Below are 90,344 nucleotides of genomic sequence, written 5' to 3'. Positions count from 1 at the left end.
GGCAACGCCCACCGTCGCATCCAGCTCCCGGTAGTCCGGCAGCGCGGCGTCCAGCACCTTCCCGGCGCGGAGCACGATGCGGTCGGATTGCGGGCGGGACAGCAACTCCGTCATGAAGCGGGCGGTGAACAGCACGAGGTCGGCGGCAGTGCCGATGCGGATGGTGCCATGCCGGTCCCTGACGCCCATCGCCTCCGCCGGCGTCGTGCCCACCGCGGCGGGCCAGGCGCCGAAGGGATGGTCGAGGTGCAGGATGCGGGCGGACTCGCGAAAAACCTCGGCCATGTCGAGGTCGCCATAGGCGTAGAACGGGTCCCGCGTGTTGTCGGAGGCGAGCGAGACGCGGATGCCGGCCGCGCGCATCTCATGCACCAGCGTCACGCCGCGCCAGCGCGGCGTGCGCCCGGCAACGCGGTCCTGCAGGTACATGTTGCACATCGGCAGCACGACGATGTCGATACCGGCCTCGGCGACCGCGGCGATGGTCTCCCTGGCGAAATCCTCCGGCTGGATCGACAGCGAACAGCAATGGCCGCACTGGATCTTTCCCTTGAAGCCGCGCTTCAGCGCCGTCAGCGCGATCTCGCGCAGGGCGCGGGCGCCGGATTCACCGGATTCATCCACATGCAGGTCGAGGTCGAGGCCACGCGCTTCCGCCAGGCCGAAGAAATGGTCGAGCTCGGCCTGGAAGCTGGCGGGCAGCGCGTCGTGGATGCCGCCGGTGTGGCGGGTGACCATGCCGAGCACGCCGCCGGCCTCCGCCACCGCATCCGCCAGCGTTTCCCCATCCGGTCCCGCCAGGCGGTCCAGCGGGCAGATGGAGGACATCTGCAGCGTGATCCGTCCGGCCCATTCCTCCCGCAGCCGGCGGAACACCTGCCAGGTGGTCAGGCCATGCGGCAGGTAGGTGTCGAGGTGGGTTCGGATGGCGACGGTGCCGTGGGCATGGGCGCAGCGGAGCGCGAAATCGGCGCGGGCGGCGATATCGGCCTCCGACCAGGCGGCGCCGCGGTCGCCCATCACGGCGGTGATCGCGCCGGCGAAGTCGCCGGTCGGGTTGCGGGTGCGCGGCCAGATGTGGCCCTTGTCGAGATGCGTGTGGGCATCGAGGAAGCCGGGCCAGACCTGCCCGCCGCGCAGGTCGATGCCCTCCGCCGCCGTGCCGGCCGGCGCGACGGCGGCGATCTGCCCATGCGAGATTCGCAGGTCGAGCCGCACCAGCCCCTCGATATCCGGCGCCGCGTCCAGGCCCTGCACCAGGGCCGCCGGGCTGCGGGCGTTGCGCAGCCAATAGTCGGGACCGGCGGCGGCGAGGGCAGGCTTCATCGACGTTCCTTCATGGCGCTTTCATGCCAGTGGCGCAGCGCGAGGTGGGAGATCAGGCTCATCGCCAGGAAGATCGCGATGCCGGTCAGCGACACCAGCACCAGCGCCGCGAACATTTTTGGAATCTGCAACTGGTAGCCGGCTTCCAGGATGCGGTAGGCGAGGCCCGAGGCACGCCCGCCGGTGCCGGCGACGAATTCGGCGACGATGGCGCCGATCAGCGCCAGGCCGCCGGAAATCCGCAGGCCGGCGAGGAAATACGGCATGGCGGTCGGCAGCCGCAGGTAGCGCAGCACCTGCCAGCGGCTGGCGCGGTACAGCCGGAACAGGTCGACCAGGTTGCTGTCGGCGCTGTTCAGGCCGAGCGTGGTGTTCGACAGGATCGGAAAGAAGGCGACGATCCAGGCGCAGATCAGCAGCGCGATGCGGATATCATCCACCCAGATGATGATCAGCGGCGCGATGGCGACCACGGGCGTGACCTGCAGGATCACCGCATAGGGAAACAGCGACAGCTCGATGATGCGCGACTGCGCGAACAGCACCGACAGCAGCAGGCCGAGCCCGGCGGCGACGAACAGCGCGGCGAAGGTGATCTGCAGGGTGATGAGCAGGGAGACGGACAGGCTCGACCATTCGCGGATCAGCGTCTGGAACACGGTGACCGGGCCGGGCAGCAGGTAGGGCGGAATCTCGTTGATCCGCACCACGGCTTCCCAGGCGCCGAGTGCCAGGATGCCGATGATGGTGGGCGCCAGGATGCGCAGCCAGGATTCGGCGGTCAGCCCGGCATAGCGCGCCTCGCGGTTCTCCTCCGGCGCATCGGCGGCCTCATTGGCGGAAAGCGTGACGCTCATTCCATCGCCCTCGTCAGCGCGGCCGAGATGTCGCGGCAATGCGCCGCATAGTCGGCGGAGGTGCGGAACACCTCGCCGCGTGGGTAGGGCGCGTCGACCGGCAGATCCTCCACCACGCGACCAGGGCGCGCCGCCATGACGACGATGCGGCGGGACAGGTAGACGCTTTCGAACACCGAATGGGTGACGAAGATGGCGGTGAAGCGCTCCGCTTCCCACAGCGTCAGCAGGTCGTTGTTCAGCTTGTGGCGGGTGATCTCGTCCAACGCCGCGAAGGGCTCGTCCATCAGCAGCAGGCGCGGCTTCGTCACCAGGGCGCGGGCGATGGAAACCCGCATCTTCATGCCGCCGGACAACGCGCGCGGATAGGATTTCTCGAAGCCCGCAAGGCCGACGGAGGCCAGCGCGGCGGCGGCGCGCTGTTCGGCCTCGGCCTTCGCCACGCCGGCCAGGCGCAGCGGCAGCATCACGTTGCGCAGCGCGTTGGACCATGGCGCCAGCGTCGGCTCCTGGAAGACGAAGCCGACATCACCGGTCTTCGAGCCACCGGCCATCTCGATGCGCCCGGCACTTGGGGGGATCAGCCCGGCCATCATCCGCAGCACGGTGGATTTGCCGCAGCCGGACGGCCCGAGCAGGGAGACGAAATCCCCCTGCCCGACTGCGAGGTCCACGCCGCGCACCGCCAGCGTCCCGTTCGCGTAGCGCTTGGTGACGCCCGCGAGCGCGACGACGGCCTGGCCGACCATGCCCTCAGGCAAGACCGACGCGCTTGTTGACGAACTCCAGGCTGTAGGCGCGCTTGAAGTCGAGGCCGGCCGGGTACAGGCCGACGTCGCGCATGCTCTCGTAGAAGGACTGCCAGCGCGCATCGGTCATCGCCCCGATGCCGAGCTGCTGCGCATCGCCGGATTGCACGATGCCGGCCGCGTTCAGCACCCGCACCGCATAGGCGATCTTGGCGTCGTCCATCTCCGGATTGTCGCGCTTGATCGCGGCATTGGCGGCGCCGACATCCTCGCCCTTCATGTAGGCGGTCCAGCCTTCCATCGTCGCGTTGATGAAGCGCTGCACCACCTCCTTCTTCTCCGTCACCATGCGGCGGGAGACGTCGATGGTGGTCTGGTAGTTCTGGTAGCCGGCATCGGCGATCAGGAACACCTTCGGCTTCGCGCCGGCCTGCTCGGCGGCGAAGGGCTCGGAGCTGATGAAGCCCTGCTGGATCGCCATGCGGTCCGCCATGAAGGGGCCGACATTGAAGGTGTAGGGGCGGATCTGTTCATCCGTGAAGCCGAACTTCGCGCGCAGGAACGGCCAGTAGGTTACGCGGCCGGCGGCGCCGATCAGGATCGGGCGGCCCTTCATGTCCTCGAAGGAATTGATGCCGTTGCCCTCATGCGTCATCAGGACCTGCGGGTCCTTCTGCATGATGGCGCCGATGGTCAGGAAGGGCAGGTTCTCCCGCACGTAGTTCAGCGCCTGGAAGCCGTTGGACATGATGAAGTCCACGCGGCCGGCGAGCAGCAACTGGGCCGGGTTCTGCTGCGGGCCGCCCATGCGGACCTCGCATTCGATCCCGTGGCGGCGGTAGATGCCGGCGGCGACCGCCTGGTAGTAGCCGCCATGCTCCGCCTGGGCGCGCCAGTTGGTCTGGAAGGACACCTTGTCCAGCGTCTGCGCCAGCGGCACCCGCGCGCCCGCCACCGCGGACAAGACCAGGGCCGTGCCGCCCGTCAGCAGAATCCGCCGTTCCATCCGATACCGCGTGCGCATGCGCCTGATCCCCCCTCGTCCCTTGCCGGCGGCACCCTGGCCGCGATGCCACCCTATCAGGGCAGCGGCACGAATCCAGCAAGGGTCGTGCCAGCCCCGGTGCGGATTTCGAATCGCGACCAGCGCCCCTTCCGGCGCGCCTTTTAGGCACCCGCACAGGAAACAGGCAATTCCCCGGCCGCCTGTTGCCTGGCAGGCGCTGTCGGCGGCCTGCCCCGTCCTGGCGCGGTGGCACCGGCTTTGCCTAGACTGCACCCGTGCCCGACAGCTCCTCCCCCCACCTGCTCCTCGACCGGCTCAGCAAGCGCTATGGCGCGCAGACGGCCGTGGATGGCGTTTCGCTGGCGGTGGCGCGCGGCGAGTGCATCGCCCTGCTCGGCCCCTCCGGCTGCGGCAAGACCACAACGCTGCGCCTGGTCGCCGGCTTCATCCTGCCCGATGAGGGCCGCATCCTGCTGGATGGCGTGGCGATCGAGCGCGCCCCGCCGCACCGCCGGAAGATCGGCATGGTGTTCCAGAACTATGCGCTGTTCCCGCATCTGACCGCCGCCGGCAACGTCGCCTTCGGCCTCGAGATGCGTGGCGTGGGCCGCGCCGAGCGTGACCGCCGGGTGGCGGAGGCGCTGGCGATGGTGGGCCTCGGCCATCTGGCGGACCGCTACCCCGCGCGCATGTCCGGCGGCCAGCAGCAGCGCGTGGCGCTCGCCCGCGCGCTGGTGATCCGCCCCGACCTGCTGCTGCTGGACGAGCCGCTGTCCAACCTCGATGCCGGCCTGCGCGTCGAGATGCGGGAGGAGATCGCGCGCCTGCGCGACGCCGCCGGCATCACCACCCTGTTCGTGACGCATGACCAGGAGGAAGCCCTGGCGCTGGCCGACCGCGTGGCGGTGATGGACCGCGGCCGCATCGTCGAATGCGCGGCGCCGGGGGAGCTGACGGAACGGCCGCGCCACCTGTTCACCGCCGGATTCCTCGGCGCCCGCAGCGTCATCGCCGGGCGGGTCGAGGGCGGCATGTTCCAGGCGGAAGGCCTGGCGCTGCCACTGCCCGCCGATGCACCGGCGCGGCCGAGCCACCTGGTGCTGCGTGCCGCCCGCCTGGTGCTGCGCCCGGCCGGCGATGCAGGCGGGCCAGGCTTGGTTCTGCCGGCCGTGGTGGAGGCCGCGACCCGGCTCGACGACAGCATCCACTACGAGGTCTCGGTCGGCCCGCACCGCCTGCGCGTGCACCGGCCGAGCGCCGAGCCTGGCTTCGCCGCCGGCACGCCCGTGACGCTGGCGGCGCCGCCCGATGCCATCGCCTGGATCGAAGATTTCTCAGCCGCAACCGGAGCCCTGCCATGACCATCACCACCTCCCGCCGTGCCCTGCTGGCCGGCGGCGCGGCCCTGGCCGCACCAGCCATCTGGGGCCGCGATGCCGTGGCGCAGATCCGCCGCGGCGACGAGTTGACCGTGGGCATCTGGGGCGGGCTGCAGGAACGCATCACCCGGGAATTCTGCGCGACGCCGCTGGAGCGCCAGCACGGCGTGAAGATCAACTATGTTCTGGGCGGCACGCCGGAACGCCGTGCCCGCGCCTATGCCGAGCGCGGCCGGCCGTCCTTCGACCTGCTCTACCTGAACATCTTCGAAAGCCGGCAGGCGGTGAAGGACAGCGTGACGCAGGCGCCCAGCGCCAACGTGCCGAACTTCGCCAACTTGTATCCGCTGGCCCGCATCGGCGGCTACGGCGTGGCGTTCAACCCGGTCACCATCGTCTATGACCGGCGGATGGTCGCGGCGCCGATGACGTCCTGGAAGCACTTCTGGCGCGAGGATCTGAAGGGCAAGGTGATCTGGCCGACCTATCCGGGCGCGCAGGGCACCGCGGGGCTGCTGATGTCGGCCAAGGTCTGGGGCGGGTCCGAGAACAACATCGACCCGGCCTTCACCAAGATCGCCGAGTTGAAGCCCTTCGCCGCCATCCAGGGCAGCCAGGACCAGCTCTACGGCATGTTCGACCAGCAGGTCGGCGCGGCGTCGGTCGAATTCGGCAGCTTCACCCGCACCTACGCCGAGACACGCAACCCGAACATCGTCATCGCGGAGCCCGAGGAAGGCCAGGCGGTCGCCGCCAACTTCGCCTGCATCACCGCCGGCACCCGCAACCAGGCGCTGGCCGAGGCCTTCGTGAACCTGCATCTCAGCCCGGAATGCCAGCAGGCCTATGCCGAGCGCATCTACTACAGCCCGACCATCCGCAACATCACGCTGCCGCCGGAACTGGCCGCGAAGCTCATCATGGGTGAGGCCGCGGTGGAGAAGCTGATCGACTTCGACTGGGACGTGGTGATCCGCAACCAGCCGCGCTGGTCCAGTCGCTTCACGCGCGAGATCGCCGGGTGAAGGCCACGCCAGCGAAAGCCCTCTCCCCCGCTGGGGGGAGAGGGTTGGGTGAGGGGGGCAGCGCAACAAAATCAATGCGGCGCCGGCCAGCTCTTGAGCCACGTCACCCAGCGATATCGGTTGGTCCTGCCGCACGGCCCCCCTCACCCAACCCTCTCCCCCCGCCGGGGGGCGAGGGCTCGGCATGACGGGGCGACCTGGCGCGGGCTTCCTCGCCGCGCCCTACGTGCTGTGGCTGCTGGCGGCCTTCGCCGCGCCGTTGGGGGCCGTGCTGCTGCTGTCCGTGCAGGACAGCAGCGAGATGTTCGCGCCGCTGTCACTGGTGCCGGCCGGGACGCAGTACCAGGAAATCCTCGGCGACGCCTTCTTCCGGCGGCTGCTGCTGAACACCACGCTGCTCGGCCTCGGCGGCGCGGCCGCGGCGACGCTGCTGGGCTACCCGATGGCGCTGTGGCTGACCCGGCTTTCGCCGCGCGCCAAGCCTTTCGGCTTCGCCATCATCCTGGTGCCGCTGCTGACCAATGTGGTGGTGCGCTCGCTCGGCATCATCCTGCTGCTGGCGCCGCGCGGCGTGGTGTCCGGATTCGCCCAATCGCTCGGCTTCCCGCCGGTCAACCTGCTGTTCAGCTGGTTCGCGGTCGGGCTCGCGCTGGTGCAGGTGTTCCTGCCCTTCATGGTGCTGGCGCTGTACGATGTGCTGGAATCGCAGGAAAAGCGGCTGGAGGAAGCCGCGGCGGGGCTCGGCGCCGGGCCGGCGATGCGCTTCTGGCGGGTGACCTTTCCGCTTTCGCTGCCCGGGCTGCGCGGCGGGCTGACGCTGGTCTTCCTGCTGGCCTCTACCGCCTATGTCTCCGCCATGCTGGTCGGCGGGCGGCAGGTACTGGTCACCGGCATGCTGGTGCTGCGGGAGGGGTTGGAGAACCTGAACTATCCGCTCGCCTCCGCGCTGGCGGTGCTGATGCTGGTGATTTCCATCGCCGTCACCTTCGTCTTCGCCCGCATCATCGGCGCCTTTACGCCCTGGGTCCTGGCGCGGGCGCCGCGCCGGCTGCCAGGGCTGCCGCCGGCCCTGCGCCGCGCCGTGGTGTGGCTGGCGGAGGCCTCGGCGCCGGTGGTCTATCCGGTGCTTCTGGCGTGCGGCATCGGCATCCTGATGTTCCCGCTGCTGCTGGTCGCCGTCGCCTCCGTGAATGACAGCCCGCAGGCCACCGTCGCACAGTTCCTCGGCTTCACCTGGAAATGGTACGCCGCGGTCCTGCAGAACGAGCGCTACCTGTCCGATGCCTGGACCAGCCTGCAATTGGCGCTGTGCTGCGTCGTGATCTCCCTGTCCCTGGCCCTGCCGGCCGCCTTTGCCCTGGTGCGGGCGGGGTTCCGGGGGAAGGAGACGCTGGGCGCCTTCCTGATGCTGCCGCTGGCGCTGCCAGGCATCGCCATCGGCCTCGGCATGCTGCGGCTGCTGCAATGGTTCAACCAGGTGCCGCCGTTCCTGGGCGTGCTGGCGGTGCATGTAGTGCTGGTGGCGCCCTTCATGCTGGCGCTGCTGCGGGCTTCCGTCGCACAGCTCGACCTCGGGCTGGAGGAAGCGGCGCAGGGCCTCGGCGCAACCCCCACGCGCGTGTTCCGGCGCGTCATCCTGCCGCAGCTCGCTCCGGGCATCGCGGTGGCCTGCGTCATCGGCTTCCTGCTGTCCTTCGGCGAGGTCACCGTCACCGCCTTCCTGACCACGGCGCGGCTGCAGACCCTGCCGGTGCGGATCTATGCGGAGGCGACGTTCAGCCTGGAGAATACGGTGAATGCCATCAGCACCATCTTCATCCTGGTGACGGTGGCGCTGCTGGTGCTGGTCAACCGGCTGATGCCGCTGGACCGGGTCTGGAAGCGGTAGTTTCTTCGGAAGCCGGTCGAAACGGCCGGCCCTCGGGTGTCATCGTATTGGGCAGGTCATCTGCCCGCACGCGAAAGGACAGCCCGATGCAGTACATGCTCATCATGACCGAGACCGAGGCCGAGTTCGCATCCCGGGACAACCCCGAGAAGGCCGGCGCCTATTGGGGCGGCTGGACCACCTTCATCGGCGCCATGCGCCAGGCCGGCATCATCGTGAATGGCGATGGGCTGCAGCCGCCGCACACCGCCACCACGGTCCGCATCCGCGACGGCCGCCCGGTGGTGCAGGACGGGCCCTTCGCCGACAGCAAGGAACAGCTCGGCGGCTACTTCATCATCGAGGTGCCGGACCTGGATACGGCGCTGGCCTGGGCGGCTCGCTCGCCTTCCGCGCTCAGCGGCTCGGTCGAGGTACGGCCCGTGCTGCCGCCCATGCCAAGGTAATGGACGGCGCGCGGCAGGCGGCCATCCGCACGGCGGAACTGGCGGCACGAAGCTGCTACGGCCGCCTCGTCGCCCGGCTTGCCGCGCGGTCGCGCGACATCGCCGGCGCCGAGGATGCGCTGGCGGAGGCCTTCGCCGCCGCGCTCCGCACCTGGCCGGAGCGTGGTGTGCCGGCGGCGCCGGAGGCCTGGCTGCTGACCGCGGCGCGCAACGCGCAGATGAACGCCGGCCGCCACCGCCGCGTGCGCGACGCGGCGGCGGCCGAGATCGAGCGGCGGGCGGAGGAACGCGCGGCACGCGAGGCCGGCTTTCCGGACGAGCGGCTGAAGCTGCTGTTCGTCTGTGCCCACCCGGCCATCGATGCGGCAGTGCGAACCCCGCTGATGCTGCAAGCCGTCCTGGGGCTGGATGCCGCCCGGATCGCCGCCGCCTTCCTCATGGCGCCCGCCGCTATGGGCCAGCGCCTGGTCCGCGCCAAGGCGAAGATCCGCGATGCCGGGCTGCGCTTCGCGGTGCCGGAGCCGGAGGAGATGCCGGCCCGCCTGGCCGAGGTGCTGGCCGCAATCTACGCCGCCTACGGCACGGGGTGGGAGGCGCGGCAGGCCGGGCTGGCGGAGGAGGCGATCTACCTCGGCCGGCTGCTGGTGGAATTGCTGCCGGCGGAGCCCGAGGCGCGGGGCCTGCTCGCCCTGATGCTGTATTGCGAGGCCCGGCGGGAGGCGCGCCGCGATGCCGAGGGGCGCTTCGTGCCGCTCGGCCGGCAGGATGCGCGCCGCTGGTCCGGCGCCATGATCGGGGAGGCGGAGGCGCTGCTGGCAGAGGGTGCGCGGGCCGGCCGCTTCGGCCGCTACCTGTGCGAGGCGGCCATCCAGTCCGTGCACATCCAGCGCCCGGTCACCGGCCGCACGGACTATCGCGCGCTGCGCCTGCTGTACGACCTGCTGGGGGCGCATGAACCCAGCCTCGGCGTGCTGGTGGCGCGCGCGGCGCTGCTGCTGGAAGCGGGCGATGCGGCGGCGGCGCGGGTGGCGCTGGATGCGCTGGAGGGCCGGCAGGTGGCGGGCTACCAGCCCTACTGGGTCGCCCTGGCACGCCTGCTCCGTGCCGAAGGCCGTGCCGCGGAGGCCGAGGCGGCGCTCGGCACGGCGCTGAGCCTGACCGACGATGCGGCGCTGCGGGAGTTCCTGTCCCTGCCGCCGCCCTGAAGCGCCGGTTGCGTGGCCGGAGTGCATCCCCTATAGCCCGCCTTCCCGCGCCTGCCGGTCGCTGTCGGCGGGCCCATTTGCGCGAGCACCCTGCGATGAAGCCCGACATCCACCCGGAATACCACACCATCAACATCATCATGACGGATGGTACGACCTTCACCACCCGGTCCTGCTACGGCAAGGAAGGCGACACCATGCGCCTCGACATCGACCCGAAGTCGCACCCGGCCTGGACCGGCCAGCAGCGCGTGATGGACACCGGCGGCCAGATCGCCAAGTTCAACAAGAAGTTCGCCGGCCTCGGCGTGCGCAAGCCGGCCGCCTGATCCCTTCCGGATCGTGGGTGCGGGGCGCGTTTCCGGGTGGCCGGGAACGCGCTTTTTGCGTCTGACGACGCCTCTTGAAGCGCGCTTCGGCGCTGACTAACTCCTGCGCTGCCAACGGTGCCCGATCGGGGCCGGAGGCGCGGAGACCGAGACGACACCGCCCGTTCGCGGGGGCGCCGGACCGGTGATCCGCGGCACAACCGACCTTGCTATCGCAGGAGGTCTTCATGAACGCGCTTGATTTCTCGCCCCTGTTCCGCTCCGCCATCGGCTTCGACCGCATGGCCCGCCTGGTGGAAACCGCCCGCGCGGCGTCGGAGGGGCCCAGCTACCCGCCCTACAACATCGAGAAGACCGGTGAGGACAGCTACGTCCTGACCATGGCCGTCGCCGGCTTCGGCCCCGACGACATCGAGGTCACGGCACATGACAACACGCTAACGGTCGCCGGCAAGGCCAGCCCGGCCCCGGCCGAGAACGGCCGGGTGCTGTATCGCGGCATCGCCGGCCGGGCCTTCGAGCGCCGCTTCGTCCTCGCCGACCATATCGTCATCGAGGGCGCGCAGCTCGAGCATGGCCTGCTGCACGTCGCGCTGCGCCGGCAGGTGCCGGAGGCGCTGAAGCCGCGTCGGATCGCGATCCAGGCGGCCCAGGGCCAGAAGGTGCTGGAGAACGAGGCGCCGCAGGCCCAGGCGGCCTGACGCACGATCGACCGGGCCGGCGGAGCGATCCGCCGGCCCTTCCCTTACTCGGCTTTGCGGAAGAAGGCGTCCGCCGCGCTGCGATGCGCGTCCCGCTTGCCGATCTCGGCCTCGGCCCGGGCGATTTCGGCGCGAAGCTGGGCGATGTAGGCGCGCAGATCCGTCACGTCCCAGCGGTCCAGCACCGCCGGCTGGAAATGCCCCTTCGGGCGTGGCCCCTCCTCCTCCATGCAATCCTCCATCCTCTGCCGACCATCCCTGGGGCTTTGACCCGACCCGGTGCGCTCTCTATATCCGATCATGACGAGGCGCGGGCGCCCCGGTGAGCAGGCGTGCTTGCTCGGGCCGCGGCCCGAACCACCAAAGGGTCCATGATGAAGACGCCCCTGATGCCGAAGGCCACCGCCGTGTGGCTGATCGAAAAGACCTCGCTCAGCTTCGAGCAGGTCGCCGATTTCGTCGGGATGCACCCGCTCGAGGTCCAGGCCATCGCCGATGGCGAGGTGGCGCAGGGCATCGTCGGCTACGACCCGGTCGCCAACGACCAGCTGACGCGGGAGGAGATCGCCCGCTGCGAGGCCGACCCGGCCGCCCGCCTGGTACTGACCGAACGCTCCACGCCGCTGCCGAAGCAGCGCAGCAAGGGCGCGCGCTACATCCCGGTGGCGAAGCGGACGGAACGGCCGGATGCCATCGCCTGGCTGCTGCGCAACTACCCGCAGCTGTCCGACCCGCAGATCGTCAAGCTGCTTGCGACGACCAAGGAGACCATCGCCAAGGTGCGGGACAAGACGCATCCGAACACGGCGAACATCAAGCCGCGCGACCCCGTCACGCTGGGGCTGTGCACCCAGACGGCGTTGAACGAGGCGGTGGGGACGGCGAATGATCGCCAGGGCGGGCCGGCGGCCCAGGCCCAGCCGCGGGACGACGCCGCGGCTTAACGGTGGGGCGGCCGGAGGGTGGCGGGGGGTTTGATCCCCCACGCCGGACTTCGTCGCGGGCCGCTAGTTCGGGCGGCTGCGCAGCTTCTCCATCTCTTCTTTCAGTCGAAGCTTCTCGCGTTTCAGGCGGATGACTTCCAGATCGTCGGGGCGGGGGCGTCCGGCCTCCTCGGCCAGTCGAGTCTCGAGCGTCGCGTGCCGCGCCTCAAGGGAGCGGATACGGGCAGCCTCGGCCATGCGCAATCATCCTTGTCCGTTGCCTTGCGGGGCAGCGGCGGCACGATCCACGCCGGGGGCGGGCGCCGCAGGACATCGACAGGCGGCTGAACCGACCCCGGGCGCGCAACCGTCCCTTCTGCGCCCGCGCTAGGCATGTTATGCGGCTGGGAGGCGCTTTCCAGCGCCAAGTTTGAGACACCTCACCGTAACATCCGGGGGCGCATGCAGGCCGACCGCGACAGCCTTCTCCGCCGCCTGCACGAATTGCGCAGCGAGCATCGGGACCTCGACACGGTGATCGCCCGCCTCGACGAGGCCGGCACCGATGCGCTGCAGTTGCAGCGGCTCAAGAAACGCAAGCTGAAGCTGAAGGACGAGATCGCCTGGCTGGAGAGCCAGCTGGTCCCGGACATCATCGCCTGATGGCGGCAGCAGACGCGGCGCCGCGGGTCGGCGTCATCATGGGCAGCCAGTCGGACTGGGAGACCATGCGGCACGCCGCGGAGGTCCTGGACAAGCTGGGCGTGGCGCATGAATGCCGCATCGTCTCGGCGCATCGGACGCCGGGCCGGATGTACGACTACGCCCAGGCCGCCGCCGGGCGCGGATTGCAGGTGCTGATCGCGGGTGCCGGGGGTGCCGCGGCGCTGCCGGGGATGGTCGCCTCCCTCACCGCTCTGCCGGTGCTCGGGGTGCCGGTGGAAAGCCATGCGCTGAAGGGCATGGACAGCCTGATGTCCATCGTCCAGATGCCGGGCGGCATCCCGGTCGGCACGCTGGCGATCGGCCGCGCCGGCGCCATCAACGCGGGGCTGCTGGCCGCCGCGATCCTGGCGCTGGCCGATCCGGCGCTGGGCCAGCGCCTGGCCGCGCTGCGGCAGGCGCAGACCGATGCGGTGGCGGAGCAACCCGCTTGAGCGCGATGCTGCCGCCGGGCTCCACCATCGGCATCCTCGGCGGCGGGCAGTTGGGGCGCATGTCGGCGCTGGCCGCCGCAGCACTCGGCTACCGCTGCCATGTCTTCGGGCCGGAAGCGGATTCGCCCGGCATGCAGGTGGCGGCGGCGCGGACCGTGGCGGACTACACCGATGCCGCCGCCCTGGCCCGCTTCGCCGCTGCCGTGGATGTGGTGACCTTCGAGTTCGAGAACGTGCCCGCCGCAACGCTCGACGCGCTGGCCCCGCTGGTGCCGTGCCGGCCGGGCGTCGCGGCGCTGCGCATCGGCCAGGACCGCATCGCGGAGAAGACCTTCCTGGAAGGCGCCGGCATCCCGGTCGGGCCGTGGCGCGCGGTGCAGACCCGTGCGGAGCTGGATTCCGCCGTGGCGGCGCTCGGCCTGCCTGCCGTGCTGAAGACCACCCGCATGGGCTATGACGGCCGCGGCCAGGCCGTGCTGCGGACCCCCCGCGATGCGGAGGCCGCCTTCGCCCGCCTGTCGCCGCACCCGCTGATCCTGGAGGCCTTCATCCCCTTCGAGCGCGAGGTCTCCGCCATTGCGGCGCGCGGTCTGGACGGCACGGTGGTGACCTTCGACCTGGCCGAAAACCGGCACGCCCACCACATCCTGGACCTGACCATTGCGCCCGCGCAGGTGCCGGACGCCGTGGCCGTCCTGGGCCGGGCCCATGTGGCGGCGCTGGCGACGGCGCTCGATCTGGTCGGCATCCTGGCCCTGGAGATGTTCCTGATGCCCGATGGCCGGCTGCTGGCGAACGAGATGGCACCCCGGCCACACAATTCCGGCCACTGGACCATGGACGCCTGTCGCCATGGCCAATTCGAGCTGCATATGCGCGCTGTGGCCGGATTGCCACTGCCTGGGCCCGGGCGACACGCCGATTCGATCATGAAGAACCTGGTGGGGCCGGACAGCTTCGCAGCATGGCCGCAGCTTGCAGCCCGGGAAGATGTCGCCCTGCACCTCTATGGGAAATCGGACGCCCGTCCCGGGCGAAAGCTTGGGCATGCGACGCGTCTCCTTCCAGCCGGAAGTCTCGCACAACAGCGTGATCCTGCGTCGCTCTCGCCACTGTGACCATTTGGCCATAGGTGGCTGTGGCTTTTGAGCAACGACGCTGCGATTGTGCCACGCCCCCGCTGGTGAAGCACCGAAACGGGTGTAGATAGCTCGTCACGCATTCGGTGCGGTCAGGACGCGGCAGAGCTTCAGCGCCAGACGACCCTTCCGCCCCCGTGCCGCGACTGCCTTTGAGGAGATGTTTCGATGAGCTTGAGAACCGCCCTTCTTGCCGCCACCGTGCTGGCCCTGCCGCTCGCGGCCCAGGCGCAGCCGATCAGCGGCCTCTATGTCGGCGCCGGCGCGGGTGTGAACCTGCTGCAGGAGACCGATGTCGAGCTGTCCCGCCAGTTCGGCGGCACCGCCGCGTCCCGCACCCTCTCGGCCGAGTTCAACTACGGCTATGTGGGCGTGATCAGCCTGGGCTACGGCTTCGGCAACGGCGTCCGCGCCGAGATCGAGGGTTCCTACCGCGAGAACGAAGTCGACAGCATCACCGGCGCCAACGCGCTCGGCCGCCCGCTGCGCTCGGACGGCAAGGCCCGTTCCTACGGCGTCATGGCGAATGCCCTGTACGACTTCGACCTCGGCCCGGGCGCCTTCATGACCCCGTATGTCGGCGTCGGCGCCGGCTACCAGTGGCATGAGTATGACGGCACCCGCGTCAGCGGCCCGGCCGGCTCCGCCAGCATCGACGGCGACGATGGCCAGTTCGCCTACCAGGCGATCGTCGGCGCGGCGTTCCCGATCTCCGCGGCCCCGGGCCTGGCGATCACCGCCGAGTACCGCTTCATGGGCACGCTGTCGCCCGAGTTCGACTCCGTCGGCCGCGCGCCGAACGGCGCGACGACCGCCCGCGGCACCGCCGAGGTCGACAACTTCAACCACAGCCTGCTCATCGGTCTGCGCTACGCCTTCGGCGTGACGCCGCCGCCGCCGGTCGTGGCGCCGCAGGCCCCGGTGGCGCAGGCCCCCGAGATCGCGCGCACCTACCTGGTGTTCTTCGACTTCGACCGCGCCGACCTGACCGACCGCGCCCGCCAGATCATCGGCGAAGCGGCCACCAACTCGCAGCGCGCCGGCACGACGCGCATCGAGGTCTCCGGTCACGCCGACCGCGCCGGCACGCCGCAGTACAACCAGCGCCTGTCCGAGCGCCGCGCCGCCGCCGTGGCGTCCGAGCTCGAGCGCCGTGGCGTGCCGCGCGCCGCGATGGCGATCCAGGCGTTCGGCGAGAGCCGCCCGCTGGTCCCGACCGCCGACGGTGTGCGCGAGCCGCAGAACCGCCGCGTCGAGATCGTCCTGCGCTGATCTCCGGCTTCACGTCGAAGCCGACCGGAAGGGGGGTGCCGCAAGGCGCCCCCTTTTCATTTGTCCCGATCGCTGTGACGTTGCGCGCATGATCCTCATCGGCCGCAACCTGTCCCCCTTCGTCCGCCGCACCGCGGCGTCCCTCAACCTGCTGGACCTGCCCTACACGCAGCGCCCCCTCAGCACCGCCGACAACGCCGAGACCATCCGCGGCTTCAACCCGCTCGGCCGGGTGCCGGCCCTGGTGCTGGAGGATGGCGAGGTGCTGGTCGACAGCGTGGCCATCCTCGATGCGCTGGACGAGATGGCCGGCGCCGACCGCGCGCTGGTGCCGCGCAGGGGCGCCGAGCGCCGCGCGGTGCTGCGGGCGCTGGCCCTCGCTGTCGGGGCGACGGAGAAGCTGGTCGGCGCCTACTACGAATCGCGGCGGCCGGAAGCCTTGGTCTGGCCCGACAACGCCACCAAGCTGCGCGGCCAGGCGGAGGCGGGCTTCGCGGCGCTGGATCGGCTGGCCGAGCCTGGCGACTGGCTGTGCGGCGAACGCCTGAGCCAGGCGGATGTCACCGCCACCTGCGGCCTGGACTTCGCCGACCTGGTTCTGCCGGACCTCGTCGCCGGGCGCTTCCCGGCCCTTTCGGCGTTGCGCGACCGCGCCAACGCCATCGCCGCCATCGGCAGCACGCGCTGGGCCGGGTAGACCGACGCAGCTTTATGTTGCGATGCAGCATTTCCGCTGATATCGAGGAGAACGGGAGCCACGCGCAGACACGGCCATGACGGCTGTAGAGGAGCGCGTGTGCGATGCCGATCGAAATCCTGGGGCGCCGGACCAGCAGGCGGGTCATGCTCGGCGGGGTGCTCGCCGCCCCTGCCCTGCTCACCGGCCGCGCGGCGCGGGCGCAGGAGCCGGTGGATATCGAGTTGGTGCTGGCCGTCGACGTCAGCCGCTCCGTCGACGAGGTCGAGCAGGAGTTGCAGTTCAAGGGCTATGCGGCCGCCTTCCGCGACCCGAGGCTGATCGAGGGCATCGCCGGCGGCCCGCTTGGGCAGATCGCGGTGACGTTGTTCACCTGGTCGGACTGGCACATCCAGGAACTGCTGGTGCCCTGGACCCGCATCGATGGCCGCGCCGCGGCGCATGGGCTGGCCGATGCGCTGGACGCGGCGCCGCGGCGCACCTGGCTCTACACCTCGATCTCCGGCGCCATGGACTACGCCGCCGGCCTGTTCGGGCAGGGCTACGAGGGCACGCGGAAGGTCGTCGACATCTCCGGCGACGGCGTCAGCAATTCCGGCCGTCCGGTGGCGGAGGCGCGGGCCGATGCGCTCGCCAAGGGCATCGTGATGAACGGGCTGGCAGTGATCGACCGCTCGCCGCAGCCCTGGGCCGCCGGGATGCCGCCGCTAGATGACTACTACCGGGACGAAGTGATCGGCGGGCCGGGGTCCTTCCTGATGGTGGCGGAAGGCTTCGGCAGCTTCGAATCCGCGGTGAAGCGCAAGATCATCCGCGAGATCGCCATCGCCCCACCGCCCGGCCCGCTGGTCGAGCGTGCCTATGCCTGAGACTTGCCGCGCCCGGTCTTGGCCTGAAGCTCATCGATCCGCAGCGAGGCATCGGCCTTGGACAGAGATGGGTCGAATTCCTCCTTCGCCTCCTCGCTCAGCGTCTTGAGGTAGGAGGCCTGGGCGCCGGTCATCGGCTCCTCCCCGGTGGTCCAGTCGGATGGGTCCTTGATGGTGTTGGAGCCGGGATCGGCTTCGGTCTTCGGATTTTCGTGCGACCTGTCTTCCATGGAGGCTGCTCCGCTCTGTCTGTGTTGCCAAAACGTTCATGGCCACCGAGGGTTCCCTTCGGCGCCGGGTCCAGCGGCGGCACATGTCGGGAAAAATCGTTACGCTCCGGTCTTTGCAGGCAAGGAGATTGAGCGCAGCATTTCCGCGAGCCAGTCACGGGAAAGAAGACATGCGCCGCCTGTTCCTCGCCGCCATCGTGGCGGCCTGCCTGCCGCACGCCGCCTCGGCCCAGGGCCGGCAGGATTTCTCCATGCTGAACCGCACCGGCTACCAGATCGACCAGATCTACATCGGCCCGTCCTCCAGCCCCAACTGGGGCCCGGACCTGCTGGGGCGGAACGTGCTGGCCAATGGCCGCAGCTTCGATGTCCGCTTCCCGCAGCGCTCCAACGAATGCCTGTGGGACATCAAGGTGGTCTACAACGACGGCGACCAGTCCGAGCTTCGGCAGGTGAACCTGTGCCGGGTCAGCCGCGTGACGATGTTCTGGGACCGCCAGCGCAACGACACGCGCTTCGTCTCGGAGTAGCCGGACGGGCGGCTAGGGCCGTTTCACCTGCGCCATGCACAGGTGAAACGGCCCTAGCTGTTGATTTGGCGCATTTTCCGAGCCGTCAGGCGTATCCGCCTGACTTGAAAATGCTTTAACGCCCGTGCTGGCGCCGCCATTCGGCGAAGCGCGCCAGGTTGGCCTCATCCGTCGGCGGGTACAGGCCGAGGATGGACTGGCCGCCGGCAACCTTCTCCTGCACGAAATCCTCGAAGGCGGTCATCTCGGTCGCCTCCTGCGCCAGTTCGTCGGCGATATGGGCAGGCAGGACGATGACGCCGTCATTGTCGCCGACCAGGATATCGCCTGGGAACACCGGGGCATCGCCGCAGCCGATCGGGACATTGGCCTCGATGGGCTGGTGCAGGGTGAGGTTCGTCGGCGCGGAGGGGCGCGCATGGAAGGCCGGGATCGCCAGCTTCGCGATCTCGGCGGCGTCCCGGAAGCCGCCATCCGTCACCACGCCGGCCGCGCCGCGCACCATCAGCCGCGTCACCAGGATGCCGCCGGCGGAGGCCGCGCGCGGGTCCTTGCGGCTGTCGACGACGAAGACATGGCCGGGCGGGCAGTCCTCCACGCCCTTGCGCTGCGGGTGCGACCAGTCCCGGAACACCTCCAGCTTGTTGAGGTCCTCCCGCGCCGGGATGGTGCGGATGGTATAGGCGGGGCCGACCATGCTTTCGCCGAGGGTCCGCAGCGGCAGCACGCCCTGGATCATCTGGCTGCGGAAGCCGCGCTTGTAGAGCGCGGTGGCGAGGGTGGCGGTGCTGACGCGCCGGAGCAGCGCGCGGGTGGTCTCGTTCATGCTCAGCAGCGCCAATCCGTACGGTCGCCCTCGATCAGGCGCAGGCTGGCCTCCCAGGCCAGGGCCTGGTGCGGGCTGTCCGGGTTGTTGCCGAACTGCGCGGCGGTGCGCAGCCGCACGTCCTCCGGCGGCAGCACCAGCTTGGCGCCGCCGGCGAGCGCCGCGATCTGCGCCTGGCAGGCACGCTCCAGGTAGTAGATCAGGCTCCAGGCATGCGGGATGGTGCCGCCGGCCACCAGCAGGCCGTGGTTGCGCAGGATCATCGCCGGGTGCGCGCCGAGGTCGGCCACCAGGCGATCCCGCTCATCCAGGTCCAGCGCGATGCCCTCGTAGCCGTGATAGGCGAGGCGGCCGTAGAACTTCAGCGCGTGCTGGCTGATCGGCAGCAGGCCGTGTTCCTGGGCGGAGACGGCGATGCCGGCGGAGGTGTGGGTGTGGATGACGCACATCGCATCGTCGCGCGCCGCATGGATCGCGGAATGGATGACGAAGCCGGCCTTGTTGATGGGTGCCGAGCCGTCCAGCACGTTGCCGTCCAGGTCGATCTTCACCAGGTCGCTGGCGCGCATCTCGTGGAACATCACGCCGTAGCGGTTGATGAGGAAGTGGTGTTCCGGCCCCGGCACGCGGGCGCTGATGTGGGTGTAGATCAGGTCCGTCATCCGGTGATGCGCCACCAGGCGGTACAGCGCCGCAAGGTCGCATCGGATTGCCCATTCGGCCGGGTCGATGCCGGCCGGGATGCTGGTCTGGGACTGGATGTCCATGAAATGCGGTCCTTCCGAAGATCGGGTGACAGTATCGGCCAGGTTGCCGCGGCCTGGAACCTCGATTAGCCGCGGCGGCGGTCCCAGATCTCGGGCTGCACCAGGTGGGGCGGGCGGCGGCCGGCCAGGGCATCCAGCACCTGCGACGCGCATTGCAAGGCCGTCTCCCGCATCGCGGCCTCCGTCACGCCGGCGATGTGCGGGGCGAGAACGGTGTTGGGCGCGCCCAGCACCGGGTCCTCGGCCGGCGTCGGCTCGATGCGGAACACGTCCAGCGCGGCACCGGCGAGGGTGCCGGCGCGCAGCGCCGCGGCCAGCGCGGCGCCATCGACCAGGCCGCCACGGGCGGTGTTCACCAGCAGCGCATGCGGTTGCATTTTCGCGAGTGCCGCGGCGTCGATCATGTTCTCGGTGTCGGGCCGCAGCGGGCGGTGCAGCGAGACCACGTCGCTGCGCGCCAGCAGCACGTCGAGGCTCGGCGCGCGTTCGGCACCGTCCTCCACCAGGATCGCATCGCCGATGCCGGGGGAGAACACCAGCAGCTTCATGCCGAAGCCGTTGCGGGCGATGGCGCCGGTCATCCGGCCGATGGTGCCGAAGCCGACCAGGCCCAGGGTGCGGCCATGCAGTTCCATCATCTGCGCCTCGTAGCGCAGGGTCCAGTCGAGGCCGCGCACGGCGGCATCGGCCGGGATCACCTTCCGCGCCAGCGCCAGGATCAGCGCCATGGCGTGTTCCGCGACGCTGCGGGCATTGGCGGTCGGCGTGAACACCACCGGGATGCCGAGGTCCGCTGCCGTCACCAGGTCGATGTTGTTGGTGCCGACGCCGTGGTTGGCGATGACGCGCAGCGAATCGGCCGCCTGCATCGCCGCCGTCTTCAGGCCGGCATTGCGGGTTATGACGGCGGCGCAGCCGGGCAGTTCGCGCGCCACCGTCGCGGGGTCCGCCGCACTCGCGATGCGGGGCGTGACGCCGTGTTCGCGCAGCAGGTCCAGCCCGGCCGGATGGATGGGCTGGACGATCAGGCAGTCCGGCATCAGACGACGGCCGTCATGCCGCCATCGACATACAGCAGGTGCCCGTTGACGAAGTCCGAGGCGCGGGAGGACAGGAAGACGGTGGCGCCGACCAGTTCCTCCACATTGCCCCACCGGCCGGCGGGGACGCGCTGGCACAGCCAGTCGGTGAATTTCGGGTCGTCCACCAGCGGCTTCGTCAGGTCGGTGGCGAAATAGCCCGGCGCCACCGCATTCACCTGGATGCCGCCCTTGGCCCATTCGGCACACAGCGTGCGCGTCATCATCCGCACCGCGCCCTTGCTGGTCGCGTAGGGGGAGATGGTGGCGCGGCCGAGTTCGGACTGCACGCTGGCGATGTTGACGATCTTGCCATGGCCGCGCGCCAGCATGCGCCGCGCCACGGCCTGGGCCATGAAGAACACCGCCTCAACATTGGTCGACATCACCTCCCGGAACGTCTCCGGCGTCACGTCGATGGCGGGGAAGCGGCGGTTGATGCCGGCGTTGTTCACCAGGATCTCGATCGGGCCGAGACGGGTCTCGATCTCGGCGATGGCGGCGTCCAGAGCGTGCGGGTCGGTGACGTCGAAGCCGGCCTCGGTCACGTCCAGGCCCTCCGCGGCCAGGGTCCGGGTCGCCTCCGCCAGCACCTTCGGGTCGCGGCCGTTGAGGATCACGGAGGCGCCGGCCTGGCCGAGTCCGCGGGCCAGCGCGAAGCCGATGCCGCGGGAGGAGCCGGTGATCAGCGCCCGGCGGCCTTTGAGGTCGAACAGCCCTTGCGTCATTTCCGTCTCCTGCCCTTCATGCGGGCGCGAAACTGCGGGGAAACGCGGAGATGGACAAGCCGGGGCTGCTGGTGGTGGGCGAATTGCCCGATTGGGATTTTGCCGAGTTGTCCCAGCGCTTCACCCTGCACCACTATTGGCGGGCGGCGGACAAGCCGGCAATGCTGGCCGAACACGCCGGCAGCATCGTCGCGATCTCAACCAAGGGCGAGATCGGCGCCGACGCGGCCATGATGGATGCCCTGCCGCTCACGAAGATCATCGCCTGCTACGGCGTCGGCGTGGATGCCATCGACCTGGAGGCGGCGCGCGCCCGCGGCATCCGCGTGACCAACACGCCGGACGTGCTGACCGAGGAAGTGGCCGACATGGCCCTGCTGCTGCTGCTGGCCACGGCGCGGCAGGTGAAGCTGGGTGATGCCTGGGTGCGGGACGGCTCCTGGGTGGCGAAGGGGCCGATGCCGCTGACCACGCGGGTCTGGGGCAAGCGGATCGGCATCGTGGGGATGGGGCGAATCGGCCGGGCCATCGCCAGGCGGGCGGCGGCGTTCGGCATGCCGGTGTCCTACAGCGGCCGCACGCCGCAGCCCGCCCTGCCCTACACCCACTACCCGACCCCGGCGGCGCTGGCGCCGCATGTGGACATCCTGTGCGTCTCGGCGGCCGGCGGTGCCGCGACGCGCGGCCTGGTGGACCGCGCGGCGATCGAGGCGCTCAATCCGGGCGTGATCTTCGTCAACGTCTCCCGCGGCACCGTGGTGGACGAGGCGGCGCTGCTGGAGGGGTTGCGCAGTGGCCGCATCGCCGCCGCGGGCCTCGACGTGTTCCTGAACGAGCCGGAGATCGACCCGGAGTTCCTGCGCCTGCCCAACCTCGTGCTGCAGCCGCACGCAGCCAGCGGCACGGTGGAGACGCGCCGCGACATGGGCCGCCTGATGCGGGAGAATCTGGAGGCGCAGATCGATGGGCGCCCCTTGCTGACGCCCATCGTCTGAGGTTCAGGCCTCCAGCGTCGCGTCGAGCGTGATCTCGGCGTTCAGCACCTTGGAGACCGGGCAGTTCGCCTTCGCCGTCTCGGCCAGCTTGCGGAAGGTCGCCTCGTCGCAGCCGGGGACCTTGGCCTTCAGGGTCAGGGCCACGCGGGCGATCTTCCAGCCGCCCTCGATCTGGTCCATCCCGACCTTGGCCGAGGTGTCCATGCGCTCCGCCGTCAGCTTCGCGCCGGCGAGCTGGAAGGCCAGCGCCATGGTGAAGCAGCCGGCATGGGCGGCGGCGATCAGCTCCTCCGGATTGGTGCCTGGGCCGTCGCCGAAGCGGGCGTTGAAGCCGTAGGGGGCCTCCTTGAGCACGCCGGACTGCGTGGAGACGCTGCCGGTGCCGTCCTTGCCGCCGCCCTGCCAATGCGCCGAGCCGCTGCGGGAAATGCTGGCCATGCCTGGGACCCTTTCTCAGTTGCGGGCGGGAGATGGGGGGCGGGCGGCCCGGTTTCCATGCCCGTATTGCCGCGGCCTCCCGAGGCCTGTAGGCGAGGGGAAAGACCTTCCGGAGTAAGCGTCCATGCCCGTCGGCTTCCGCATCCTGCCCCGCACCCGCGCCGTCTCGCCCGAACTGGTCGAGCGTTTCCGCAAGCTGCCGGTGGCCAACGTCTCCGACAGCATGTCGCGCATCTTCGCCGCCGGCCCGACGCTGCGGCCGATGCATTCCGGCGCCGTCATGGCCGGGCCGGCCTTCACCGTGCGGACCCGGCCGGGCGACAATTTGATGGTGCACAAGGCGATCGACATCGCCGCCCCCGGCGACGTGGTGGTGGTGGATGCGGGCGGCGACCTGACCAACGCCATCATCGGGGAGTTGATGCTGGCGCAGATGGTGCGCCGGAAGCTCGGCGGCATCGTCATCAACGGCGCCATCCGCGACAGCGGCGCGCTGGCCAGGCAGCCCTTCCCGGTGTTTGCCGCCGGTGTGACCCATCGCGGGCCCTACAAGGACGGTCCGGGCGAGATCAACGTGGCGATCTCCATGGGCGGGCTGGTGATCGAGCCGGGCGACATGATCCTGGGCGACGAGGATGGCTTCGTCTCCATCGCCTATGCCGATGCCGAGACAGTGTGCAAGGCGACCGAGGCGAAGCACGCGGCCGAGACGAAGCAGATGGCCGAAATCGAGGCCGGCACCATCGACCGCGCCTGGGTCGATGCCACGCTGAAGAAGCTCGGCTGCGAAGGCGTCTGAGGTGATCACGGCGCCGGCGCTGCCCCCGGCGGCGCCGCGCGGGCTGTGCACGGATTGCGGCGTCTCCCGCATGGCGGATGCCAAGGCCTGCGGTCGGGCCTGCCAGTTCATCCAGCCGGACTACCCGCGGCTGGAGGCGCAGGTGCATGGCCGCGCCCGCGACCCGGCGCGGCCGGACGAGCTGCATTTCGGCCCGTTCCGGCAGATGCTGCGCGCCCGCCTCGCCGCGCCGCGCCCCGGCGCGCAATGGACCGGCATCACGACACGGCTGGCCGAGCGGCTGCTGGAAACCGGCGCGGTGGATGCCGTGCTGACCATGGCTCCCGACGCCACGGATTCCTGGCGCCCGGTCCCGGTGCTGGTGACGCGGGCCGAGGACATGGCGGGCTGCCGCGGCATGCGCATGGGCTACGCGCCGCTGCTGGCGCTGCTGGAGCCGGCGCGCGCCGCGGGCCACCGGCGCCTGGCGATCATCGGCATTCCCTGCCAGGTCTATGCGCTGCGGGCGCTGGAGGCGGAGCTGGGGTTCGAGCGGCTGTACGTCATCGGCACGCCCTGTTCCGACAACACCACCACCGAGAATTTTCACCAGTTCCTGGCGCTGCTGTCGGAGCAGCCGGAGACCATCACCTACCTGGAGTTCCGCGCCGACTATCATGTCGAGCTGCGCTTCGCGGATGGCCGGGTGCGGGAGATCCCATTCCTGCAACTGCCGATCAGCCAGTTGCCGGGCGATTTCTTCCCCCTCACCTGCCGCACCTGCGTCGACTACACCAACGTGCTCGCCGACATCACCGTGGGCTACATGGCCGGCGAGGGCGACCAGTGGCTGCTGGTGCGCAATGCCCGCGGCGAGGAACTGCTGCAGCTGCTGGGCGAGGAGGTGGTGACCAGCGCCCCCGGCAGCGCCGGCAAGCGCGCCGGGCCGGTGAAGGGCTTCCTGGCGAACACCGAGCGCGCCGCGGGCGGCCTGCCCTTGCGGCGGATGCCCAATTTCCTGCGCGGCATTGTCGGCTGGCTGATGCCGCGCATCGGGCCGCGCGGGCTGGAATTCGGCCGTGCGCGGGTGGAGATGAAGGCGGTGGAGACCGTGCTGCACCTGCGCCGCAGCCTGCCTTCCCGCGTCAAGAACATGGTCCCGGCGCATGTCTGGTCGCTGCTGGCGCCCTATGGCATCACGCCCCGGGACGGCGAGACACGATAGCGGGGGACGGCAGATGCGCAGGCACAGGATCGCGGCCATCGGCGGCGACGGCATTGGCCCGGAGGTGGTGGCCGCGGGCCTTCGCGTGCTGGAGGCGACAGCGGAAGTCGATGGTGGCTTCGGCTTCGACGTCCGAAACTTCGACTGGGGCAGCGACCATTATCGCCGCACCGGCAGGATGATGCCGGAGGACGGCCTGGCGCAGCTCGCCCCCTTCGATGCCATATTCTTCGGCGCCGTCGGCGACAAGGAGATCCCGGACCACATCACGCTGTGGGAGCTGCGGCTGGCGATCTGCCAGGGCTTCGACCAATACGCCAATGTCCGCCCGACGAAGCTGCTGCCAGGCATTGTCGGCCCGCTGAAGGACGAGTTGGGCCGCGCCATCGACTGGGTGATCGTGCGGGAGAATTCGGAAGGCGAATACGCCGGCGTCGGCGGCCGCGCGCATCGCGGGCTGCCGCTGGAAGTCGGCATGGATGTCGCGGTGTTCACGCGTGCCGGCGTCGAGCGCATCGCCCGCTTCGCCTGCGACCTGGCGATGACGCGGCCGCGCAAGAAGCTGACGGTGGTGACGAAGTCCAACGCGCAGCGGCACGGGCTGGTGCTGTGGGACGAGGTCTGCGCCGGCGTGACCGCGCAGTATCCGGAGCTCGAGGTCGACAAGATGCTGGTCGACGCGATGGCCGCGCGCATGGTGGTGAAGCCGGGTAGCGTGGACACGGTGCTGGCGACCAACCTGCACGCCGACATCCTGTCCGACCTCGCCTCCGCCTGCGCCGGGTCGCTGGGGATTGGCGCGACCGCCAACCTCGATCCGTCGCGCAAAAACCCGTCGATGTTCGAGCCGATCCACGGCTCGGCCTTCGACATCGTGGGCAAGGGTGTCGCCAACCCGCTCGGGTCGTTCTGGACCGGGGCGATGATGCTGGAGCACCTGGGCGAAGCGACGGCAGCCCAGCGGCTGATGGCCGCGGTCGCCAGCGTCACCGCGAAGGGGGAGGCGCTGACGCCGGACCTCGGCGGAGGCGCGACCACCGACCAGACGACGGAGGCCGTGATCGCGGCACTACGCGGGGCGAATCTCTAGATTATTTTTCCGCGTGATTCACGCCTCCGGCCGTTCCAGCCTTCGGCGATCACGCTTCAGGCGATCGGCTGCGGCATCTGCGGGCCGGGCGGGCTGATGCTCGGCACCTCCGGATATTGTCCGGGTTGCGGCAGGTCGGGCCCGGGGGTCGGCGCCGGCGGGGTTTCCGGCGGGTTCGGCATGGTGTCGGGGCTCGGCGGCGGCAGTTCCCGCTCCGGGCTCGGTGGGTTCACCGGCGGCAGGCCAGGCAACTCGGGCGGGGGCGGGTCTGACAGGTTCGGGTCCATGCCGGCCTCAACGCGCGCGGCCGACAACCGTTCAAGCGAGCCCTGTCCGATTGCGGCTGGTGTTCCCAACCCGCCCGGCCGTCGGGTCAGCGGGCGGACCGGACGATGCCCGTATCGGCGGCACGGCAATCCTGGCGCATCGCCATCAACCGCTGCGCTTCGGCTTGGTTGCCGATGCGGATCTGAATGCCGGCACCTTCCTCCAGTTCCAGGTTATAGCCCGTGCAGGTGTCGGCGGCGGCACGCCGGGCGGGCATTGCAACGGCGTGCGGGATCGTGGCGCCAGACGATGCGGACAGGGCGCGAAAGGCCGCTGCGGTTCCTGGCTCAGGCGGACGCAGGCTGACCAGAACAGCGCCCGCGACGATGACCAGCAGCACCAACACGCCCGCGCCGACCAGCAGGTTCTGCCTCGTCATCCCGATTTTCTCCAGGAGCATCAGATTTAGCTTTAAGTGCGAAGCGCACGGGTGGAGTCAACACGATCGGGTCCGATTTTCCATCAAAAAACACAACTTCTCCAGATTAAGAGTGCCGCCCGGCGGCCGGCGTGCAGGGCATACCCTGGGCGCGAATTGTCCGGATGACTTTCTACCCACGCAATCCGGCCCGTGGTTGCGCGCGAGACCGGGAAATAGAATTATGCCACGCCTGCAGCCGCGTGACTGAACCTCACCCCGGCCAGCCGAATCGACCACAGCCAGTGAGGGGGTTTTCTTTTGGAACTCAGTTGGACCGGTGGTGCCGCCGGTGAAGCCACCTGTCCGTCCTGCGACACGGCAGGCCCCCACCACATCGTCCTCTCCGTACGCGGCGGCAGCCATGACGGCATGCGCCTGCTGCGCTGTTCCGCCTGTACCGCAACCCATTATGACCCGATGCCGCATCCGGACTACGGCGACCAACCCGCGGGCGGGCCGGAGGCCCTGGCCTTCTACCTGCAGCAGGGCGCCGGCATCTGGAGCATTGCCTCCAACGTCCTGCTGCTGGACCTGCCCGGCCCGCGTCGCATGCTCGAGATCGGGTGTGGATTCGGGTTCGGCCTGGATGTCGCGCGCCGCGCGCGGGGGTGGGAGGTCCAGGGCTTCGACCCCTCCCCGATCGCGGCCGCCGGCGCGGCACAACTCGACCTGCCCATCGCGAACCGCTACTTCACGGCCCAGCAGGGCGAGATCGCGGCCTATGACGCGGTGGCGTGCTCCGAGGTGATCGAGCACCTGTTCCACCCGGTGGAGATCCTGCGCCTGCTGCGGTCCGCGTTGCGGCCAGGCGGCGTGCTTGTGCTGACCACGCCGAATGCCGGCGCCATCACGCCCGAGACGACGCCGGGCATCCTGGTGCCGCTGCTGTCGGTTGGCTTCCATACCATCATCCACACGGCTGCCAGCCTGACGCGCGCGCTGCAGGCCGCCGGCTTCAGCCATGTCGAGGTCGAGGATCGCGGGCCCTCCCTGCTGGCGCATGCCAGCGATGCCGGCAGGCCCTGGCGGCAGCCGGACGAGGCCGACCACATGACCTACCGCGGATATCTGGAATCCGCCGCGGCCGCCGCGCCCCAGGGCAGCGACCTTCGCCTCGGCCTGCTGGTGCGTGCCTACCGGGCCTGCGTCGCGACCGGCGACCTCGCCGCGGCGGATCGCCTGGGGCCGATGGTCGGCGCGGAGGTGACGGGGCGCTTCGGACAGCCACCGGAATCCCTGCCGGTCGGTGCCCCGGTGTCGCTGGACGTGCTCGCGCGCGAGCAGCCTCTGTCGCTCGGCCCGCTGCTGCATGCCCAGGCCATGCATCAACGCCTGCGGGGCGTCCCTGCCGCGCAGGTGCAGGACCTGCTTGGCCGGGCCGCAGCGGCATGCGAGCGGCTGCGCGCGGCGCTCGCCCGCATCGGCACGGATGACGGCGATGCGGAGGACATCGCCTGGGTCGCCAAGTCGGAACAGATCGTCGCCGCGGCCGAAGCGGGAACCGTGGCCCCGCCGGGCCGGCTCGACAGTCTCGCCCGGCCACCTGGCGGCGCGGCGGCGTCGCAGGAACGGATGGCCCTGCTGCGCCGGCGGTGCTTCGTCACGCTGGTCAATGCCGGCAGGCTGGATGAAGCGGCCGAATTCCAGGACGTGGTCACGGCGGCCGAGGACCGCGCGGGGGCTGGCGTCATCATGCTGGATGACGAGATCGACTGCCTCTTCACCGGTGCGGTCCGGGCGCTGAACCATCCGCCGGGCGATGCCGCCGCCGCGCTGCGGCTGGCCCGGCTGGCCCGGGAGAGCCTGCTGCGACGGGTACTGGCGCAGCCTGGGGCGCGGTCGGCCGGCCTCGCCTGGCCGGCGGCGACCCTGGAGCACCTGGCGCTGGAGCGACTCGGTTCGGATGCGGAGATGCAGGCCTTCCTCCGCGACGTGCTTCCGGCCCTGCGTGCCAACCCCGCCCTTCCGCCCGCGCCCGCCGGGTTTGCAGTCAATTCCGGTGCCAGGCCATGAGCCTTCAGGGCCGTCTGCTGCGCGAGGCCTTGGACGCATGCCGATCGGCCCTGCTCCTGGCAAGGCTGACCGTCGCCAGGACTGTCGCCCATGGAGAGAAATGGCGACCTGCCATTCGCAGTGTGACTGAGGGCACCACGCCGCTCGGCCCGCGGGTGGTGCTGTTCTGCCACTGGGACGGCCGCGGACGGGTTCAGGAGCACACGCGGCGCTACGCCGAAGCCTTGCGGGCGGAGGGCCTCTCGCTCGTCCTGACCTCCAATGCGGGAAAGCTAGCACCCGAGGACACCGACTGGGCGAATTCGGTCTTCGCCACCATCATCCTGCGGCGCAACGTCGGCTACGATTTCGGCGCCTGGCGGGACGCGCTGGTGGCCTGCAGCCTGCCCCGGCCGGAAACCACGCAGATCATCCTGGTGAATGACAGCGTCTACGGCCCCTTTCGGCCACTCGGGCAGGTCCTGCGTCGCATCGAAGCCGCGCCGGAGCCGGTCTGCGGGCTGACCGATAGCTGGCAGCGGCGCTACCACCTGCAATCCTATTTCCTGTCCTTCCGTCCGGAAGCCTTTCGCAGCCGGGCGTGGTCCACCTTCTGGACCCGGGTGCTGCCCTCCCGGTCCAAGGAGCACGTCGTCGTCTCCTACGAGATCGGGTTGACCCAGGCCATGCTGCGGGCCGGCATCGCCTGTGCGGCGCTTTGGCCCTATGTCGACCTGATTGACCAGGTCCGCCAGGACTGCGGCGCGCGTCGCCTGTTCGATGACGTCGACGAGGTTCGGGCCGCGGCAGATCAGTACATCCTGGACGCTGCCAAGAACCGCGAGGCCATGAACCCGACCGCGAACCTCTGGGAAAAGCTGCTCGACAACGGCTTTCCGTTCCTGAAACGCGAATTGCTGCGCAGCAATCCCTCGCGTGTCCGTGACGTCGCGCGATGGCGCAGCGCGGTGCGCGCGATCGCCCCCGAGGAGGAGGATGTGGTGCGCCGCGACCTGCGCCTCACCATGCAGAAGCGGAGCCCGTGACCACCTTGCGGGGGTGAAATGCTGGACACCCGCGGGCCATGGCTGGTAGAGGATTGGCTACACGAAGACGTGATCGGCGCCTGGTGCAGGAGCAAAAGTGGCAATGCCAGAGCTGCGCCCGTTTGCTCCGCATGGCGTGGCATTTCCGTGAGACCTGTCCCGGCTGTGTCCCTGCCGCAGGATCTGCCGCGTGTCGCCGTGCTGCTGTCCGTCTACCTCGGCGACCAGTTCCTGCCGGCCCAACTCGGCAGCATCGCGCAGCAGCGTGGCGTGGACTGGCGCATCCTGTGGCGGGATGACGCGCCAGCGCGGCCCTCCCACAGCATGGGCCGCTTCATCATGGACCATGGCGCCCGCATCGCCCCCGCCTCGCTTGGCCCGCCCGAACACCTGGGCGTCGGCGCCAGCTTCCTGCGGCTGCTGGCGTCCGTTCCCGATGACACCGAGTTCGCCGCCTTCGCCGACCAGGACGATGTCTGGCTGCCCGACAAGCTGCGTCGCGCCTGCGACCAGTTGGCCCAGCTCCCGCTGGACATACCGGCCATGGCCTGTGGGCGACAGACGCTGGTCGACAAGGCCCTGCTGCCCATCGGGCTGAGCCCGCTGCCGACCCGCCTGCTCGGCTTCCAGAACGCCGTGGTGCAGAATGTGGCCACCGGCTGCACCATCGTGCTCAACCGCGCCGCACGCCGGCTGCTGCTGGACATGCCACCGCCGGCTGGCGCGCTGCATGACTGGTGGTGCTACCTGGTGGTGTCCGGCGTCGGCGGGCGGGTGGTATTCGATACGGAACCGAACATCCTGTATCGCCAGCATGGCACCAATCTCGTCGGCGCACAGCGCAGCCTGTGGCGACGCGCCGCTGCGGCCGCGGCGCGCGGTCCGCGCCCTTTCCTGCAGGCGATGTCCAACCACCTCGATGCCCTGAAGCAGTACGGAGCGCGGCTGACGCCGGAAGCGCGGCGGACGCTGTGGGCCCTGGAGGAGGCTCACGGCGCGTCCCCGCTGCGGCGACTGCGCGCGCTGCGCGACAGCGGCGCCTACCGCCAGGGCCGTGCGGAGGACGCCACGCTGCGATTCTGGTTCGCCCTGCTGCCGCTGCCGGCAGCCCGAGGCGAATAGGCTTCAAGCCACCGCGCTGACGCGGCCGGAGTCCGCCCCGCGGACGCGGCCTGAGACCACGGCACGGGCGGGAATGACGGCCCCATCGCCGATGTCGGCGCCATCCAGGATGGCGGCACCCGCACCGATGCGGACGCCGCGCCCGATGCGCGTCACGCCCTTCGACATCAGGCCCTGTTCGCGAAATCCCATGTCGATCCGGTCGTAGCGGTAGTTCACCCCGATGATGGTGACGCGCGGGCCAATCTGGCAGTCGCGCCCGATCTCGATGCCATCAACATAGCCCGCGATCGTGCAATGCGCCCCGATCTCCGTTCCCTCGCCGACCGAGACCGGGCCGTAGGCGGCCTTGATCTTGGTGAAGGGCGCAACGCGCACGCCCGGCGCCAGCCGCAGCAGCGGCGAAAGATCCACCTCCGCGCGCGGGCTGACCTGCGCCTGGAAGCGGCGGCGGTAGTGGCGCGCAACCAGCCAGCCCGGCAGGAAGCGCCGGGCGAAGATGCCGATGCGCATGTCAGTTCCGCGCCGCCGGCAGCAGCCCGGTCTTCCGATACCATGCCACGGTGCGGCGGAAGCCCTCGTCCAGGTCCACCGCGGCCCGGAACCCCAGCATGTTCTGCGCCTTCTTCGTCGTGAAGGCACGGTTGTGCTTGAAGAAGGTCAGGCGCCGGCGATGCAGCGGCGGCTGCACCCCAAGCGGCAGGCACACCGCCTCGCAGACCCGCGCGGCACTGTGCATCAGGCCGTAGGGGATGCGACGGCTCGGCGGTGCCACATCGATGGTGCGTGCGGCGGTGGCGACGAAATCGCGCAACGGCAGGTAGTCATTGCCGATGATGAAGGTCTCGCCGGCGGCTTCCGGCACCTTCATCGCCAGGATGAAGCCCTGCACCAGATCCTCGATGTACGCCGGGTGGAAGTTCGGCTTGCCGTCGCCGACGAACAGGAAGGTGCCGCGGTTCAGCATGCGGAACATCTTCAGCAGCCGCGTGTCGCCCGGGCCGTAGATGCCGCAGGGGCGGACGATCACGATCTCCATGGCGGAGTCGCGCATCTTCTCCCGGCACACTTCCTCCGCCGCCAGCTTGCTGTCCTGGTAGAAGTCGCGCGGGTTGAAGGGTGCGTTCTCATCGGCCGGCATCTGCGACACGTGGCCATGCACGCCGATGCTGGAACAATAGATGAAGCGCCTGACGCCGGCGGCCTCCGCGGCCTCCAGCAGCATGCGCGTGCCGTCGCGGTTGACCGCCTGGAATTCTTCCTGCCCGCCCTCGGTGCGGAACATCGCGGCGATATGGAAAACCGTGTCGACGCCCTGGACCAGTTCGACCAGCGAGTCCCGGTTGCGCATATCGCCCTGCACCACCTCGTTGCCGGGCGGCAGCGCCGGAATCGGCGATCGCGTCAGGCCACGCACGCCGAAGCCTTCGGCGATCAACTGCTTTGCCAGCGCGCCGCCTGTGAAGCCGGATACGCCGGTGACGGCGATGGAGGGTCTGTCGTTCATGTTCTCACCCGATCCAGCCTGAGAAGTACAGGATTGCCGATGCGCCGCGTCACCCCGATGGCGCGCAGGCCCGCCTCGACCCAGCGCAGCAGCCCGACGCGCCCCAGCAGCCGATGCGCCGCCATGGGCAGAACGAACTGCCGGTAGCTGGCCACAGGCAGGAAGCCGTACTGCGCGAACGCCTCCTCGACCTCCCGGTCACGGAAGCTCCGATAGGTGCGCGTATTCGTCTCGATCGCCCGCTTCAGCGGAAACGCGAATAGCGAAAGCGCATTGAGACTCGCAAGAGTTGGATAGTCGATGACGATGCTGTGACGCGCCACGCGGCAAAGCTCGGCGACCAGCGCGCGCCAATCCTCCATATGCGACAACAGGCGGATGCAGACCACAACCTCGAATTGCTGGTCCGCCATCGGCATCGCAAGCAGGCTTCCCGCCAGGAACTGGACCTGGCCGGCCAATGCGCTCCTGCTCCAACGCCGGCCGCAGGCCGGATCGCTGCCGAACACCGTGACCTTGGCACCCCGCCGCGCCAGCGGCCCCGCCAGCTGCATATGCCCGCCGCCGACATCGAGCACCATGCGCCCCGGCAGCACCGCACCGTTGTCCAGCAGCTTGATGATGCCTGCCTCCTGCACCGAAAGCAGATAGGCCCCGCTGGCGCCGCGAAAGCGCAACGTATAGCGCTCGGAGGAGGTCTCGACATCCGGCATCTCCCGCCGATCCGCCGGCGGTGCGCGTCGTGGCGCCAATGCGAAAGTCGCCGTCTCATTGGGCGGTGCCGCGAGATCGGCTTCAGGCACGGCGTTCGCTACAAGGGCGGCCATACTTCGAATCCTGGGGTTTGTGACCGACCGCGCTACACCTTAGCGCCTGGTGAAGATGACCTTGCCCGGATTGCCCTGCACGATGGCGTTGGGACCAACGCTGCCGGACACCACGGAATTCGGCGAGATGATGACGCCATCGGCGATCTCGGCGCCCGGCAGCACCACGGCGCCGGAGCCGATCCAGACATTGTTGCCGATCCGCGTTGGCGCGCCGTCGCCGGGTGCCATCTCCAGCGCCGCATGCAGCGCGCCGCCGATGACGACGTTGGGGCTGATCAGGCAGTCATCGCCGATCCGGATGCCGCCGGGATGACCAAGGATGCAACAGCCGGTGCCGACATCGGTGCGCTCGCCGATCATGATCGGCCCCCGGGCCGTGCTGATCAGCGTGAAGGCGCTGATGTTGGTCTTGCGGCCGAGCTGAAGTGCCTCCCCGGCCTCGATCTCCGCACGCGGGCTGACCAGGGCGCCTGAGCGCAGCATGTGGTGCAGCGTGTGGCGCAGCGCGCCGGGCATGCGCGACTGCACCGTTCGCCCGAGTGATACGGCGGCAGTCATGCGGCGTGCCTCACGATGGAGCGTTCGATGTCGCCGAGCGAAGCGATTTCGCCGATCTCCTGCATGGTGAAGCGGACGCCGAACTCCTCCTCCACCGCACCGATGATGCGCAGATGTGCCAGCGAGTCCCATGCGGCGAGGCCCTCGCGTCCCGCGGCCGCATCCACCTCGGCAGGGTCAATCTCAAGCACGTCGCTGACCAGCAGCTTCAGGCGTTCGATCACACTCATGCTTCATCCCCGAGGATCTGGAGCCAGTCGCAAGGCACGGGCCGTGCATCGCCGCGCGGCAGCCGGTAGATGATGGTGGCGGAGGCTGCGACATCGTCCGCCACCAGGCCCTGTCCCGCGAAATATCCGGCAGCCGGGTGGTTCTTGGCCGTCGGTACGAAAGGCGCGACGAGTTGCAACGCATCGGGCCGCGCCAGCAGCCGCGCCTTGATGGCGTTCATCAGCGCCGTCTCGACACCACGGCCGAGCGCGCGACAGCTCATCAGCAGCGTGTCGACATGCAGCGCCGCATCGGCTTCCCGCAGCACGGCGATCCCCACCAGGCCGAGATCGCCGAAGCGATCGGCGACGGAGACGCAGATGACCTCGTGCGCCTCGGACACCAGCATCGTCTCGAGCTCGCCCAGCGCATGGCGCTTGCCGGAGACGTTGAACTGGTTGGTCTTCGCGCAAAGCTGCGCGATGCGCGGCAAATCCGCGGCGCATGCGCCGCGCAGGATCACCCGCGTTTCCAGCCCCGCGAGATAATCCTCGAAGCTGGCCGCCGTCGCGGATAGCCGGGTGCGGGCCGCTGCCTGAACATATTGTTCGGCCTTGCCGATATCGTCCGGCAGCACGACCGCCTTCTCGAAGCTGTGCAGCGCGTCCAGAGTGGCGACGAAGCGGGAGGGATCCTCCGGCAGCAGCACCGCCTCGACCTCCGGCAGCAGCTCCCGCACCAGCGTGACCTCGGCGGGATTGTCGTCGATGAACACCAGCGCATCCACGCCGATGTTGAGTTCCTGCGCGATCGCACGCAAGCCCTCATGCTTCGCGTTCCAGCCAATGGCGGCCGCGGAGAAATCCTCGCGCCGCAGCGGCATCTCCGGACGCAGCGCGAACACCTCCTCCACATCCGCCGGGTTGTTCTTGCTGCACAGCGCCAGCAGGATGCCGCGCTGCTTCAGCTCGCGGATGCGCTGCTGGAATGCCGCGAAGGCCTCGCTGGTGGCGTCGCCCGGACCGACCAGTACGCCTTGCGGCCCTTCCTCGCCGACCACGCCACCCCACAGCGTATTGTCGAGGTCCAGCACGAGGCATTTGCGCGCGGCGCCGCGGGCGGCGACGGCGTGGCGCGCGAGAGCTTCGCCGACGGCTGCCATCATTGCCGGCGACCAGTCCATCTTGGCCAGGTGGAACAGGCGCGGATCGAAGGCGCGCGCGTGGCCGACGCCTGCGGCGATGCGGTCGATGTCGAGCACCTGGACCCGCGCGTGGCCACGCAGGCGACGCAGCAGTTGCAGGTTGAGGTCCAGGTGGAACTCCGCCTCGCCATAGTCGGCCTTGCCGTCGGCGATGCCCAGGGCCGGCAGCGCGGGTGCGGGAAAGTTGGCCACGACGAGCGTCGCGCGGGTGCGTTGCGCCGCCAGCGTCGTCCATTGCTCGACATGGTCCAGCACCTCGTCGCGCAGCGCGCGGCGCTGGTCTTCGGACAGCGTAGTGAAGCCCGACATCGCATCCGGCCGCAGCAGCCGCAGCGACAGGATCAGGACCAGCATATCCGGCGCGAAATCCTGCAGCTGCGGCGAGGCGAGCGCCTGCATCTCCTGCCCGATGCCGCCGACATGGGTGCGCACCAGGAAGCCATCGCGCGCGCAGTGCGTGGTGACGAAGGGTGGCAACAGGTCCAGCGTCACGTTGCCGAGCAGGCCGATCCGCAGGTCTGGTGCGTGACGCAGCGCGCGAAGCCGGCGGTGGACGCCGCGACAGAAGGCGCCGTCAAACTGGGTCTGATCCTGGGCCCGCAGTTCAGCACGGATCTCGGCGAAGCCCGGTTCGATGATGTTTGCGATGCTGTCCATGCCGGTCCTCACCCTTTCAAGCGGCTTGCTGCGAGCCAGGCCGCCGGCAGGCTGCCGGCCAGGGAACCCAGGCCGATGCCGCAGATCACGCCCACCAGGCCCCATGGCGCAAAGACGAAGGCACAGGCCACGCCTGCCATCATGCCAAGCCAGCCCCAGCGGCTGAGCAGCGCCATGTCACGCTCGGTGCCGCAGCCGATCAGGATGGCGCGCGGCAGCGCCTGCAGAACCTTGGCGCCGCCGTTGAAACAGGCCGCCAGCACCAGGCCAAGCCCAATCTCGTAGCGCCCTGCCGTCAGCACATGCGCGACAAAAGGCGCCGCGACGACGACGCCGAGCGTGGCGGCGGCCAGCAACGCACCGACCGACAGCAATTCATCCCGCACCAGCCTCAGCCGCGTCGCGCGGTCCTGCGTGATGCGCAGCTTCGGGACCAGCCCGAAGCCGGCGCCGGCCGAGGCCATTCGGAACGGAAACAGCGCAACCGAGGCCAGCACGCTGAACAGCGCGAGGTCCGACAGCGTCAGCGCGACGGGAACCAGCAGGCGCTCGAGCTGGATGGTGATGGCGCCGATGGCAACGATGCTGAGCAGCGACGTCGCCTCGCGCCAGGGAATCCGTACCGGCTCGCCCGGCGCGGTGCGGCCCGGTCGTGCCAGCGCTGCGAAGCCGAGCCCGGCGCATGCGAGGTTGCCGCCTGCGAACAGCGCCAGCGGCAGCAATGCATCCGGCATCGGCACCACCAGGCCGAGCATACCGATTCCCAACAGCAGCCAACTGGCCGCCGTCGCAGCCGCCAGCGCCTCAAGCTCCCGCAGCGCCGCGCGCAGGCGCGCGCCGATCACGAAGATCAGCCCGCCGCCGAGGATGGCAAGCGCGACCATCATGGCTTCCAGAGTGCCAAAGCCGGCCAGCAGCACCAGCGCGATGCCGACGGCGGCGCCGAAGCCGGCCGCGACTGCGACCAGCAACGCCAGCAGGCCCGGGCGCAGCGCGATGCGATGGCGCAGCATAACCTGGTCGAGCCCGATCGGCGCGACGACCGCGAAGATGTTGAACAGCGCAATGGCCAGCGCGAAGCGGCCGAACTCCGCAACCTCCATGCTGCGCGCCAGCAGCAGGTTGCCCGCCGCGAAGGCACCGCCCGAGAGCCCATAGATTGCGGAGGCGCGCACGCCAGAAAAGCGCGCGGCGAGGCTGCCCAGCGTCGCCAGCGGGCGGCGGTGCCATCGCATGGCAGCGGTATGCTCGCTCATGCGACGCTCCGCACCGCATGCAGCCTGGCATCGGACGCAGGCTCCAGGTCGTCATAGGCGGCGAGCAGGATCTCCGCGAACCGCGCCCGGCTGTAGCGCGTCTCGACGCGCTCGCGCGCGGCATCGCCGAGGCGGCGGCGCAGTGCCGGGTCGCGCTCCAACGTCATCAGGCCGGCGGCCAGCGCCTCCGCGTCGGGTTGGACCAGCAGTGCGCAACTCTCGTCCAGCACCTGTGTGTGCGACAGGATGGCGGTGGCGAGGATGGGGCGCGACGCCATCATGTAGGAATACACCTTCATCGGCGTGTTCACGCCGTGCAGCCGCGGCGAGACGAGGATGTCGGCCTGCACCAGCAGCCCGGGCAGGTTGTCCAAGGGCATCGGGCCAAGAAAGCGTATGCGGACGCCGCCGGTACGTCGGGCATCCTCAGGCAGGCCGCCGACCACGACGATATCGATGGCGCTGTCGGCTGGCAGCATCCTCGCCGCGCGCAGCAGCAGGTCGACACCCTGGTAGTGCTGCAGGTTGCCGACATAAAGCGCAACGAGCCGTCCATGCGACGCATCGCGGATGCGCGGCGCCACGGCGTTGTCGTCCCACAGGGGAAAGTCGTGTAACACGCGGCTCGGCGTCTCTGGCGCATCCTCCGCGACGCGCTGGGCCAGCGCCAGGCAGACGCAAAGGACCTGGTCGCTGCCACGCATCGCCACGCGCTCAAGCCCGCGCATGAGCCGGCCGAGCGGGCGCATCCGCGGCCACTTCTCGATGATCTGGTCCGACATGATGGAGTCCATGTCGTAGACCAGCTTCGTGCGGAAGATCAGCCGCAGCAACAGGGCGAGGAAGACGCTGTCCTCGACCGCATGGATGCAGTCGTGACGTTCGCGCCGCAGCAGCCGGAAGGCCGTGGCGAACAGCGACAGGCCGCACAGCATCTTTTGCCATGACAGCCCGACCGGAACATCCCGCACCAGCGGCGGCCGGGCGCTGCGGACATGCTGTACGCCAGGCATCGCCACATCGCGGCCGCCCGGGAAGGTGACGAGATCGACGGCATGGCCGGCGGAAGCGAGCGTCTCCGCCACCGCGCGCACCGCGATAGGCGTGCCGCGGTCCACGAAGAAGGGCTGCGGCGCGAGGAGGAGGATCTTCATGCTCTCAGGCCCTCCGTCGCGTGAACCGCCGGAGGCGCAGCATGGCCTGGTCGCGCAGGAAGGTGGCTGGGCCTGCGAGCGTGCCGTATCGCACCAGCTCGGCGGGACGTGCAACGGCGCGGCGCAGCGCCTCGATCGGGCGCTTGAGGCTGATGGCACCGGGCACCAGGCTGCCGAACTGGCCCGCGGCGGGCGGTGCCCCGGGCAGCGTGTCCGTGCCCGGCAGCACGGCAATGCCGCGGCGGGCGGCCTCCTGAAACGCGGCAGGCGTCGGCCACAGCCCGGGTCGCGCTGCATTGTCGCCGAGCGCCAGCGCCTGCGGCGGCAGATCCTTGACCAGGCCGTCGACCACGGTGCCGCGATGCCCGAGCCATTTGCCGACGCCCCAGGGCAGCACGGCGAGCACATCCTGCTGCGCGAGGTCACGCAGCATCGTCGCGGCGGGCATGCCCTCGCTCGGCCGCTGGCGCGTGCCATAGGCGAGGATTTCCAGCCGCTCCGCCGTCAACACCTGGTGGCCGGCAACGATGACGATCCTTGCATCGCCACGTACCGCGACCAGCGAGGCCGCCTCCTCCGTTGTCTGCATCGCCCAGCCCGCCGTAGATCCCTCGGCGAGTTCCGCAAAGACCTCCTGCCCCGGCATCTCCGCCAGCATCAGCACGCCGACCGGCGCCCTGTTCACCCGCACGAACGCAGCGGCGGCGGAGTCGAGGACGGCCGCCATGTCGCCGGCCTGATGCGCGTGGACATGCCAATCCACCGGCGTCTGCACGGTGTTCATGCGGGCGCGTCGGCGAGGTAGCTGGAGGGTTGCGCCGGCCGCGTCTGCCCGCCTGGCCAGATACGGGCGATGACCTTGCGGGAAAGCCAGCGTGCCGTCGTCAGCTTGACTCCGGAGACGCTGAACAACCCGCGCGGGCCGCCCTGGCGGCCGTGGTCGAGGATGATGTCGCGATGCGCCGGCTCCAGCTTCCGCGCAGCCTCCGGCACCACGCCCTGGCTGACACACTGGACCCGCGCGCGTGCAAGCACAAGCCCGGGTGCCGCGGCGTCCAGTGCGGCGAGCGCGGCCGGAATGTCCTGGGCGCCGTAGAAGGTGCCGGCATGCAGGCCCTGCGCCGACGGGCGGACGAATAGGCGCTTGCCCGTGCCGATGGCGAAGGCGGCGGACAGGGGCTTGTCATGCGTCAGGTGCAGGTTCCACGCCGGCAGCGGGGTGAAGAAGGCAGGACCTTGCGGATGCGCGGCACGCGCGAGTTCGGCAAGGCCGGCACCGGCGCAGTTCACCATCACCGGCGTAGGGAATGCGCGGGGTTCGCCGCTGGCTGTGTCCAGCGCCAGCACAGCCTCGATGCGGCCGTTCTCGCCCTGCCGGACACCCTGCACGACGATGCCCGACAGGCAGGTGGCGCCTGCATGGCGCGCGCGGGCAACCATCGCATCGACGAGCGCAGGGGGATCGACGATCTCGACATCATGCCAGCAGCCGGCGCCACGCACTGGCTGCGCGGCCAGCCATGGCGCGAGGTCGAGCAGTTCGGCGCGGCCGAGCAGGCGCGGCGCCGGCAGGTCGGGCGCCGCATGGCCGGCCATGGTGCTGCCGAGGCGGTCCATCATCGCGGCGATGGCGAACAGCTTCGGCTTGGCGCGATCGCTGCCATAGAAGGGCAGCACGCAGCGCAGCGGTCGCACCAGGCCGGCGAAGTTGCGCAGATACCAGGCCTGCTCGATCCGCGATCGCAGCAGCCGCACCATGTCAAGGTCCTGCCAGTAGCGAAAGCCGCCATGCACGATGCCGTAGCTGGCCGCGGTGCTGCCGCCGCCGAAGGCGCCGGCTTCCAGCAGCAGCACACGCAACCCGCGCATCGCGGCCTCGGTCGCCAGGGTCAGGCCCTGGATGCCGCCGCCGGCGATCACCGCATCGTAGGCCTCGGCGTCAGGCGGCATTGTCGGCTCTCTGGTCCAGACGCCGCTCGGCCCCGACGCCGGATTCCGTTGCGGCCGGCTCGGCTTCCGAACGGATCATCGCCTCGATCAGCAGGTCGTCGCTGCTTTTTGCGCGGGTGAAGACCACGATCTCGCCAATCAGGCCGACCGCAGTCACCTGCACGCCAAGCACGACGAGGAGCACGGCGAGAATCAGCGCCGGGCGGTCGGCCAGCGGCAGGTCGTAGGCCAGCTTCTGAAAGCTCAGCGCAAGCCCCACCAGCACGCCAAGCGCCGCGATGGCGAGGCCGAGCGAGCCGAAGAAGCGGAACGGCTTCAGCGTGAAGCGCAGCAGGAAGTACATCGTCCCGAGGTCGAGCAGCCGCTCGATGAAGGTGGACGGGCGCCGCGTGCGCATGCGACGGTCGTTGTCGTGCTGCTGCAGCGTGATCTGCGCGACGCGGTAGCCGCGGCTTTCCGCCAGCACCGGCAGGAAGCGGTGCTGTTCGCCATACATGTTGATGGCGCGGGCGACATTGGCGCGGATCAGGCGGACGCTGCAGCCGAGGTCGCTGAACCGTGCGCCGGAAAACCGCGCCAGGTCGCGGAACAGCCGGCCCTGGATGCGGTTCAGCAGCAGGTCGGCCGAGCGATCGCGCGATGCGACGACAAGATCCGCCTTCTCCAGCTGGTCGAACATCGCGGGCAGCGTTTCGGGTTCCACCTGGTAGTAGGGCGGCAGGGTCAGGATCAGCGGGCTGGTGCTGTTCTGGAAGCCGACGCTGAGCGCGGAGGCTTCGCCGAACGGGCGCGGCAGGGTGATGATGCGGATCGGTGCGCCGCCATCGCGCAGCGCCTCCAGCGGCGTGCTCACTTCCGGTCGCGGGCCGTCGAGGATGTAGATGAACTCGGCATCCGGTGCGACCGGTGCCAGCCCGGCGCGGTAGGCCTGGAACACCTCCGCCGGATCATCGAAGCGGTCCGTGACCGGGATCACCACGGCGAGCGAAGGCTGGCGATCCTGCGACAGGGGTCGTGCCAGGACATCGGCGAAATGGAAGGATGCGTGCGTCATGCGTTGCGCCCCGGCTTGGCGTCGCCGAGGCGCGCCGCGATGGTTGCGAAGATCTGCAGGTTGAGGCCGCCGGTCTGCGCGATGAGAAGCCCGAGCAGGCCCCAGGTCACGATGAAGACCGACAGCGAAAGCAGCAGCAGCGCCACGCCGAGGGACACGACATAGCCCCACTGCGAGATCGACCCGGTCCAGACGCCGAAACCCATGGCCCACAGGCTGAGCAGCATCGCCGGCGCCGCCGCGGCCAGCACCCAGGCATAGGGCCGCCGCGTGAAGCCGAGCAGGAAGCGGATCGAGATCAGGTCGAGGAACACGGCGATGATGCGCGAGTAGCCGTATTTCGATTCGCCGAACTTGCGCGGATGATGCCGCACCCGCATCTGCGCCAGCCGCGCCCCGGCGAGGCTCGCCAGCGCCGGGATGAAGCGGTGCATGTCGGCATACAGCGGCACGTTGCGGATCAGGTCGCCGCGGTACAGCTTCAGGGAACAGCCGGTGTCCTTCACCTGCGTTCGCATCACGCGGCGGATCATCCAGTTGGCGACCTTGGACGGCAGCACGCGCAGCGTCGCGTCCTGCCGCTTGTGCCGCCAGCCGACCACGAGGTCGTTGCCCTGACGCAGCAGCGCCAGCATTTCCACGATATCCGCCGGGTCGTTCTGCAGGTCGCCATCCATGGTGGCGACGACCTCTCCGCGTGAATGGCGGATGCCGGTTGCCATGGCGGCGGTCTGGCCGAAATTGCGGCGGAACTTGATGACGCAGACGCGCCGGTCCGCCGCCGCCAGCGCGGCCGCACGCTCATGCGTCCGGTCGCGGCTGCCGTCATCGACCAGGACGAGTTCGAACCGGATGCCGGCCGGCTCCAGCGCCGCGATCACCGCCTCGTACAGCGGGGCGACATTGTCTTCCTCGTTGTGCAGGGGCACGACGACCGAAAGTTCCGGCAGCGGGGCGTCAACCATGCGGGGCGGCCCGGCAGGGACGCGTCGCGGCGGGTGACCTGGCTCCATTCATCCTGCGCACGCATCCCTCCTCAGGTGCCCGCGCAAAGTGGTAGGACGCGGGATGCAGCGGCAGTATGGAAAGCCATACCCGCCTGATACCCGGAGTGTAGCATGCTGAAACGGGCGCAGAAGCGTTGACTGTTTAGTCTTAATGCGACGCGCGACGATGTGATTGGTGCATCGACATGGTTCGGAGATGAGTAGGACTTCAATTAGTTTCTGAAAAGTAGTAAGATTTGATCCTAGGTGTATCAAATCACGTTTAATTAGGGTTTCTTGTTTCCAAGTCTTCTCCTACCGGGTCTCAGGCGCGGCTTGCGCATCGGCGCCCACTCTCTTTTCCTGGCGATGCGGCGCCGACGGATCAACAAGCTATCAACGTGTGACTTTTTGCGAAGATCCAGCTTGGCACCGCCGTATACGGCGGGTCCTTGTCCTGACTGCGGAACCGCCTCCGCAACGCCTGAGCAGCCATGGGAGGTTCCGCTGACCCGCATGCATCGTCCGGCCGCCGCCGTCCCGCCCGCCATGGCAGCGACACCCTCGCGCGCCCCGTGGCTCGCGACCAGCGTGGCGGAAGCCCTGCTGATTTTCCTGCTGGCCTTGCTGGTGCGGGTCGATGCAATGACCGGCCTGCCGCCGCAGCCCGACGACCTCTATCACTTCTACGCGGCGCAATCCTATCTGGCGGACGGCAGCTTCGGTGTCTTCTCCGGCACCTATGTCCGCGCTGCCGACTTCACCCGGCTCGTCGCAGCCTCCATGGGCCTGTTCGGGCACAGCCTCGGCGCCGCCCGGATCCCATCCCTGCTCGCCAGCGCGCTTCTGGTGGCGGTGGTCTATCTGTGGCTTCGGCGCGAGGCGGGGCGCGGCGCCGCGATCATGGCCGCCGCGCTGCTCATCCTGCTGTACCCGACCGTGCTGGTCGGCACGCTGGTGCGCTTCTATGCCTTGCAGGCCCTGCTGTTCTGGGCCGGGACCGCGCTGCTGTATCGCGTGGTGACGGAGGGCCACGCGCGGCTGCCTACCGTGCTGAAGACGGGGCTGGCGCTGGTGCTGCTGGCAGCGGCGGCGCGGTTGCAGATCGTCACGCTGATCGGGCTGATGGGCTTCGGCGCCTGGGCGGCCCTTTACCTGACCTGGCGCCTCCGCCACGCGGTGCGGCCGGCCTGGCTCGCGGTGGGCTGGGTGGCGCTGCTGCTGGGCGGTGCCGTGCTGGCCTTCCTCATCGCGCAGACTGGCTTCGGTGCGCGGCTGCTGCAAACCTATCGCTCGGCCTCGCTGTGGGCGCAGCCGGACCGCGACAACGTACTGTTCTACTACTATCTGCTGGCGCAGCATTACGGCGTGCTCGGCAACTACCTGCCGCTGGCGGCGGTGGCTGCCTTTGCCTTCTTCCCGCGCCCGGCGCTGTTCTGCGCCATCGTGCTGTGTGTGGGCCTGCTGCTGCATTCCTTCGGGGGCATGAAGCAGGATCGCTATGTCGCCTATCTCATGCCCTATTTCGCGGCGCTGTGGGCGATGGCGGCCTGGCCGATGCTGCGGGCGTTGCAGGCCCGACTCGCGGTCCTGCTGGCGCCACGATGGCGGATGGCGGCGCCGCTCTCGGTTGCTGGCGTCGCGCTGCTGCTGGCGGCGCTGCTGGTGAAGGAAGTTCCGGTGCTGGAGCGCACGGCGCGCTCGGTCGTGCTGCCGCCGGATCGGCCCGTTGTCATGGACCTAGGCCGCGGATGGCAGGCCAGCCGGGTACGCCTGCTGCCGTTGGCGCGCCAGGCGGAGGTTTTCCTGGCGGATGATGATCTGCAGGCCGCCTTTCATGTCGCCCGTGCCGATTTCTTCATGAACCGCAGCCAGCTTCTGGAAAACCACCCCGCGGTGGAGTTCGTCCGCGACTTCCGGACCGGCACGCCCATGATCAGCAGCGCCGAATCGCTACGCGCGATCGTTGCCTGCTTCGACCGCGGCCTGGTGGTCAGCGGCACGCTGGCGCTGTCCTGGCTGACGCCGGAGGCACGACAGGTGATCGAGACGCAGATGCGGCCGATTGAGCTGGTTGGGCCTCTGCACGGGTACGAATGGAACCGCCAGGCACCGGTCCCTGCTGCCGAACCCTCGGAGGAATGCGGTCGGCTGCGGGCTTTCGTCGCGGAAACGGCGCCACATCGCGTCGCGCCCTGAGGTCGATCTGCCGCACGATCTTTTCGGCACCTGTACGAGCGCACGCCATTGCTTCACGATGCGCGGAGCGGCGCCGCGAAGCCTGGAAGGTTTCGACGACCTCCCACATCCTGCGGATCCTGGAGCCTGCGACGTGCGGCTCCCGTCGAGGTCCCTTCGCGTATGGGAGGGGTCGGTCGAGGAAGATGATCATACACTCTGGCGCTCATCCCACCCTCGCCCCGCGTGCCGTTTCCACCACGGATGACCTGCCCCGCCTTGCGGCCCACGGCCTGCTGGACCTGGGCTGGGTGGCGCTGCGCCGTGACGAGGGACCGCATCCGGCGCTGCCGTCGGTCGAGGCCGGACTGATCCTTGCGCATCCCGGCTTCGGCATCGCGCTGTTGGACGTGGCCCCGGCCCGGTCCGCCGATTCAGCCACGCGGTTGCGGCAGCGCCTGACCGCCGCCGACTTCGGCAAGGCCTTCCCGGGTTGGCTGCCGATCATCCACAGGAACCTGGAGGCGGAAGACCTGTGGCGCCTGCCGTTGGTTCTGGACCATGCCTTTGCAGCCGAGCCGCCCCTGGATTTGCACGGACGAGGCTGGATGGAGGCCGTGCAGCAGGCCTTGCAGACCGTGCGTGGCGAGGCGGCGGCTGTGGCACTGCCTGGCCCCGCGGAGCCCGACATCCTGCCGGAGGAGGCAGCGGAGAGACCGCCAGCGCCGCTGCTCACGGCATCCGAGGCCGCGGCGCACGGGCCGGTCGCGGCTGCGGCGCCGCGCCGCGCCCGGTCCCTGCGAGGCCTGGCGCAAGCCTCCGGCGCTGTCCTGCTGGTGCTGGGGGCCGGTGCGGGGCTGTTGCAGTACATGGGCCAGGGCGACGCACCGCCGGCGGCCCCGACCGTTGGGGCCCCGACCGTTGGGGCCCCGGTCGAGACACAGGCTGTCGAGACACAGGCTGTCGAGACACAGGCTGCGCAACCCGCGGCCCGGCTGCGCATCGTCCTGCACCACCCGCCGGGCCGCAGGCTGGAGGCCATGACGCTGGCCGAGCCGATCCGGGATTCGGAGAGCCGGGTCGAGTTCCGCGACTTCGATGCGGCGGCGCCCGCACCACGGGCCCAGGTGGTCCGCTACTTCCACGACTCCGACCTGGCGGAGGCGCAGGACGTGCAGCGAGGCCTGGGGCCGGGCTGGAGGTTGCAGGACTTCACCCATCTGGCCGAGGGCGCGGCCCGTGGCGCCGTGGAAATCTGGCTGCCGGCCGATGAACCGACTGCGTCGCGGCCAGACACGCTGGAAACCGGCGCGAGCGATCCAGGGGCGATGGCCGCTGCCGCAGGTGGGGCTGCAGGTTCGGACGCGGTGCCGGTGGACGCGCAATTGGCAGACAGCGCGGCGCGAAGCGGTTCGCGGCCGGGCGAGCAGCCCACCTCGCAACGCGCTGTCCCGCCCGCCGAACCACCCCCTGCCGCCGTTGCCCAGCCGCCGGAGCCTGACCTGGCGGCACCGCCATTGGCCCGGGCACCAGCGCTCGCCGCCGCGTTGACACCGACCCAGATGGCCGGACAGCCGCCCGCCCTGCCTGACGACCAGCCCGTGAGCCGGGCCGCTCCGGCGGCGCCCGAAGCTGTGCCGGGCGCTGGATCGGACGGGCCGGTCACCGAATCCCGGGATCCGGTACCGGCGTCACCGCCCGGAGAGGTGGCTCCGTCGACCAGTGCCGCGGATGCGCCGGTGCTTGGAACGTCGCGGCAGCCGGACGCGGAGGTGGCAGCGCCGGCTGATCCACCCGGTCCGCCGTCGATCGCCACTCCGTCGGCCCAACCTCCCGCGGCCGAGACCGGGACGCCGCTCGTCGAAGACCCATCAAGCCCCGTCGCGGCACCCGCAGAGCCACCCCGCGCGGCGGAGCCCGCACCGGCACCCCGCGCGGCGGAGCCTGCAGCGTCGCCACCTGCGCCTGCCCCACAAGCCGCCCCGCCGGCCGCGACGCTCAGTCCGGCGCTGGTCGCGGCGCTGCTGGCGCGCGGGAACCAAATGTTCCAGCAGGGCGACATCTCCGGCGCGCGGCTGCTGTTCGCCCGCGCGGCCAGCGCCGGCAGCGCCGCCGCCGCCACCGCCATGGCCCGCAGCTTCGACGAGGCGGTGCTGACCAGCCTCGGCGCGCGCGGCATCCGCCCGGATGCGGCGCAGGCCGCCGCCTGGTATCGCCGCGCCGCCGAACTCGAATCCGCACGCTGACAGGAGCATGGACATGACACTCGGCCACCCGCCCACGCCGCCCGGACGGCGCGCCCTGCTGCTGACCATGGCCGCCGGGCTGATGGCGCGCGAGGCATCGGCGCAATCCGGCATGCCCAATCCGGTGCAGCAGCTCAGCGCCATGTCGGCACGCGCCAATGCCGGCACGGTGGGCCTGATCGCCGGCGGCGTGGACGGCACCTACATCCGCATCGCCGCCGACCTCGCCGCGGTGCTGGACAACGACAATGTCCGCGTCATCGCCATGATCGGCCGCGGCTCCGTGCAGAACCTGGCGGACATCATGGTGCTGCGCGGCGTCGACCTCGGCATCGTGCAATCGGACGTGCTGGCCTATGCGCGGCGCGAGCGGTTGTTTCCCTCGGTCGAGCGTCTCGTCCAGTATGTCTGCAAGCTGTACGACGAGGAGGTTCATGTGCTCGCCCGCCCGGGCATCGAGCGGGTGCAGGACCTGGCGGGCCAGCCGGTGAATGTCGACCTGCGCGGCAGCGGCACGGCGATGACGGCGTCGCTGGTGTTCAGCGCGCTCGGGCTGCAGGTGCAGGAACGCAACGAGCCGCAGGATGTGGCGCTGGAACAACTGCGGCGCGGGGAGATTGCGGCGCTGGTCTATGTCGCGGGCAAGCCGGCCCGGCTGTTCACCGGCATCCGGCCGGAGGAAGGGCTGCGCCTGCTGCCCCTGCCGACGGAGCCGGCGCTGCTCGAGACCTACCTGCCGGCGCAGTTCAACCGGGCCGACTACCCCGCCGTGGTGCCGGAGTCGGGCACGGAGACGGTGGCGGTGGGCGCCGTCCTGGCCTGCTACGCCTGGCAGCCGGGCAGCGACCGCCACCGCAAGGTTTCCCGCTTCGTCGAGGCGTTGCAGGCGAATTTCGACAGCTTCCTGCGACCGCCCCGCCACCCGAAATGGCGCGAGGTGAACCTGGCCGCGACGGTGCCGGGCTGGACCCGCTTCAACGCCTGAGGCGGCCGTGGAAACATGCGCGCCCAGACCACCGGGACGCAGCCGAACATGACCACCAGAACCGCCCTCATCACCGGTGCCGGCCGCGGCATCGGCCTCGCCACCGCGCGACGCTTTCGCGCGGAGGGCTGGCGCGTGGCGTTGCTGGACATCGATGCGGCGCTGCTGGGCCAGGCGATGGCCGCCCTTGCCGCGCCGGAGGCGACGCTGGCGCTGCCGTGCGACGTCGCCGATGCACCGGCGATCTTCGCCGCGGTGCGCCAGGCGGCGGCGCATTTCGGCAGGCTGGATGCGCTGGTGAACAATGCCGGCACCGCCGTGTTCAAGCCGATCCTGGAGACGACGCCGGAGGAATGGGCGCGGGTGCTGGCGGTGAACCTGACCGGGCCCTTCCTGGCGACGCAGGCGGCGGCGCCGCTGATGGCGGAACAGGGCGGCGGCGCGGTGGTGAACGTCACCTCCATCTCCGGCCTGCGCGCCTCCACGCTGCGCGTCGCCTACGGCACCAGCAAGGCGGGCCTCGCGCATCTGACGAAGCAGCAGGCGGTGGAGCTGGGCGCGCTCGGCATCCGGGTGAATGCGGTGGCGCCAGGGCCGGTGGACACCGCCATGGCAAAGGCGGTGCACACGCCGGAGATCCGCGCGGACTACCACGACCACATCCCGCTCGGCCGCTACGGGCTGGAGGAAGAGCTCGCCGAGGCGATCTTCTTCCTTTGCAGCGACCGTGCCAGCTACCTGACCGGCCAGGTGATCGCAGTGGATGGCGGCTTCGACGCCACCGGCATCGGGCTGCCGACGCTGCGGGCGCAGCGCCGCAACCTGTAGCCGGCCTCAGTAGGCCGGGCTCGCCTCGGTGACCGAGACATGCGCCGCCACGACCTTCCAGCCGAGGTCCGGGAAGCGCACCCAGGTCTGGCTCTGACGCCCCGGCATGTCGCGGCCGCGCATGTCGAATTCCAGGTTCACCGTGGCCATGTCGCGGCCCAGCGTGGTGATGACCAGCCGCCGCCGCGCCAGCTTGATGCCGGGGCCCGGCGGGCGGCGCACGCGATGGGCGTGGATTTCGTCGAAGCCGTAGCCGTTCTCGTGGATCGCGTAGCGGATGGTCTCCGGCGCGTTCCAGAAGGTGGCGTCCAGCACCGCCACGTCCTTGTCGATCAGCGCCTGCTCGTAGCGTTCGAACAGCACGCGGATTTCCTCGACCACCTCGGGGATGTTGACCTGCATCAGCCCTGCTCCATCGCCAGCGCCATCCGCAGCAGCAGCGCATCCGCGCCGCGCGCCCCGACCAGGGACAGGCCGACCGGCCTCCCCTCCACGGTCGCGCCGGGCAGGCTGACCTGCGGGTGCCCCGCCAGGCCGCCAAGCGCGCAGAGGCACAGGATCTGGTCGCGGATCGGCCCCAGGGCCGACAGCGGCAGGCCCACCTTCGGCGCCGGGAAGGGCGTGGTCGGCAGTGCCAGCACGGTGCCGGGCGGCAGCAGGTGGCGCAGCCGGCCGCGGGTTTCCTGGCGCATCAGGGCGGCCCAGCCGCGCTCCGCCTCCGGTGCCGCGGCACCCAGCACCAGGCCGCGGACGACGGAGAAGGCGAAGCGCGGGTTGTCCCGCTCGATCCAGGCGCGAAAGGTCTCCCACGCCTCGATCGGTTGCAGCGTGCGCTGTGCGCGGCCCCAGGCGACCAGGCCGGGCGGGGCCAGCAGATCCTCCCGCCACTCCGGCACCAGCCGCTTCAGCCGGTCCAGCATCGGCTCCAGCGCGGCGGCGGTCTCGGGCTCGGCGAAGCCGAAGGCGTCGGTCGCGATGACCAGGCGCGTGGCCGGCGCGGCGGCGGGCGCCTCGCCCAGCAGCACTTCGGAGACGCGGGCAAAAGTCGCCGAATCGCGGGCGAACCAGCCGGTGGTATCGGAACTCGGCGCCTGCGGCAGCATGCCGTCCAGCTTCATGCGGCCATGCGTCGGGCGGATGCCGTAGAGCCCGCAGAAGCTGGCCGGCACCCGCACGGACCCGCCGGTGTCGGTGCCGAGTGCCGTCTCGCACAGCCCCTGCGCCACGGCGCTGGCGGAGCCGGAGGAGGACCCGCCCGGCACATGCCCCGGCGCCGCGGGGTTCGGCGGCGTGCCGTCGAAGGCGTTCTCGCCGAGGATGCCAAGAGAGACCTCGTCGGTCACGGTCTTGCCGATCAGCGTCGCGCCGGCATCCAGCAGCGTCTGCACCGCCCAGGCGTGGCGCTGCGGCACGGAATTCTGCCGGGCCCAGTCCGGATTGCCCGCGCCGGTCGGGTGGCCGGCGATGTCGAACAGGTCCTTGGCGGCAAAGCGGATATCCGCCAGCGTTCCGCCGGCGCGGCCCTCGATGCGGATGTCGGTTCCCTGGACGAAGGGCGAGACGGAGGCGGACATGGGTTCTCCTGCGGCGTGCGATACCAGTTAAGCGGCACGGGCCCGGCACCGCTACCCGGACAAAGCTGGACAAATCCGGAAACCATCCACCCCTCCTTCGCGCTAGGTTGCCGGCGCTGTAGCAAAGGCAGAGGATCGGTGCAGTTTTGTGACACGCCGCTGGCGCAGGAGGAGGTTTTGTCCATGGCTCCATCGTCGGCCGAGGGCTCCGAGCCGGCCAGGGCGGCGACGTCGCTGGCGCTGCTGATCGTCGACGACGAGGTGCATGTCGCGGGCGAGCTTGCCGATGCCGCCATGGATGAAGGCTACGTCGTGCATGTCGCCAATTCGGCCGCGGCGGCGCTGGAGGCGGTGGCGCGGCACCCGGAGATCGGCGTGATGATCTCCGACATCCGCATGCCGGGTTGCGACGGCCTGCAACTGACGCGCCAGGTGCTCGCCATGCGGCAGGAGGCGGAGGCGATCGAGGTCATCCTGATCACCGGCCATGCGACGCTGGACGATGCCATCACCGCGGTCCGCACCGGGGCCTTCGACTTCGTCCGCAAGCCGTTCCGCCTGCGGGAGATCCTGGAAGCCACCTCCCGCGCCCTGGCGCGCTCCATCGGCCGGCGCCGGGTGGCGGAGGTCGAGGCGCGGCTGGAACACCAGGGCCACAGGGCGCCGGCGCGGCCGGAGGCGGATCGCACGCCGCTGCGCTCGGTCACCATGCTGCAGGGACTGATGCACGAGTTGCGCACGCCGCTGGTGCCCATCCTCGGCTTCGCCGAACTGCTGGAAATGCCGCAGCCGGCGGCCGAGACGCGCGATTTCGCGTTGCAGATCGGCAGCGGCGCGCGGCTGCTGCTGACGACCGTCGAGAACCTGATCACCCTGACCCAGCTGGAGCGCGGCGAGGTCCATCTTGCCCTGCGGCGCTTCGACGCGAGCAGGCTGCTGCGCGGGATGGCCGACGATCATGCGAAGGAGGCCGAGGCTGCCGGGGTCACAGTGACCCTGTTGAATCAGGCGTCGTCGAACCAGTCGCCCGCCGACCCGCAGGGCGATCCGGTGCTGCTGCGGCGGGCGCTGGAAATCCTGCTGCGGGTCGCCATGCAGCGCGCGGCGCGCGGCGGCACCGTGGCGCTCTCGGCGCGGCACGACGCGACGGGCCGCGTCGGCTTCTGCATCGCTGCGGCGGATGCGGCCATGCTGCATGATGCGCAGGCCGTCGATGCCTCCGAGGCCGCATTGCAGGTGGCACCGCTCGGCATCCATTTCGCGGAGGCGGTCGCCCGGCTGCATGGCGGCACGCTGGTGCTTTCGCGCGCCGCGGAGACGACCTTCAGCGCCACCATCACCCTGCCCACCCGTCAGGGAACCCCCGGGTAGGGCTCATGCCAGGCGCAGGAAGGGCAAGCCTCTCCGCGACGCGTATCAGGCCGCCAGCGGCAGCAGGATGGTGAAGGTGGTGGCGCCGTCCCGCGTCTCGACGTCGATCGTGCCGCCCATCTCGGTGATGATGCTGCTGCTGATCGACAGGCCGAGCCCGGTGCCGGTGCCTTCCGGCTTCGTGGTGAAGAACGGGTCGAAGATGCGCGGCAGGATCTCGGCCGCGATGCCGCCGGCCTGGTCCGCGACCGTGATCCGCATCCGACCGCAGCGCGCCGCGGCAGCGATGCGGATGGTGCGCTGCGGCGGCGGGGCCGGCATGGCGCGATAGGCGTCGCAGGCGTTGACGATCAGGTTGATCAGCACCTGCTCCAGCGGCACCGCCTTGCCCAGCACCGGCGGCAGCGCCCCCGCGATGTCCGTCACCAGATGCACGCCCTGCCCGGTCAGCTTGCCCTGCAACAGCTGCGCGGCGCCGGCCACCACGCCTGCCAGCGCCACCGGTCGTAGCGGGCCGGAGCCACTGCGGCCGAACACCCGCATGTGGTCGATGACGGCGGAGGCGCGGGTCGCCAGGTCGATGATGAGGTCCAGCTTCTGACGCACCCGTGGCGGCGCACCAGGTGCCGCGGACAGCGCCCGCAGCGCGTTCTCCGCCGCCAGGCTGATGCCGGCCAATGGCTGGTTCAGCTCATGCGCCATGCCCGTCGCCAGCTCGCCGAGCTGCGCCAGCTTGGCCGACTGGGCCAGCTGCAGCGCCATGGCCCGCGTGCCGGTGATGTCCGTCCAGCTCATGATGATCTCGCCAGCGCCGGTCCCCGTCGCCCGCAGCTGGCCGAGGATCACCCGGCGCGGCCCATCCGGCTGCCCGCAGCCGAATTCCACCGAACCCTCCCCCTCCACCCCGGCCAGGTCCAGCGCGTGGTGCAGCGCCGCCAGGTCGGCCTCCGAGACGCAGGCCGGCAGGCGTCCGGCCAGCAGGTCGGCCGGTGCCAGCCCGGTCAGCGCCTGGACGGAGGGCGAGGCATAGCTGGGCACCCAGGCACCCGCCGCGTCGCGCCGGAAGCGGATGACGGCGCCGGGCATCGCGCGGATCAGCGTCTCCAGCTCCTGCGCCGCCTCCAGCCGCTGGCGCTCGGCGGCCTTGCGGGCGCTGATGTCGCGCTGGACGGAGACGAAGTGGGTACAGTGGCCGGCATCGTCCAGCACCGGCGCGATATCCAGCTCCACCGTCATGGGCGTGCCGTCGCGCCGATAGTTCAGCAGTTCCTGCCGCACCGGGCGCCGGGCCGCCAGCGCCGCGCGGATGCTGGCCAGCGCATCCGGCGCCGTGCCCGCACCCTGGAAGATGCGCGGGGTCCGGCCGAGCACATCCGCCACCCCGTAGCCGGTCTCCCGTTCGCCGACCTGGTTCATGTAGAGGATGCGCGGGCCGTCCGGTGCATCCAGCACCGCATCGGTGATCACCACCACGTCGTTGGAGGCTTCGACGGCGCGGCGGAACAGCGCCACCGAGGCCTCGTCGATGCGTCGCCGCAGCAGCGGCCGCAGCGCCAGCGTGGCATCGGACAGCAGCGCCGCCTTGGTCGCGAGATCCGTCGGCCGCTCGGCGAAGCCGACGGAGAAGGCGCAGCGATCCTCGCCCACCGAGAACGGCGTCGCCACCAGCGTCGCCACCGCATAGCGCGCCGCCAGCGCCACGGCCGGAAAGCGCGCGCCTTCCGCCTGCAGGTCCGGCACCACGGATTGCCGGCCGGTGACGAGGGCGCGGCAGACCGGGGAGTTGTCGGCGGTCAGGGTCAGGCGGCGCAGCCTGGCGAGGAATTCCGGGTTCTGGAAGGCGCCGAAGCCGGTGCCGTCGATGAGGTCGGCCTGGCCGGTGGCGGCATTGAGCCGCCAGACGTGGCAGAAGGTTCCGCCGATCGACTGGCACAGCGCGCCGCCGGCCGCGCGCAGGGCACCGATGAAGTCCGGTGCCTCGGCCGTGAGCGTCAGCAGCCGCTCCATCAGCGCCGCCCGGCGTGCCATGGCGTCGATGCGCACGGCATTGTCGAGTTGTTCCAGCCGACCCTGCACCGACAATGCCAGATCCTCCAGCATCGCGAGGTCGGCCGCCGAGGGCGCGGCGCGCGGCGTGTGGTCCATCACGCACAGCGTGCCGAGCAGCGTGCCGCAGGGGTCGAGGATCGGCGTGCCGGCGTAGAAGCGCAGGCCCGGCGAGGCGGTCCCTGCCGGATGGGCGGCGAAGCGCGCATCCTGGTACAGGTCGGGAACGACCAGTGGGCGCCCCTGGCGCCGGACCTGGTCGCACAGCTTCGCCGCCGCCTCCGTCCAGCCGACCGCGCCAGTCTGGCCAGCGAGGTCCAGCCCATGCTGGCCGACCAGACGCACCGCCGCGCCCGGCGCGTCGAACAACCGGCAGGCGTAGCGCAGGGCGCGCGCGACCCCGGGGTCCGCACCCGCGCCCGGCCCCACGCCGCGGGTGAGTTCGGCAGGAAGTCTTGCAACCTCCAGATGGCCGGTGTCCATGTACAACCTTACTGGAGGTTGATCCTCCTCCAGGATACTGCACAAAAGTTGTAATGTTTGATAGTGTACAAACTTGGTTAAGTCACAGGCGGCGGCGGATCGCCCGAGACTGTGACATCCGGGACGGCCAGTCGCAGCACGATGGCGAATTCCGTCCCGCCCTCCAGCGGCGCCGCGCTCAGCGTCCCGCCCATGTCGGCCAGGATGCCATGGCTGACGGACAGGCCGAGGCCCGGGGATTGGCTCGCTGATCTCGTGGTGAAGAAGGGCTCGAAGATCTTCGGCATGACCGCGGGCGGCACGCCGCCGGCACGGTCGCGCACCGTGATCCGCAGCCGATCCTCCTCCACCCGCGCGGCCACCTGCACCCAGCGTTCGCCGGGCGGCGGCGGGGCCGACATGTCGTCATAGGCGTCGCAGGCATTTACCACGAGGTTCGTCAGCGCGAGCGCCAGCGGCACCGGCTTGCCCAGAACCGGCGGCAGTCCCGGCGGCAAGTCACGCAGGATGGAGACGCCACTCTGCTCGATGCGGCCGTGCAGCATGCCGAGCGCGTTGTCGAGGATCTGCTCCATCCGCACCGGCTCGTTCTCGCTTTCGGCGGCCCGGCCGAACACCCGCATGCGATCGATGATGCCGGCAGCCCGCATGGCGAGGGAGATGATCACGTCGAGCTTGGCGGCCAGGCGCGGCGGCGCATCCGGCCATCGCAGGATGATGCGCTGCGCATTCTCCGCCGCCAGGCTGATGCCGGACAGCGGCTGGTTCAGCTCATGCGCCATGCTGGTCGCGACCTCGCCCAGCTGGGCCAGCCGCGCACTGTGCTCGGCGCGCTGCGCCAGGTCGTATTCGCGCGTCACATCGGACCAGGTGGACAGCACCTCGCCCTCCCCGTCCCGCGCCTGATGCGCCTTCATCAGCACGCGCAGCCAGATCCAGCGGCCGTCGCGGCGGCGGAACTGCACGACCACGACCTGCTCCGCACCGCCCAGCGCGCGGTCCATCGCCTCGACCAGGGGCGCGACGGGGGGCTCGATGTTGCGGCGCAGCCAGCCGCTGGCCATGGCGTCCTCGACCGAGAATCCGGTCAGCGCCACCACCGAATTGGCCACGAAGGTCCGGGTCCAGCGGCCATCCGCGCGCTTGCGGCTGCGGATCAGCACGCCGGGCATGGCGCTGGTCAGCGCCGCCATCTCCCGCCCCCAGGCCGCGAGGTCCCGATGCGCGCGGCGCAGCGCGTGGTCGCGGTACAGCATGGCGCCGAGGAACAGCAGCGCCGCCAGGATCATGCAGACCATGAACAGGTTGACCAGCGGCAGCGCGTAGTCGGTCTCCTGCCGCGCCACGATCCGGCGCTCGATCCCGGCGTCGCTGGATTGCGCGAGGCCATCGAGGCCCGCTTCCAGCACCCGCAGGACCTCGTGCAGCCGCGCGGAGGCATCCGGCGCATCGAGGGCCACCATCGCCTCCAGCCGCGGCAGCGCCACGCCAATCAGTCCGCGCAGGTCGCGAAGCTCCGGCACTTCGGCCTCGGCTTCGACGGGATGGCGGATATTGAGCCGCGCAAGCGCCGCCACCTGGTCACGGAATGCAGCCGGGTCCGCATGTTCCAGTTCGAGTTCGAGCCGCGCCGCGGCCAGCATTGCCTCGTCGACCAGGTGATGCACGATCAGCGCGTCACGCTCGGCCTCGACGGCCTGCTGCCGGAGGTCGATCAAAAGCGGGGTGAACACGGCGACGGCGGTCAACGTCGTGACCATCGCGATCAGCGCGATGATGCGGAGCACGCTGCTCGATCGCACCTGGCGCGGCGGCATGAACAGATTGCGCGACTGGCCCGGCGCCACCAGTCGCTTCATGTCGGCGCCTTCCGGCATCGGGAGGTTCATCCAATCCGCGAAACTGGTGGATGGGCCGATGCGGTCGCCTGGCGGGGCCGATCTCGGACCACGGCAGGCCAGCGCGCCGCCTGGACGGTAGGTAGGCTGCATTCCGGGAAGGCTCAAGCATCTTTCCTGGATGCCGACACATCCGCAGGCGGGGCGATGCTTCGCGACAAGTCCGGACCCTGGCCTGAAAGTCGCGCTTTGTCCTGCGCGCCACAAACAAGTTCGCACTCGGAACAGGTAGCCATGGCGCCGCGAATGCCGCACCCTGTGCGGGCGGACGCGACCACCGCAGGGCAGGAGTCCGCCAATGCCTTGCCTGCCTCATCGGCCACCGGTCGAACCGCGGTTTCCAACGGAAGGTCCACGGGCGGAAGGACCCCGTCGCAGGCTGCTGCGAACGGCGCTGGGCGTTGGTGGGTCCCTGGCCATGCCCGGCCGCCCGGTGGCGATGGGCGCAGCCTACCGCCCCATCCTGCTGCCGCCCGCCCCACCGCCGCAGCGCCAGGCGGGGCCGGATGACCTGGCGGAATGGCAGCGCTTTCGCCAGCGCTTCATCCTGCCGGAGGGTCGTGCCGTGGATACCGCCAATGGCGGCATCTCGCATTCCGAAGGCCAGGGCTATGCCATGCTGCTGGCCGGTTGGGCCGGCGACCGGGCCACCTTCGAAAGGCTGTGGGCCTGGACCGAAGCCAACCTGCCGCGGCCGCACGATGCCCTGTTCGCCTGGCGCTGGCAGCCGCACCAGGCGGTGCCGGTCACCGACCTGAACAGCGCGACCGACGGCGACATCGCCATCGCCTGGGCGCTGCAACGCGCCGCGGCCCTGTGGGACCAGGCCGCCTGGCATGATCGTGCGATACGAATTGCGCAGGACCTGCTGCGCCTGTCGGTGCGCCTGGTTGGCGGCGATACGGTGCTGCTGCCCGGGCCCTACGGGTTCGAGCGGCCGGGCCACGCGATCCTGAACCCGTCCTACTACAACCTGGTCGCCCTGCGCGCGCTGGCGCGGCTCGCGCCCGAACCGGGCTGGGCGGCGCTCGAGGTCTCCGCGCACCGACTGCTGGCCTCGGCGCGCTTCGGGCGCTGGGGCCTGCCGGCGGATTGGGTGACGCTGTCGCGCAACGATGGTTCGGTGGTTCCGGCTGCGGACTGGCCCGCACGGTTTTCCTGGGACGCCATCCGGGTGCCGTTGAACCTGTGCTGGGCCGGCGAGCACACGGCACCGGCCCTGAGCGCCGCCGTCGCTTTCTGGCGGCAGCGTCACGCAGGCTTCCCGCCCGGCCGGCACCCCGCCTGGGTGGACCTTCGCACCGGCAGCCTGGCGACCTATCCCGCGCATGCCGGTGTCGCGGCGGTGATCGCGCTGGCGACGGCAACGCAGGCCGGCACGGCGCAGGGCGCGGTGTTTCCGACACAGGCCGAGGCGACGGACTACTACGGCGGCGCGCTGGTCCTGCTGGCCCGGATGGCGCGGCAGGAGGGCGCGGTGGCGCGGCTCGCCCTGCCGGCGAGTGCCAGTTGCAGCTTCACCGGCACCGAGTGTTGAACCGAGGGGCCCGTCCCGGCTTCAGGCCTCGGGGAAGCCGTTGAAGGCATAGCCCTGGTTGCGGATGGCGACGATCACCTCCCCCGCGCCGCGGCAGCCCAGCTTGCGGCGGATCTGGTGCACCAGGTTGTCCAGCGACCGGTCCTCCGCCCGATAGGGCCGGCGCAGCACCTGCTGGGTCAGCACCTCCCGGTCCATGGGCGTGCCGGGCCGCTCCGCCAGCAGGGTGAGCAGCGTGAACTCCGCCGCCGTCAGCGGCACGGCGCTGCGGTCGGGGCGGTACAGGCGCCGCTCCGCCGGGGCGATGCGCCACTCGCCGGCCGGCACCGCCTCGCGCCGCACCGTCCGGCGCAGATGCGCGCGCACCCGCGCCACCAGCTCGCGGCCCGCGATCGGCTTCAGCAGGAAGTCATCGGCCCCCAGTTCCAGGCCGATCACGCGATCGGCCTCCGACCGGTTGCCGGTGAGGAACAGCACGGGCGCCGCGGTCAGCGCCCGCAGCGCCGGCAGCATCAGCAGCGTGTCGACCGCGCCCAGGCGCTGGTCGAGGATGATGAGGTCGGGCTGCCAGTCCTCCAGCATCTTCAGGGCGGCGGGCCACTTGTCCACGGATCGTGCGGCCATGCCGTGATCCGCGAAGGTTTCCAGCAACTCGCCGGCGAGGATGGCATCATCCTCGACGATCAGCAGGCTGGGCATCGGTACCGGGGTGGGATCTGGTCCGGGGATCGTCACTGGGCTGGGCCGCAGGCTCGGGGGATGGATGGCGGTCATGGGGCGTGCTCGATCGCCGGATACTGTAAAGTTAATTTCTCACATCCGCGTGTGCGACACAAGGACCGAAGCAGCTAGTTGAAGACCGCCTGCGCCGTTTCCCCCAACGTCACCGCGAACCAGGGCAAGCTGGCGGCGTGCGGGTAGCGCAGGGCCACGGTCACCCGCGCCACCGCGCCGTCCATGGCGCAGTCGCTGAGCGTGACCTCCAGCTTCGCCGGATCGAGCAGCGGCAGGCGGGCGGCCTCGCCGATCTGCGCCTGCCCCGCCTGGGCGCCGCTGAGCCCGGTGCAGGCGGCAAGGCCGCTGCCGATGTTCGAACCGCCACGCAGCGTCACCGCGCGCACCGCCTCGGCACTCGCCATGCGTAGCGATTCAACGGTGGCCATGTAGCGCCCCGCCTCCATCCCGCCGACCAGCAGCAGGACCAGGACGGGCCCGACCAGCGCGAATTCCAGGCTGGCGACGCCACGCCGGCCGAGGCGGATCATGGACACGGCACGGCGCGGCTCAGCGCAGGCGCAGGACGGCATGGCCGGTACCCTTGGTCAGGCCATGCAGCAGGTGAGGCACCAGCTTGCGTGTCGCGGTGACGGTCAGCAGCCGCGTCGCCCCGCCCGGGCAGGGCAGGTCGCAGGCGACGGGGCTGGCCGCGCATTCGCAGGCCAGAACCGGCATCGGCACATCCGCCTCGCTCAGCGCCGGCCAGGCGGCGATGACGCGGGCGCGGATGGCGGCGAGGTCCGCCGGGTCGGCGGCCGCCTGCTGCGCGCCGGCGCGGGCCGCGCGTTCCAGCCGGATCGAGGTCTGCGCCAGGTTGGCGACATCATGCGCGGCCAGGATCGCCAGCAGCAGCACCGGCGCCACCACCGCGAATTCCACGGCGGCGATGCCGCGCCGTGCGCCAGGCCCGCGGATGTTCCAGCCGGCCATCGGCGCTACTCCACAAGCCGCACGGTGCGCAGCGTCGCGAAGGGCGCGAAGCCGGCACAGCCGGAGACGTCGACATCGGTGTCCGAGGAGCCGGAGAAGGACAGCCGGTAGCCGACCACGCCGAGGCAACTGGAATAGCCGATGCCGCTGTTGCCGTTCACCACCACGTCGGAGTTCGGGAAATACATGCCGCCGAACATCTGCATGGTGGCGCCGCCGTTCAGCTGAACCTCCTTGGTGCTGCCATTGTTGGTGGCGCGGGCGTCGCGATACGCCACCAGCCCGGCGGCTTCCGGATGGCCTGGGATGAGCGAGGTGGCGGGGCCGCGCAGCGCGCCGGTGGCCTGGGCGTTGATGCGGATGGTGCCGACGCGGTCGGTATCGCCGGTCATCACCAGGGTCACGCCGTCCCCGGTGATCTTTCCCTGCACCGTCAGGTCGGCGTTCCTGAGGTAGTAGATCCCAGGCTCCAGGTGCAGGTGGTCCTTGGTGCCGATCGTCAGGTTGTCGCAGATGGCGGCGCCGGGGGCCAGCGTCGCCTTGTTGCTGGTGAAGGTGACGGCACCGCTGCGGCAGGCGGGTGGGCTCGGCGTCCAGCTCTGCAGGCCGGCAAAGGGGTCGGTGATGGGGTTCACCCGCCCTGCCGTCACCACCGGCCGCTGGGTCCGTGCCGCATCCGCCCAGACGTCGCCGCTGGCGCAGCCGCTGCAGGTGCCCGTGGTCACCAGCGCCGCGGCGCGCACGCTGGCGCTGCCATAGATGCGGATGCCGCCGGGCGCGGGCGCATTGGCCGCCAGGGCGCAGCGCGTCGCATGGGTGGTGCTGTTGCCGCCGAGTTCCAGCCCGCCACCGAGCGCCAGCAGGCAGACCTGCTCGTCGACATTGGCGATGGCGACGGCGCGGCGCCGGATGGTGGGTGCCGCATCCACGAACATCCCGACCAGCCGCACCTCCTGCCGCTGCGTGATGACGACTTCCACCGCCGCGGCGTTGCCGGCAAAGCTGCCGGTCGTGGGCGGGTGACTGATCGCCACGGTGGTACGACCATCCGCGACGAAGCCGTTGCGGGTCGCGGTATCGGTGGCGACGGCAACCACCGCACCGCCCGCCTCCCACGTCATGGCGCCGGCCAGCGCGGCGAGGTCGACCGCGGTGCTGGCGTTGCGCGCGGCCAGGTACCAGGTGCCGCCTTCCGCGGCGAGGCCGAGGAAGCCGATCAGCACCGTGAAGCTGACGGCGGTCATGCCGGCGACCGAGCCACGCCGGCCCCGGCGACCCACGATGAACTGCGCTGCCTGAATCACGGGATGCTCCCGCTCCGGTTGTGGACCGAGCATATGGCAGCAGGCGGGCATTCCATGCAGCAGCGCCCGCTTCAGGATTTGTCGGGCAGTGTCGCACAACAATAGGTTGCAAAGCCTTCGTTGCGCTCGCCTTCGAACTCAGCCCAATTGGCGGCTGTCGGATGGCACGCAACCTCCGGCGCGAGGTCCATCCGGGCCTCGGCACCCTGCATCGTGTCGTCGACAAGGAATGCCGCAATGATCGCTCTCGCCCTCACCAACGCCCGCCGCGCCATCGTCGACCGCAAGGGCGTGACGGCCGCGGAATACGCCGTGCTCGCCACCGGGATCGTCGCTGCGGTTGCTGCCGGCATCCTCGTCCTCAAGCCGCTGCTCGAAGCCAAGCTGGGCGGCCTGGTTTCCTAGCCAGGCAGATCCCCCGGCCCGTCGGCGAAGCGTCGGCAGGTCGGGAGCGGAGGAGCAAAAGCGTGACGGCGCTGGCGGAAATCCTGGTCGTCCTGCTGCTGCTCCTCGTCGCCTGGCGCGATGTCCTGACCCGCACCCTGCCGGACCTGGCCGCCGTCGCCATCGGCCTCCTCGGCATCGGCCTGCGCGCCCCGCTCGGCGTCTCGCCGCTGCTGCTGTCCCTGGCGGTGACGGCCCTGCTGTTCCTGGTCCTGCTCGCCCTGGCCATGCGGGGTTGGCTCGGCGGCGGCGATGTGAAACTCGCTTCGGCGCTGGCGCTGGGTCTCGCGCCTTCGGCGACATTGGATTTCGTGCTGGCCACCGCGCTCGCGGGAGGGCTCCTGGGTCTGGGCTACATGGCCGGACCCGGTCTTGCGCGATGCCGCGTGCCGGCCCTTGGCGGACGCGGCTTTCGCCGCGTTGCGGCCGTGGAGGTCCGTCGCCTGCGCCGTGGCGGCCCCCTGCCCTACGCCGTGGCCATCGCCGCCGGCGGCATATTCACCCACCTCGCGGTCACCTGAGCCATGTATCTCCGCCTGCTGCTCATCGCCTCGCTGCTGCTGAGCGCCGTGGGCCTCGGCGCCGTGGCCTGGCAGGTGCTGGCGCCGGATTCCGCACCAGCGCCGCAGCAGGCCGCGACCCCAGCGCCTCCCCCAACGCCCGCCCGCGTCAGCATCGTCGTCGCCGCCCGGCCGCTGCTGCCGGGCACGCTGCTGAAGGACGAGGATTTCGCGACCCGCGAAGTGCCGCCGGACCAGGTGCCGGACGGCGCCATCGCCCCTGGCGAGGAAAGCCGCATCGAACTGCGCGGCGCGCTGCTGCGCCGCTACCTGGAACCCGAGGTGCCGCTGCACCGCGACGACGTGCTGCGCCCGCGCGACCGCGGCTTCCTCGCCGCCGTGCTGCGCCCCGGCAGCCGCGCCATCTCGGTCGGCGTCGACGTGGTGACGGGGGCCGCCGGGCTGATCTGGCCCGGTGACCAGGTTGACCTGATCCTGACGCAGGAACTCGCCGCCAGCGACGCGCCGCTCGCCCGGCGCGTCATCGGCGAGACGGTGCTGGTCGATGTCCGCGTCATTGCCGTGGACCAGCAATTCACCCGCGGCGCCAGCGCCGCCGAAGCCACCGTCGGCCGCATCGCCCGCACCGTGACGCTGGAGGTCTCCGGCGAGCAGGCGGAGCGTGTCGCCGTCGCCAGCCGGCTCGGCCGCATCGCGCTGACGGTGCGGTCCATCGAACAGCCTGTGGTCCAGGCCGCGGGCGCCACGCCGCCGGTGTTCGGCGCCGACGTCTCCCCCGCCCTGGCGCGGTCCGCCATCAGCCAGGGTGCACGGATGCAGGTGTTCCAGGGCGACGAGAAGACCGAGGTGGTGTTCCGGTGAGGCGCGCGGCCCTGCGCGTCCTGGCCGCCGCCAGCCTTGCCTTCGCGGCCGGCGCCGCGTCGGCGCAGCCGCTGCGCGTCGCGCCGCAGGCCCCGGCGACGCCCGCACCCGCACAAGCCCCCGGCCTGCCGGTCTCCGTGCTGCTGGAGGCCGGCGCCGGCCGGCTGCTGCGCCTGCCGGTGCCCGCCATCACCGTCCTGGCCTCCGACCCGCGCATCGCCCGCGTGCAGCCGGCCTCCCCTACCAGCCTGTTCCTGATGGCGGTGGCGCCGGGCCGCACCACCGTGATCGCGACCGCGGAGGACGGCGCGCCGGTCGCCGAGTTCGACATCACCGTGCTGCCCAGCCGTGCCGCCGCGGTGCCGGCCGCCGGCGCCGACACCCCGCCCGCCGCCCCGCCTCCGCCCAGCGCCGCGGCAGTGCAGAGCATGATCCGCCGGCTGGTGCCCGGTGCGGCCGCGTTGACCGTGGGCGGCACTGCGCGCAGCCCGCTGGTGCTGGACGGCGCCGTGGCGAATGCCGCGGACGCACAACGCGCCGAGACCATCGCCCGCACCTATGGCGGCGAGGGACGCGAGGTCATCAACAACCTGACCCTGCTGGCCGGCATCCAGGTCAACCTGCGCGTCCGCGTCGCCGAGATCTCGCGCCAGGTCAGCCGGGAATTGGGATTCAACTGGCAGGGCTTCGCCAGCAACGCCGCTGGGCTGATGATCGGCCTGCAATCCGCCGGCGCCACCGGGGTGCTCAACGGGTTTGCCCGCCAGCCCTCCGGCAGCCGCTCGGCCTTCGACATCAACGGCGTGGTCGATGCCCTGGCCGCCGACCAGCTCATCACCATCCTGGCCGAGCCGAACCTGACGGCGCAATCCGGCGAACAGGCGAGCTTCCTGGCCGGCGGCGAGTTCCCGGTGCCGGTGGCAGCCAGCAACAGCACCAACTCCATCACCATCGAGTACAAGCAGTTCGGCGTCAGCCTCGCCTTCGTGCCCACGGTGCTGGGCGCGGACCGGCTGAACCTGCGGGTGCGGCCGGAGGTCAGCGAGCTGACCGAGAACGGCTCCATCAGCGTGCCGCTGGCCGGCGGCGTGGTGCGCATCCCGGCGCTGGCCGTGCGCCGGGCCGAAACCACGGTGGAACTCGGCAGCGGCCAGAGCTTCGCCATCGCCGGCCTGCTGCAGCAAAGCAACACCATGGTGAATACAGGCATCAACGGCGTGCGTGACGTGCCGGTGCTGGGCGCGCTGTTCGGCTCCGACCGCTACCGCCGCAACGAGACGGAGCTGGTCATCATCATCACGCCCTACCTCGTGCAGCCGGTGTCGGACCCCCGCGCGCTGGCGGCACCGACGGACCGCTTCCGGCCGGCCACCGACCTCGACCGCATCCTGCACCGCCGGCAGGCGGCGCGCGGCGCGGCGCCGGTGCCACCGAGCGAAATCGACGCCGGCTTCATCCTGGATTGAGGGAAATGGCGATGCGCAAGATCCACGTCCTGCTTCTGGTCGGCCCGCTGGCCGCCTGCGGCGGTGGCGACTTCGATCGGCCCGGCACCTGGCAGGCCAGCGGCGTGAACGACGCCAATCTGCGCCTGATGCTGGCCGATCCGCAGGACGCGGTGCGGGGCCGCGCGGCGGCGACGGAGCGCGCGCAACCCGCCACCCTCGCGATCACCCGGCTTCAGCGCGACCGTCGCCGATCGTTGCCCGACAGTCGCGCCGCCCGCATCGGCAGTGCGCCGGCCACGACGCAGGACGCCCCGATGGAGACAGCGGGTGCGCGCTGAACCCGGCCTGGCGCGGGAGGCGCCGGATACCGGCCGCGGCAACGCGGTGGTGCCGCCTGTCGGCGACCGCCCCGCCTGCCTCGCCTTCGTCGCCGACGAGGCGAGCGAGGCGGCGCTGCGCGGCGGACTTCCCGACCTGCTCGGCAGCCTGCAGATCCGCCGTGGCGACGTGCGCGCCGCGACCCGCGCGCTGGAACAGGAAGCAACCCCCGTCACGCTGATCGTCGACATCGGCGGCATCGCCGAGCCGATGCTGGCACTCGAGGCGCTGTCGCGCGTCTGCATGCCGGATGTACGCGTACTGGTCATCGGCGAACGCAGCGACATCGCCTTCTACCGGCAGATGACCCGCGACCTCTGCGTCGACGAATACCTGCACAAGCCGCTGACGCGGGACATGGTGGCGCGACTGTTCGGCCCGCTGCTGGCCGGTCAGGCGGCGGCCGCGGCGGAGGCACTGGGCCGCGGCAGCCAGGTGGTTTCCGTCTGCGGCGCACGCGGCGGCTGCGGCGCCACCACCGTTGCCGTCAACCTTGCCGTGCAGCTCGCCGCCACCAGCCGCGGCCATGTCGCGCTGCTCGACCTGCATCTGCGCGGCGGCAATGCCGGGCTGATGCTCGGCGTACGGCCCGGTACCGGCCTGCGCGTGGCGCTGGAACAGCCGGACCGCGTCGACGCGCTGTTTCTCGACCGAGTCGGCATCCCCATCGGCGACCGCCTGCGCCTGATCGCGGCGGAGGAGCCGATGGACAGCCTGCCGGCGCCGACCGAGGCCGGACTGCGCCAGGTGCTGGAGATGCTGCGCCACCGCTTCAACCACGTCGTCATCGACCTGCCCATGCCACCCGGCGCGGCGGAGCGCGCGGCGCTTGCGGCCTCGCGTCAGACCGTGCTGGTGCTTGGCCCCGACATCGCCGGCATCCGGGATGCGCTGGCGCTGCGCAAGCTGATCGCCGGCTGCGGCAGCTCGCAGACCACCTTGGTGCTGAACCGCAGCGGCATGCCGGGCGGGCTGAAGCCGAAGCTGGTGGAGGAGGGCCTCGGCGCCGCGCCCGACGTGGTGCTGCCCGACCTGCCAAAGCAACTGCCACGCGCCGCGAATCTCGGCCGCCCGGCGGCGCCAGATGTGCCGGCGCTGCGACGGGCCATGGCCCCGCTGATGCAGGAGATTTCCGCCCTGCCGGCAGCCCAGGCGACGCCGGGCCTGCTGGCGCGGCTGTTCGGGCGCGCCCGCGCATGAGCCGCACCTTCGGGCGGCGGCTGGAGACCGCGACGGTCATCGAAGCACAGCCGATGGCGCCGCCGCTGCCGCTGAAGCCGGCCGCATCCTCCGATGCGCCGGTCCGCCGCCTGCGCGTGCAGGTGATGGAGCGCGTCGATCCCGTGGTGGCCGCCGAATTGCCGGCCGCGGCGCTGCGCCAGCAGCTGGAATCGCTGGTGCATGAGATTGCGGGGCGGGAACGCATCGAGATCTCGGCGCGCGAACAGGCGCAGATCGCGCAGGAACTCGCCGACGACATGGTGGGCTACGGGCCGCTGGAGCCGCTGCTGGCCGATGACAGCATCAGCGACATCATGGTGAACGGCCCGGACCGCGTCTTCATCGAGGTCCGCGGCCGCGTGCAGCAGACCGACATCCGCTTCCGCAGTGCGGCGCAGCTGGCCGCCATCGCGCAGAAGATGGCGGCGACCGTGGGCCGCCGCGTCGATGAAAGCAGCCCGCTGGTGGATTGCCGCCTGGCCGATGGCAGCCGCGTCAACGTCGTCTTCCCGCCCCTGGCCATCGACGGTGCCTGCATCTCCATCCGCAAATTCGCCAAGCGCAAGGTGGACCTGCGGGCGATGGCGGAGGGCGGCTCGATGTCCGATGCCGTGGCCCGGGTGCTGGAGATCGCGGCGCGCTGCCGGCTGAACGTGGTGATCTCCGGCGGCACCGGCTCCGGCAAGACCACCATGATGAACGCGATGAGCCGGCTGATCGACCATGGCGAGCGCATCGTCACCATCGAGGACGCGGCGGAGCTGCAATTGCAGCAGCCGCATGTGGTGCGGCTGGAGACGCGGCCGGTGAACCTCGAAGGCCGCGGCGAGATCACGCAGCGCGACCTCATCAAGAACGCGCTGCGCATGCGCCCCGACCGCATCATCGTGGGCGAGGTGCGCGGCGCCGAGGCCTTCGACATGCTGCAGGCGATGAACACCGGGCATGACGGGTCCTACTGCACCGTCCACGCCAACACGACGCGCGACGCCATCATCCGCATCGAGAACATGGTGCAGATGGGCCAGTCCAGCCTGCCGAGCCGCGCCATCCGCACGCAGATCGCCAGCGCCGTCGACATCATCGTGCAGGTGGCCCGCATGCGCGATGGCGGCCGCCGTGTGCTGCAGGTGAGCGAGGTGGTGGGGCTGGAGGGCGAGGTGGTGACGATGAACGACATCTTCGCCTTCGAATTCCAGGGCGACGACGCCACCGGCCGCATCCGCGGGCGCTGGGCGACGCCGGCGATCCGTCCGGGCTTCTATGAGCGGCTGGAGTATTTCGGGCTGGGCGAGGCCTGGATGAACGCGCTGCGGGAGGCCTGAGATGTCCCTCGCGCTGGCGCTGCTGATCGCCCTGCCGCTGCTGCTCAGCCTGCTGCTGGGCGGGCTGGCGCTGATCCATGGTGGCACGGGGCGGGCGCTGCGGGAGCGGGTGCGCAGCCTGTCCCAGGCCGCGCCGCAGGGCGCCGCGGTGGCGCTGCCGAGCATCCGCGTCGGCGGCAGCCGGCACGGAGCCCTGGCAATGCGCATCTTCCGCTTCCTGCGCTTCAACCCGGACATGCCGCAGGAACAGGTCATCGCATGGCCGCTGGTGGCCCTGATCGGCGTGCTGGCCACGATCGGCGCCGCCTTCTTGCTGGGTGGCATCCTGGGCCAGGCGCCGGCGCTGCTGGCCGCGCCGATGATCGGCGTGCTGGCGGCGCGCGGCATCTTCGGCTGGCAGCATGCCCGCTACTGCGAGCAGGTCTTCGTGCAGATCCCCGACGCGCTCGGCCTGATGGTCCGCGCGCTTCGCGCCGGCCTGCCCTTGGCCGAGGCGCTGCGCGGCATCAGCCGCGAGATGCCGGCCCCGACGCGCGACGAATTCGCCCGCGTGATCGGCGACATGGCGATCGGCCGGCCGATCGAGGCGGCGCTGGCGCGGCTGCATGAACGCACCGGCCTGACCGAATATGCCTTCCTCGCCGTCACGCTCGGCCTGCAGGCGCAGACCGGCGGCAGCCTGGCGGAGACGCTCGACAACCTGTCCGAGATGGTGCGCAAGCGCGTCGCCATGGCGCGGCGCGCGCAGGCGATGGCCGGCGAGGCGAAGGCCCAGGCGGCGCTGCTGCTGGTGCTGCCTTTCGTCGCGGCACTCGGCATGTCCGCCATGCAGCCCTTCTACATCAGCGCCTTCACCGAAAACCCGACCGGCCGGACGATGGCCCTGACCGGCTTCGGCATGATGATCCTCGGCGTGCTGTCGATCCGCTGGCTGATCCGCCAGGCGGGGCGCGACTGATGCCGCAGCCGCTGCCGCTCGCGACGCTGCTGATGGCGATGGGGGCCGCCGGCGTGGCCATCGCGCTTGCCGTGCTGGCCGCAACGCTGCTGGCGCAGGGCGCGGAGGAGCGTGACCTGGCGCTGCGCCTGCGCGCCGTGGTGCGGCCGGCGGAACGTGCGGCGACCGGCCGCGCCGCACGGAGTCTGGCGGGCGCCTTCAGCCGTCCTTTCCGCCGCCTGGGGGAATGGCTGCGGGACAGCGCCATCGTCTCCGGCGCGGAGGTGCAGGAATTCCAGCGCGCCATGGCGGCCGCAGGCCTCGACCCGCGGCACAGCGTGCCGGTCTTCATCGGGCTGAAGGCCGTGCTGATGCTGGCGCTGCCGCTGGCGGCGCTCGGCTACGCCGTGGCGACGGAAGCCGAAGCGCACAACGCCATCTTCCTAACCTTCGGCGGCGTGGTCGCCGGCGTCATCGGACCGAACCGCGTGGTGGACCGGCTGCGCCGCGGCTTCCAGCAGCGCCTGAAGCGCGGCCTGCCGGATGCGCTGGACCTGCTGGTGGTCGCGGCCGAGGCCGGGCTGGGGCTAGAGACGGCGGTGGATCGCGTCGCGCGCGAGATGGCCGGCTCCAACGCCGCCATTGCGCTGGAGCTGAACATCCTGGTGCAGGAACTGCGCATGCTGCCGGACCGACGCCTGGCGCTGGAGCGCATGGCGGAGCGGACGGGGCTCGAGGGTTTCAAGCGCCTTTCCGCGACGCTGTCGCAGACGCTGCGCTACGGCACGCCGCTGGCCCAGGCGATGCGCGTGCTGGCCGCCGACATGCGACAGGAACGCATGCTGCGGCTTGAGGAGAAGGCGATCCGCCTGCCCGCGTTGCTGATCGGACCGCTGATCCTGTTCATCCTGCCGGCGCTGTTCATTGCGTTGATCGGGCCATCCATCCTGGAAATCGGCAAGACCCTCGGAGGTTCCCCATGATGCGCGGCCTATGGCCCCTGCTGGTGCTGCTGAGTGGTTGCGCCGGCGCGCCGCCGAGCGGGCCGCGGGACCACGACACCGGCTCGCGCCTGCGCGTCGCGGCCGCGGCCGAGGCGGCCGGGCGGACCGACATGGCGCTGTCGATGTACGCCTCCGCCGCCGCGGCGGAACCGGGCAACGCGGCCGTGCAGGCGGGCTTCGCCGCGGCGCTGCTGCGGGCTGGCAACACGGCGCAGGCGGAGCAGGTGCTGCTGCGGGCGCTGCAACGCCATCCCGCCGATGCCGGCCTGCTGGTGGCCAGTGGCCGGCTGCGGCTGCGCGCCGGGGCGGCGGACCAGGCGCTGGATCAGTTCCGGCGCGCGGTCGCGGCGGCGCCGCGGGATGCGCAGGCCCTGGGCGGGCAGGCGGTGGCGCTCGATCTGCTGGGCCGGCACACCGAGGCCGAGGGCCGCCATCGCGCGGCGCTGGCGCTGGCACCGGCCAGCATCGGCATTGCCAACAATCTCGGCATGTCGCTGCTGCTGGCCGGGCGCGCGGCGGAGGCGGCGGAGGTGTTCGCCACGTTGGCCGCGCTGCCCGCCGCGCCGCCGCGCGTGGCGGCCAACCTGGCGGTCGCGCGGGCGGCGGCGCAGGGCGGGATGGGCGAGCCGGGCATGGCGCCGCTGCTGACGGCGTTGGCGCCCGGCTGAGCGGCCTCAGCCGAGCAGCGGCCCGCCGGCCTTCACCGCCGCCGCCACCTTCGCCACGTAGCGGCCCTGGAAGCGCGCGCCCTCAAGCTCCACGGCGGATGGCATGCGGCTGCCGTCGCCATCGGTGATCGTCGACGCGCCGTAGGGGCTGTTCCCCATCACCTCCTTCACGCCCATCTGCCCCTGGAACGCATAGGGCAGGCCGACCACCACCATGCCGAGATGCAGCATGGTCGGGATGAAGGTAAGGATCGTGCTCTCCTGCCCGCCATGCTGCGTGGCGGAGGAGGTGAAGGCGGAACCGACCTTGCCGTTCAACGCACCCTTCGCCCACAGACCGCCGGTCTGGTCGATGAAGTTGCGGAGCTGCGAGGTCATGGTGCCGTAGCGCGTGCCGCTGCCGAAGATGATGGCGTCGTAGTTCGGCAATTCGTCCACCGTGGCGATGGGCGCGGCCTGATCCAGCTTGTAGCCGGATTTGCGCGCAACTTCCTCCGGCACCAGTTCCGGCACGCGCTTGATGTCGACTTCGGCGCCGCCGGCGCGGGCGCCTTCGGCCACCGCCTGCGCCATCGCCTCGATATGGCCGTAGGCGGAGTAGTAGAGAACCAGGACCTTCGCCATCGGGAGCATCTCCTGCATCGGTGATGGCGCAGGTCTATCCGCGGCATCGCCGCCCCAGCCAGCGCCAAGTGCTGATGACGTCCATCCCGGCCGTGAATGAAACCGCCTGCTACCAGGTCAGCTCCGCAACGCTGATGCGGCCTTCCGCTGCGGGCCAGGCGCGCGCCACGATGCGTTCGGTGTTGAAGATGCCAACCACGGGCCGGCCGAGTTCCGCCGCCGGAAGCTGCACGGTCGCGGCCGCGGCAACCGCGACGCCCGGCCGCAGCGTGGCCGGCTGCCGGCCATCGAGCAGCACGATGTCGCGCGGGATGCCGAAGTAGCCGCGTGGCCGTTGCAGCACCACGACACCGCCAGCGGAACGCTCCGCCGCCGCCAGCGCGCGCGGGCGCAGATGCACGACGTCGGAGCTGCGCGGGAAGGCGTTGCGGTAGACGTGCGTGGTGGTGTGGCCAGAGGCCGCGACGACGATCTCCAGCGCCCAGTCATTCGCCACCGTCACCGGCCCCCAGCGGCCATCGGCGCCGGTGGTGCGGCGGTGCAGCGCCTCCCCGATCCGGGCACCGGTCGCGGGGTCGGTGCGGAATACCTCGACGACGGCGTCGGCCACCGGGCGGTTGGTGACGGTTGGGGCGGATTGCGTGACGATGCCGTCCAGCACCGGGCGGGCTTCCGGCACCACCGCGACGTGGTCGGGCTCGCGCCCCGCAATGAAGCGGAACTGCTCGCGGAAGGCACGCCAGTGATAGGCGGTCTCGCGATGGTCGAGGTCGCCGAGCACCAGGTTGGTGGCGCCGCGCAGTTCCGGACCGTCGACATCGGTGCCGGTCGGGCGGTCCGGGGTTGGCGACCAGATGGCGCGCGGCTGGGCGTAGACGTCGTTCCAGGCGCTGCGGATCGTCAGGAAATCCGTCTCCGGCACCACATCGGTGGCGCCGCCGTTCAGCCGGGTCAGGAAGGGACCCTTGCCGTTGAACTCCCGGTTGCGCGATTCCGGCCAGTCGGAGGTGCCACGGTTGGGCGTGCCGCACAGCACGGCATGCGAGACCAGCGGCGCGCCGCCGCGATGCACGACGAAGTCGCGGATCGGGTTGCCGCCGCGCGAATTGCCGACCAGCGCGACGCGCGGCGCACCGGTCCGCGCGCGCAACTCCGCCACGAAATTCGCCAGCCGGTCGGTCTGTTCCACCGTGCTGCTGCGGTTGGGCTGCGGCACCAGGTCATCGTCCCGCGACAACGGGTCCGGCATGTTCACCGCCATCAGGCGGTCGCGTGGGATGCCGTTGCTCTCGAAGCGCCACAGCGTCGTCTGCCACAGCGCCGCATGGTCGCCATTGCCGTGGATGAACAGGATGGGCGGGATCGCCGCCTGCGCGCGCAGCACACGCGGCGCGGCGAGCAGGGCGGCGGAGGCGAACAGGGCGCGGCGGGAGACTGTCATTCACGGTGTGCCAGGTAATGCGCGAGCGCGCGGATGTCGGCGTCGCCGATGCCGTACATGAGGCCGTTCATCTGCGTGTCGGCGCCGACGCGGGTGTTGTCACGGTACTCGCGTAGCGCGTGGGCCAGGTAATCCTCCCGCTGGTGGTTGATGCGAGGGATGTTGGCGCGGCCGGCGTAGTTCGGCAGGTGGCAGACGCCGCAGTTGCGGCCGGCCGCCAGTTCCTCGCCACGGGCGGCCAGCGCCGCGTCACGCGCGCCGCGGTCGGCGGGCGGGCCGGAGGGCTGGGCGGCGAAATGCGCGGCGAGATCCTCGGCTTCCGTATCCGTCAGGCCCTTCGCCGCCTCCGTCATGGCCGGAACCTGGCGCAGCCCCTCGCGGAACAGCACCAGCTGCATGGTCAGGAAATCTGCCTGCTGGCCGGCGAGCGAGGGCATCTCCGGCATCTCGCTGCGGCCGCCAGGGCCATGGCAGGCGGCGCATTGGCGGGCTTCGGCGACGGCGGCACCGCGGGCGGCATCCTGCGCCGAGGCGGGCTGGGCGAAGGCGGCGGCCAGCGCGGCCGCCGCCAACAATCGGTAGGACAGCATCAACGGCGGTAGGTCACGCGATAGATCGCGCCGTTGTCGGTATCGGAGACCAGCAGGGAGCCGTCGGGCAGCGTCAGCAGGCCGGACGGCCGGCCGTTGAACTTCTGCGCCGCGTCGTCTCGGAAGCCGGTCATGAAGGGCTCCTGCACCAGGCGCCCGCCCTCGGCCTCACGCACCACCACCACCTCGAAGCCCGAGAGCGGCTCGCGGTTCCAGGAGCCCTGGAAGGCGACGAACAGCGCGTTGCGGTACTGCTCGGGGAACTGCGTGCCGGTGTAGAAATGCGTGCCGACCGGCGCGACATGCGGGCCGAGGACGCGGGCCGGCGGCGGGAACTCGTTGCACAGGCGCGTCGGCTCCGCGGCCGCCGGGTCCTGGAAGCCGCCGGCGCACCAGGGGAAGCCGTGATGTTCGCCACGCTGAAGGTTCACATGCAGCGTGTCGGAGGGGTTGTTGTGCCCGGCCCAGTCGCGGCCGTGGTTGCTGAACCAGAGCTGGCCGGTGCGCGGGTGGAAGTCGAAGCCGACGGAATTGCGCACGCCGCGCGCCTCGATCCGGCGATCGCTGCCGTCGGGGTTCCAGCTCTCGATCAGGGCGAACTTCTCGCCGTCGAATTCGCAGATGTTGCAGGGTACGCCGCGCGGAATGTAAATCCGCCCATCCGGCCCGAAGGCGATGTGCTTCCAGCCGTGATGCGGCTCCGGCGCCTGGCCGAAGGCCTCGGTCAGCTCGACCGGCTGCGGATTCTGCAAATTCTGCTCGACATTGTCGATGCGAAGAACCCGGTTCATCGCCGCGATGTACAGCGCGCCGTCCCGTACCGCGAGGCCGGACGGCTGCGTCAGGCCCTGCATCAGCGTGGTGACGGTGCGCGCGTTGCCGTTGTCGCGCACGGCATAGACGCGGCCGATGGCGCGGGTGCCGACGAAGATCGTGCCGTCGGGACCGCGCACCATCACGCGTGCGCCTGGCAGGCCATGCGCCCACAGCTCCACCTGGAAGCCCTCGGGCACGCGCAGCGCGGCAGTCGGAATGCGTTCGGGTGGCGTGTTGGTCAGGCGCGGCGGGTGCGGCGCCAGCGGCGAGTTCGCCATCTCGGCGGGGCGTCCCTGCGCCCACGCCGGGGCCGGTGCGGCCTGCTGCGCGAAGGCGAGGCCAGGCAGCGCCACCGCGGCGGCGGCGAGTCCCATCAAGCTGCGTCGGATCATTCTGTTTCCCCTCCCCGGCCGTTCAGGCCGTTGCAGGACCATAGGAGGGTGCAACCGGAAATTGGGCAAGACGCAATCCGGCACGATGACGCGCGTGTCAGGAGTAGCCGCGATAGGTGAAGTCGGTCTCGCCCGCCTCGGCCACCGCATCCGCCAGCATGGCGTGGTGCGGCGACAGCGCGCAGGCGGGGTCGGTGGCGCTGGCGTCGCCGGTCAATGCGAAGGCCTGGCAGCGGCAGCCGCCCCAGTCCCGCTCGGCATGTTCGCAGCCCTGGCAGGGGCTCGGCATCCAGGACGTGCCGCGATAGGCGTTGAAGGCCGGGCTGTCGTTCCAGGCGGCTTGCAGCGAAGTGTCGCGCACATTGGGGAAGTCGAGTCCCGTCAGCGTCTCCGCGGCGTGGCACGGCAGGATGCGACCGGCCGGGGACACCGCCAGGAAGCGCCGGCCCCAGCCGCCCATGCAGGATTTCGGGCGGCTGGCGTGGTAGTCCGGCACGACATAGTCGATCACCAACCGGTCGCGCAGCCGCATGCGCGCCGCATCCACCACCTGCGTCGCCGTATCCAGCATGGCGCGGCTCGGCAGCAGGGCGTCGCGGTTGGCCAGGGCCCAGCCGTAATATTGCACATGGGCTACTTCGAGCCGCGCCGCGCCCCACTCCAGCGCGATGTCGATCAGCGCCGGCAGGTTGTGCAGGTTCTGGCGATGCACCACGGCGTTCAGCGTCAGCGGCAGCCCGGACTCGCGCACCAGCCGCGCCGCCTCCCGCTTGCGCGGCATGGCGCCGCGCATCCCGCCGATGCGCTCGGCGCCCGTATCCTCCGCGTCCTGCACGGAAAGCTGGACGTGATCCAGGCCGGCGCCGACCAGGCGGTCCATCATCGCCTGGTCCAGCAGCACGCCGGCGGTGATGAGGTTGGTGTAGAGCCCGGCATCCCGCGCCGCGGCGACGATGTCGGCGATGTCCCGCCGCACCGTCGGCTCGCCGCCCGAGAGATGCACCTGGAGGCAGCCGAGCGCCACGGATTCGCGGAACACGCGCGCCCATTCCGCCGTGTCCAGCTCCTGCCGCGCCCGCGTCAGCTCGACGGGGTTCGAACAGTAGGGGCAGCGCAGCGGGCAGCGATGCGTCAGCTCCGCCAGCAGGGCGAGCGGTGCGTCAGCCATGGCGCAGTGCGCCCCGTATGACGAGATCCGCGATCAGCGCGCGAACATCGGCGCCGATCACCTCCGTCGGCGCATCGTACTGCGCGGCCAGCGCCGCGATGATCGCCGCCTCGTCACGCGCGCCATCCACCAGCCGCAGCACGGCGAGCGCGGTTTCGTCCGGCACGAACATGCGTTCCGGCGCCATGACGATCCAGCGATCGCGCGCCTTGTCCTCCTGCAGCCGGACGCCGGGGGCGAAGCGTGGCGTCATGGACGGAAGGCGCCGGGAGGCGGCAGGCCGGGCGCGACATAGGCGAAGTGCAGCGCATCCAGCTGCGCCCAGAGCAGGTCGCACTTGAAGCGCAGCGCGGCGAGCACCTGACGTTGCAGCTCCGGCGTCGTCGCCTCCCGCTTCACGTAGTCCAGCGCGAAGGCGACATCCGCCGGCGCCTGTGTCAGGCGCGGCTTGAAATAGGCCAGCGTCGCCTCCGAGACGAAATCGTAATTCGCCAGCATCCCGGAGACGCGGGAGCGGATGATGTCGGTCGAGAACATCTCCGTGAGCGAGGAGGCGATCGCCTCCAGCAGGCTGCGCTCGCGCACGAAGCGCACATAGGCCTCCACCGCGAAGCGCGTGCCGGGCAGGATGCCGTCCATCGAGGTGACGTAGTCGCGGTCCAGGCCCAGGCCATCGGTCAGCGCCAGCCAACGCTCGACGCCGCCGGGATGTTCGCCGTCGCCGTCGTGGTCCACCAGCCGCCGGCGCCATTCCCGTCGCAGATCCGGCGTCGGCAGTCGTGCGAGCAGGGAGGCATCCTTCATCGGGATATGCGCCTGGTAGCAGTAGCGGTTCAGCGCCCAGGCCTGCACCTGGCCGCGATCCAGCTTTCCGCCGTGCAGCAGGTGATGGAACGGGTGGTGGACGTGGTAGCGCTCCGCCCCGATGGCGCGCAGCGCATCCTCCAGTTCCTGCGGCGAAAGCGTACCGGTCACGGCGTGATCTCCATCCCATCCTCGGCCACTTCCCAGCCCGCCGCGGCCAGCGTGGCGCGCTCCGGGCTGTCGGCTAGCAGGGCGGGGTTGGTGTTGTTGAGGTGGGTCAGGATGCGGCGGCCGACGCCGAGACTCGCGAATTCGTGAAGCGTCTCTGTGATCGGCATGTGTCCCATGCGACGGCCGGTCTTGGGCCCGGCGCCGGACACGATCATTTCGTCATCCTTGAACAACGTGCCGTCGAAGATCACGCAGTCGGCACCGCGCATCCGGTCCCGCAGCGCCGGCGTCATCATCGCGCAGCCGGGGATGTAGTGCAGCACGGCATCTCCCGCGGAAATCGCCAGGCCCAGTGCATCCCCGTCCTCGGAGACCTCCGGCTGTTCGGAGGTCTCCGCGTACAGCGGCACCTTGCCGGGAACGACATACGCGGTGATCGACAGACCGAGCGCGGCACCGCCTGCATCCTGCGGCGCGAAGGCCGCATCCAGTGGCAGATCGGCGCGGCTGACAAAAGCTGGATTCAGGCAACCGAAGATCGGGTTGGCGTCCAGCACGGCGCGCGTTGGCGCGGCGGCATAGAGGCGGAAGGGCTGGCGCTCACGCAGGTGCAGCAGGCCCGCAATGGCATCGACCTCGCCGCCCGTCAGCAGCACGGCCGAGATGGGCGAATTGCGCAGCGGGGTCGCGCGGGGATGCAGCGCGGGCGTCGCCTCGATCTGCTGGCGCAGGTCGGGGGCGGCGTTCACCAACAGCCAACGTTCACCATCGGCGCTGACGGCCAGGCTCGCCTGGGTCCGGCGTGGCGCCGCAGGGTCTCCGGCGCGGGCCCGGCGGCAACCGGGACCGGCCGAATTCCACTGTGGAAACCCGCCTCCGGCACCGGCGCCCAGAATGATCGCGCGGAGCATGGAGGCAGGCAGAAGCTCAGGCGATTTCGGCGCAGGCGTAGCTGTTGATTTCCATCGCCAGCGAGATCTCGACGATCTTCGGGGTCTTCCAGGCCATCGTTGCGTCTCCCGTAAATCCGGCGCTGCTGCCGGGTCGCAGACATGGCCGCCCGGCACCGCGACGGCAAGGGGTTGTGTCAGACCGGGCAATCACCTTGGGCGATCACCCTGGATGGTGACGCGGTTGCCGTAGCGCGTCGCCGGCCAGTAGTCCCACATCGCGCGATGTTGCGCGCAGCGGTTGTCCCAGAAGGCCACCGAGTTCTCGCGCCACCGGAAGCGGCACTGGAACAGCGGGTTGGCGCTGTGCTCGAACAGGTAGGCCAGGATGCCGGTGCTCTCATCCGCCGGGATGTCGAGGATGCGGCGGGTGAAGCCCTTGTTGACGAACAGGGCGCGGCGGCCGGTCACCGGATGCGTGCGGATCACCGGATGCACCGCGCGCGGATACACCGGCGTGTCCTGCACGCCGAGATTCGCATATGTGCCGCGATACACCTCCTCCCCGTCATGCACCGCCGTCAGGCCCTCCAGGTAGGTCTTCATGCGGTCCGACAGCGCGTCGTAGGCGGCGTACATGTTGGCGAACAGCGTATCGCCGCCGACCGGCGGGCACTGCTTGATGTAGAGGATGCTGCCGAGCGGCGGTTCCTCGTCGCAGGACACGTCGGAATGCCAGAATTCGCCATTGGCGCGCGGGCTGTCGCGGTCCGCCTTGATGATCATCAGCGCCGGATGGCCTTCGGTCGGCGCGGCGGGGTGGATGTGCAGCTCGCCGAACTGCCGGCCGAAATCCAGGTGCTGGTCCGGCGTCAAATGCTGGTCGCGGAAGAAGATGACGAGGTTCTCGGCCAGCGCGCGGTGGATCTCCTGCATCTGCTCGGCGGAGGGATTGCCGATGTCGACGCCGCCCAACTCGGCGCCGATGATGGGCGTGAGCTTCTCGACCGTGATGCTGCGATAGGGCTCCGCGGCGTCGGCCGCGTGCCGGTAGCGCGGCCCCCGCGCGGCGGTGCTGACATGGTTCATGGCGTTTTCCCGTCATCTTCGACTCAGACGTGAAGGTGACCGCAGGCACGGGGCACACGTCAACCGCAACCCGGCGCAAGGCTGCATCACCGGGTTGACCCTGGCGGGACCGCCAGCGAAGCTTCGGCAAGGGAAACGTCCGGACCACGGTCGCACGCCGCCAAACAGGTTGCGGATCGTGGGCCCGTGCCTCCGGCATCAGGCGGAGGATGCGGCACGGTGCAGGTCTCGGAACCGAAGGTGAAGGCTTGGCCGAACGGCGCGCAGATCGCCGTGATGGTCACCGTCATGTACGAGACCTGGCCGGAGGGTCGCACCCCGCCCTATTCCCCCATGGCCAGCCCGCTGCGGGAGGGGGTGGTGGACCGGCAGGGCATCTCCTGGGCCGAATATGGCGGCCGCACCGGCATCTGGCGCCTGGGCGAATTGTTCGAGGATTTCGGCGTCAAGGGCACCATCTGCGCCAATGCCCGCGCCGTGGAACGCTACCCGGATTCGGTGAAGGCGCTGCACGCGGCGGGGCACGAGATCGCAGGGCATTCCTACACGCAGAACATGTTCCTGCCCTACATGGAGCCAGCCGAGGAACTTGCCCTGATCCGCCGCTGCGCCGGCATCATCGAGGAGGCGGTCGGGGAACGCCCGGTCGGCTGGGCCAGCCCGCGCATGTCGCCGAGCGAGCACACCGCGCGCTACCTGGCGCAGGAAGGCTTCCTCTGGCACGGCGACTACAACGACACCGACCTGCCTTATGAGGTGACGACGGAGGCCGGGACGCTGGTGGCGTTGCAGCACAGCGACTTCACCGACAATCGCGTGATGCGCGGCAGCCCGAAGGATTTCCTCGACGTCTACCGCGACACCTTCGACTTCCTGATGCTGAGCCGCCGTCCGGAGATCCTGAACCTGACGGTGCACGCCCATTTCGGCGGCCGCCCGCCCCTGGCCGCCATGGTCCACCGTATCCTGCAGCACATGCAGCTTCAGGGCGGCCGGGTCTGGTTCGCGCGCCACGACGAGGTGGCGCGCTGGGTGCGGCAACAGGGAGAGACAACATGACAGGACAAATCACGCGGCGAGGCCTGGCCGGGCTCGCGGCACTCGGGCTGACGGCGTCAGCGGCCAGGGCGCAGTCCTGGCCGGCGCGGCCGATCCAGCTGATCGTGCCCTATGCGCCCGGCGGGACCGGCGACGTGTTCGCGCGCCTGGTGGCGGAGAAGCTGCGCGGCGCGCTCGGGCAGAACCTGGTGGTGGAAAACCGCTCCGGCGCGTCCGGCACCATCGGCACCCAGGCCGTGGTGCGCGCGGCGCCGGATGGCTACACGCTGCTGTTCGGGCAGACGCCGGAGATCGCCATCGCGCGCAACTTCCTGCCGGACGTGCCCTATGACCCGGCCACCGACCTGGCGCCGGTGGCGCTGGTGGGCAACGCGGCGCTGGCGCTGGTGGTGAACGCGGCCTCCCCCTACCGCACGGTGCAGGAGCTGGTTGCCGGCGCAAAGGCACGGCCCGGGTCGCTCACCTTCGCCTCCGCCGGCACCGGCACGCCCGGACATTTCGCCGCCGAGACGCTGGCCCGCCGTGGCGGTGCACCGATGGTGCATGTGCCCTATCGCGGCGCCGGGCCGGCGCTGACGGACCTGCTGGGCCGGCATGTCGGCTTCTTCTTTTCCGGCATGCCGGCCGCGGTGCCGCATGTGCGGGAGGGCAAGCTGCGCATGCTCGCCGTCTCCACCGCCCGGCGCATGCCGAGCGCGCCGGATATGCCGACGGTGCAGGAGGGCGGCATCGCCGAATTCGACTTCAGCCTGTGGGGCGGCTTCTTCGCCCCCGCCGCCACGCCGGCCGCGATCATCGAGCGCCTCAACCGGGAGGTGAACCAGATCCTGCGCGACCCCGCGGTGCGCGATCGGCTGGTGGCGGAAGGCGCCGATGTGCGGGAGACGACGCCGGCGCAATTCGCGGAGTTCGTGCGAGGCGAGGTGACGAAGTACGGCCGCATCATCACGGAGACCGGCGTGAAGCCCGCCTGAACCGGCCCCGGTCGCCGCCTGCGAAGCGGCGGCCGGGCAACCGGGCCGTCCCGATCTCGTTCCTGGCGCGCAGCCAGGGAACGCAGATGTCCGACCACCGAACGCATGCCTTGAGCGAGGTCCTGGACCGGCTCGAAAGCTCGACCCATGGCGAAAGCATCGCGGTGCAGGAGGTGATCGAGAAACTCGGCCCGAAATCCTTCGCATCGCTGATGCTGGTGTTCTCCCTGATCGCCGTCTCGCCGGCCAGCGCGATTCCCGGAACCACGGCGATCGTCGCGGCCATCGTCTTCATCCTGGTGGTGCAGATGATGATCGGCCGCGACTGCGTGTGGCTGCCCGGCTTCATCACGCGCCGCCACATGCCCGCCGAGAAGCTCCGGACGGGCATCGCCTGGCTGCGCAGGCCGGTGGCGTTCGTCGAGCGCTTCCTGCGGCCGCGGCTGGGCTTCCTGCTGCACCGGCCCTGGCTGCTGCTGCCGATGGCCCTGATCCTGGGGCTGACGCTGTTCATGCCGTTCATGGAGCTGGTCCCGACCTCGGGATCGCTCGCCTCGGCCGTCATCGCCTTCTTCGCAGCCGGGCTGCTGACGCGGGATGGCGGGCTGGTCGCGGTCGCGCTGACCCTGCTCCTCGGCGTGGCGGTGGCGGTGTGGCGCTTCGGATTTGCCGCCTGAGGGCGAAGGTCCACCGGCGGGTCGCCTGGATTGGCGCGGTGGGCATTGTGGCTGGGGGACCTGGAAACTCAGCCGCCACTAGGAAAACCAAGGATTAGGCGAGCCCGACTGTTGGGTGTGGGGCCATTGTGGGACACCCGAAGGCTGATAAGCAAGGCATCCTGACGCGACTCAGGGTGAGCGCGCCATTTGTCCGTAAAGCTACATCGGCTGATCCTAGTGGGAGGCGCCTGGTGATGATCGGAATTGTCCGCCTCCCTACTCTTCCACGGTGAGGACCATGCTAGCTCTTTGGCGCGGCGATCTGCCCCTGGAGGCTGCGTTCTGGAGGTGGGCGGTGATCGGCGGGCTGCTGGTCAATTTGAGCACCAGCGTGATGTTCCTCCTGCTCATCATGCACGGACGTCCCGTCTCCGCGCTCATCGTTGGCTACGTTCTTTCAATCCCCTACAACTTGATTGCAGCCGTTGGCGTCTGGCGTTCCGCACTACGACATCCTGGATCGCGTCACTGGGCTGACCTTGCGCGGTTGGTGACAGCAGTGGGTATGTTACTGCTAAGCCTTACCTGAAATCTGAGCGTACCCATTCGGTCCAAGAGGGAGGATAGCCTTGCGGGCGCCAACGGCAGGCATTGGTGCAGCTCTAGTGCGGGAAAGGGAAAAGTCCGGATGGCCAATTTGGAGCACCTTGATTTACTTATTGGGTCGCCTCAGCGATGGAATGACTGGAGGGATCGCGAGCCACACGTACGAATTGACCTGGCAGAGGCAGATCTTAAAGGCCAGGATTTAGAAGCTCGCAATTTGGAAGGAGCAAATCTTCAAAAGGCGGACCTAAGAGGCGCTGTTTGCCATAAGACCAACTTCAGCATGGCTGATCTTATGAGCGCGGATTTTCGCGGATCAATTCTGCACGAAGCCATCTTTTCGCGGGCACAGATGGATGGTTCGGATTTTAGAGGCGCCGCTGGCATCTCACCTTATTTTGGCGGCGCAAGATTAATAGCTGCAAAATTTTTGGGTAATAGTTGGACTGGGGCGAACTTCGAGGGCGCTGATCTACTGCAAGCCGATCTGACTGATACAAATTTTCCTGACGCAAACTTCAGTCTTACCTCACTGGTTCGAGCAGATCTTACTCGAGCTAAAATTGTCGGGTCCAATTTGTCAGCCAGCAACTTGGTCTACGCAAATTTGACCGGAGCCGACATTAGCAGGTGCCGAGTCTGTGGCATCTCTGCATGGGATGTATCGATACAAGGCGCCGTCCAGAAAGATCTTGTTATTACACCAGACGGCGCCCCAGCCATAACGATTGATGAGCTCGAGGTAGCTCAATTTATATACCTCATTCTAAACAACAATAAATTACGGGACGTTATTAACACTGTTACATCTAAAGCGGTACTGATCCTGGGGCGATTTAGCGCGAGCCGAAAACTAGTGCTTGATACTATAAAAGAAGAACTAAGGAAGCATGGATATCTTCCTGTCCTTTTTGATTTTGAGAAGCCCGCCACCAGAGATTTTACTGAGACTGTGCAGTTACTGGCGGGAATGGCCCGTTTTGTCATTGCCGATATATCCGACCCGAGAAGCATCCCGCAGGAACTAAGAGCAACAGTCAAAGACCTCTTATCTGTGCCGTTTCTCCCAATTCTTGATAGCGCGGCGGACGAATACGGTATGTTTGCAGATTTCCTGGGCCACTCACATGTCCTTCCGATTTATAGGTACACCTCAATTAGCCAGCTTGTATCAGAAGTCCAAAGTCAAATAATAGGTCCGGCAGAGGCGAAGTTGGTGGAGATCCGAGCAAAATTGTAGCGTGAGTCTGCAACTAGTGGGATTAGGACCTAGCGGTTCCCATAGATGCCATCTCGCAGAGCGTCCCAGAGCTCTTTGAGTGACACCATACGGTTTGGGTGCTCCAATAGCAGTTTAAGTTGGGAAGCGGTCTATACGGCCGCAGATAAGGCGGCGGTGACACATCATGTGTGCGATTGGTGTGTGACATTATCTTGACACCTACGCTCCGGTTCTCCCAGACGCCTCTGCTGATCTTTGAGCCGATCTAGCCAGCTGAAAAAGTCGCATGGCAACAGGATCATACGTGAAGCTAGGGTCCCAGTACCAGCTGACGCTGTGACGTGCTGCCGCATTCAGCAGGGCGCGCCAAAGGTCAGCATTAGCAACCTGTTTGTCCGCCGAGGTTAGCCGAGCTTCTTGCTGCCATCTCACTATCCACTCACTCATTCCGAGTGTCAGGTATTGCAGATCGCTACGTATAAGGATGGAAGAGGATTCCTCCACTAACTCCAGGGCGCGCAGCGCCGCCTTCATCTTCATCCTGTTGATCGTTGTCGCGAACTCACCGCCGCAGATCTCAAGTCTGGTATTATCAGACATTTGTAGTAGAGCCGCCCATCCTCCGATTCTGGTTTTCGAGTTGCAGCGCCCGTCAACCCAGATTTGCACCTGAGAAGCGCCTTCGCGGCCAGATGAGCAACTCATTCAAGGTTCCTACGAGTCGCTTTTCCGGAGTAATCCTTCACGTTTACCAGCGGCATCACCCCCGCGATTTCTGCGTAGGCCTCTTCCAGCGTCCGCACCGCAGTCTCTTGCATTCTTTCGCCGATGATTAGGCCATCGTGCAGCGGGAGGGATACAATTCTATTATCTCGCCAAAGACGAAGTAGGGCTTGAGAGAGAGCCTGCGCTTCAATCCCCATGAGCCAGAGCGCACAGAGCGATTTCGGGTCATGCGGCGGAAAATCATGAAGCCCCGCCGCAGCGATCACCCGATCAATCTGACCGAGAATGGGATGATGTTGCAGCACGCGCTCGCGGACGCACTGCACTGGATAGTCCCTCACCGGGATGCCCTGATCCAAAAACTTCTGGACCGTACCCTTCGGCCATTTGCTGGGCATCCGCCCATTGCCGAACGTGGCCGTCAGGAACGCCTTCACGACAGGCCTAGGGAGTCCGCTGACGCCGTAGAGGTCGGTTGATGGTGTAGGCGCGCCAAACCCCATGCCGAGCCGCTGAGCAGCCCCGTAGAAGCACCAGACGTGGCTTGCTGAGACATCGGCTTCGACCACTCGTTCCCCAGCAATCCTGATGGTGGGCCGCTGAGCCTTCTTCATCTGCACGTAGTTGTCGCGGCCCTCGGCGTACCAGCGGCCATGCAGCGGGGGCCTGCCGTCGTCGCCAAGCGAGAGGGAAAAGGATCGACGCAGAATCGGAAGCGGACACCCCTCTACATCCGCAGCAGCGATGGCAGCGTTGATCTCAGCAACCTCTGCCTGAAGTCCCTCAAGGTGTGGACCCTTCGGCAGCCTCATGCGCTTCCCACGCGCCTTGAATTCGCCCACCCCAGAACTCTTCCCGCGCAATCCGATGAGGCCGCCGGTCAGGACCTGAGTCCGCGCAAAATGCTTCCACATGTCGTCTACGATGCCGAACTCAGCTGCCATGGTCAGGAGACGGAGACTGGGCCACAGCCTTGGCGCCCATGACTTACCAAACTGTGCTGGGGCACCTGGCGCGGCAAACAGCATGCGCGACCGAAAGCTCTTCTGAAGTCCGACTAATCCGAGTACCTGCATGGCAGCACTGACGCGGCGGAAGGTGCGGGACCCGATGGCCTTACCGCTAAAATTCTGCGCCTGTGTCGGCAGGTAGGTCAGGCGCGGAGAGTTAAGCAGAAGGTCGCCGAGGAATGCCTCGACGCAGTTGCCCACACCTGACCGACGATTGGTGGCCGGCTGTCTGGTCCGGGTAGCGGCGTCAGCATCCTCCACCAGTCCAACAACCTGCGAAACCAAAGCCTTCGCCGGAACAGACACAGCAGCAGCAGTTAATGTTCCGAGGAGAGCCTCACGCAATGCTTCTGTGCTTGGTTGAAGGGTCGCTTGAATGGACAAACCCGGTTGCGACGTGGGGATCATCAAGATGCTCGCGCTTAGCGTTTCACGTGTAGACAATAGGGGTGGTGGGGGCTTGTCACCTTAAGGGGGCTAGAGTGCCTGCTGGAAGCAGGGGTAATACCCTATGGGATGATGATGTAGATACCCATTCCTAGAAGATACACCAGGACCCTTGAGGATAACCCAGGCTTCCTCCGATCCCTGCCTCAGCATTATTTTCCAAAAGCAAATCTGTAAAGCCTTCATTCGTAAACTAACCATTTGTTAATCTTGACAGCCGTTTTGAATGCCCGTCTTCGCCGAACCCTCAGAAACGGCCATCATCTTTCGCCTAATCAACGGCTTCTATGAGGATAGATAATCTGAAGCCTCCGACCCTTGGAGCCGCCGTTATAACCTGCACCCAGTTGCTCTTAAGACGCACCTTAAGTCGGCTTTGCTCGGAATCCGATAACGGTCGGTTTGGATGGCTGAAAAGTCAGCTCTCAAAGTCCGAAGGTTGAGGCGGGAAAAATTATCTTCCCTACCAGAGACTTCCTGAGGCTCTCTGCGCGGGACGTACAGCCTCGCTTCCTAAAGAAGGCACCTATTTTGTAACTGTTTTAGTAGCACATAAGATTGCCGCGCCGATCGCGGGAATCGTCGTTGTGGTCTGCTTCGGGCACCGGAAGAGCCGTCATCCATCTTGCTGTTAAGACGGCTGCCGCTTTCCTCCAGTGCTGAGGCACGTGTGGGGACGGAACGGGAGGCGATGGGCGGGTGTCTAGCGCTGGCCTAGCCGATAGGCGCCGTTTTCAGGATGGCCCTGACTGTCATGTGGTTCCACGCCTTGCCTGCGGGCGATGGAGTAGCCTGTTGATCCAGCCGTAAGGCAATCGCCCGGTAGCTCAGTCCCCGGTCCCTCAAAGCCTGCACCATCGGCGCCACCGAAGACCGGAACCGAATGGCGGTGGTGGTCCTCGCCAGAGCGGCAGCGGCGGCTCCCTGGTGAGAATCTGGAGGCGTCCCGTCGCGATACCCTCTGTCGCCTCCAAGCTTCGCGCCTCGCGCCTTTGCTGCCGTCAGTGCTGCTCTGGTGCGCTCTGAAATCAGCCCTGCCTCAAGTTCGGCTACGGCCGCCATCTGGGTCAGGATGAAGCGGCCCATGGCGCCTGGTGCGAGGGACGGCATGTCGCAGAAGGCCACGTCAACGGATCCGTCGATCAGGGACCGCAGGAAGGGCACGCTGCGGCTGAGCCTGTCCAGCTTCGCCACAAGTAGCGTTGCGCCGGTCTCCTGGCATCGCTGTAGAGCAGCCTGAAGCTCGCTACGGGCGGTCTTGCGACCTGATTCGACCTCGACATGGTGCGGCAGGAGGAGGCGATCTACGGGCCTCAGGAAGGCGTCTATGGCGGCCTTTTGCGCCTCAAGGCCAAGCCCGGAGCGGCCCTGCCGATCGGTGGAGACGCGGCAATAGGCGACGTAGGTTCGGGCATGGCTGGTGGTCGTGGTGGTCACGGTGGATGTCCTCCGGTGGTGGGAATGGATTCCACCGGACCGACGAACGTTGATCGGATGGATTTCCATATACCCGAACCAGAGGACCCCCTACCGGCCACTTCAAAAAAAGCCGTACGTCTTTCGGTTGTTATTATTACAGCACGAAAAATCTCTCTCAGGTTGGCAATCCCAGCTTTGTGAGGAGAGTGAAGCTGACCCCCTGCAAATTGTTTTGCCTGAACAGGACCACGTATGTGATGCTAGCGGAGTGCTGTGAAGGGAGCAAAGCATGCCGGACGGTAGACAAAGCACCGCTGAAGCTCCCCATAGCTCGGCGTCACCGGCGACTGTAGTACCGCACTGCGGTTTGACTGAAGCAAAGCGATGCGGAAACTGTGGGGAGCTTAGGGAAAACACCAGAAAAAAATTATCCGAGATCATGGTGGGGCATGAAGACTCGCTTGAGGAGCGAGTAGAGGAAATTTGCTGGAAGGGGCCCGACTACACCGTCTATCGCTCGACTCACGGCGTCAGCGTCCACCTGTCAGATTGCCTATCTGTAGAACGTGATCAGCGGCGGTTGCTGGCGTCCGCTGGCTCGAAACTATGCCAGCTGCGCTTTCTTGCTTCGCAGATGGCGACTTCGCATCTTAGCTTCCTTCTCCCTTTTATAAAAAGGAAAGGCGGTTTTTACGACCACGAAATGGCGCAAGCTATCGTGTTGGTGCTGGAAGGCAGGAAAGAAGACGCTAACGGGATACTAGATGTTGGGCTGGAGTTGGCTGTTGACCGTCTAGTAAATGAAAACCGCGTTCGGTACCTATTAGCATGTTTCTTCGCTGCCGGCTTCCTTTCTGTATTTACCGCAGCATTGATTTATTTGCTGGGTAATTTGATATCGGAACCTTTTCCTCTTTATCTATTCGGGCTCACGGCGATCTTCGGCGCAGCAGGCGCCACTTGTTCCTTAAGCGTCCGAATACGCGACCTAGCGCTTGTGCCCTGTAGGCAATCTGTCATGAACTATGTGATGGGATCTCTGCGCGTGTTTTTGGGGTTCTCGGGCGGCATTGTTTTGCTGCTACTTCTTTCGGCAGGTCCCCTACAAGGTTTTGGGAATTCGCTTGGGCTGGTCGAACGAGTGCCTGATGGTGACGCATTCGCCTCCTGGCCGGTCTTCGCTCTGGTCGGCTTCTTGGCTGGCTTTGCTGAACGCCTTGTCCCGAATCTAATGCAGAATATGGAGAGCCGGGTTGAGACCGCTGCAGCATCTTCGGCAAGCCAAGGACGAACGAAATAATGAATTCGACCTGTGGTGAGCAGCGGGCCAACTTGGGCTGACTTAAGGTCCACCTTAAGGCGCCAGAGCCTGCCAGCCCGGAAGCAGTTCCGGCGGCTGTCCTCGCGCGAGGAGCACGGCGCGTTCCATCAAAGGCCGCGCCCCTCCGTCAGGCACGTGGGTCACGGTGCCGATGGTGTAATGCTCCTTGATGATCAAAGCCGAACCGAAGAGACGCACAATCCACACTGGCCCAGCTTCGGAGGGAACGTCAGCGCGGCCGATCAGGCGCCTCTCTCCAACATTGTCCAAATAGACCTTCAAGCCATCCTCCTGCCGCTCCGTTGCCCCGCCCTAGCGGAACCTTCGACGGTAGGAATCTATCATAGGTTGAGTGACGTCGGTTCGATAGCAGAAAGGGGACCTGCCTCCAGGACGACTATACGCGCTACGCCGCCCGCACGACCTTCCTGCCCTGTCGGTGAAGTAGGGGCAGGGGCAATTGCCTGGATACGTCGCCAAGCTTTCCCTAATGATCAGGTCGCGAATGGCGTCATCGGTTGGACCTGCGTCGCGTCCTAAAGATTGCCCGGCGAGGAGAGCAAGAAGCAGGCTCCCCCCGACGGCTCTTGCAGTCCACGAAACGACGCCCATTCCTGCCGTGGCCGGGATTGTGGTTGTCCGTTAGCGAAGCCCATCGTCATCGGCCACGCGGATCATCGCATCTCGGAAGCTGAGGTCCCAGCGATCCATGGTGGTCCGCAGCGTGTTGGGCAGCAGCATTGGATTGCTGACTAGCTGGTAGCGATTCCGAACGGTCTCCACGGCTCGCCGGTATGCCGCATCCCGCGAGTGGACTCGAATTGCTCTCCAGTCAGCATCGCTTTTGATCGGCTTCGAGAGGCCAACAGGGGTGGCAGCCCGCAAGGCAAGCCGCTTTGGATCAGTGCCGAGGATCGTAAAGACATCCTGCCGGTCTCGTCCCCTGCCAAGGTGCCAGAGCGAGACCGCAAGGACTAGGCAAGCCAGCCCTCCAAGAACGAAGACTAAGGAAGGAACACTCCTCAGAAGTTCCACTACTACCTCCCTCCTCCGCAGCGACGCTGGCGCAACTTTAGATTGCTTCAGTGCGGAATGGGAACCGTCAGTAGCTCTGCTTTCCAGGGATCACCCCACGCACCCCACCCCGTGGCTCCTCCACGTCTCCCCTGCGCCTCGGAATGAGGTGGACGTGGGCATGGTGAACGGTCTGACCCGCGACTTCTCCGCAGTTCATGCCGACGTTGAATCCTAGCACCGTCCTGTCCTGCTCAAGGATGCCCTTCCGGAGCTCATCAAGAAGGATGCTGATGGCCCGTCGTTCAGGGTCCGTCAGGTCGAACCATGTCGCTGCATGACGGCGAGGGACGATGAGGGTGTGTAGTCGAGTGACCGGAAACGCATCCCTGAAGGAGATTGCCAGCGAGTTGGCCGCGATGATCGGCCCCGGTGAGGACTCGCAGAAGATGCATCCCTCTGCCTTCGCCTGTAGACCACCCCTGACCGCTCTGAAGTCCGTCGCGTCGCGATCCCCCTTGTTCGCATTGCACTGCCAGCAGAGGGCCTGAAGGTTCTCCAAGAGGTCCCTCCCGCCATGCTTCCTCGGGAGGATGTGGTCTACCTCAAGAGCTTTCTCGTCAGCCGGCGACCCGCATAGCTCGCACCGAAAGCCGGCCCGCTTCAGCACCTCGTACCGGACGGTACCAGAGAGGTCTCCAAGGGCCGTCCTGCGGTGGTCGTAGGCCCTGTCCCCACGTCTCCGGAGGTATTCTTCAACCTTGGCATCGCAAATAGCCACAAGCTCAGCCCGCTCGTCTTCAGTGAGCGTCTCAAGATCCACCTTAAGTCGGTATCCGTCGCCGTCGCGCTCCACCAAACCGTGCCGAGTCAGAACCGGCCCAGGCATTCGCTTTATAATCTCTTCATAGTAATCGAGCTGGGCCTGATCAAGCGCGAGGAACGCCGCAGAGATCTCCCGGAGGGATGCCCTGCCGTTGCCCTGGATGAGGGCCTTGAGCATGACCGGCTGGTAGACATGCGACATCCTCATGCGGGTCAGGAGAAAGTCAAGAAGGTCGAGACCATTCAAGGACTTAGCATTCTGTTCAGTGCGTCTCATGCGCGACCAAGGCGTTCTCGAAGATCCTGCCACTCCATTAGGCCGCTACGGTGGAGCATACGGTGGCAGTTTGAGCACACGGCCACTAGGTCTGTTAAATCGGTTGCCCGTTCGCCAGCAGCAATAGGAAGCACGTGATGTGCCTCGATATACTCCGCACCGATCTCTCCATACTTCTCAAAGAAATCAAAGCCGCAGACCTGACAGGAAAAGGAACTTAGTGTCTCTTTGAAGCGACGAACAAGTGCGATGCTTCGCTCACGTTTCAGGTGAGTGTGGAGGCGTTGCCTCCCCTCTTGCCCAATGTTGATTTCTACGTCATCTACAAACTCGTCGTCGCCGCTCGGCGGAATGTTTGATTGGTCAGCCGCAGCATTTACGCCCCGCAATTCCCATACGCCTAGTCGAGCTTGAACCGGTGTTACTCGGCGGAACAAGCTGACGCGCTCGTTCCATTGGCCAGACTCCGGGCAGTTTTCTTGAAGACGCGCCCTGATACTTTGAAGTGGCGTCTTCCCCATCGGAACAGATGGAAACATTTCTAGCAGCTTGTCACGAATTTCCGGTACTGTTGCTGCCCTACCGATCTGACGGAGCGCACTGGCAATCATTTCGGGTGTTAGAGCCATACGGTAGTGTCTCCAAGTTAGCCAACTTTTTAAACCAGTGCCAATGCTGCTCGATGGTTATGTCGGCGACGAGGATCGCCCTTTTCAGGCCGACGATCTCGTGCAGCTCCGCCCCATCAACTCCAACCCTTCTTGAGCGGCTTGGCTGAACGCAAGCGCGGTCATTGTGGAGGTCGCGACGTGGAGGTGCGACAGGCTGAACTCGGGGTATTCCAAAAGCGCCAACGTCGCCGCTGCCGCCTTGAGACCCGGTCCTTTGTCGTATCGAGTGCGGCCTTCGCTTCCACCCGAGGATGCATGGCCCATCAGGTGGTCGCGGTGGCGCTCCTGCCGGAAATCCGTGATGGCGTCAGACAGGCGGGTTATGGCGGTGTGCCGGAAGGAGTGCATGGAAACGCCGGGCCGATAGAGGTTAAGGGCCTTTCGGTACTCCACGAACCACCGCGTAATACGCGTCCCGCGCTTCTTGTCCTTCCCCTGCGGTTTAAGGTCGGGAAATAGAGGGTCGTCAGGGGTCGGCGCCGTGTCGGCAATGTAGGCAGGAAATCCAAGGCGGATCAGCTCCGGGTGCAAAGGGAGTGTGCGCTCCGCTGCGTCGCTCTTCAGGTCGCGGTCACCGCTCTCGCCATTTCCTTCCGTTGCCACGATGCGGACAGCCCACGTGCCTTCGTCGCACCACACATCTCGCCGGTAGAGGTCAGCAAGCTCCTCCAGGCGCGCACCGTGATAGAGCGCGAGGATCGGCAGCCAGAACTTGGCATCCCGGATGATCTGCGGACCGGCCTCGCTGCGCCGGATGGGGTGAGAACCGGTCCAGACTGGCGAGGCGAACAGCGCCTTCAAATCCTCCGGGGTCCATGCGTCGCGCTGCTTCCGTGCCTTGCGCTCCTCCCGGAAGCGGTGCCCCCCGACCATCTCATCACGCGCGGTCTTGGTGATGTGGCCTTGGTCCATCGCAAACCGGAGGAACTGCGACAAAGCCGTGAGGTGCCGCTTGACCGTCTTGTCGCTGATCCGCACCACGCCCTTGGCGTCGGCCTCCGCTATGATCGCGGCGGCACCCCGGCCCTTGTCCTTCGGGGACTTCCCGTAGTGAACCGGTAGCTGGCGCAGGGTCGTGAGGAAGGCGGACGCATCGGCACGGCCATAGGCGTTGATCGGCTTGTCCCCGCAAATGTCCACGAACAGCCGCAGCGTGGTCCGCTCTTGGCTCATGTCGTGGTGCGATAGGCGGTCGATGGCTTCCCGGTGGACGAAGAACGGCTCCACCATTGTGGAA

The 90,344-nt window shown here is 69.0% G+C and carries 94 protein-coding genes; 43 read left to right on the top strand and 51 right to left on the bottom strand.

Features of this window, described 5'->3' with window-relative positions:
• The 4 genes from ACFHPP_RS21505 to ACFHPP_RS21490 all read right to left on the bottom strand — a co-directional run.
• Window positions 1–1,326: cytosine deaminase (locus ACFHPP_RS21505; RefSeq protein ID WP_437165285.1), on the bottom strand; the 1,326-nt coding region annotated here is incomplete at its 3' end.
• Window positions 1,323–2,183 carry an ABC transporter permease gene (locus ACFHPP_RS21500; protein ID WP_430668810.1) on the bottom strand — a complete coding sequence of 287 codons (861 nt, stop codon included), beginning with the start codon at window positions 2,181–2,183 and terminating at the stop codon, window positions 1,323–1,325. The genes ACFHPP_RS21505 and ACFHPP_RS21500, both read right to left, overlap by 4 nt.
• Entirely contained in the window at window positions 2,180–2,932 is a 753-nt protein-coding gene (locus ACFHPP_RS21495; protein WP_437165284.1) for an ABC transporter ATP-binding protein, read from the bottom strand. Before ACFHPP_RS21495 ends, ACFHPP_RS21500 begins: the two co-directional genes overlap by 4 nt.
• Before the next feature lie 4 nt (window positions 2,933–2,936).
• Window positions 2,937–3,956 (bottom strand): ABC transporter substrate-binding protein, encoded by a 1,020-nt coding sequence (locus tag ACFHPP_RS21490; protein WP_437165283.1) that lies wholly within the window; start codon window positions 3,954–3,956, stop codon window positions 2,937–2,939.
• A gap of 257 nt (window positions 3,957–4,213) precedes the next feature.
• Between ACFHPP_RS21490 and ACFHPP_RS21485 the strand changes: the two genes are divergently transcribed.
• The 7 genes from ACFHPP_RS21485 to ACFHPP_RS21455 all read left to right on the top strand — a co-directional run bounded on the left by ACFHPP_RS21485 (window position 4,214) and on the right by ACFHPP_RS21455 (window position 10,911).
• A complete protein-coding gene (locus ACFHPP_RS21485) occupies window positions 4,214–5,299 on the top strand; it encodes an ABC transporter ATP-binding protein (protein ID WP_437165282.1) in 1,086 nt (361 codons plus the stop codon).
• Entirely contained in the window at window positions 5,296–6,342 is a 1,047-nt protein-coding gene (locus ACFHPP_RS21480; protein WP_437165281.1) for an extracellular solute-binding protein, read from the top strand. Before ACFHPP_RS21485 ends, ACFHPP_RS21480 begins: the two co-directional genes overlap by 4 nt.
• A gap of 184 nt (window positions 6,343–6,526) precedes the next feature.
• Window positions 6,527–8,230, top strand: a complete 1,704-nt coding sequence (locus tag ACFHPP_RS21475; protein ID WP_437165280.1) for an ABC transporter permease subunit — start codon at window positions 6,527–6,529, stop codon at window positions 8,228–8,230.
• Between the two features lie 86 nt (window positions 8,231–8,316).
• Window positions 8,317–8,676, top strand: coding sequence for a YciI family protein (locus tag ACFHPP_RS21470; protein ID WP_437165279.1), 360 nt, complete (start codon window positions 8,317–8,319; stop codon window positions 8,674–8,676).
• On the top strand, window positions 8,676–9,881 hold the full coding sequence (locus ACFHPP_RS21465; RefSeq protein ID WP_437165278.1) for an RNA polymerase sigma factor: 1,206 nt from the start codon (window positions 8,676–8,678) through the stop codon (window positions 9,879–9,881). Before ACFHPP_RS21470 ends, ACFHPP_RS21465 begins: the two co-directional genes overlap by 1 nt.
• A gap of 95 nt (window positions 9,882–9,976) precedes the next feature.
• A complete protein-coding gene (gene rpmE, locus ACFHPP_RS21460; RefSeq protein WP_430668818.1) occupies window positions 9,977–10,210 on the top strand; it encodes a 50S ribosomal protein L31 in 234 nt (77 codons plus the stop codon).
• Between the two features lie 227 nt (window positions 10,211–10,437).
• Complete coding sequence (locus ACFHPP_RS21455; RefSeq protein ID WP_437165277.1) at window positions 10,438–10,911, top strand: Hsp20 family protein; 474 nt, start codon at window positions 10,438–10,440, stop codon at window positions 10,909–10,911.
• 44 nt (window positions 10,912–10,955) lie between these two features.
• Here ACFHPP_RS21455 and ACFHPP_RS21450 read toward each other — a convergent pair whose 3' ends face one another.
• On the bottom strand, window positions 10,956–11,141 hold the full coding sequence (locus ACFHPP_RS21450) for a DUF1192 domain-containing protein (RefSeq protein WP_430668820.1): 186 nt from the start codon (window positions 11,139–11,141) through the stop codon (window positions 10,956–10,958).
• A 141-nt stretch (window positions 11,142–11,282) separates the two neighbouring features.
• On the opposite strand from ACFHPP_RS21450, the gene ACFHPP_RS21445 reads away from it, so the two are divergent.
• A complete protein-coding gene (locus ACFHPP_RS21445) occupies window positions 11,283–11,855 on the top strand; it encodes a cell cycle transcriptional regulator TrcR (RefSeq protein WP_437165276.1) in 573 nt (190 codons plus the stop codon).
• 63 nt (window positions 11,856–11,918) lie between these two features.
• Here the strand turns inward: ACFHPP_RS21445 and ACFHPP_RS21440 are convergent, their stop codons facing one another.
• Window positions 11,919–12,092, bottom strand: coding sequence for a YdcH family protein (locus tag ACFHPP_RS21440; protein ID WP_430668822.1), 174 nt, complete (start codon window positions 12,090–12,092; stop codon window positions 11,919–11,921).
• A 204-nt stretch (window positions 12,093–12,296) separates the two neighbouring features.
• Here ACFHPP_RS21440 and ACFHPP_RS21435 point away from each other — a divergent pair, with 204 nt between their 5' ends.
• The 6 genes from ACFHPP_RS21435 to ACFHPP_RS21410 all read left to right on the top strand — a co-directional run bounded on the left by ACFHPP_RS21435 (window position 12,297) and on the right by ACFHPP_RS21410 (window position 16,968).
• Window positions 12,297–12,497 (top strand): YdcH family protein, encoded by a 201-nt coding sequence (locus ACFHPP_RS21435; protein ID WP_216840108.1) that lies wholly within the window; start codon window positions 12,297–12,299, stop codon window positions 12,495–12,497.
• Window positions 12,497–12,991 (top strand): 5-(carboxyamino)imidazole ribonucleotide mutase, encoded by a 495-nt coding sequence (gene purE, locus ACFHPP_RS21430; protein WP_437165275.1) that lies wholly within the window; start codon window positions 12,497–12,499, stop codon window positions 12,989–12,991. The genes ACFHPP_RS21435 and purE overlap by 1 nt, the downstream gene beginning before the upstream one ends.
• Window positions 12,992–12,996: 5 nt before the next feature.
• Window positions 12,997–14,109 (top strand): 5-(carboxyamino)imidazole ribonucleotide synthase, encoded by a 1,113-nt coding sequence (locus ACFHPP_RS21425; RefSeq protein ID WP_437165288.1) that lies wholly within the window; start codon window positions 12,997–12,999, stop codon window positions 14,107–14,109.
• A 189-nt stretch (window positions 14,110–14,298) separates the two neighbouring features.
• The gene (locus tag ACFHPP_RS21420) at window positions 14,299–15,402 is read left to right on the top strand and encodes an OmpA family protein (protein ID WP_437165274.1); all 1,104 of its coding nucleotides are present in this window, start codon (window positions 14,299–14,301) and stop codon (window positions 15,400–15,402) included.
• An 88-nt stretch (window positions 15,403–15,490) separates the two neighbouring features.
• Window positions 15,491–16,099: a glutathione S-transferase family protein gene (locus ACFHPP_RS21415; protein WP_437165273.1), complete on the top strand. Its 609-nt coding sequence runs from the start codon at window positions 15,491–15,493 to the stop codon at window positions 16,097–16,099.
• Between the two features lie 104 nt (window positions 16,100–16,203).
• Window positions 16,204–16,968, top strand: a complete 765-nt coding sequence (locus ACFHPP_RS21410) for a DUF1194 domain-containing protein (protein WP_437165272.1) — start codon at window positions 16,204–16,206, stop codon at window positions 16,966–16,968.
• Here ACFHPP_RS21410 and ACFHPP_RS21405 read toward each other — a convergent pair.
• The gene (locus ACFHPP_RS21405; protein ID WP_437165271.1) at window positions 16,959–17,198 is read right to left on the bottom strand and encodes a DUF3072 domain-containing protein; all 240 of its coding nucleotides are present in this window, start codon (window positions 17,196–17,198) and stop codon (window positions 16,959–16,961) included. The two genes, ACFHPP_RS21410 and ACFHPP_RS21405, sit on opposite strands and share 10 nt — an antisense overlap.
• Before the next feature lie 170 nt (window positions 17,199–17,368).
• Here ACFHPP_RS21405 and ACFHPP_RS21400 point away from each other — a divergent pair, with 170 nt between their 5' ends.
• A complete protein-coding gene (locus tag ACFHPP_RS21400; RefSeq protein WP_437165270.1) occupies window positions 17,369–17,728 on the top strand; it encodes a hypothetical protein in 360 nt (119 codons plus the stop codon).
• Window positions 17,729–17,843: 115 nt separating this feature from the next.
• Here the strand turns inward: ACFHPP_RS21400 and ACFHPP_RS21395 are convergent, their stop codons facing one another.
• The 4 genes from ACFHPP_RS21395 to ACFHPP_RS21380 form a co-directional block, all read right to left on the bottom strand.
• Window positions 17,844–18,554, bottom strand: a complete 711-nt coding sequence (locus tag ACFHPP_RS21395; RefSeq protein WP_437165269.1) for a ribonuclease activity regulator RraA — start codon at window positions 18,552–18,554, stop codon at window positions 17,844–17,846.
• Window positions 18,555–18,556: 2 nt separating this feature from the next.
• On the bottom strand, window positions 18,557–19,321 hold the full coding sequence (locus ACFHPP_RS21390; protein ID WP_437165268.1) for a class II aldolase/adducin family protein: 765 nt from the start codon (window positions 19,319–19,321) through the stop codon (window positions 18,557–18,559).
• A 65-nt stretch (window positions 19,322–19,386) separates the two neighbouring features.
• Window positions 19,387–20,361, bottom strand: a complete 975-nt coding sequence (locus tag ACFHPP_RS21385) for a hydroxyacid dehydrogenase (protein WP_437165267.1) — start codon at window positions 20,359–20,361, stop codon at window positions 19,387–19,389.
• A complete protein-coding gene (locus ACFHPP_RS21380) occupies window positions 20,361–21,128 on the bottom strand; it encodes an SDR family oxidoreductase (RefSeq protein ID WP_437165266.1) in 768 nt (255 codons plus the stop codon). Before ACFHPP_RS21380 ends, ACFHPP_RS21385 begins: the two co-directional genes overlap by 1 nt.
• Before the next feature lie 50 nt (window positions 21,129–21,178).
• Here ACFHPP_RS21380 and ACFHPP_RS21375 point away from each other — a divergent pair, with 50 nt between their 5' ends.
• On the top strand, window positions 21,179–22,123 hold the full coding sequence (locus tag ACFHPP_RS21375; RefSeq protein ID WP_437165265.1) for a 2-hydroxyacid dehydrogenase: 945 nt from the start codon (window positions 21,179–21,181) through the stop codon (window positions 22,121–22,123).
• A 3-nt stretch (window positions 22,124–22,126) separates the two neighbouring features.
• Here ACFHPP_RS21375 and ACFHPP_RS21370 read toward each other — a convergent pair whose 3' ends face one another.
• Window positions 22,127–22,561, bottom strand: coding sequence for an OsmC family protein (locus ACFHPP_RS21370; RefSeq protein WP_437165264.1), 435 nt, complete (start codon window positions 22,559–22,561; stop codon window positions 22,127–22,129).
• 124 nt (window positions 22,562–22,685) lie between these two features.
• Between ACFHPP_RS21370 and ACFHPP_RS21365 the strand changes: the two genes are divergently transcribed.
• From ACFHPP_RS21365 to ACFHPP_RS21355, 3 genes are read left to right on the top strand one after another with little or no spacing between them, the layout of a single operon-like run.
• The gene (locus tag ACFHPP_RS21365) at window positions 22,686–23,360 is read left to right on the top strand and encodes an RraA family protein (protein WP_437165263.1); all 675 of its coding nucleotides are present in this window, start codon (window positions 22,686–22,688) and stop codon (window positions 23,358–23,360) included.
• A gap of 1 nt (window position 23,361) precedes the next feature.
• Window positions 23,362–24,564 (top strand): Coenzyme F420 hydrogenase/dehydrogenase, beta subunit C-terminal domain, encoded by a 1,203-nt coding sequence (locus tag ACFHPP_RS21360; protein WP_437165262.1) that lies wholly within the window; start codon window positions 23,362–23,364, stop codon window positions 24,562–24,564.
• Between the two features lie 13 nt (window positions 24,565–24,577).
• A complete protein-coding gene (locus ACFHPP_RS21355) occupies window positions 24,578–25,654 on the top strand; it encodes a tartrate dehydrogenase (RefSeq protein WP_437165261.1) in 1,077 nt (358 codons plus the stop codon).
• A gap of 56 nt (window positions 25,655–25,710) precedes the next feature.
• Here the strand turns inward: ACFHPP_RS21355 and ACFHPP_RS21350 are convergent, their stop codons facing one another.
• Together ACFHPP_RS21350 and ACFHPP_RS21345 are read right to left on the bottom strand one after the other, a co-directional pair.
• Entirely contained in the window at window positions 25,711–25,941 is a 231-nt protein-coding gene (locus ACFHPP_RS21350) for a hypothetical protein (RefSeq protein ID WP_437165260.1), read from the bottom strand.
• Window positions 25,942–26,027: 86 nt separating this feature from the next.
• Complete coding sequence (locus tag ACFHPP_RS21345) at window positions 26,028–26,381, bottom strand: hypothetical protein (RefSeq protein ID WP_437165259.1); 354 nt, start codon at window positions 26,379–26,381, stop codon at window positions 26,028–26,030.
• Between the two features lie 390 nt (window positions 26,382–26,771).
• Here ACFHPP_RS21345 and ACFHPP_RS21340 point away from each other — a divergent pair, with 390 nt between their 5' ends.
• The 3 genes from ACFHPP_RS21340 (at window position 26,772) to ACFHPP_RS21330 (ending at window position 30,562) form a co-directional block, all read left to right on the top strand.
• Window positions 26,772–28,415 (top strand): class I SAM-dependent methyltransferase, encoded by a 1,644-nt coding sequence (locus tag ACFHPP_RS21340; RefSeq protein WP_437165258.1) that lies wholly within the window; start codon window positions 26,772–26,774, stop codon window positions 28,413–28,415.
• A 122-nt stretch (window positions 28,416–28,537) separates the two neighbouring features.
• Entirely contained in the window at window positions 28,538–29,440 is a 903-nt protein-coding gene (locus ACFHPP_RS21335) for a rhamnan synthesis F family protein (RefSeq protein ID WP_437165257.1), read from the top strand.
• A gap of 165 nt (window positions 29,441–29,605) precedes the next feature.
• Window positions 29,606–30,562, top strand: coding sequence for a glycosyltransferase (locus ACFHPP_RS21330; RefSeq protein ID WP_437165256.1), 957 nt, complete (start codon window positions 29,606–29,608; stop codon window positions 30,560–30,562).
• 3 nt (window positions 30,563–30,565) lie between these two features.
• Here the strand turns inward: ACFHPP_RS21330 and ACFHPP_RS21325 are convergent, their stop codons facing one another.
• Genes ACFHPP_RS21325 through ACFHPP_RS21270 form a run of 12 tightly spaced genes read right to left on the bottom strand, consistent with a single transcriptional unit; the run spans window position 30,566 to window position 41,907 of the window.
• On the bottom strand, window positions 30,566–31,075 hold the full coding sequence (locus ACFHPP_RS21325) for an acyltransferase (RefSeq protein WP_437165255.1): 510 nt from the start codon (window positions 31,073–31,075) through the stop codon (window positions 30,566–30,568).
• Window position 31,076: 1 nt separating this feature from the next.
• Window positions 31,077–32,069 (bottom strand): NAD-dependent epimerase/dehydratase family protein, encoded by a 993-nt coding sequence (locus ACFHPP_RS21320; protein ID WP_437165254.1) that lies wholly within the window; start codon window positions 32,067–32,069, stop codon window positions 31,077–31,079.
• A complete protein-coding gene (locus tag ACFHPP_RS21315; protein ID WP_437165253.1) occupies window positions 32,066–32,896 on the bottom strand; it encodes a class I SAM-dependent methyltransferase in 831 nt (276 codons plus the stop codon). The genes ACFHPP_RS21320 and ACFHPP_RS21315 overlap by 4 nt, the downstream gene beginning before the upstream one ends.
• A 39-nt stretch (window positions 32,897–32,935) precedes the next feature.
• A complete protein-coding gene (locus tag ACFHPP_RS21310; RefSeq protein WP_437165252.1) occupies window positions 32,936–33,457 on the bottom strand; it encodes an acyltransferase in 522 nt (173 codons plus the stop codon).
• The gene (locus ACFHPP_RS21305; protein WP_437165251.1) at window positions 33,454–33,681 is read right to left on the bottom strand and encodes an acyl carrier protein; all 228 of its coding nucleotides are present in this window, start codon (window positions 33,679–33,681) and stop codon (window positions 33,454–33,456) included. The genes ACFHPP_RS21310 and ACFHPP_RS21305 overlap by 4 nt, the downstream gene beginning before the upstream one ends.
• 2 nt (window positions 33,682–33,683) lie before the next feature.
• Window positions 33,684–35,528, bottom strand: a complete 1,845-nt coding sequence (locus ACFHPP_RS21300; RefSeq protein ID WP_437165250.1) for an HAD-IIIC family phosphatase — start codon at window positions 35,526–35,528, stop codon at window positions 33,684–33,686.
• Window positions 35,529–35,536: 8 nt separating this feature from the next.
• Window positions 35,537–36,784: a hypothetical protein gene (locus ACFHPP_RS21295; RefSeq protein ID WP_437165249.1), complete on the bottom strand. Its 1,248-nt coding sequence runs from the start codon at window positions 36,782–36,784 to the stop codon at window positions 35,537–35,539.
• Window positions 36,781–37,938, bottom strand: coding sequence for a glycosyltransferase family 4 protein (locus tag ACFHPP_RS21290; protein WP_437165248.1), 1,158 nt, complete (start codon window positions 37,936–37,938; stop codon window positions 36,781–36,783). Before ACFHPP_RS21290 ends, ACFHPP_RS21295 begins: the two co-directional genes overlap by 4 nt.
• Window positions 37,939–37,942: 4 nt before the next feature.
• A complete protein-coding gene (locus tag ACFHPP_RS21285; protein ID WP_437165247.1) occupies window positions 37,943–38,722 on the bottom strand; it encodes a hypothetical protein in 780 nt (259 codons plus the stop codon).
• Complete coding sequence (locus ACFHPP_RS21280; protein WP_437165246.1) at window positions 38,719–39,888, bottom strand: FAD-dependent oxidoreductase; 1,170 nt, start codon at window positions 39,886–39,888, stop codon at window positions 38,719–38,721. Before ACFHPP_RS21280 ends, ACFHPP_RS21285 begins: the two co-directional genes overlap by 4 nt.
• Entirely contained in the window at window positions 39,878–40,942 is a 1,065-nt protein-coding gene (locus ACFHPP_RS21275; RefSeq protein ID WP_437165245.1) for a glycosyltransferase, read from the bottom strand. Before ACFHPP_RS21275 ends, ACFHPP_RS21280 begins: the two co-directional genes overlap by 11 nt.
• Window positions 40,939–41,907: a glycosyltransferase family 2 protein gene (locus ACFHPP_RS21270; protein WP_437165244.1), complete on the bottom strand. Its 969-nt coding sequence runs from the start codon at window positions 41,905–41,907 to the stop codon at window positions 40,939–40,941. The genes ACFHPP_RS21275 and ACFHPP_RS21270 overlap by 4 nt, the downstream gene beginning before the upstream one ends.
• A 537-nt stretch (window positions 41,908–42,444) precedes the next feature.
• Here ACFHPP_RS21270 and ACFHPP_RS21265 point away from each other — a divergent pair.
• The 4 genes from ACFHPP_RS21265 to ACFHPP_RS21250 all read left to right on the top strand — a co-directional run bounded on the left by ACFHPP_RS21265 (window position 42,445) and on the right by ACFHPP_RS21250 (window position 48,165).
• Entirely contained in the window at window positions 42,445–44,127 is a 1,683-nt protein-coding gene (locus tag ACFHPP_RS21265) for a hypothetical protein (protein WP_437165243.1), read from the top strand.
• 185 nt (window positions 44,128–44,312) lie between these two features.
• Window positions 44,313–46,352: a hypothetical protein gene (locus ACFHPP_RS21260; protein WP_437165242.1), complete on the top strand. Its 2,040-nt coding sequence runs from the start codon at window positions 44,313–44,315 to the stop codon at window positions 46,350–46,352.
• A 13-nt stretch (window positions 46,353–46,365) separates the two neighbouring features.
• Window positions 46,366–47,337: a TAXI family TRAP transporter solute-binding subunit gene (locus tag ACFHPP_RS21255; RefSeq protein ID WP_437165241.1), complete on the top strand. Its 972-nt coding sequence runs from the start codon at window positions 46,366–46,368 to the stop codon at window positions 47,335–47,337.
• Window positions 47,338–47,385: 48 nt separating this feature from the next.
• The gene (locus ACFHPP_RS21250) at window positions 47,386–48,165 is read left to right on the top strand and encodes an SDR family NAD(P)-dependent oxidoreductase (protein WP_437165240.1); all 780 of its coding nucleotides are present in this window, start codon (window positions 47,386–47,388) and stop codon (window positions 48,163–48,165) included.
• Window positions 48,166–48,171: 6 nt separating this feature from the next.
• On the opposite strand, the gene hpxZ is transcribed toward ACFHPP_RS21250, so the two are convergent.
• Window positions 48,172–48,567, bottom strand: coding sequence for an oxalurate catabolism protein HpxZ (hpxZ, locus tag ACFHPP_RS21245; protein ID WP_437165239.1), 396 nt, complete (start codon window positions 48,565–48,567; stop codon window positions 48,172–48,174).
• Window positions 48,567–49,739 (bottom strand): amidase, encoded by a 1,173-nt coding sequence (locus tag ACFHPP_RS21240; RefSeq protein WP_437165238.1) that lies wholly within the window; start codon window positions 49,737–49,739, stop codon window positions 48,567–48,569. Before ACFHPP_RS21240 ends, hpxZ begins: the two co-directional genes overlap by 1 nt.
• 183 nt (window positions 49,740–49,922) lie before the next feature.
• Between ACFHPP_RS21240 and ACFHPP_RS21235 the strand changes: the two genes are divergently transcribed.
• Window positions 49,923–51,110 (top strand): response regulator, encoded by a 1,188-nt coding sequence (locus tag ACFHPP_RS21235; RefSeq protein WP_437165237.1) that lies wholly within the window; start codon window positions 49,923–49,925, stop codon window positions 51,108–51,110.
• A gap of 45 nt (window positions 51,111–51,155) precedes the next feature.
• Here ACFHPP_RS21235 and ACFHPP_RS21230 read toward each other — a convergent pair whose 3' ends face one another.
• The gene (locus ACFHPP_RS21230) at window positions 51,156–53,639 is read right to left on the bottom strand and encodes an ATP-binding protein (protein ID WP_437165236.1); all 2,484 of its coding nucleotides are present in this window, start codon (window positions 53,637–53,639) and stop codon (window positions 51,156–51,158) included.
• Between the two features lie 77 nt (window positions 53,640–53,716).
• Complete coding sequence (locus ACFHPP_RS21225) at window positions 53,717–55,528, bottom strand: sensor histidine kinase (protein ID WP_437165235.1); 1,812 nt, start codon at window positions 55,526–55,528, stop codon at window positions 53,717–53,719.
• Window positions 55,529–55,955: 427 nt separating this feature from the next.
• On the opposite strand from ACFHPP_RS21225, the gene ACFHPP_RS21220 reads away from it, so the two are divergent.
• Window positions 55,956–57,074 carry a glycosyl hydrolase family 8 gene (locus ACFHPP_RS21220; RefSeq protein ID WP_437165234.1) on the top strand — a complete coding sequence of 373 codons (1,119 nt, stop codon included), beginning with the start codon at window positions 55,956–55,958 and terminating at the stop codon, window positions 57,072–57,074.
• Between the two features lie 21 nt (window positions 57,075–57,095).
• Here the strand turns inward: ACFHPP_RS21220 and ACFHPP_RS21215 are convergent, their stop codons facing one another.
• From ACFHPP_RS21215 to ACFHPP_RS21200, 4 genes are all read right to left on the bottom strand, one after another.
• Complete coding sequence (locus ACFHPP_RS21215; RefSeq protein WP_437165233.1) at window positions 57,096–57,773, bottom strand: response regulator transcription factor; 678 nt, start codon at window positions 57,771–57,773, stop codon at window positions 57,096–57,098.
• A gap of 149 nt (window positions 57,774–57,922) precedes the next feature.
• The gene (locus tag ACFHPP_RS21210) at window positions 57,923–58,339 is read right to left on the bottom strand and encodes a TadE/TadG family type IV pilus assembly protein (RefSeq protein ID WP_437165287.1); all 417 of its coding nucleotides are present in this window, start codon (window positions 58,337–58,339) and stop codon (window positions 57,923–57,925) included.
• 19 nt (window positions 58,340–58,358) lie between these two features.
• Window positions 58,359–58,781: a TadE/TadG family type IV pilus assembly protein gene (locus ACFHPP_RS21205; RefSeq protein ID WP_437165232.1), complete on the bottom strand. Its 423-nt coding sequence runs from the start codon at window positions 58,779–58,781 to the stop codon at window positions 58,359–58,361.
• 5 nt (window positions 58,782–58,786) lie between these two features.
• Window positions 58,787–60,085 (bottom strand): pilus assembly protein TadG-related protein, encoded by a 1,299-nt coding sequence (locus ACFHPP_RS21200; RefSeq protein WP_437165231.1) that lies wholly within the window; start codon window positions 60,083–60,085, stop codon window positions 58,787–58,789.
• 237 nt (window positions 60,086–60,322) lie between these two features.
• On the opposite strand from ACFHPP_RS21200, the gene ACFHPP_RS21195 reads away from it, so the two are divergent.
• The 10 genes from ACFHPP_RS21195 to ACFHPP_RS21150 all read left to right on the top strand — a co-directional run bounded on the left by ACFHPP_RS21195 (window position 60,323) and on the right by ACFHPP_RS21150 (window position 68,892).
• Window positions 60,323–60,490 (top strand): hypothetical protein, encoded by a 168-nt coding sequence (locus ACFHPP_RS21195; RefSeq protein ID WP_437165230.1) that lies wholly within the window; start codon window positions 60,323–60,325, stop codon window positions 60,488–60,490.
• A gap of 62 nt (window positions 60,491–60,552) precedes the next feature.
• Window positions 60,553–61,050: a prepilin peptidase gene (locus tag ACFHPP_RS21190; protein WP_437165229.1), complete on the top strand. Its 498-nt coding sequence runs from the start codon at window positions 60,553–60,555 to the stop codon at window positions 61,048–61,050.
• A gap of 3 nt (window positions 61,051–61,053) precedes the next feature.
• Window positions 61,054–61,911, top strand: coding sequence for a Flp pilus assembly protein CpaB (gene cpaB, locus ACFHPP_RS21185; protein WP_437165228.1), 858 nt, complete (start codon window positions 61,054–61,056; stop codon window positions 61,909–61,911).
• Entirely contained in the window at window positions 61,908–63,377 is a 1,470-nt protein-coding gene (locus ACFHPP_RS21180) for a type II and III secretion system protein family protein (RefSeq protein ID WP_437165227.1), read from the top strand. Before cpaB ends, ACFHPP_RS21180 begins: the two co-directional genes overlap by 4 nt.
• Before the next feature lie 11 nt (window positions 63,378–63,388).
• Entirely contained in the window at window positions 63,389–63,697 is a 309-nt protein-coding gene (locus tag ACFHPP_RS21175) for a hypothetical protein (protein WP_437165226.1), read from the top strand.
• The gene (locus tag ACFHPP_RS21170) at window positions 63,687–64,937 is read left to right on the top strand and encodes an AAA family ATPase (protein ID WP_437165225.1); all 1,251 of its coding nucleotides are present in this window, start codon (window positions 63,687–63,689) and stop codon (window positions 64,935–64,937) included. The genes ACFHPP_RS21175 and ACFHPP_RS21170 overlap by 11 nt, the downstream gene beginning before the upstream one ends.
• Window positions 64,934–66,283, top strand: coding sequence for a CpaF family protein (locus tag ACFHPP_RS21165; protein WP_437165224.1), 1,350 nt, complete (start codon window positions 64,934–64,936; stop codon window positions 66,281–66,283). Before ACFHPP_RS21170 ends, ACFHPP_RS21165 begins: the two co-directional genes overlap by 4 nt.
• Window position 66,284: 1 nt before the next feature.
• Window positions 66,285–67,241: a type II secretion system F family protein gene (locus ACFHPP_RS21160; protein ID WP_437165223.1), complete on the top strand. Its 957-nt coding sequence runs from the start codon at window positions 66,285–66,287 to the stop codon at window positions 67,239–67,241.
• Window positions 67,241–68,203, top strand: a complete 963-nt coding sequence (locus ACFHPP_RS21155) for a type II secretion system F family protein (protein WP_437165222.1) — start codon at window positions 67,241–67,243, stop codon at window positions 68,201–68,203. Before ACFHPP_RS21160 ends, ACFHPP_RS21155 begins: the two co-directional genes overlap by 1 nt.
• Window positions 68,200–68,892 (top strand): tetratricopeptide repeat protein, encoded by a 693-nt coding sequence (locus tag ACFHPP_RS21150; protein WP_437165221.1) that lies wholly within the window; start codon window positions 68,200–68,202, stop codon window positions 68,890–68,892. Before ACFHPP_RS21155 ends, ACFHPP_RS21150 begins: the two co-directional genes overlap by 4 nt.
• A gap of 6 nt (window positions 68,893–68,898) precedes the next feature.
• Here ACFHPP_RS21150 and wrbA read toward each other — a convergent pair whose 3' ends face one another.
• From wrbA to ACFHPP_RS21100, 10 genes are all read right to left on the bottom strand, one after another.
• Window positions 68,899–69,516, bottom strand: coding sequence for an NAD(P)H:quinone oxidoreductase (gene wrbA, locus ACFHPP_RS21145; RefSeq protein WP_437165220.1), 618 nt, complete (start codon window positions 69,514–69,516; stop codon window positions 68,899–68,901).
• A 109-nt stretch (window positions 69,517–69,625) separates the two neighbouring features.
• Window positions 69,626–70,957, bottom strand: a complete 1,332-nt coding sequence (locus ACFHPP_RS21140) for a hydrolase (protein ID WP_437165219.1) — start codon at window positions 70,955–70,957, stop codon at window positions 69,626–69,628.
• Entirely contained in the window at window positions 70,954–71,547 is a 594-nt protein-coding gene (locus ACFHPP_RS21135; protein ID WP_437165218.1) for a c-type cytochrome, read from the bottom strand. The genes ACFHPP_RS21140 and ACFHPP_RS21135 overlap by 4 nt, the downstream gene beginning before the upstream one ends.
• Complete coding sequence (locus ACFHPP_RS21130; protein WP_437165217.1) at window positions 71,547–72,755, bottom strand: PQQ-dependent sugar dehydrogenase; 1,209 nt, start codon at window positions 72,753–72,755, stop codon at window positions 71,547–71,549. Before ACFHPP_RS21130 ends, ACFHPP_RS21135 begins: the two co-directional genes overlap by 1 nt.
• A gap of 97 nt (window positions 72,756–72,852) precedes the next feature.
• A complete protein-coding gene (pqqE, locus tag ACFHPP_RS21125; protein WP_437165216.1) occupies window positions 72,853–73,923 on the bottom strand; it encodes a pyrroloquinoline quinone biosynthesis protein PqqE in 1,071 nt (356 codons plus the stop codon).
• A complete protein-coding gene (pqqD, locus tag ACFHPP_RS21120; protein WP_437165215.1) occupies window positions 73,916–74,176 on the bottom strand; it encodes a pyrroloquinoline quinone biosynthesis peptide chaperone PqqD in 261 nt (86 codons plus the stop codon). The genes pqqE and pqqD overlap by 8 nt, the downstream gene beginning before the upstream one ends.
• Window positions 74,173–74,898 (bottom strand): pyrroloquinoline-quinone synthase PqqC, encoded by a 726-nt coding sequence (pqqC, locus tag ACFHPP_RS21115; protein WP_437165214.1) that lies wholly within the window; start codon window positions 74,896–74,898, stop codon window positions 74,173–74,175. The genes pqqD and pqqC overlap by 4 nt, the downstream gene beginning before the upstream one ends.
• Window positions 74,895–75,809, bottom strand: a complete 915-nt coding sequence (pqqB, locus tag ACFHPP_RS21110; RefSeq protein WP_437165213.1) for a pyrroloquinoline quinone biosynthesis protein PqqB — start codon at window positions 75,807–75,809, stop codon at window positions 74,895–74,897. The genes pqqC and pqqB overlap by 4 nt, the downstream gene beginning before the upstream one ends.
• Window positions 75,810–75,825: 16 nt before the next feature.
• Window positions 75,826–75,906, bottom strand: coding sequence for a pyrroloquinoline quinone precursor peptide PqqA (gene pqqA / locus ACFHPP_RS21105; RefSeq protein WP_437165286.1), 81 nt, complete (start codon window positions 75,904–75,906; stop codon window positions 75,826–75,828).
• A 92-nt stretch (window positions 75,907–75,998) separates the two neighbouring features.
• Window positions 75,999–76,877: a TauD/TfdA dioxygenase family protein gene (locus ACFHPP_RS21100; RefSeq protein ID WP_437165212.1), complete on the bottom strand. Its 879-nt coding sequence runs from the start codon at window positions 76,875–76,877 to the stop codon at window positions 75,999–76,001.
• 219 nt (window positions 76,878–77,096) lie between these two features.
• Here ACFHPP_RS21100 and ACFHPP_RS21095 point away from each other — a divergent pair, with 219 nt between their 5' ends.
• The 4 genes from ACFHPP_RS21095 to ACFHPP_RS21080 all read left to right on the top strand — a co-directional run bounded on the left by ACFHPP_RS21095 (window position 77,097) and on the right by ACFHPP_RS21080 (window position 81,415).
• Window positions 77,097–77,936, top strand: a complete 840-nt coding sequence (locus ACFHPP_RS21095; RefSeq protein ID WP_437165211.1) for a polysaccharide deacetylase family protein — start codon at window positions 77,097–77,099, stop codon at window positions 77,934–77,936.
• A complete protein-coding gene (locus ACFHPP_RS21090; protein ID WP_437165210.1) occupies window positions 77,933–78,910 on the top strand; it encodes a Bug family tripartite tricarboxylate transporter substrate binding protein in 978 nt (325 codons plus the stop codon). Before ACFHPP_RS21095 ends, ACFHPP_RS21090 begins: the two co-directional genes overlap by 4 nt.
• Before the next feature lie 86 nt (window positions 78,911–78,996).
• Window positions 78,997–79,587 (top strand): exopolysaccharide biosynthesis protein, encoded by a 591-nt coding sequence (locus ACFHPP_RS21085; protein ID WP_437165209.1) that lies wholly within the window; start codon window positions 78,997–78,999, stop codon window positions 79,585–79,587.
• Window positions 79,588–80,257: 670 nt separating this feature from the next.
• Window positions 80,258–81,415 (top strand): pentapeptide repeat-containing protein, encoded by a 1,158-nt coding sequence (locus ACFHPP_RS21080; RefSeq protein WP_437165208.1) that lies wholly within the window; start codon window positions 80,258–80,260, stop codon window positions 81,413–81,415.
• 201 nt (window positions 81,416–81,616) lie between these two features.
• Here ACFHPP_RS21080 and ACFHPP_RS21075 read toward each other — a convergent pair whose 3' ends face one another.
• The 3 genes from ACFHPP_RS21075 to ACFHPP_RS21065 all read right to left on the bottom strand — a co-directional run bounded on the left by ACFHPP_RS21075 (window position 81,617) and on the right by ACFHPP_RS21065 (window position 85,017).
• Complete coding sequence (locus ACFHPP_RS21075; RefSeq protein WP_437165207.1) at window positions 81,617–82,102, bottom strand: ribonuclease H family protein; 486 nt, start codon at window positions 82,100–82,102, stop codon at window positions 81,617–81,619.
• A complete protein-coding gene (locus ACFHPP_RS21070) occupies window positions 82,099–83,541 on the bottom strand; it encodes a hypothetical protein (protein WP_437165206.1) in 1,443 nt (480 codons plus the stop codon). Before ACFHPP_RS21070 ends, ACFHPP_RS21075 begins: the two co-directional genes overlap by 4 nt.
• A gap of 753 nt (window positions 83,542–84,294) precedes the next feature.
• Entirely contained in the window at window positions 84,295–85,017 is a 723-nt protein-coding gene (locus tag ACFHPP_RS21065) for a recombinase family protein (protein ID WP_437165205.1), read from the bottom strand.
• Window positions 85,018–85,288: 271 nt separating this feature from the next.
• Here ACFHPP_RS21065 and ACFHPP_RS21060 point away from each other — a divergent pair, with 271 nt between their 5' ends.
• A complete protein-coding gene (locus ACFHPP_RS21060) occupies window positions 85,289–86,299 on the top strand; it encodes a hypothetical protein (protein ID WP_437165204.1) in 1,011 nt (336 codons plus the stop codon).
• 54 nt (window positions 86,300–86,353) lie between these two features.
• Here ACFHPP_RS21060 and ACFHPP_RS21055 read toward each other — a convergent pair whose 3' ends face one another.
• From ACFHPP_RS21055 to ACFHPP_RS21040, 4 genes are all read right to left on the bottom strand, one after another.
• Window positions 86,354–86,602 (bottom strand): hypothetical protein, encoded by a 249-nt coding sequence (locus tag ACFHPP_RS21055; protein WP_437165203.1) that lies wholly within the window; start codon window positions 86,600–86,602, stop codon window positions 86,354–86,356.
• Window positions 86,603–87,422: 820 nt separating this feature from the next.
• Window positions 87,423–88,406, bottom strand: coding sequence for an HIT domain-containing protein (locus ACFHPP_RS21050; protein WP_437165202.1), 984 nt, complete (start codon window positions 88,404–88,406; stop codon window positions 87,423–87,425).
• A 26-nt stretch (window positions 88,407–88,432) separates the two neighbouring features.
• On the bottom strand, window positions 88,433–89,065 hold the full coding sequence (locus ACFHPP_RS21045; protein ID WP_437165201.1) for an HNH endonuclease: 633 nt from the start codon (window positions 89,063–89,065) through the stop codon (window positions 88,433–88,435).
• Between the two features lie 84 nt (window positions 89,066–89,149).
• Window positions 89,150–90,344: site-specific integrase (locus ACFHPP_RS21040; RefSeq protein WP_437165200.1), on the bottom strand; the 1,195-nt coding region annotated here is incomplete at its 5' end.

The sequence above is a fragment of the Falsiroseomonas sp. E2-1-a20 genome, from assembly GCF_051433195.1.
Lineage (GTDB): Bacteria > Pseudomonadota > Alphaproteobacteria > Acetobacterales > Acetobacteraceae > Falsiroseomonas.
Note: the sequence above shows the minus strand (reverse complement) of the source record. Positions and strands in the feature narration are given on the sequence as shown.

Excerpts from the sequence above, each read along its gene's own strand:
- ACFHPP_RS21500 (WP_430668810.1), bottom strand. The coding sequence starts at position 2,183 with ATGAGCGTCACGCTTTCCGCCAATGAGGCCGCCGATGCGCCGGAGGAG.
- ACFHPP_RS21495 (WP_437165284.1), bottom strand. The coding sequence starts at position 2,932 with ATGGTCGGCCAGGCCGTCGTCGCGCTCGCGGGCGTCACCAAGCGCTAC.
- ACFHPP_RS21490 (WP_437165283.1), bottom strand. The coding sequence starts at position 3,956 with ATGCGCACGCGGTATCGGATGGAACGGCGGATTCTGCTGACGGGCGGC.
- ACFHPP_RS21480 (WP_437165281.1), top strand. The coding sequence starts at position 5,296 with ATGACCATCACCACCTCCCGCCGTGCCCTGCTGGCCGGCGGCGCGGCC.
- ACFHPP_RS21475 (WP_437165280.1), top strand. The coding sequence starts at position 6,527 with ATGACGGGGCGACCTGGCGCGGGCTTCCTCGCCGCGCCCTACGTGCTG.
- ACFHPP_RS21470 (WP_437165279.1), top strand. The coding sequence starts at position 8,317 with ATGCAGTACATGCTCATCATGACCGAGACCGAGGCCGAGTTCGCATCC.
- ACFHPP_RS21465 (WP_437165278.1), top strand. The coding sequence starts at position 8,676 with ATGGACGGCGCGCGGCAGGCGGCCATCCGCACGGCGGAACTGGCGGCA.
- rpmE (WP_430668818.1), top strand. The coding sequence starts at position 9,977 with ATGAAGCCCGACATCCACCCGGAATACCACACCATCAACATCATCATG.
- ACFHPP_RS21455 (WP_437165277.1), top strand. The coding sequence starts at position 10,438 with ATGAACGCGCTTGATTTCTCGCCCCTGTTCCGCTCCGCCATCGGCTTC.
- ACFHPP_RS21450 (WP_430668820.1), bottom strand. The coding sequence starts at position 11,141 with ATGGAGGAGGAGGGGCCACGCCCGAAGGGGCATTTCCAGCCGGCGGTG.
- ACFHPP_RS21445 (WP_437165276.1), top strand. The coding sequence starts at position 11,283 with ATGATGAAGACGCCCCTGATGCCGAAGGCCACCGCCGTGTGGCTGATC.
- ACFHPP_RS21440 (WP_430668822.1), bottom strand. The coding sequence starts at position 12,092 with ATGGCCGAGGCTGCCCGTATCCGCTCCCTTGAGGCGCGGCACGCGACG.
- ACFHPP_RS21435 (WP_216840108.1), top strand. The coding sequence starts at position 12,297 with ATGCAGGCCGACCGCGACAGCCTTCTCCGCCGCCTGCACGAATTGCGC.
- purE (WP_437165275.1), top strand. The coding sequence starts at position 12,497 with ATGGCGGCAGCAGACGCGGCGCCGCGGGTCGGCGTCATCATGGGCAGC.
- ACFHPP_RS21425 (WP_437165288.1), top strand. The coding sequence starts at position 12,997 with ATGCTGCCGCCGGGCTCCACCATCGGCATCCTCGGCGGCGGGCAGTTG.
- ACFHPP_RS21420 (WP_437165274.1), top strand. The coding sequence starts at position 14,299 with ATGAGCTTGAGAACCGCCCTTCTTGCCGCCACCGTGCTGGCCCTGCCG.
- ACFHPP_RS21415 (WP_437165273.1), top strand. The coding sequence starts at position 15,491 with ATGATCCTCATCGGCCGCAACCTGTCCCCCTTCGTCCGCCGCACCGCG.
- ACFHPP_RS21410 (WP_437165272.1), top strand. The coding sequence starts at position 16,204 with ATGCCGATCGAAATCCTGGGGCGCCGGACCAGCAGGCGGGTCATGCTC.
- ACFHPP_RS21405 (WP_437165271.1), bottom strand. The coding sequence starts at position 17,198 with ATGGAAGACAGGTCGCACGAAAATCCGAAGACCGAAGCCGATCCCGGC.
- ACFHPP_RS21400 (WP_437165270.1), top strand. The coding sequence starts at position 17,369 with ATGCGCCGCCTGTTCCTCGCCGCCATCGTGGCGGCCTGCCTGCCGCAC.
- ACFHPP_RS21395 (WP_437165269.1), bottom strand. The coding sequence starts at position 18,554 with ATGAACGAGACCACCCGCGCGCTGCTCCGGCGCGTCAGCACCGCCACC.
- ACFHPP_RS21390 (WP_437165268.1), bottom strand. The coding sequence starts at position 19,321 with ATGGACATCCAGTCCCAGACCAGCATCCCGGCCGGCATCGACCCGGCC.
- ACFHPP_RS21385 (WP_437165267.1), bottom strand. The coding sequence starts at position 20,361 with ATGCCGGACTGCCTGATCGTCCAGCCCATCCATCCGGCCGGGCTGGAC.
- ACFHPP_RS21380 (WP_437165266.1), bottom strand. The coding sequence starts at position 21,128 with ATGACGCAAGGGCTGTTCGACCTCAAAGGCCGCCGGGCGCTGATCACC.
- ACFHPP_RS21375 (WP_437165265.1), top strand. The coding sequence starts at position 21,179 with ATGGACAAGCCGGGGCTGCTGGTGGTGGGCGAATTGCCCGATTGGGAT.
- ACFHPP_RS21370 (WP_437165264.1), bottom strand. The coding sequence starts at position 22,561 with ATGGCCAGCATTTCCCGCAGCGGCTCGGCGCATTGGCAGGGCGGCGGC.
- ACFHPP_RS21365 (WP_437165263.1), top strand. The coding sequence starts at position 22,686 with ATGCCCGTCGGCTTCCGCATCCTGCCCCGCACCCGCGCCGTCTCGCCC.
- ACFHPP_RS21355 (WP_437165261.1), top strand. The coding sequence starts at position 24,578 with ATGCGCAGGCACAGGATCGCGGCCATCGGCGGCGACGGCATTGGCCCG.
- ACFHPP_RS21350 (WP_437165260.1), bottom strand. The coding sequence starts at position 25,941 with ATGGACCCGAACCTGTCAGACCCGCCCCCGCCCGAGTTGCCTGGCCTG.
- ACFHPP_RS21345 (WP_437165259.1), bottom strand. The coding sequence starts at position 26,381 with ATGCTCCTGGAGAAAATCGGGATGACGAGGCAGAACCTGCTGGTCGGC.
- ACFHPP_RS21340 (WP_437165258.1), top strand. The coding sequence starts at position 26,772 with ATGCGCCTGCTGCGCTGTTCCGCCTGTACCGCAACCCATTATGACCCG.
- ACFHPP_RS21325 (WP_437165255.1), bottom strand. The coding sequence starts at position 31,075 with ATGCGCATCGGCATCTTCGCCCGGCGCTTCCTGCCGGGCTGGCTGGTT.
- ACFHPP_RS21320 (WP_437165254.1), bottom strand. The coding sequence starts at position 32,069 with ATGAACGACAGACCCTCCATCGCCGTCACCGGCGTATCCGGCTTCACA.
- ACFHPP_RS21315 (WP_437165253.1), bottom strand. The coding sequence starts at position 32,896 with ATGGCCGCCCTTGTAGCGAACGCCGTGCCTGAAGCCGATCTCGCGGCA.
- ACFHPP_RS21310 (WP_437165252.1), bottom strand. The coding sequence starts at position 33,457 with ATGACTGCCGCCGTATCACTCGGGCGAACGGTGCAGTCGCGCATGCCC.
- ACFHPP_RS21300 (WP_437165250.1), bottom strand. The coding sequence starts at position 35,528 with ATGGACAGCATCGCAAACATCATCGAACCGGGCTTCGCCGAGATCCGT.
- ACFHPP_RS21295 (WP_437165249.1), bottom strand. The coding sequence starts at position 36,784 with ATGAGCGAGCATACCGCTGCCATGCGATGGCACCGCCGCCCGCTGGCG.
- ACFHPP_RS21290 (WP_437165248.1), bottom strand. The coding sequence starts at position 37,938 with ATGAAGATCCTCCTCCTCGCGCCGCAGCCCTTCTTCGTGGACCGCGGC.
- ACFHPP_RS21285 (WP_437165247.1), bottom strand. The coding sequence starts at position 38,722 with ATGAACACCGTGCAGACGCCGGTGGATTGGCATGTCCACGCGCATCAG.
- ACFHPP_RS21280 (WP_437165246.1), bottom strand. The coding sequence starts at position 39,888 with ATGCCGCCTGACGCCGAGGCCTACGATGCGGTGATCGCCGGCGGCGGC.
- ACFHPP_RS21275 (WP_437165245.1), bottom strand. The coding sequence starts at position 40,942 with ATGACGCACGCATCCTTCCATTTCGCCGATGTCCTGGCACGACCCCTG.
- ACFHPP_RS21270 (WP_437165244.1), bottom strand. The coding sequence starts at position 41,907 with ATGGTTGACGCCCCGCTGCCGGAACTTTCGGTCGTCGTGCCCCTGCAC.
- ACFHPP_RS21265 (WP_437165243.1), top strand. The coding sequence starts at position 42,445 with ATGCATCGTCCGGCCGCCGCCGTCCCGCCCGCCATGGCAGCGACACCC.
- ACFHPP_RS21260 (WP_437165242.1), top strand. The coding sequence starts at position 44,313 with ATGATCATACACTCTGGCGCTCATCCCACCCTCGCCCCGCGTGCCGTT.
- ACFHPP_RS21255 (WP_437165241.1), top strand. The coding sequence starts at position 46,366 with ATGACACTCGGCCACCCGCCCACGCCGCCCGGACGGCGCGCCCTGCTG.
- ACFHPP_RS21250 (WP_437165240.1), top strand. The coding sequence starts at position 47,386 with ATGACCACCAGAACCGCCCTCATCACCGGTGCCGGCCGCGGCATCGGC.
- hpxZ (WP_437165239.1), bottom strand. The coding sequence starts at position 48,567 with ATGCAGGTCAACATCCCCGAGGTGGTCGAGGAAATCCGCGTGCTGTTC.
- ACFHPP_RS21240 (WP_437165238.1), bottom strand. The coding sequence starts at position 49,739 with ATGTCCGCCTCCGTCTCGCCCTTCGTCCAGGGAACCGACATCCGCATC.
- ACFHPP_RS21235 (WP_437165237.1), top strand. The coding sequence starts at position 49,923 with ATGGCTCCATCGTCGGCCGAGGGCTCCGAGCCGGCCAGGGCGGCGACG.
- ACFHPP_RS21230 (WP_437165236.1), bottom strand. The coding sequence starts at position 53,639 with ATGGACACCGGCCATCTGGAGGTTGCAAGACTTCCTGCCGAACTCACC.
- ACFHPP_RS21225 (WP_437165235.1), bottom strand. The coding sequence starts at position 55,528 with ATGAACCTCCCGATGCCGGAAGGCGCCGACATGAAGCGACTGGTGGCG.
- ACFHPP_RS21220 (WP_437165234.1), top strand. The coding sequence starts at position 55,956 with ATGCCCGGCCGCCCGGTGGCGATGGGCGCAGCCTACCGCCCCATCCTG.
- ACFHPP_RS21215 (WP_437165233.1), bottom strand. The coding sequence starts at position 57,773 with ATGCCCAGCCTGCTGATCGTCGAGGATGATGCCATCCTCGCCGGCGAG.
- ACFHPP_RS21210 (WP_437165287.1), bottom strand. The coding sequence starts at position 58,339 with ATGATCCGCCTCGGCCGGCGTGGCGTCGCCAGCCTGGAATTCGCGCTG.
- ACFHPP_RS21205 (WP_437165232.1), bottom strand. The coding sequence starts at position 58,781 with ATGGCCGGCTGGAACATCCGCGGGCCTGGCGCACGGCGCGGCATCGCC.
- ACFHPP_RS21195 (WP_437165230.1), top strand. The coding sequence starts at position 60,323 with ATGATCGCTCTCGCCCTCACCAACGCCCGCCGCGCCATCGTCGACCGC.
- cpaB (WP_437165228.1), top strand. The coding sequence starts at position 61,054 with ATGTATCTCCGCCTGCTGCTCATCGCCTCGCTGCTGCTGAGCGCCGTG.
- ACFHPP_RS21175 (WP_437165226.1), top strand. The coding sequence starts at position 63,389 with ATGCGCAAGATCCACGTCCTGCTTCTGGTCGGCCCGCTGGCCGCCTGC.
- ACFHPP_RS21165 (WP_437165224.1), top strand. The coding sequence starts at position 64,934 with ATGAGCCGCACCTTCGGGCGGCGGCTGGAGACCGCGACGGTCATCGAA.
- ACFHPP_RS21160 (WP_437165223.1), top strand. The coding sequence starts at position 66,285 with ATGTCCCTCGCGCTGGCGCTGCTGATCGCCCTGCCGCTGCTGCTCAGC.
- ACFHPP_RS21155 (WP_437165222.1), top strand. The coding sequence starts at position 67,241 with ATGCCGCAGCCGCTGCCGCTCGCGACGCTGCTGATGGCGATGGGGGCC.
- ACFHPP_RS21150 (WP_437165221.1), top strand. The coding sequence starts at position 68,200 with ATGATGCGCGGCCTATGGCCCCTGCTGGTGCTGCTGAGTGGTTGCGCC.
- wrbA (WP_437165220.1), bottom strand. The coding sequence starts at position 69,516 with ATGGCGAAGGTCCTGGTTCTCTACTACTCCGCCTACGGCCATATCGAG.
- ACFHPP_RS21140 (WP_437165219.1), bottom strand. The coding sequence starts at position 70,957 with ATGACAGTCTCCCGCCGCGCCCTGTTCGCCTCCGCCGCCCTGCTCGCC.
- ACFHPP_RS21135 (WP_437165218.1), bottom strand. The coding sequence starts at position 71,547 with ATGCTGTCCTACCGATTGTTGGCGGCGGCCGCGCTGGCCGCCGCCTTC.
- ACFHPP_RS21130 (WP_437165217.1), bottom strand. The coding sequence starts at position 72,755 with ATGATCCGACGCAGCTTGATGGGACTCGCCGCCGCCGCGGTGGCGCTG.
- pqqE (WP_437165216.1), bottom strand. The coding sequence starts at position 73,923 with ATGGCTGACGCACCGCTCGCCCTGCTGGCGGAGCTGACGCATCGCTGC.
- pqqD (WP_437165215.1), bottom strand. The coding sequence starts at position 74,176 with ATGACGCCACGCTTCGCCCCCGGCGTCCGGCTGCAGGAGGACAAGGCG.
- pqqB (WP_437165213.1), bottom strand. The coding sequence starts at position 75,809 with ATGCTCCGCGCGATCATTCTGGGCGCCGGTGCCGGAGGCGGGTTTCCA.
- pqqA (WP_437165286.1), bottom strand. The coding sequence starts at position 75,906 with ATGGCCTGGAAGACCCCGAAGATCGTCGAGATCTCGCTGGCGATGGAA.
- ACFHPP_RS21100 (WP_437165212.1), bottom strand. The coding sequence starts at position 76,877 with ATGAACCATGTCAGCACCGCCGCGCGGGGGCCGCGCTACCGGCACGCG.
- ACFHPP_RS21090 (WP_437165210.1), top strand. The coding sequence starts at position 77,933 with ATGACAGGACAAATCACGCGGCGAGGCCTGGCCGGGCTCGCGGCACTC.
- ACFHPP_RS21085 (WP_437165209.1), top strand. The coding sequence starts at position 78,997 with ATGTCCGACCACCGAACGCATGCCTTGAGCGAGGTCCTGGACCGGCTC.
- ACFHPP_RS21080 (WP_437165208.1), top strand. The coding sequence starts at position 80,258 with ATGGCCAATTTGGAGCACCTTGATTTACTTATTGGGTCGCCTCAGCGA.
- ACFHPP_RS21075 (WP_437165207.1), bottom strand. The coding sequence starts at position 82,102 with ATGAGTTGCTCATCTGGCCGCGAAGGCGCTTCTCAGGTGCAAATCTGG.
- ACFHPP_RS21070 (WP_437165206.1), bottom strand. The coding sequence starts at position 83,541 with ATGATCCCCACGTCGCAACCGGGTTTGTCCATTCAAGCGACCCTTCAA.
- ACFHPP_RS21060 (WP_437165204.1), top strand. The coding sequence starts at position 85,289 with ATGCCGGACGGTAGACAAAGCACCGCTGAAGCTCCCCATAGCTCGGCG.
- ACFHPP_RS21045 (WP_437165201.1), bottom strand. The coding sequence starts at position 89,065 with ATGGCTCTAACACCCGAAATGATTGCCAGTGCGCTCCGTCAGATCGGT.